Genomic DNA, 115,343 nt, shown 5'->3' on the forward strand with positions numbered 1-115,343 from the left:
CATCTTATAAGTATAAACTCAACCTATTTTTAAACTTGCTTTAAAGAAATCTATAAAACAGCATTAAAAATAAAACTGCAACCCATCAAGAAAATTTGAAAAGGAAAAAAAAAGACATGAGCAACTAAAGTTGCAACATGATGAAAAGAAAGAAACAAGCTTTAAAAAGTTTCAAACTTCAATAACCAGAAAAGACTCTTATCTGTAAGACAAATTAAAAATTCAAAACTTTAAAAACAGAAACCCTCCATTTTATTCTCCTCATTTTCTCAAAAGTTTTCGTGTTTAGCCTCTAAAATATTATCTATTCGATAAATAAAAAAAGGAGAACTACTTTCGTAATTCTCCTTATAGTAGCGGGAACCGGACTCGAACCGATGACCTTCGGGTTATGAGCCCGACGAGCTACCTACTGCTCCATCCCGCGGTGTTTCTTTTAAAACGCACCGACTAGCGTTTTTCCTATTTAGTAGCGGGAACCGGACTCGAACCGATGACCTTCGGGTTATGAGCCCGACGAGCTACCTACTGCTCCATCCCGCGGTGTTTCTTTTACAACGTACCGACTGACGTTGATTTAAATTAGTAGCGGGAACCGGACTCGAACCGATGACCTTCGGGTTATGAGCCCGACGAGCTACCTACTGCTCCATCCCGCGATATTGGACTGCAAATATACGACAATATTTTAATAATCCTAATTTTTCTTTTAAATAAAGGATTTTGTTGAAAACTATTTTAATATCCCTATCTTTGTTCTATGGCAAAAATCCTAAAAATACATCCCGAAAACCCACAGGAAAACCTTCTCGATGAAGTAGTTAGAACTTTAAACAATGGCGGGTTAATCATCTATCCCTCTGATACAATTTATGCATTAGGTTGCAATATTTTTGACATTAAAGCGATGGAAAAGCTCGCGCAAATCAAAAAACAGAAGCTCGAAAAAGCAAAATTCTCTATTATTTGTAATGATTTGAGCCATCTTTCAGATTTTACGAGACCTATTGACACTTCTGTTTTCAGATTTTTGAAAAGCCATCTTCCAGGCCCTTTCACATTTATCCTTGAAGCCAACAAAAGTCTTCCTTTAGCCTATAAAAACCATAAAACAATCGGGATTAGAGTTCCGGATCATTCGGTTCCGCAGCTTATTGTACAAAAACTGGGACATCCAATTGCCTCAACATCCATTCATGATGATGATGAAATTATTGAATATTCTACCGATCCTGAATTGATTGCCGAAAAATACGATCATCTTGTAGATATTGTTATAGACTCAGGTTATGGCGATAATGTTGCTTCAACAATTGTAGATCTTACTTCAGGAAGCCCAGAAATTATTAGACAAGGAAAAGGAATTCTGTAAATTCAAGATTCGAAATTCAAGATTCAATATTTAAAAATGTAACCATTTATAAATATTGCTGAATATTGAACTTTTAAACCTCAAATTTTATACATGAAACTGATTACATCACCTGCAAAATTGATGAATGTAGAAAACACGACCGAATTTTTAAGGTCTTCTACTCCAACATTTATTGAAGATGCGGCATTCATTCAGAAATATTTAAAAGAAAAAACACCGAAATACCTTTCGGAACTCATGGAAATTTCACCCAAACTTGCTGATGAAAATTGGGAAAGAAATCAAAAATGGAAAGCAAAACCAACCACGAAAGAATCTGCACCCGCTTTGTTTGCTTTTACTGGAGAAGTTTATCGTTGTTTAGACGCAAAAACTTTAGATAAAAACGCGGTAGATTATCTTCAAAAAAATCATAGAATTCTTTCTGGTCTTTATGGCTTGTTAAAACCTTCAGATAAAGTAATGCTTTATCGTTTAGAAATGGGAAGACATTTCGAATTCGAAAATTATAAAAATTTATACTCTTTTTGGACTGAAAAAGTAACTGAACAGCTTAATTCTGAACTAAAAAAGAACGAAATCGTCCTGAATTTAGCGAGCAACGAATACGGAAAAGTAATCGACAGAAAAAAGCTAAACAACAAGATGATTACTTTTGATTTTTATGAATTAAAAGACGGAAAACCCAAAACAATCGTGGTTTATACAAAACACGCAAGAGGTTTAATGGCTCGTTTTTGTGCTGAAACCAATGCAAAAACTTTAAACGATGTGAAAGCTTTTAATTATGAAGGTTACAGAATTAACGAAGAAAAATCTACCGATACTAACTTGGTTTTTGTGAGATAGAATGACGTTTTCAGCATTAAAAAAACATTTTTCAGAAGAAATATCAGAACTGTATTCAGAATCTGAGAGTCATTTTATTTTTCAAATTTTTGCAGAAAAATTATGGAATTTAAGTGGTTTCCAACTGCGGCAAATTTCCCATGAAGAAGTTTCTCCAGAAAGGTTTTCTGATTTTGAAAATATCATTTCTGAGCTAAAAAATGGAAAACCTTACCTCCAAATTTTAGGTGAAACTGAATTCTACGGCATGAAGATTTTCGTTGACGAAAATGTTTTAATTCCGCGTCCTGAAACTGAAGAATTGCTTGAAATTGCCATTGAAAAAATTTCAAATCTAAAATCTAAAATCTCAAATCTAAAAATTTTAGATATTGGAACCGGAAGCGGGATTATTCCTTTGGTTTTAAAGAAGCATTTCCCGGAAGCTGAACTTACTTCCATCGATTTTTCTGAAAAAGCGTTAGAAACTGCAAAAAAAAATGCAGAATTTCATCAACTCGACATTCGTTTTATTCATGCAGATTATCTGAATTTTGATTTGAACGAAAATTATGATGTTATTATCTCTAATCCGCCTTACATTGGGATTGATGAAGAAAATGAAATTGCAGATTCTGTAAAAGAATTCGAACCCAAAATGGCGCTTTTTTCCCCAACTTCAGATGCTTTAATTTTCTATAAAAAGATTGCAGAAGACTGTGAAAAACACCTCAATAAAGAAGGTTTATTATTTTTAGAAATCAATCAAAAATTAGGTGAAGAAACTTTAGATTTATATAAAAACCTTTCCGAAAGTCGTTTAATAAAAGATTTAAGTAAAAATGATCGTTTTGTGATTGGAAGAAAATAAAAAGGTTTTCAAAAAAATAAAAACTCTGCCCTATTTTGATAAGGCGGAGTTTTATTTTTTTAACAAAGGGAAAATTAATTTTACCCGATTCTTTTTCTTATAAATATTTCGTAGGCTAAGTAAATGAGTGGCGCCGACATTACTAATAAATAAAACACATTGGAAACTGCTAATTGAGGGTAAATTGCTACCGAATAAACCAGCCCAAAAAATGCTCCTCCTAAATGTGCAGCATGACCGATATTGTCATTCATTCTTGGGTTTAGCATACTGTAGACAGAATATCCAAAATATAAAAATCCAAAAATATAACCCGGAATACTCACAAAAGGAATAAAAATAATACCCATTTTAATGAGATCCGGACTTAGCGAAACCCCAGCAAAAATAATCCCTGCAACTCCTCCACTCGCTCCAATCGCGGAATACCAGCTTTGATTTTTGTAAACCAAAAGTGAAAATAAGTTTCCGATTAAGATAGATCCTAGGTAAATGACCAAAAATCCGACAAGACCGAAAGCCTCCATTACATAAGGTCCAAACATATATAAAACATACATATTTAAAGCTAAATGAATGAAATCTGCATGTAGAAAACCTGCAGAAAGCAATCTCACGTATTCTTTTCTGTATTGTATTGCCCCAACATTGAATTTGAATTTTTCAAAGTTTGCAGAACCAGCCGGTGCTGCAAAAGTTGCCAAACACGTAAGAGCAATAATTAAAATAATAAGATTCATTTTGTATTTTTAGTTTTCTCCTTCTTCAAAAAGATCTCCAATTGTACCCCCTTCATCATCTCCGGAAGGAGTAAAGTCTGGTTCTTCATAAACTTCTGGCTCTTCTTCTTCGGGTTCAGGAATGGTAATATTTATGGTTTTTACTTTAAATTTTGTAAACTGATTTCCGATGGCTTTAATACCTTTTACGGCAATAAATTCGTCGATATTTACATTTTCAGGCTCTCTTTCTTTTCCTTTGTCTTTGGCAAAAATAATTTCTGCTGTTGCACCGTTAGAAACAATCACATTTTCAATAAAAGATTTTGGATGTTCAGACGGCATAAAGGTTTGTATGTGTGTATTATTTTCGAACAAGAATCGTTTGATAAAATAAATATCTTTTTCGCCGTCATAATAAATACACGTTACAGGTTGCTCTGGTTTCCATTTTTCTAGGATTAGATATTCATCATCAAAACGATTTCCAAGATCGAAGCTTACCAGTTTTGCTTCTCCGTTGGTATTTATCGTAAGAATTTTATCGTCTCCTTTAAAATTTCCCAAGAAAGTTCCTCTAGAATCTGCATTCAGTCTTCTTACCGTATCATCAAACCAAATTTTTCTTGGCGCCAAAGTAGAAACGCCTTCTTCTTTAAGGTCTACTTTTTTTACGGCATATTTGGTTACTAAATTTCCTTTAGAATCTCTTCCTTTGATGGCTAATTCAGAAAAATCAATATCCATTTTATTTTTTCTGATTCTCGGGTTAGGTTTAAGCAAAACACTTACCGTTTCAGCTTCACCATTCGGATTTGCGGAAAAATAAAGCATTTCAGAATATTTTTTATCTGAAGCTAAATGATAATCTGTATTTCTGGTAACTCCCGTCACAGAAAAACGCTTCATATAATACGGTCCTTCTCTTCCCTCACGATAAATCATGTTATAAACGGTGCGTTTATCATTTTTCTTCCAAACCGCGACGTGAAGAATATCTTTTCCGATGAAAGTTTTAGGCTCCACTTTTACCACCTTCATACTTCCATCTTTTCTGAACGTAATGATATCATCAATATCCGAACAATCGAATAAATATTGGTCTTTTTTAAGGGAAGTTCCTATGAACCCTTCTTCGAAATTGGCGTAGAATTTTTCGTTTGCTACTGCTACTTTTGTGGCATCAATTGTATCAAAGATTCTAAGCTCGGTTTTTCTTTCTTTATCTTTTCCGTATTTCTTCTGGATATTCAAATAATAATCTATCGCGTACTGAATAAGGTGAGCCAAATGATGTTTTACCTGCTCAATTTTCCCTTCTAAAGCCGCGATATTTTCTTTAAATTTATCTAAATCGAAACGAGAAATTCTTTTAATACGAATTTCAGTAAGCTTTAAAATATCTTCTTCGGTAACAGCTCTTAAAAGATGACCTGTGTGCGGTTTTAAGCCCTCGTCAATGGTTTTAATCACATCTTCCCAGGTTTTTACCTCTTCAATATCGTGGTAAATTCTGTTTTCGATGAAGATTCTTTCTAATGAAGAAAAATGCCAACTTTCCTGTAACTCATGAAGTTCAATTTCAAGTTCTTTTTTAAGTAAAGAAACGGTATGATCGGTATTCATTCTCAGAATTTCCGACACGTTTAAGAACATAGGTTTATCGCCAACAATCACACACGCATTTGGCGAAATGGTTACCTGACAATCGGTAAACGCATACAATGCATCTATTGTTTTGTCTGGAGAAACATCGTTGTGAAGATGAATAAGAATCTCTACTTTATCCGAAGTATTATCTTCAATTTTTTTGATTTTAATCTTCCCTTTTTCGTTGGCTTTCAACACAGAATCAATTAAATCTGAAGTTGTTTTAGAAAAAGGAAGTTCAGTAATAATCAAAGTATTTTTATCGTGCTGCGAAATTCTAGCTCTTGCTCTTACCTTCCCACCACGATGCCCATCATTATATTCCGAAACATCTAAGAAACCAGCGGTAAGAAAATCTGGAAAAATCTCAAACTTTTTACCTTTCAAGTAAGCGACAGAAGCATTAATCAACTCATTAAAGTTGTGCGGAAGAATTTTCGTAGAAAGCCCTACACCAATCCCTTCAACACCTTGTGCCAAAAGCAAAGGAAACTTTACCGGAAGGTCGATTGGCTCGTTGTTTCTACCGTCGTAAGATTTTGTCCAATCCGTAGTTTTTGGGTTAAAAACCACTTCAAGAGCAAACGGAGTAAGCCTTGCTTCAATATATCTTGCTGCAGCGGCAGAATCTCCGGTATAAATATTTCCCCAGTTTCCTTGGGTATCAATCAAAAGCTCTTTTTGCCCAATTCCTACCATCGCATCGGTAATAGAAGCATCACCATGTGGGTGATATTTCATGGTATTACCAACGATATTCGCAACTTTATTGTATCTACCATCTTCCAATTCTCGCATAGAGTGCATAATTCTACGCTGTACAGGTTTAAACCCATCAAAAACAGAGGGTATAGCTCTGTCTAGAATTACATAAGATGCGTAATCGAGAAACCAGTCTTTATAAAGACCTGATACTTTTTTCAGGCTTTCACTTTCGTGAGAGAATTCTTCATTCATTATTTACGTTCTGCTTATTTTTTTTGACTACTTTGGCGAGAGAAAATTTCAAATCATTAAGCTCTTTTGCCGTGAGATAAGAAATTTCGTACTTCAAAATAGTGCTTCCGGTATTTTTACTTTGTACTGTAATATAAAGTCTCTTGAAAAATAAAAATGAGATGGTTTGATAATTAATTAATTTATACTTTGGAAACTCATCATTCAAAGGTTTACTACCAAAAGGTATCACGCTTCTATTTCTAAAATTTAGGGCTTCCCCATCACTATCATACTCAAAAACCTGTCTTCCATTCAGATAAAACAAAAGATTGAGCGCAATAGGTACAATAATTAGAAGATAGGATTCATATCCCAAAACATCAAATCTAACTTCTTCTACCACAAAAGCTAAAATTCCCAACAATAGGAATACAATCAATGCCGTACTAAGAAAATTGTAATAAGGCACACTATGTTTGTTGCTTAGTCTCATTTTTAATATTTTTTTTCATTGTGTTGTGTGTTTTTTGCATTTTTTTTTAAAGAATCTACATCATAAGGCTTCAGGCATTAGTTCTTTTTTATCAATTTCTGAATCATCCTCTACCACCAAATTTTCGAGGATAAAGGTTTGTCTATCCGGCGTATTTTTACCCATGTAAAACTCTAGAAGCTGCTCAATGGTTTGGTCTTTTCCGATAACAACCGGTTCAAGGCGAATATCTTTTCCGATGAAATGTTTAAACTCATCCGGAGAAATTTCTCCCAATCCTTTAAATCGTGTAATTTCAGGATTTCTTCCCAATTCATTCAACGCTTTTACTCTTTCTTGTTCAGAATAGCAATAGCGGGTTTCTTTCTTATTTCTTACCCTAAATAAAGGCGTTTGAAGGATGTACAAATGTCCGTTTTTAATCACATCAGGGAAAAACTGAAGGAAAAACGTAATCATCAACAAACGAATGTGCATTCCATCAACATCGGCATCTGTTGCGATAATTACCTGGTTGTATCGTAAATCTTCTAAACTTTCTTCAATATTTAAAGCGGCTTGTAGAAGGTTAAACTCTTCATTTTCATACACCACTTTTTTGGTTAAACCATAGCAGTTTAAAGGTTTCCCTTTTAAAGAAAATACCGCCTGCGTTTCTACATCTCTAGACTTTGTGATTGAACCAGATGCAGAATCTCCCTCTGTAATAAAAATCTGAGTTTCAGACTTTCTTTCGGCTTTTTGGTCGTTGTAATGCTGTCTGCAATCGCGCAGTTTTTTATTGTGTAAAGAAACTTTTTTCGCTCTTTCCCTTGCCAATTTCTGAATTCCGGAAAGTTCTTTTCTTTCTCTTTCAGAAATTAAAATTTTACGCTGAATGGCGTCTGCAATTTCAGGGTTTTTATGTAAAAAATTATCAAGTTTACTCTTTAAATAATTGATTACAAAAGTCTTGATGGTTTCTAATTCTTTTCCATCTTTGTCTTGCCCCATTGTTGTAGACCCCAATTTTGTTTTCGTTTGAGATTCAAAAACAGGATTTCCAACGTTAATATAAACTGCTCCAATAATAGCTTTTCTAATATCTGAAGCATCAAAATTTTTATTGAAAAACTCTCGAATTGTTTTTACATACGCTTCTTTAAAAGCATTCAAATGCGTACCTCCTTGTGACGTGTACTGCCCATTAACAAAGGAGAAATAAGTTTCAGACTGAGATTTATCAGAATGCGTAATCGCCAATTCCATATCTTCATCCTTAATGTGAATGATAGGATATACAATTTCGCCATCTATTTCTTCTTCCAACAAGTCTTTCAAACCATTTTGAGATTCGAAAACTTCCCCATTGAAATAAATTTTAAGCCCTAAATTCAAATACGTATAGTTGCGAAGCATTTTTTCTACATACTCATTTCTGAATTTGAAGTTTATAAAAATGCTATCATCGGGTAGAAAAGTAATTTCGGTACCGTTTCTTTCGGAAGTTTCGGCTTCATCATGCAAAATATCCAATCTTCCTTCACGGAATTCAGCAATTCTCATTTTGCCATCTCGCACAGATTTCACTCTAAAATAAGTCGATAAAAAGTTAACTGCTTTTGTACCCACTCCGTTCAATCCGATTGATTTTTTGAAAGCTCCATCATCGTATTTACCACCTGTATTCATTATGGAAACTACATCCACAATTTTTCCCAAGGGAATTCCACGACCGTAATCTCGAACAATTACGTTTCCTTCTTTAATTTTTACATCAATTCTTTTTCCGGCTTTCATTCTAAATTCATCGATAGAATTATCGAGAACTTCTTTCAGCAAAATATAAATACCATCATCCACCGAAGAACCGTCTCCAAGCTTCCCAATGTACATTCCTGGCCTTAAACGAACGTGCTCTCGAGGCTCGAGAGTTCTGATATTTTCTTCGGAATAATTAGACTGTAAATTCTGTGACATATATAATAATCAGTAAACATACAAAAATACGAATTAGAACAAAGAAATCCGAATTTTGAAGCACATTTTTGGGTAATTTTTCAAAAATATTTTCACAAAAAAAGCACATCTTTCGATATGCTTTCTCTATATTAAAACCCGTCTCCGTCGAGTAAATTGCCTAATCCACCAAGAATACCCCCTTCTTCCTTCCTGTTCGGACCGCCATATTGTAAAATTCTGGAAGCCAAACGTGAAATCGGCAAGGTTTGAATCCAAACTTTTCCAGGACCTCGAAGTTGCGCAAAAAACAAACCTTCTCCTCCGAAAAGCGTATTTTTTATTCCGCCCACAAACTGAATATCATAATCAACAGTCTGCGTAAATGCAACAATACAACCCGTATCAATCTTTAAAACTTCACCAGGTTGAAGCACTTTTTCGATCACGTGACCACCACTGTGCACGAAAGTCATCCCGTCTCCTTCCAGTTTTTGCATAATGAAACCTTCGCCACCAAAAAGACCGGTTCCCAATTTTTTCTGAAACTCAATTCCAACCGCAACACCCTTCGCTGCACATAAAAACGAATCTTTTTGGCAAATAACCTTTCCTCCTAAAGCGCTTAAATCTAAAGGAATAATTTTTCCCGAATATGGCGCCGCAAAAGTAACGTGTCTTTTACCGTGAGAAACATTGGTAAAAACCGTCATAAAAAGATTTTCCCCAGTAAGCATTCTTTTTCCTGCTGAAAAAAGCTTTCCCATGATTCCTTTTTCGTTTCCATCACCGAAAAGCGTTTCCATTTGAACACCTTCCGTCATCATCATAAAACTTCCAGGTTCTGCAATTACGCTTTCTTGAGGGTCGAGCTCAATTTCCACGCATTGCATTTCTTCCCCGTGAATGCGAAAATCTATTTCGTGATTATTCATGTTTAGTATTTTATTTAATTTTTATTCTCTTATTGTTCAAAAATCCCCTATTTTAGATATTTAAATTTCAAAATCTAGCAATGATACAACTTCCTTTATCTAAACTTTCCAATGTAGGGACTACCATTTTTAGCCAAATGACTCAACTTGCAAACGAAAACCAGGCGATTAATCTTTCACAAGGTTTCCCAGATTTCCCTGCAGATGATGAACTTTTACAATTGGTAGACCATTACATCAAAAAAGGATTCAATCAGTATGCACCAATGGGCGGAATGTTACCGCTAAAGGAAGAAATTGCAAAAAAAATTGAAAATGCTCATCAAGCCATTTATCATCCCGACACAGAAATCACCGTTACCGCAGGAGGAACTCAAGCGATTTTTACGGCGATTGCTACTTTGGTAAAAGATGGTGATGAAGTGATTATTTTTGAACCCGCTTACGATTGCTATGAACCTACAGTAGAGCTTTTTGGAGGTATCGTGAAAAGATTTAAAATGACTGCTCCTAATTATTCTATCGATTGGAATGAAGTAAAAAAATTGGTTTCAGACAAAACAAAACTGATAATTTTAAACAATCCGAACAATCCTGCGGGAAAAATTCTTACCGAAAACGACATGCAAGAACTTGTAAAAATCGTGACCGGAACTTCAATTTTTATTTTGAGCGACGAAGTGTACGAAAACATCGTGTTTGACGAAAAAAAACACCTCAGTATTTGCCGATATCCAGAATTAAAAAACCGTAGTTTCTTAGTTGCATCATTCGGAAAATTATTCCACGTTACAGGTTGGAAAATTGGATATTGCGCCGCGCCAAAAAATCTTACAGATGAGTTTAGAAAAGTGCATCAATTCAATGTTTTTTCTGTGAATACGCCAATTCAACTTGCTTTTGCCGATTACATGAAAAATGATGAGCATTTTTTAGGTTTAAATTCTTTCTTTCAACAAAAAAGAGATTTGCTAAGAAAAGGACTTTCGGGAACGAAATTTGACCTTCTAGATTGTAAAGGAACGTATTTTCAAGCTGTAAATTACAGTCGAATTTCAGATAAAAAAGACATCGATTTTGCGCATGAACTTACCAAGAATTTTAAAGTTGCAACCATTCCGTTTTCTTCTTTCTATAAAGACAAACTGAATGAAAATGTGATAAGACTTTGCTTCGCAAAAAAAGATGAAACTCTGGAAAAAGCTTTGGAAAATTTGTCTAAAATTTAAATAAAAACTCGCTGATTAGCAAATTTGTGAACACACATATTCGCCAATCAGCGAAAATATTAACTCAGTAATTAGAAGAACATTCCGCCCGAAACCTCAATTCTTTGAGCGGTAATCCATCGTGCTTCTTCAGTACAAAGGAAAGCGACTACTCCACCAATATCATCCGGCAAACCTGCTCTTCCAAGTGCGGTATTGCTCGCTACCAAAGCATTCATGTTTTTATCGTCTCTCGTTCTTCCGCCTCCGAAATCGGTTTCTATCGCTCCTGGAGCCACTGCATTAACTTTAATTTTTCTCGCGCCCAATTCTTTCGCCATGTATTTCGTTAGTTGGTCAACCGCTGCTTTCATCGAACCATAAACCGACGAACCCGGTAAAGCAAATCTTGCCAAACCTGAAGACAAATTAATGATTCCGCCATTGTCGTTCATGAATGGTAAAAACTTTTGAGTAAGGAAGAAAACTCCTTTAAAATGAATATTAACCATATCATCCAACTGCTCTTCTGTAACCTCCATAATCGGTTGATACAAAGCCGTTCCTGCATTATTGATTAAAAAATCGATGTTTCTGCTTCCTGTATTTTCTTCAAGATGATCTCCGACTTTTTTTACGAATTCGTCGAAAGATTTTACCTCTTTCGTGTTCAGTTGATACGCAATCGCCTTTCTTCCTAAAGCTTTAATTTCCTCAACAGTTTTCTCCGCCGCTTCCTTATCAGAGTTATAAGTAATGATTACATCTAAACCTTTTTCTGCAATTTTTAAGGCTGCATTTTTTCCTAAACCTCTACTTCCGCCTGTAACTAAGGCAATTTTTGTTGTTGTTTCCATTTTTTATGATTTCTTTTTGATGGTACAAAGTTGAGACAAATTCAAGGTAAAGTTTTTGCCATAATCAAACCGAAATTTGCAAAATTCAAATCAGAGTCTAAATTCTAATGGCGCAAGTGAAGTTTTTTTCTTGAAAAAATTAGAAAAATGAGCAATTTCTTCGAAACCCAAAGCATACGCAATTTCAGAAACCGTCCATTGTGTTTGTTTTAAAAGAATTTTTGCTTCTTGCACAATTCTTTCTGCAATAATTTCTGTAGTAGTTTTTCCGGTGCTTTCTTTTAATTTTTTATTCAAATAATTAACGTGAACCGCCAATCTGTCGGCAAAATCTTTCGCTGATTTCAACTGAAGTCTTTGTTCTGAAGTTTCGATAGGAAACTGTCTTTCCAACAATTCGATGAACAAAGAAACGACGCGCATCGAAGAATCATTAGATGTAGAAAGTTTGGAAGCAGGTTGCAGTTTTTGTCCGTAATGAATGAGTTCTACCACATAATTTCGGATTAAATCGTATTTAAAAATATAATCTGAAGCAATTTCATTTTTTATTTTATTGAATAACAATTGAATTTCATCAGCAAGAGCATCATCAATTTCAAATACAGGAATATTCCCCGGCTGAAAAATCGGTAAATCTTGCAAACTATGATGAGCACGGTCTTTTATGAAAAATTCTTCCGTAAAAACACAAAAAGTTCCTCCTTGATTTTCATCTTCGGGAACATAATTATAAGGAACTTTTGGAGTTGCAAAAAGCAGCGCATTCTTTTCAATAGAGATTATTTTATCTGCATATTCTGCTCTGTTTTTGCCTCGAATTAAACTTACCTTATAATATTTCCTCCTGTTGTAAGGCATTTCACTAGTATTACGCAACCTTTCAATAGTTTGCGCAATATCAAAAACATTAAAATGACCAATATCTTTATGTAAACCTTGAGGTAGAAGTTCTTCTACATCTTTTCCCATTTTATCGGCAATTTCTCTATAAAAATCTTCCAAAGAAGCATTAATAGCGTAAGATGTTTTCTCCATGATGGCGATTTGTAAAATTCAAATGTAGTGATTTTTATTTGGGTTTAATTATTTCACACCAAGATGTCGCAGCTTCGCTGCTCCTGAATAATTCATATTATTTCAATAGCTACCAATATATCGCTGCTTCGCAGCTTTATTGTCTTTAATAAAATAAAAAAACGCTCCCAAATTTACATTTGAAAGCGTTTTTATTTTATATCACTAACTTTTAATATTCCAAGTCTTACACGTTGAATCTGAAATGCATGACATCGCCATCTTTCACGATGTATTCTTTACCTTCCACTCTCATTTTCCCAGCTTCTTTCACCTTTGCTTCAGAACCGAAAGTAATGAAATCTTCGTAGCCAATAACTTCTGCACGAATGAAACCTTTTTCGAAATCTGTGTGGATAACTCCTGCAGATTGTGGCGCCGTCCAACCTTGCCCGATTGTCCAAGCTCTCACTTCCTTAACTCCCGCTGTAAAATACGTTTGAAGTTTCAAAAGATCATACGCTTTTCTAATCAAACGGTTTACACCCGGCTCCGTAAGACCGAGTTCTTCCAAGAAAATTTCTCTTTCTTCGAAAGTTTCCAATTCGTTGATGTCTGCTTCAATTTGAGCTGCTAAAACTACGATTTCCGCGCCTTCTCTTTTTGCCATTTCTTCAATCTTTCCGATCCATTCGTTTCCGTTTTTGATTGAATTTTCGTCTACATTACAAACATAAAGAACCGGCTTATTCGTCAACAACTGAACGTCTCCGATGATTGCTTTAGTGAAATCATCTGTAGCGAATTCTCTAGCGTTGCTTCCGTTTTCAAGATGTTTTTGAAGATTTTGAAGCGTTTCATAAGCTAAAATATCTTCTTTCTTTCCAGATTTAATGAATTTCTTAGCTTTTTCAACTGCTTTTCCTACTGTTTCAAGGTCTTTCAATTGAAGCTCGATATCGATAATTTCTTTATCTCTTAAAGGATCTACCGAACCTTCTACGTGTACAATATTTCCGTTGTCGAAACATCTTAAAACATGAATAATCGCCTCACATTCTCTAATGTTTGCCAAAAATTGGTTTCCAAGACCTTCCCCTTTAGAAGCACCTTTCACAAGACCTGCAATATCTACAATTTCAACAACTGCAGGAATTACTTTTTCAGGATTAATTAATTTTTCAAGCTCAAAAAGTCTTTGATCTGGTACAGAAACCGTTCCCAAATTGGGCTCGATAGTACAGAAAGGATAGTTTGCCGACTGTGCTTTTGCGTTGCTCAGACAGTTAAAAAGGGTCGATTTACCTACGTTTGGCAATCCTATGATTCCACATTTCATAGTAAGTTGAATGTTTAAGGTTTACGGTTTAAAGTTTCTCAATAAATAAACTCTAAACTTGAATTTTAAGTCTGCAAAGATAATGAAATAAAAGACAGAATCATAACAAAAAAATCTACCCAAAAAAGGCAGATTTTATATTTAAAAGAATCTTGAATATTTTAAGGCTTATCTCCTGTAGCTTCCTGAGCAAGCGAAACCTCATCCGGAGAATTCATTAAGTCTTTATCTAAAGTAAACAACGACTCGTCTGTTGCACGATCTCCACCAGCAATTTTTAATTTATCGATTAAATTTGCGGCTAAAGTTTCTTCTTCAATCTGCTCCTGTACAAACCATTGCATAAAATTCCAAGTTGCCCAGTCTTTTTCAGCGAGAGCAAGGTCTACAATATTATAAATAGCCGTTGTATTATCTACTTCATCTTTAAACACATTATTGAAACATTCGGTCAAACTTTTAGGATCTTTCGGAGGGGCAGGAATTGCAGTTACTTTTGGTTTTCCACCTCTGTTTAAAACATATTCCATAAATTTTATTGAATGATTTCTTTCTTCCTGTGCATGTCGGTAAAGAAAATTAGCAATCCCTTGATACCCATTATCATCCGCCCAAATTCCGTAAGATAAAAAAGTATGTGCGGCGTGAATTTCTTTATTCATCTGATCGCTTAGAGCCTGCTCTATTGTAGCAGAAAGTCTTTTGGTGTTCATAATTTTATATTTTTAGTGATTAACTTAATGATTACAAAAATGATTCCGTCAGAAATTTTAAAAGACAAATACATTAATTTATAGAAATTCTAAGATGTGGTACGTCTCTGTCTGATAAAGTTAAAATCTACCTCAAACCTTTACTTATATTAAAGAATCATTTTATTGACTTATATTTGAATAAAATCACTAAGAATGCAACAAGTCTTAAAAAACTACTCCGGAATTTTACTTCTATTACTGGGAATTTCCATCGGAAGCATCATCGGAATTGTTTCTCCGTCGTTGGTAGAATACATAAAACCTTTGGGAGACATCTTCCTGAATTTGCTATTCGTAAGTGTTGTTCCGTTGGTATTTTTTGCGGTCGCCAATTCTATTTCAAGTCTAGAACAGCAATCGAAATTTGGAAAAATAATAGCTACAATGGCTTTTACGTTTCTGTTTTTCATTTTAACCGCAGCAGTTTTTACCATTTGTGCGGTTTATCTTTTCCCTGTTTCTGGCGTTTCCGGAAGTCAGGAAATTGTTGAAGCAACTTCTAACGACGATAGTTGGGGAAATAGAATTGTAGGATTTTTTACTGTGGGAGAATTTACACAGCTTTTCTCAAGACAAAACATGTTGGCTTTGCTTATTTTTTCTTTTATGACTGGCTTTTCCGCAAGAAAAGTGGGCGAAAAAGGACAGGTTTTCAGAGCATTCATCACGTCGGGTTACGAAGTAATGAAAGAATTACTTTTAATCGTAATGAAAGTTGCTCCGATTGGTTTGGGAGCGTATTTTGCCTATCAAGTTGCGACTTTAGGGCCTCAACTTTTTGGTTTTTATGCTAAACCTTTAGGACTTTATTATATTGCAGGAATTATTTATTTTATCGTTTTCTTTTCGCTCTATGCTTTTCTCGCAAAAGGACAGAACGGTGTAAAAAGTTTTTGGCAAAATGCAATTTATCCAACTCTTACTGCATTAAGCACTTGCAGCAGTTTTGCAACGATGCCCGCAAATTTACAAGCAGCTTCAAAAATTGGAATTCCTAATCAAATTGCCAATCTTGTGATTCCTATCGGAACTACGCTTCATAAAAATGGCTCTTCCATGTCTTCCATTATTAAAATTTATGTTGCTTTTTTAATTATAGGAAAAGATTTTTTTGAGCCTTCAAATTTAATTTTGGCTTTAGGAATTACCGTTTTTGTGAGTATTGTTGCCGGCGGAATTCCAAATGGAGGGTATATTGGCGAAATGTTGATGATTTCCGTATATCAACTTCCGAAAGAAGCCATTCCTGCCGTAATGATTATCGGAACTTTGGTGGATCCTTTAGCCACTGTTTTAAACGCCGTTGGAGATGTTGTTGCAGCGATGTTTGTGAGCCGGTTTGTGAAGGTTTGATTTCTCACTTAATTACATTCACAGGTTTCTATTCACTTCTTTTTACCGGTTCTAAATTTTCCAGTTCTTCTGGAGTAAATAATCTATAATGAACTTTGAAGGTTTTTCCTAAAGGAGTTTCCAAAGAAAATCCACCCGGACCAAAACCATCAAGAACATCCAAAGTAAAGTGTGAATATTTCCAATATTCGAAAAGATCACGATCGATCCAGAATTCATGTCCGTTGATTGTTCCAATCATCGCATCGTTCATTCTTGGGAAATACCCCCCTTTTTCAAAACATTGCGGCTGCGTACCCTCACAACAACCTCCTGCTTGGTAAAACATCAAATCGCCATATTGCTTTTCTAACTCCCAAATCACTTCGAGTGCTTTTTCTGTTACCGAGAGTCGTGATATTTTAGCTTCCATTTTATAATAATTTCATATTATTTTTCTTTTATCTTGAAACAAAAGAAACAAAAATTCAAGACTTGGAAACTCTGGCTAAAAATTGAAATTAAATCCTAAAATTCCCAAAACTCGCACGGACTGAATAATTTTTCCTCTAAAGAAAATTCTTGCCGTGCTCAAACAGTGGGAATTTTTTAACGGATTAAATTTAAATTTTCTTAACGCCTCCATTTCCGAAGTCATTTTAATGATAGGTTATTTAAAGTTAAAAAAGTTCGGCGAATTTCTCCGCCGAACACCAACCAACTATATAATTTAGCTTGCAGTACCTGCAATATCTAAAACAATTCTGCCATCAATCTGTCCGGCTTTCATTTTATCAAAAACATCGTTAATATCTTCCAATTTTGCGGGAGTTACAGTTGCTTTTACCAAACCTTCATTTGCAAAATCGAGAGCTTCCTGAAGATCTTTTCTGGTTCCCACAATAGAACCTCGAACGGTAATTCTTTTCAACACCGTTTCAAAAATTGGCAGTTCAAAAGAACCCGGTGGAAGTCCGTTTAGAGCAATCGTTCCTTTTCTTCTGAGAACATCAATCCCTTGTTTAAAAGCGATAGGAGAAACTGCGGTAATTAAAGCACCATGCATTCCGCCCACTTCTTTGTGAAGATATTCTCCAGGATCGGTTGTTTTGGCATTCACCACTAAATCTGCTCCTAATTTTTTCGCTAAATCTAATTTATCATCTGCCACATCAATCGCTGCAACGTGCATTCCCATTGCTTTTGCGTATTGAACTGCAACATGACCTAAACCACCAATTCCGGAAATAGCAACCCATTCTCCAGGTTTTGTTTCTGTTTCTTTCAACCCTTTATAAACGGTAACTCCGGCACACAAAATTGGAGCAATTTCAAGGAAGTTAACATTTGATTTTAAATGACCAACATATCTTGAATCTGCAATTACATACTCTGCAAAACCTCCATCTACACTGTAACCTCCATTCTTTTGAGCTTCACAAAGTGTTTCCCAACCTGTAATGCAATAATCACAACAACCACAAGCTGAATACAACCATGGAACTCCAACCGCATCTCCTTCTTTCACCATAGCTTCCGGACCGCAAGCAACAACAATCCCTACCCCTTCATGGCCTGGAATTAAAGGCATTTTGGGTTTTGCCGGCCAATCACCGTCTACAGCATGTAAATCGGTATGGCAAACGCCACAGGCAATTACTTTTACCAATACTTCGTATCTTCCAGGTTCTCTTACGGGAACTTCTTCAATTTTTAAGGGTTGTCCGTAGCCTTGAACGACTGCGGCTTTCATGGTTTTTGGGATCATATTTTGTTTTTTATGAGTTAGTTTGAAAAATCTTTAAACTGTTTTTTTCGCGGATTTTAAATTTGCGTGAGCTTTTTTTAACGCAAAGTTTTTATTCTTCGTGATTATGATTTTAGTGAGCAAAGAGTATCAATAGAATTGATTTAAGCGTGAAAATATTTTTTCTTTAAATCTGCATATTGGTTTAATCTGGGCGAGTTTTTTGTGTGAGGGATAGTAAGGGTCTCGCCGAAGGCGAGAGTGCGGAGCGAAGCGGAGCACCGAAACGCAGTGTAGCCCTGAATAGCCCGACCGTTTTGCCTCGGCCAAAAGCCAAGGCAAACGGGCACGCCCTAATATATTTAATAATTAAAAGAAACCTAATTTGTTTTTGTTGTAGGAAATCAACATGTTTTTGGTTTGACGGTAATGATCGAGCATCATTTTGTGGTTTTCACGACCGATTCCTGATTGTTTGTACCCTCCGAAGGGCGCTCCTGCAGGATAAGCGTGATACTGATTGACCCAAACTCTACCCGCCTCTACATGACGCGGAATTTGATATAATTGATGCGCATCTCTCGTCCAAACCCCTGCTCCAAGTCCGTAAATAGTGTCGTTGGCAATTTCTAACGCTTCTTCTTCGTTTTTGAAAGTGGTGAACGCCAAAACAGGTCCGAAAATCTCTTCCTGGAAGATTCTCATTTTGTTGTGTCCTTTAAAAATTGTTGGCTGAATGTAATATCCGTTTTCTAAGCCTTCTCCAACATTGTTTTCGTCGCCTCCAACAAGAACTTCGGCTCCTTCTTCTTTCCCTAATTTGATGTAAGAAAGGATTTTATCTTTTTGAATTTTTGAAGCTTGAGCTCCCATCATTACAGTCTTATCCAAAGGGTTTCCTACTTTGATAGCTTTTACTCTTTCGATTACTTTTGCGATAAACGCATCTGCGATATCTTCCTGAACCAATAATCTCGACGGACAAGTACAAATTTCGCCTTGGTTAAGTGCAAAAAGTACCGCTCCTTCAATCGCTTTGTCTAAAAAAGCATCATCTGCATCCATTACCGAATTGAAGAAAATATTTGGAGATTTCCCTCCCAATTCTAAAGTCACCGGAATAATATTTTCTGTCGCATATTGCATTACCATTCTTCCTGTTGCTGTAGAACCGGTAAATGCCGCTTTTGCCACTTTCGGATTGGTAACCAAAGCTCTTCCCAATTCTGCTCCGAAACCATTTACAATATTTACAACACCTGCAGGAAGCAAATCGCCAATAATTTCCATTAAAATCATAATTGAAATGGGAGTACTTTCTGCTGGTTTCAGAACCACACAATTTCCTGCTGCTAAAGCTGGCGCAAGCTTCCAAACTGCCATTAAGATTGGGAAATTCCAAGGGATAATTTGTGCGATTACTCCCAGTGGTTCGTGAACGATTAATGAAACCGTATCTTTATCTAGCTCGTTATGAGAACCTTCTTCAGCTCTAATTACCGAAGCAAAATATCTGAAATGATCTACCGCCAAAGGTAAATCTGCAGCCAAAGTTTCTCTTACCGCTTTACCATTGTCAATAGTTTCAACTGTTGCTAAATACTCTAAATTTTGCTCGATGCTGTCCGCAATTTTATTTAAAATAATACTTCTTTCTGTAGGAGAAGTGTCTTTCCAGGTTTTGAACGCTTCGGATGCTGCGTTTACCGCCACTTCCAAATCTTCTTTTGAAGAATGTGCTGCTTGTGTGAAAACTTGCCCGTTAACCGGTGAAATTACATCAAAATACTGTCCGTTTGTAGGCGCTGTAAATTTTCCGTTGATATAATTATTGTATTGATTTTTAAACTCTGGCCATTGTAATAAAGTAGCCGACTGTTCTTGTGTTGCTGTACTCATTTTGTTTGAATTTTAATTTTTCTGTTAAGCCAAGTTACAGACATCAAGCAAAATCAAATAGCACAATCCTATAAAAAAACTTCAAAATCGTGCAAAGCTTTAATTTTATAATTTCATTAACATTTCTGTTTATTTTTAAATATTTATATTTGAAATAGCGCTCACACTAAAAAATCATCAAAAATGAATGATCATAAATATTTGCTACAAAAGCCTGAATTAAAAGGAGAAAACCAACTAATCAGCTTGGTAGAGAACCAAACTAAATTCAATTTAAAAAATTGTGAATTCAGTATTTATGAAACTCATGCGTCTGCTTATGATATAAAACTGCATTTTGACACGATTGCCTTCACCGCAATGCTTCGTGGAAAAAAACACATGAAACTTGAAAACAAAACCGGATATTTTGATTATTTTCCAGGAGAAAGTGTGCTCGTTTCGCCCGGAGAAACCATGGTAATCGATTTTCCAGAAGCAGACGAAACCCCTTCACAATGTATTTCGCTGAGCTTAAACCCGGAATTTATTGAAGATTCTTTGAACCACTTAAATTACAACCTTCCTAAAATTGATGAAACTTCTAACTGGAATATTGATTTTAATGAATATTTTCTTTTCAACAATCAATCGTTAGCTTCTGCAACCAATAATATTATGAGAATTGCAATGGATGATAATTCTCAAAAAGATATTATGGCAGATTTTGCTTTAAAGGAACTGCTGATTCGCTTGATGCAGACGCAAGCGAGAGGAATGATGGAAAAAAATGTTGCAAAAAATAAATCTAGAATCGGTTTTGCGGTAGATTATATCAGAAAAAACCTTCATCAAAAACTCTCTATTGACACTATTGCGAAACTAACTTATGTGAGCAAATCTAACTTTTTCAGAATGTTTAAAGATGAGTTGGGTACTTCGCCAAATGATTTTATCTTACAGGAAAGAATTATAAAAGCTAAAGAATTATTACTCTTAAACTTCAGTATAAAAGAAACTGCATTTCAAACCGGATTTTCTGATACAAATTATTTTACAAGAGTATTTAAACAGTTAGTAGGTCTAACTCCAAAATCCTTTCAAAATAATCATCAAAAATAAATTTCATTAATCATAATATCAATATTTTAAGAAATTTACATACAATATTTGAAATTAAGTATAAATTACAAAAGACGTAATTTTGCTTATAATATAAAATCAAACTTTGTATGAATAAATTTTTTACTCAATTTATTCTGCTTACCGCCTTTGTATATGCTGGATTTTTGAATCTGGTTCATGCACAGACACCGGCAACTTTGCCGTATTCGCAGAATTTCAGTACAGCGAATGACTTTACATTCGTAAATGGCACACAGACCAATAAATGGTCTTATGGAACAGCCACAGGAAACGCAGCTTCATCAATCTACGTTTCGAATGATGTAGGGGTAAGTAACAACTATACCGTAACAAGCACAAGTACCGTGCAAGCTTACAGAGACTTTACAATTCCTTCAGGAGCAACTTCCTCAGTTTTAAGTTTTGATTGGAAATCTGGAGGAGAAAGTTCTTTCGATTATTTCAGAGTATGGCTAGTACCCGCAACTTATACTCCTACAGCAGGATCTCAGATTGCTCCAGGAGCTGGAAGAATTCAGCTGGGAGGTAACTACAACCTACAAAGCAGTTGGCAAAATTATTTGAATACCAATTTAAACATTTCAAGTTTTGCAGGCACAACGATGAGATTGGTTTTCGAATGGAGAAATGACGCAAGTGCAGGAACACAACCTGCGGTAGCAATTGACAATATCAATTTACAGATTCCGACTTGTCCGCCACCTGCGACAGTATCTGTTACGGGTACTACAGCAACAACGGCAACAATTTCTTGGTCGGCAATTACACCTGCTCCAGCGTTAGGTTATCAATATTATTACTCAACAAGTTCAACTGCGCCAAACGCAACGACAACCCCTTCTGGAACTGTTTCTGGCACTACAACAACCGCAACTATTACTCCACTTACCCCAAATACAACTTATTATTTTTGGGTGAGAGCTGCATGTAGTACAACAGATAATAGTATTTGGGTAGGCGGTTCAACATTTACAACGACTCAGATTCCGGCCACATTACCTTATAGCCAAAATTTTACTACAGCAAATGATTTTGGATTTACAAACGGAACTCAAACCAACCAATGGTTTTATGGTTCTGCTGCCGGAAATACCGGAAACTCAATCTATATTTCTAATAATGGTGGTACTTCTAATGATTATACCATCACTACAGGAAGTACTGTACAAGCTTATAGAGATTTTACCATCCCTGCAGGAACTACTGCAGCTTCACCTGCTATTTTAAGTTTTGATTGGAGATCTCAAGGGGAATCTTGTTGCGACTACTTCAGAGTTTGGCTTGTGCCTACAACTTTTGTTCCTGTAGCTGGAACACAGATTACAACTGGAACAGGTAGAATTCAGATTGGTGGGAATATGAATCTTCAAAATTCTTGGCAATCTTATTTAAATACCAACGTAAACCTTTCAAGCTTCGCAGGTACAACGATGAGATTGGTATTTGAATGGAGAAACGATGGAAGTGTAGGAACGCAACCTCCTGCAGCGATCGACAACATCAATTTATTGATCCCAACTTGTAAAGTTCCTACAGCATTGGCTGTTGGTACAGTTACCGCAACAGGCGCTATTTTAAATTGGACTGCTCCCAATCCGGCTCCGGCAAACGGATATCAATATTACGTTTCTACAAGCCCGACTCCGCCTGTAGCAACTACAACACCTACTGGAACGACTACGGCAACAAGTGTAACTTTAACGACCTTGTCTCCAAATACAACATATTATTTCTGGGTAAGAGCTGTTTGTAGCTCTACAGATATCAGTATCTGGATTACAGGTCCTTCGTTTACTACCTCTCAAATCCCAGCAACAATCCCTTACATTCAAACATTTACAAATGCGAGTGGTTTCGGATTTACAACGGGAACAATGGTTAACAAATGGGCTCAAGGAGCAGCTGCAGGAAACGCAGCTAATGGTCTGTATATTTCTAATGATGCGGGTGTAACGAATGCTTATACCATCAACTCTACTTCTGTAGTACATGCATATAGAGATATCGCTGTTCCTGCAGGAACAACTACAGTAGAATTTGATTTTGACTGGAAAGCAGTTGGAGAAAGCTCATTCGACTATCTAAGAGTTTGGATGGTTCCGGCATCATTTACTCCTACTGCAGGAACTCAAATTACTGCCGCAACTGGAAGATTACAGGTAGGTGGAAATTACAACCAACAAGCTAACTGGCAGAATTTTGTAAATCAAAACTTCAACTTACAAAGTTTTGCAGGTACTACCATGAGATTGGTATTTGAATGGAGAAATGACGCAAGTGGTGGTACTCAACCTCCTGCTGCGATTGATAATATTAAAATTTTAATTTGTAACAATGCCACTCCTACCGTTACTCTTGGAACCATTACCCACAACTCTGCGGTTGTTACTTGGAATCAGGACATAAACGGTGCTACATATATCGTAAGATACAGACCAATTGGAAGTACAACTTGGCAAACTGTAAACGTTGCTGCAGCAGCATTCCCAGCAACGACAAACACAACCACACTTACAAACCTTTTACCTGCAACTCCTTATGAAGTTGAAGTAGCTGCAGTTTGTAAAAATGTTGCAGGAACTTATTCTCATAATGTATTTACAACAAGATGTGATCCTACTCCACCAAATGTTACAGTAACCAATATCACTGCAACTTCAGCATTGGTAACATGGGCGCCTTTAGCAGTAAGTGCAAACTATGAAATTAGATGGAGAGAAGTGGGAACTACAGGTTGGAGCGCACCAACAACAACTCCTCAACCACCAGCAAACTCATATACAATTACAGGTTTAAGTTCTTATAAAACTTATGAAGTAATGGTAAGAAACATCTGCGTAGGAGAAACAACTCCGAACCAGTGGTCTAACCCACAAGTATTTACTACCGTAAGAGTATGTGATATTGCACCTCCAGGTTTAACTATTACTCAAATTACGCCAACAATGGCAGAAGTTGTTTGGGACGCTTATACAGGAACTGGTGCTACTGGTAATTATATCTTAAGATACAGAAAAGTAGGAATTCCTAGTTGGACGATGGTAACAGTAAATACAAATACGTATACTATTACTGGTCTTACAGAATTAACCAAATACGAAATGCAGGTGGCAAACATCTGTGGTACTACGCCAGGAAGCTGGACACCGTTATATTATTTCACCACGCCAACAATTACCTACTGTTCAATGAGCTCAGGTAATTCAGCTAGTGAGTATATTAATAAAGTGACAGTAACTCCTATCAACGGTACAGCAATGACAAACGCAACAGGAGCAACAACTTATTCAGACTTTACGGGAACTCCTTCAACCTTTATTACTTTAGTTCAAGGTTCGCAAGGTAACGTAGTGAAAGTAGATAAAACTTCTGCTTCAGGTTCTAATTCAGGTGTGGCTGTTTGGATAGACTTTAACAGAAACGGATACTTTGATGTAAACGAAAAAGTACTTTCTAACGGGCCAAATAATGCTTCTTCTGCAAGTGCAGCATTCACAGTTCCTGAAGACGCTTTCGTAAGCACTACAGATTACAAATATGTAGTAATGAGAGTGGCGATGCAAAAAGATGGTATCCCAGTAAACTGTACAAGCTTTGCAGATGGAGAAGTGGAAGATTACACCATTAGAATTCAGAAAAAACCTGTAATTAACACACTAGATCAAACACAGGTAATTCTTTATCCAAACCCTGTAAAAAATGTTCTTAACGTTAAAAATATTAGCGTAAAAGCAAAATATAAAATTTACAACGCAGCAGGACAAATCCTCGCTTCAGGTTTAATTGTTAACAATAAAATTGACGTAAGCAGATTGATTAACGGTCTTTACGTAATTGATATTGAAGATGCGAACATTACTGTTCAGAAAAAATTCATCAAAGAATAATTTCTTACTCTATAATTATAAAATAGCTGCCCTAAAAAGCAGCTATTTTTTTTGGATAAAAAAAGATGAAGCTTTTCAACCTCAACTTCTTTATTTTTTTTAACCTAGACTTAAAACTTTCTTACCGCTTCAAGAGTAAGTTCAATTTCTTTGTCTTTAATTGCGTCGCTAATGAAATATGTTTCATAACCACTTGGCGGAAGATAGATTCCGTTTTCTAGCATGTGGTGGAAGAATCTGTTGAATTCAGAATGATTCGCTTTCATAGCATCATCAAAATTTGAAACGTTATCAGTATCAAAAAACACAGACATCATCGAACCGTTTCTATTGATTTTATACTGAATTCCTTTCTCTGTTAAAATTTTTCCAAATTCTACATCCAAAGTTTCGGTTGTTTTTGCTAGTTTATTGAAAAACTCGGCATCATTTTTAATCAACTGAAGCGTCTTCAATCCGGCTCTCATTGCAAGAGGATTTCCACTTAAAGTTCCCGCTTGATAAACACCTCCTTTTGGTGCAAGATGGTCCATAATTTCGTTTCTACCCGCGAAAGCGCCAACAGGAAGGCCGCCTCCAATCACTTTACCATAAGTAACTAAATCTGCTTTTACATTAAAAACTTCTTGAGCCCCTCCAAAAGCAAGTCTGAAACCAGTCATTACTTCATCAAAAATCAATAAAGTTCCGTTTTCGTCGCACAGCGTTCTTAGTTTTTGAAGAAAATCATTTTCGGGCAGAACACATCCCATGTTTCCGGCAACAGGTTCAATAATAATGGCTGCAATTTCACCAGAATTTTGGTTAAAAAGTTCCTGAACCTGCTCCAAATCATTATATCTTGCTAATAAAGTATCTTTCGCTGTCCCTGCCGTTACACCTGGAGAATTAGGATTTCCAAAAGTTGCAGCACCACTTCCCGCTTTAATCAGGAAAGAATCTGAATGACCATGATAACATCCTTCAAATTTTACAATTTTGTCTCTTCCTGTAAAACCTCTTGCCAATCTAATTGCACTCATACAAGCTTCCGTACCAGAAGAAACCATTCTAATTTGGTCGATATTCGGAACATTTTCTGTGATGAATTTTGCAATTTCAGTTTCGAGTTCCGTAGGGGCACCGAAAGAAAAACCTTTTTCTGCTTGCAGTTTAAGTTCTTCCAAAACTTCAGGATGAGTGTGTCCCAAAATTGCAGGCCCCCAAGAATTGATGTAATCTACATACACATGATCGTCTGCATCGGTAAGATATGCCCCTTTTGCAGATTTCATAAAAACAGGAACTCCTCCAACAGATTTAAAAGCACGTACAGGCGAGTTTACTCCTCCCGGAATGTATTGGTTTGCTTCATCAAATAAAGCCGAACTTCTTTGGTATCTCATAGCTATTTTGAAATTAAAATTGCCGGAGAGAATTCTGTTACGAAATCTCAGCCGGCAAATTATTTTATATTGATTTAATTAATTTTTGGGTTTCTTGTCGATAAGGTAAATAACTTGCCCAGGAGAAGGCTTTTGCCCTTCATCCATTCTATTTTTTGCATAAAGCTTATCTAATTTTATCCCGAATTTTTGTGCAATATCATGCATATTTTCAGAAGATTCAGCTTTGTATGTTGCAGTATTTCCGTGGGTGTTTTTTTGTTCAAGAAAAACAATTTCGTTTTTCTTCAACATATTAGTATCGAGCTCATTCCATTTCATCAGCTTATCTTCACTGATTTTAAATTTCGCTGCCAAAAATTGCACACTTGTATCTTCAGGAATCACTACATACTTTAATCCACCGTTTGGATGGCTTTTAATTAAAATAGAATTAAGTATTTCAGATTTTGTTTTTACACGCTCTTTTTTAGGAGTTTCTGCATAAATTTTCTTTGGAGCTTCTGCTTTTACAGGCTTTTTCTTGTCGGCATTTTTTGCTTCCATTGCAGCCATAAATGTTTGATCATCCTTTAAATCCGGATACATTTTCAGCATAGCAAAGTTTACTTCTTTTGAATTTACATTATCAAATTCGTAAAGCTTATACTTTTCAATTTTGCTAATTAAAATACTTGCATACTTAGGATTTGTGGCATATCCTGCTTTTTTTAAACCATGTGCCCAAGCTTTATAATCTTTCATATCAAGATTAAAAAGATTAGCATAATATTTACGGGTTGCTAAAAAAATAGAATGGTCTTCGTAGGATTGTTTTACATCATCGTAGACTCTGAAACATTCATTGGGAGCATCATCACTGTGTTTCATGCTTTTCCCCGTCCATTCTTCTTTACATTTAATGCCAAAATGGTTTTTACCTTCCTGAGCGAGACGACTTTGTCCGCCACCCGTTTCTAAAAGCCCTTGTGCAAGTGTAATAGAAGCCGGAATTTTATATTTTTCCATTTCTTCTACTGCATACTGTGCAAATTTCTGAATGTATTGGTCTTCTGTAGCCCATTTCTGAGCCGAGAATTTTGATAAAACTAAAAGGCTTACAGTAGTGAAAAGTCTTTTCATGTTTTTCAATTTTTAAAGTATTAAATTTCTGTTTTGTCTTTCTAAAAGTCGGTTTGCACCTTCTATTCCTTGTAAACCACCGGTATGGAAACAAAGAATTTTGCTTCCTTCGGCGAAAAGGTTTTGCTCTATCATTTCAAAAACTTTTTGCATCATTTTCCCTGTATAAATCGGGTCTAATGGAATATTAAATTCTTTCTTAAAGTTATTGATAAAACGCACATTTTCGTCGTTTATTTTTCCGTAACCGCCAAATGCTGCAGAGATTAGACTAAAATTCTGTCTAAAAGTTAACTCTGAAATTTTATCTTGAAGCGAAGAATCTTCAACAACATTAAATCCTATAACTTTCTGATTTTCTTCACAAAAACTAGAGAGCCCTGCAACAGTTCCTCCTGTACCGACTGCAGTGCAAAGATAATCAAAATCTTTTGTATCGTCATTCAGCATCATTTTAATGCCTTGTACGGCAGTTTTATTGGTGCCGCCTTCGGGTATAATTAGGGAATCTTTAAATTCTTCCGCTAAAAAATCGGCTAGTTTTTCTTTATTTCTATATTCTTCACGGGTTACAAACCTCAAATTCATGTCATTATTTTTCGCAAAAACCAAGGTTGGATTTTCACGCCATTTGGCTTCTAACTCTTCCCCTCGAATAATTCCTAAAGTACGTATACCAAATAGTTTTCCTACTTCTGAGACTGCCGCAATATGATTGGAATATGCGCCACCAAAAGTAATAATTAGAGGCTTTTCGGGTAAAGTTTCAAAATATTGATTGATGTTGTGGAATAATTTCCAATATTTATTTCCTGAAATTCCGGGATGAATAAGGTCTTCTCTTTTAATAAAGAGCTGAATATTTTTGTCTAGTTTGATTTCCTGTATTGGAATTCTTTGTGAAGGAATTTGCAGTTGCATTATAAAGAAATCTTTATACTACAAAATTAGTCTATATTATTTAAAAATACTTACTAAAAGCCCAAATTCTGCGCTTTTTAAGGTAATTTAAATCATGCTCCATTGCATATGCTTCTCTTTCAAACGAAATTCTGCGATACGCTTTTTGTGGATTTTTTAATTTTAAAAGCCAAAAATAATACTCCACCACATACCAAATGTAAAAAAATATCACCAACAACTCAAGTTGTTGACGAAGATGTATTTTCTCGTGATTAATAAGAACTTTATTGCTCTTATCTTCAGGATTTTTTATGAAGATAAAAGGATATAGCGTAATGCCATTTATTTTTGTATTTTTGAGAAAGTTTTGGCACACAATAATCATAAACACAAATATATAAGTTTTTTGAATTTCAGCATTTAACTTTATGACTCTATTTGACATCAAAGAAAACGAAGACTTTTATTACAATGAACAGGGATATAAAGTCTTTACAGAAAAATTTCATCTGAAACGCGGTTATTGCTGTAAAAGTGGTTGCAAACATTGCCCGTACGGATACGATAAGAAGACAGACACATTTATTAAAAACGTTAAAAAAAATAAATAAAAATGAAGAAATATATTTTTATTCTACTTGCAGCAAGTTTAGGACTTGCATCTTGCAGCCCTTTTCAGGTAAGATCAGATTATGCACAAAGCGCTAACTTCAGTTCTTACAAAACTTACAAATTAAGAATTGATGATTTAAAAATAAACGATATCGATAAAGACAGAGTTTTGAACGAGCTTTCAAAACAATTGCAGGCGAAAGGTTTACAGTCTGGAGAAAATCCTGATCTGATTATAAACGTAAAAGCAAATCATAAAAAAATTACAGAAATAAACTCTTCTAATCCATACGGAATGTACGGTTGGGGCGGACCTTTCGGATGGGGAGTTGGAATGAACAGAACCTGGACAAGCAACTACAACGAAGGTGCTGTAATTGTTGATATGATTGATGCACAAACTCAGAAATTGGTTTGGCAAGGCATCGGTAGCGGAATTTCTGTAGATAGACCAAAAACTAAAGAAAAACAAATCCCTCAAATTATGGAAGAAATTATGGCTAATTATCCTCCAGAAATGAAGAAAAAATAAGAAAATATTTAACTAAATAAAAATCGGGGCGGCCTTTGGCCGCTCCGATTTTTTTATATAAGTAAATCAATTCTATTTTGAGCTTTTAATTTCGTCAAGCTTTTGAGTTGCAGCCATCGAAACCATTAAATCATTTAGCATTCCGCTTGCGGCTGTCGGCGAGTTAGGAAGCAAAACCAAATTACTTCTATTATTGGCGCCTACTGCTTGTAAAGTATCATAATGCTGCGTTACCACTATTAAAGCTGAAGCTTCTTGAGCATTAATATTTACAGAATTAAGCATTCCTACAGATTCTTGAAGACCTTTTGCAATCTCTCTTCTTTGATCTGCAATACCTTGTCCTTGAAGCTTTTTAGATTCTGCTTCTGCTTTTGCAACGGCAACAATTCTAATTCTTTGTGCTTCAGACTCATATTCTGCGGCAGTTTTTTCTCTTTCAGCAGCGTTGATTCTGTTCATGGCATGTTTCACTTGTTCATCCGGATCAATATCTGTCACCAAAGCTTTAATAATATCATAACCATAACTGTTCATCGCTTCTTGAAGCTCGCCTTTTACCGCAACTGCAATATCATCTTTCTTTACGAAAACATCATCAAGCTTCATTTTCGGAACTTCAGCTCTTACAACATCAAAAACGAAAGAAGTGATTTGAGATTCAGGATTTTCAAGACGATAATACGCATCTCCTACCTGAGTTCTTATGACTTGATACTGAACCGAAACTTTCATTCTGATAAATACATTGTCTAAAGTTTTGGTATCAATAATTACATCTAATTGCTGAATACGAAGATTCATTCTTCTTGAAATCTGATCGATAAAAGGAATTTTAAGCTGTAAACCTGCGTGGCGCACAGAGTGAAACTTTCCTAAGCGTTCTACAATTGCCGCACTTTCTTGTTTTACGATAAAAAATGAAGCCAATAAAACGACAAGAGCGATAAAGACAATAACTCCTAAAAATGGATACATAATTTTGTGATTTTAAATATTTATCGAAAAGATACAAAATTGTTTTGAATCTACATCGTCATACCGATATCAATTCCTTTAATTTTACGATAAAGGTCGGTTGCATAATTATCCGTCATCCCAGAAACAAAATCAATAACACCTAAAACCTTTTGATAATCTGATCCTTCTTCATAAACAAACTGTTTAGGCAGAAGTTTTAAAGCCATCTTATCGTAAGATTTCACTTCATCTTTAGCCTTCAAAACAGAAGGGATAAAATGATCTAGAAGCTCGTACATTACGTTGTAACCAGCGTTTTCAATCTCTACAACTGCTTTATGATTATAAATTTTTGCGATAGAGAAAGATTCAATATCCTTTAAAGCATCTTTTTCAGATTTATAGACATCAAGCAAAGCTTTATCTAAATCACCTTTTAGTATTTTATCAAAATTCGCTTTATAAATTGCGATAGACTGGTTTATTAAAGCATTAATTACTTTTGCTCTCAGATAAGAAATTCTTTCATTATCATTAGAGATAAGAACCAATTTATCTTTTACTCTTTGGATATCGTCTGTTTCAGATTTTACAAGTTCCAGAAAAAGATTTTCACAATCGGCAGTAGAAACAATGCCTAATCTGTGCGCGTCTTCCATATCGATAATATTATAACAAATATCATCGGCTGCTTCTACCAACCAAACAAAAGGATGTCTTTTAAAAATATAAGGTTCGTTGTTTTCTTCAACGAGTTGTGTTGCCTTTGCAATTTTTAAAAAAGTTTCTTTTTCATTTTGGAAAAACCCGAATTTCTTACGGTGAAGAATGCCTTTCTTTTTCGCAACTGCTTCACAAGGATATTTTGCAATACTTGCCAATGTAGAATACGTTAACTGCGTTCCGCCCAAATCTTTTCCCTGTTGTTGATGCGTAAGAACTCGAATTGCACTGGCATTTCCTTCAAAATTCACCAAATCTGCCCATTCTTTTTCGTTGAATTTGGTTTTTATTTGACTTTCGTTTTTATCGAAATAACTTGCAATAGCATCTTCTCCAGAATGCCCAAAAGCAGGATTCCCCACATCATGACAAAGACAAGCTGCCGCAATTACGTTGCTGAGATTGTGTGAGTAAAAAACTTTCGCATCTTCATCCAAATCATTGCTGTAATTTTTTACTATAAAATCTCCAATAATACTTCCTAAACTTCTGCCTACCGAAGAAACTTCAAGAGAGTGCGTAAGTCTGTTGTGCACAAAAACACTTCCCGGAAGCGGAAAAACCTGGGTCTTATTTTGTAATCTTCTGAATGCTGAAGAAAATATTATTCTGTCAAAATCTCTCTGAAAATCTGTACGTGAAGCCGCTGTATAAGGATTATTACCGGTACGTTGGCTGGTAAAAATCTGATTCAAATCCATCATTTTTCAAAATTAAATCAAATTTTATTTTTAAAATAATTTTATTTGAATTTTTCTCATAAAATCCGTTTTTCAAACCCCTCCTTCTTATTGTGGATAAAAATTGAAGTAAGGCGAAAATCTGAATTAAATTTTATGTTAACTTTTTATTAAAAATTACATTATTCAAAATGTAAAGCATAGTATTTTGATAATTATTCAAATTAACAACTCCACAACACATCCTCATTTAAAATTATCAATTACATAATTTTTTATTAATTTAATAATTAAATTTAAACCTAAAATAGCTAATACAATTAAAAAAAACCAATATAAACAAGCCTTAAAACACCCTGAAAACCAGTAAAAACATTGACAAACATCATATTTGAGAGTTTGCAGGTTTTAATTTTTACCGTAAATTTGCATTAAATAATTCGCAACAAATTTTAATATAATTACAAAATCAATAATTATGATAGCTTACATCGGAATAGCAACATGTGCAGTATTAGTTTCTTCTTATTTCGCAACCGTTAAAAAGGAAAGCAACTAATTATAAAATCTTTACTGCTATTGAAAAAACTTTACAGATTTACATTTTCATATTGAAAATCTTTCATTTTCACTAAATTATTTTTTACAAATGATCAAACCTAAGAGTTTGATTTTTTTTTGCACTTTACCCCAATAAATACCTGCAACAATCAGCCGCGAAGCCTTATCTTTGCAAAAAAATTAAAAAATAATGAATTTGTACAACCTTATTATTCAGGATAAAGAAGAAATAAAACTTGACGATATTTTTTTAACACCTCAAAATAAACAACAAATTGTACAACTCGTAAAAGAACAAACCTACGTAAAACAACTTCAAGAATTTGGACTTCCCGTAAACAACAAAATCCTTCTCGAAGGAAGCTCTGGCTGCGGAAAAACAATGACCGCAAAAGCCATTGCAAATGCTCTCAATAAAAATATCATTATCCTAAATCTTAGCAATATCGTTTCTTCCAGAATTGGCGAAACTTCCCAAAACATCAAAATGATTTTCGACAAAGCAGGAAGAGAACGCTCCGTTCTATTTCTTGACGAACTCGACCAAATCGGAAAAGCCAGAGGAAGCGACGATAAAGATGTGGGCGAAATGCGAAGATTAGTAAACACCCTCATTCAGCTTATTGATTATTACCCTGAAAACGCACTTTTACTTTGTGCAACCAATCATCCGGAAATTATCGACACCGCTATTTTACGAAGATTTCAGTTGAAAATTAATTACGAAATGCCTTCAAAACAATTTTTAGACGATTATTACGACGATCTACTTTCTAAATTCCCCGAAGAAATGAGAAATATTCCAAGAAAATACAACATCTCTTTTGCCGAAGCCAAAGATTATGCTTTTACTGTAGTGAAAGGAAATCTGATTGAGAAACTGGAAAAAGTGGAATAAGAAAAGAGGAAGGGGCGCGAGCGAAGCGAGCGTCGAAACGGTTAGTATTAGAGAAATGATAAAACACAAACTTCAACTCTCCCACATGAAAACCAAAGAGACCGCCTAAAATGACAGCCTCCCTGATTTAATAAAAACTAAAATAATGAAACTTTTTTTGGTTTCTATTGAACCATTAATTTAAAATTACTGTTTAAGTTTTCACCAGAAACATTCAAAATATAATTTCCGGAAACTTTTTTCCCTGCAATATTCAAATTGAAAACACCGTTACCGTCGATTTGAATTTTTTCTTTGATAATTACTTTTCCATTCATATCAAAAACAGTGGCTACCAAACTAGATTTTTTATATTCTGGAAGTTGAATATGCACCTCATCTTTTACCGGATTCGGATATACTTTCCCAACATTTTTACTGATACTTAATTCTGCATTACTCAAAATTGCCTGATTGTAAAGAGAACTAATATCACTTGCTGTAAGTGCATAATTATACATTTTCAACTCATCGATCGCACCTTTGTAAGAGGCAGAAGCATTGGTTGTTGCCTGAAACTCTAGTTCACCAATATTTCCAAGAACCAAATCACTTGCTTCGCCAATTCCTGTTACAGAAGTTTCATCGGTTTCTACTGTAAATACTCCGTTGGTATAGATTCTCATCTTATGAGCCACTACATCTCTCTGAATTACTACATGTACCCAATTTCCTGTAAAATAATTTGCAATTGGAGACGTAATTTCTTTTTTAGTTACATTATCATCAATTGCATAGCGAAGTTGTCCTCCTTTAATCTCAACATTAAAACGTTTACCTGTTGCTCCAGTCGTAGCATTTGCTGTAATAGACCCTTTACACAAAACATATAAACTCGTTGCAGACGAAGAAGGAATCATACTTGTTGGTGCTTTCATCCAGAAAGAAACCGTAAAAGAATTCGTATTAAATAAAATCTGATCCTGATGCGGAATACTCGCGATATAAGGCGTTATAGGTGAAGTTGCTAAATCTAGAGCATAATTTTCTTTTCCAGGAACTCTCACACTCGCATTATCGTAAGCAATATTTAATGTTCCGTTATTGGCATATGGAGAAACATCGGCAATTTGTTCACCTTGAGACGGAGCTTCCGAGAACGGCCAATGCCCAACCAAACTTGGGGTTATGGCTTTAAAATTCCAAACAGTTCCCGCCACACTTCCTAATGTATTCGAAGCATCTACTCTCCAATAATACGTAGATGTAGTATTCAAATTAGAAATTTGATAAGAAGGATTAGCCGCATAAGGAATCGTCGCCACACTCGTTAAATTCTGAGGATCGGTTCCAAAAAACACTGTGTAATTAGTTGTATTAGTACTTCCTGTCCATTTTAAAAGCGTACTACCATTGGTTAATTCTACTTGGGTAGAACCATTTGCAGGAGTCGGATTTGAAGCTTGTGCCGGTGCAGAAGGAACAGGCGGCGTTGTAAGAGAAGCTGTTGCATACACAGAAGCATCTGTTGCATTCACCGCTTTTACTCTGTAATAATATTGGGTATTGGGTGTTAAACCAGTTTCGTTATAACTTATGGTATTCGCTGGTAAAGTAGCAATTACAGAATAATTGGTTCCATCTGTAGAACGTTCTAAAATATAATTGGTTTCGTTCGTTGCATTATCTGCCCAGTTTACAGTTAAAGAACTTGAAGCCGGAGTTCCGGAAGTAAGTGAATTAGTAAAATTCAAATTGGTTGGTGGCATAATAAAATCTGGCGCAACAGTATTGGGTAAACCATTAATGTAATCTTCGATATTAAGATAAGGTGCATTGGTTGCACTTACATTTAAAGCATCAAAAACATTAGGGTTTAAACCATGCGCAATTTCCCATGCATCGGGCATTCCGTCGTTATCTGTATCTAAAGGAGCGGGTGCGCCATACACATGCCCTGCTCCACCATTCGTAAATCCAAACTGAGTAGTTAAATCGGTTTGTACATAAACATACGTTGCCGCAGTTCCTTTAGTTAAAAGATCTGAAACCATCAACTGATCTACCTGATCTCTTCTCGGATACGAAGCTCCTACTTTTGAAACTATATTATTATATGCATCTAAAGCAGACAACGTAGGATTTTTCATCGGGTAATCATACGATGTGCTTTGTATTGCTGCAATGTCTCCCACGGGATAACCCGTTAAATCTGCAGGGACCAAAGTCCCGTCTAAAACTCCGTTTTTATTGTTATCAAAATAATTTCCTGAGCCATACAGATTGAAATTAGCATTTCCAACACTGAAAGGCGTCGTCACACTTCCGCTGGTATTGGGACCTCCGATAAAATAATTATTAATAATATTCGCATAAGAAGCTCCCGCAGAATCTCCACCCATAATGTACGCTTCACCAGACTGGGTATGGCCGTACGTGTTTCCATAATTTCCCCAGTTGTAAACCACGTTATTTACAAACTCATTTATTCCTTTTACTTTATTATTACGGGTTTTATTACAGATATATAAATTACCAATCAAACTGATTTTTCCTCCGGCAGGTGGTTGCATCAATCCTCCCGCAGAATGATTATGACGATGCATTCCCTGTCCAATAATTGAGTTTTGAATCGTAATATTATCCGGACTTGTTCCGTTATTATCCCAGTATACAGAGAAAACCTCATCGGTTCCCCACGTAAATGTCATGTGATCCAAAATAATATTGGCTCCATTAGAAATTCCCGATGCATCTTGATTTTGAGAAGTTCCACCATAGCGAATTCTAAAATACCTCGCAATCGTGTTACTCGCTCCCGAAAAAGAAACTCTAGGCCCTAAGAAAACAATGCCTTCTCCCGGCGCGGTTTGTCCGGCAATAGTGGTATTGGGTGATACTGCAACAATAGATTGTAGATTCACGATTCCTCCCACTTTAAAGATCACAAACCTTCCGGGCTGGCTCACCGCATCACGAAAAGATCCGGGACCACTGTCATTCAAATTGGTAACAAGATAAATTTGAGGGTTGGCTGCTCCTCTCGCTCCAGTGGTATATCTTCCAAAACCAGTTGCTTCAGGGAAAGCAAGAGTCTGTGCGTTAAGATTTGCAGAAAGTACAACTCCGCAAAAAAGCATGTATTTTAATGCTCGTTTAGAAAGTAAATTTTTCCTATTCATAATATTAATTTTGTGTAAACCAATCTAGTCACATCACAATACATGAACATCCTGCTCTATCCTGTTTATCATTAAAAATCAAACATTTACAATCTCAAATCATAACATAAACACTAAGTTAACATAATTTAATTCACTGAAAATCATAAGGTGGCAAAAATACTGTCATTCTGAGCGAAGTCGAAGAAACAGAATTTTTGACGGGGTGGTTCTCTCGCTTATTTCTTTTACTTTACTACATAGCGCGTTATTCCCAGTCAACCGTAATAACAACATTGATAAAAAGAATATAATAATTCAAATAATAAAGATTTTTGATATATTTGAGAATAGTTTGGATTGATGTAATACGTCAATCTAAACGTTAGTTACAATTTTATGCAAACCACAATCCTAAATTTATTTGTCTTTTTTCCATTCATACTACTTGCTCAAAATAAATATGAAGAAGATGCCAAGTTTATTCAAAAGCATTGTAATAAAGAATCGTTTGAAAAAGCAAAAAATATTTATACCGAATTACAAACACAACAAACAAATAATTCTTTTGATACAACTTTAAACGGATTTTATCAATTTTTAGAATCTACAAAATGTAAAGAGTATAATGAAATTCTCATTTTAGCATGGAAAAATGACAAAGTGATAAACGAAAAATCATTTAAATCATTCTTCAAAAACTCAAATGTTAATTACAATGACTTTATTGTTGGCTACACTCGAAGAAAGCATTTTAGATTTGCAAATCCAAATAGTTTTGACCAAGGAATAGATGATAACTTACAACTTCAAATGCTTAAATATGTAAAATCAATTTCTAACAACGATTTTAATAATGTTGTTTCTGTAAATATTGAGGAACTTGAAGGACACGAATTAACAAATTTCATGTCAGTTGTAAAATCAAACTTTGGACTCGAAGTTTTTGATAAAGAAATCATTAAAAAATCATATTCTGCAAACTTTCCTTTTGACATAAATTATTTGGTTTCTCAGTTGATTGATTTGAAAACTGACAAGACTGTTCTTGAAGATATCCTTACTGTAAAGAAAAATATATGGAACAAAGTAAACTGGTCAGAAAAATTTTGGTCATTAATAAAACAAAACAATCTGAAAATCAATCAAACTGATTCCTATGTATTAAATGATGAGGGTAGAAAGAAATATGATGTAAAGACTTTCTTACGAAAGCAAAAAGAGAATGATTTAATTGGTAATAATCCGCTCATTTTCTTAAATCATGACATTTTTACATATGATGAAAATTCACTTGTTGAAACCTTAGAAAAACTGGATATTAAAGATATAGAGGTTCAGTCAAAACACAATACAACTAGTCTTTATGGAGCTAGAGGAAAAGATGGAGTACTCATAATATTAACTAATTAAAAAACTGTAGCTAATAACCAAGTTTTTGCTAGAATTGCAAAGCCAACAAAAGAAACTTAGCTATTAAAGAAGTGTTAATTTCCTCACAGCCCAGTAATAATACAACATATAAAAGAGACTTCAAAAGAGCCTCTTTTTTCTTACCATAATTTTTAAATTTTTTCAGAAAACATTTCCCAATAAATTGTATTCTAAAATACAAATACCAAAATCATCATTCCAACACACTTTATTCTGAATGACAAACCGCCCAACATTCAAAAAATTAAATTCCTCAAATTAATACGCACAAAAAATCCCTCTCAAAACTGAGAGGGATTGTAATATGTTTAAAAACCTAATTACATATAAGCTTCAATAGGCTCACAAGTACAAACGAGATTTCTATCTCCATAAGCTTCATCAACTCTGGAAACAGAAGCAAAGAATTTGTGATCTCTTACCCATTCCAGCGGATAAGCTGCTTTTTCTCTGCTGTATGGTTTGTCCCAAGAATCAGAGATTACAACTTGCTCTGTATGTGGTGCATTTTTCAATACATTATTTGAGGTATCTGCTTCACCATTAGCAATTTCTTCAATTTCTTTTTTAATTGATATTAATGCTTCTGCAAAACGGTCAATTTCTGATTTACTTTCAGATTCAGTAGGCTCGATCATTAATGTTCCTGCAACCGGAAAAGAAACCGTAGGAGCGTGGAAACCATAATCCATTAATCTCTTGGCAACGTCTGCTACTTCGATTCCTAATGATTTAAACTGACGGAAATCTACAATACATTCGTGGGCTACTTTTCCGTTTTCGTTTGAATATAAAATCGGGAAGTGCTCTGCCAAGATTTCTTTCAAATAGTTAGCATTCAAAATTGCGTGTTCTGTAGATTTTTTCAAACCGTAAGTACCCAACATTTTGATGTAAGAATAAGAAATATTTAAAATTAAACCTGAACCGTAAGGTGCTGCAGAAATCCCTTCAATAGCTTCTTTAGTTCCGATTTTAATGTTTGCATTGGTTGGTAAGAATGGTACCAAGTGTTTAGCAACACAGATTGGCCCAACTCCAGGACCTCCACCTCCGTGAGGAATAGCGAAAGTTTTGTGAAGATTCAAGTGACAAACGTCTGCACCAATATTTCCCGGACTTGTAAATCCTACCTGCGCGTTCATGTTTGCCCCATCCATGTAAACTTGCCCACCATGTTGGTGAATCAAAGCTGTAATTTCTTTAATGTTTGCATCAAAGAAACCGTAAGTAGAAGGGTAAGTAATCATTACACAAGAAAGGTTTTCAGAGTGAAGCTCTGTTTTAGCTTTCAAGTCTTCAAAGTCGATTTCTCCGCTTTCAAGATTTTTTACGACAACGATTTTCATCCCTGCCATTGCAGCAGAAGCTGGGTTGGTTCCGTGTGCAGATTGAGGAATCAATACTACATTTCTGTGCCCTTCACCTCTCGATTTGTGATATTCTCTAATCACCATTAAACCTGCATACTCACCTTGAGCACCAGAGTTTGGCTGAAGAGAAGTTCCTGCAAAACCAGTAATTTCTGCTAAATCTTTTTCAAGCTCAGCAATCATAATTTGATAACCTTTTGCCTGATCTACTGGTACAAATGGGTGTACACTACCCCATTCTCCCCAAGAAAGCGGCAACATTTGGGTTGCAGCATTCAATTTCATGGTACAAGAACCTAAAGAGATCATCGAGTGCGTTAATGAAAGGTCTTTTCTTTCTAAACGCTTGATGTAACGCATCAATTCAGTTTCTGTATGATATTTATTGAAAACTTCTTCCGTAAGGATTTCGTCTTTTCTTAATAATTCGTCAGGAATACTGCAAATTTCTTTCAATTCTAATTTTGAAACTTGTTTTTCTTTAAAATGACCAAAAGAAGTCATCAAAACATCAAGTTTTTCAATGGTTGTACTTTCGTTCACAGAAATACTTACCACATCTTGCGTAAAGTAGTTTAGGTTAATCTTATGATCTTTCATCATTCTTGCCAACCTAGATTTTTCTTCTTCACTAAGACGAATTTTCACTGTATCAAAAATTGGCTCTTCTACTACATCATATTCTAAAGTTTGTAAAGCACTTCTTAAAGTATTTGCTTTAAAATGAATTTGATCTGCAATAAAGTTTAACCCTTTTGGCCCGTGATACACCGCATACATCCCTGCCATTACCGCCAATAAAACCTGTGCAGTACAGATGTTTGAAGTAGCTCTTTCTCTCTTAATGTGCTGCTCTCTTGTTTGAAGCGCCATTCTTAGTGCACGTTTTCCGTACATATCCTGAGAAACCCCGATAATTCTTCCCGGAATGTCTCTTTTGTAATCTTCTCTACAAGCAAAAAATGCTGCGTGAGGACCACCATATCCCATAGGAATACCAAATCTCTGGGTAGTACCTACCGCACAATCTGCTCCCATAGAAGCCGGTGATTTCAATTTCACCAACGCCATCGGATCACAAGCTACAGCTACTTGAAGATCTAATTTTTTATATTCTACGATATCATCTGTATAATCTAAAACAACACCGTTTTTACCTGGATATTGCAACAAAACACCGTAATAAGTTCCATCAAACTGATGCGTTTTGTGATCTCCTTCTACGATCTCAATTTCAAGACCTTCAGCTTTAGTTCTTAATACAGAAACTGTTTGTGGTAAAACCAAATCTGAGATGAAGAATTTATTAGCACCCGCTTTTTTCTGATCTTTCGTTCTGTTGTTGAAGAACATGTGCATGGCTTCAGCTGCTGCAGTAGACTCATCCAAAAGAGATGCATTGGCAAGAGCAAAACCAGTAAGATCACAAACTACAGTTTGGAAATTTAGGAGAGCCTCTAATCTTCCTTGCGCAATTTCTGCTTGGTACGGCGTATAAGCAGTGTACCAGCTAGGGTTTTCAAAGATGTTTCTTTTAATTGCAGCCGGTAAAAGCGTATTGTGGTATCCGAAACCAATGTAGTTTGTAAAATCTGCATTTTTTGATGCCAATTCTTTAGAATGACGAATCATCTCATACTCTGAAAGTGGCTCTGAAATGTTAAGATCTTTTTCTAAACGGATAGAAGAAGGGATGGTTTGAGAAATCAACTCATCAACACTTGAAACGCCTAACTTTTCCAACATCGCCTGTTTATCGGCTTCATTTAGGGAAATGTGACGGCTTACAAACTGTTCTGTATTCATTTTTATATATTAGATTTTATTCGTGAAAAAAGATTGGTAAAATTACATTTTTTTGATCGATTGTACAATAAGCAAAATCTGACCTTTGATAGGTCTTCAAAATGTTTTCGGGAAATATTATTCGGAAAAGTTTCATGAAAAGACCATAGAAAATCATCACAAAAAGCACTGTTAATCAACGAAAACAAAAAAATTAAAATATTTTAATTTGATTTATTCTAAATTAATATATTTGCATCATGAATATAATAGTTCCATTCAAAATAGCACCTTTGGCTCCGGCTTTCAATTATACTCAAGAAGAAATGCTTTGCGGCGATAAAAAGTCTTGCTGCAAAAAATTTAAAAAAGGAAAACGTTGCAAAAAATGCCCGGGAAGAAAGAAAATGGCGTAGTTGCGGTGTTGGAAGTGAAGAGATGGAAGATGGAAGATGGAAGATGGAAGCTAGAAGTTAGAAGTTCAACATTCGGAAACTATCAATTTTAAATCTTGAATCTTGAATCTCAAATCACCAATTTCGATTCTCACGCAAAATTATTAATCAAAAAATACAATGCTACAGCGAGAATAATGATTCCCCAAATAAGCATTACAATTTTCGGTTGCCCTTTTTGGTTGATGATTGTTCTCGATTGAGGCTTCAACATTTCTTCAACATTTGCCTTTATTTTCTCTGAATTGGTTTCAAAAACCTCTGTAATTGTAATTCCCTGAACGGCTGTTTTATGCAATAAAGAATTGGTTGCATGAAGCAAAATCTGGAATTTCCCGTCCTTAAATTCTGTAATCTTAAAAACTCTTTCTCCGTACGCTTTTTCAAGTCCGAAAGGTAAAACTTTCACCACATCAGCATTTTGTGTTTGCCAATTGATGATAATTTCTTCTCCTTTTTTCGCGTGAATTTTATTTGCCGTAAACGTTTTTATCGATGGCGGAACGTTGTATCTAAAACTTTTTTGATGACTTTCTAAATTCTGGTCATAACTCCTTCTTTTGCTTTTATCGCTCAACGTTTCGTATGCTTCCTGAATTTCTCGGAAACGATCTGCAAAAAAATCGTCGTTTTCATTTTTATCGGGATGATATTTTAACGAAAGTTTTCTGTAAGATTTTTTGATGTCTTCTTCCGAAGCATCATTGGGAATTCCGAGAAAATAGTAGTAGTCTTTCATTTTAGGCTAACAAAAATAAGAAAATAGCCACGAATGCACGAATTTAATTCTGAATACGGACAAAAAAAATTCCGACAATTATTGCCGGAATTAAACAATTTCAATCTAGTTACTTTGTATTAAGCTTCTGCAGCTTTATTTCTTCTTTCGAATTTTCTGTGATGGCATTTTGATGCAAATCTTTCTTTGAATTTACCTTTTAACTCTTGGTATTCTTCTTCATTCATTTGTCTGATTTTGTCTGCCAAACCAAATGGAGTTTTTTCTTTAATATCGTATTCTTCAAAAATACCTTTTACAAATCTTTTTCTTTCGATTACTTTTTTTGCAACTACGGCAATTCCTGCCACTGCAAGTGCTCCTAGAACACCTTTTAATACTGAATTTTTCATCTTTTTCTAATTTTAAATTTCTATTAACAGTTCGCCTCTACGAGGCTCTACTTCTCTTTTTATATTGACGAATCCGTTAAAACTTTACTACTTCTAAAATTTTCACTCTTCGTTTGTTCTTTTATTTCTGTTGAAAAGTCCGCTTTCACAACGGTTTCTCCAAACTTCTTTGAATTTTTCTCTTTCTTCAGGAGAAAGATTCATCATTTTTTCTCTCATTTTTCTTTCTTTAAAATCTCTCATTCCTTTTCCGAAATGAAATCCTCCAAAAAGAATTTTACTGAGGACAAGAATTCCCATAGCCTGCCAAAATGTGACCGTTTTTACGCCGAGAATTTCAGGAAGAAGGCAATTCCAAAGCGCCATTACAATCCATGTGACGCCTAAAAAAATAAGTGACGGACAAAGGAATAGGCAAATCCACCCTTTTTTATGTTTATGATTCATGATATATATTTCTAGTTGTTTAAATCTTCGTAAAGTCGTCTCAAACGATTTCTTAAATGCTTTACTGCGTAATTTTTTCTGCTGATAATTGTTTTGATGTTTTCGCCATGTTCATCCGCAATTTCCTGAAGAGTTTTATCATTCAATTCGTTTTCTACATACACGAGGCGCTGTTTTTCTGGTAATTCTTCAAGCGCTTCAAAAAGCTTTTTCCAGATTTCATCCTGAAACATTTTCACTTCCGGACCTGCGCTTTCATCCATCAAAAGAATATCTTTTATCGAGAAATCTCCGTCTTCATCTTCGTACACGTAATCTTCGAGATTTTCTGTTTTTTTCTTTCTGTATTTATCTGTAATTTTATTTGCCGTCACTCGGTACAACCAACCTCCAACATTCACAATTTCAGACAAATTGGTTAAACTACTGAACTGATACCACACTTCCTGCAGAATATCTTCAGCATCTTCCGTATTTTTCACTTTAGGACGAATATAAGACATCAACTTTCCGCCGTATTTCGATACGGTTTGCGAGATGATATTTTCTTTCTCCTGTTGTGGCATTGTTATTTTTTCAGCAATCTCCATATTGCTATGACGATTGATTTTTTGGTTTTACTTTAATAAATGTAAAATATTTTTCTGAATTTTTTATTTTTCTTTTGTTTAAAGGGTTTTCGAGATTCTTTTTTTAGGAGCTATTCCGGCTCTCCGCTCTATCTTTTCTGGATTTCGGCGGAGCTTCGCTCCGCCGAAATCCAGAAAAGGATGCCGCTTCTATCCGGGCTATGAGAAAAGTTTCTCCCAGGTTTACGTTACGTTTTTTAAAAAAAATTCAGAAAATATAAAAAAACAAACCTTTCAGCGTTTAAAACGCTGAAAGGTTTTAGATATTAATTTAGTTTTAAAAAAATTACTTAGCTTCCGAAAGTTCTTTTATCACCTTCAAACCTTGTATAAATCCTTCATTTAAGTGGTCTTTCCATTCTGCATCTACTTGAGTTTCCACTTGAAGTTTTACAGAACCATCGGCAAGAGAAATTAGAAAATACTTTTCCGAAGCGCCGCTCCATTCCATTACTTCTTTGCTATGAGTATCTTCGTTACCTTCCGTATCAACCATTCCTAAATGTTTAAAAACAATTTCATTTGGTTTATCCATACTGTCAATGGTAGAAACCATTCCGGCTCCTTCTTGATTTACAAAATAGGTTTTTCCGCCAATTTGCCAATCTGTTTTCATTTGAGAACCCGGACTGAAAAATTTCGTCCATTCCCCATACGTTTCAGAACTCCAAAGAACATCCCATATTTTCTCTTTTGAAGCGTTGATAACGATATTGTGCATTAAGTTTTCCATAATTATTTCATTTTTTATGTTTAAAATTGATTTTCAGAAAGATGTTTAACATTCTGAAGTGCTAATGGCGTTTTTTCCTCAAAGAAATCTTTAAATTCTTCGCTAGAATTCACTTCCAATCTTAAATGAGTGAATTCATCATCACCATCCAGAAAGTAAGATTCTGTTGCGTTTTCCCAATTCATCGGTGTTTCGATGCCGCTAAAAATTTCGCCTAAATGGAGAAAAACCATTTCTTTAGACGGAATAATTTTCACCACTTTGCTAAACATTCCGTTATTTTCAGGGTCTAAAAATTGTATTTTACTTCCCTCTTCCAAGTTTCCTTTGTAAAAAGAACCTTCACAGAATGCGGAAGTCCATTGTCTAAAAGAAAATTCGTCCCAAAGTACACTCCAAACTTTTTCTGGAGATGCATTTATTTTTATATCAAATTTTAAAAGTTCCATAATATTAAAAAGTTGCGGTTTAGTTGAAGCTTAAACTGCTACAAACAATACGCCGAAAACATTTTCGCGTCGTTTTTTAAGAAGAATATGCAGCTTCCAATTCCGGGATTGAAATTTTCTGCATTTTCATCATTGCCATCACTACTTTTTGTGCTTTTTCTCTATCGGGATCACTCATTAATTGAAGCAATCTTTTGGGAACAATTTGCCAACTTACGCCAAAAGGATCTTTCAACCAACCGCACATACTTTCGCTTCCTCCATTTGCCGTTAAAGAATACCAAAGATGATCGGTTTCTTCCTGATTTTCTGTCATTACCACGATTGAAATTCCTTCATTAAAATCAAACTGATGGTCGTAAGAATTATCCATGCAAAAGAAACTGTAGCCATCGATTTCAAAATGAGCGTGTTGCACGTTTTCAGGAACTTCATGCGTTTCATTCCCTACTCCATCTCCGTATTTCAAAACACTTCCTATTTTAGAATTAGGGAAAATTTTGGTGTATAATTCCATTGCTTGCATGGCTTTTCCGTTATTGTGATGAATGTACATTAATGTAAGAATAATTTTTTGCTCTCCCTGATTTTCGCCAAGATACACTTGCCAAGTTACGCCAAAACGATCTCGAACCCATCCGTATTTTTTACTCCAAGGATATTCGCCAAGATCCATTAAAACAATTCCGTTTTCTGAGAGTGGTTTCCAATATTTTTCTACTTCTTCGTCGGTTTCACAAAGAACCATGAAAGAAATAGTAGCGTTTTTCTGAAATTGAGGACCACCATTTAGAAGCATCAATTTTTGTCCGAAAACTTCGATGTTTACCACAACTGGTGTATCTGCTGTAATTGTTCCGCCGAAAACTTCACAGTAAAATTCTGCTGATTGTTTGGCGTCTGCGTCGTACCAAAGACATGGAAAAATTGTATTGTTCATTTTATATTTTAAATTTTCTGTTGATTTTGAAATCATCGAATTGCACGCGCCCCGACCTGAATGGAGCTCTTTATTATTTTTGAAAAAAAATAATAAAAGCGGGAATGGAGGGCGGAAAAAGGCGCCCAAAAACTTCTAAAACTCTGATTTGAAGGTAAAGTTGTTTTCTTGCATGAAATTTCTAAGTTTTTCTATCGTGTTTTTCCCGAAACCATGAAACTGAAGAAGTTCTTTTTCTGTGTAATCTGAAAGTTGCTCCAAAGTGTTAATTTTCTCTTTTTCTAAGGTTCTTCGTGCAGGAATTGCCAAAATTCCTTTTAGAAATTGGTTTTCTGGTTGATGTTTTTCTGTGCAAATTTTCTTGACGTTTGTCATCATAATAAGGCTAATCATGACGCCGATTTTTGCGTTAATTATTTTCTACATGTTTGTGAAAATTGTCTAAAATTGCGTACCACCCATCGCGCTGCATTTCTACAGGGTTTTGAGTTTCAGGGTCGAATACCTCTGTAACTTTCGTTGTATTTTCGTCTATTTTTTCGAAGATAACTTCTACATTTCTGCCATCTTCAAGATGATATTTTATTTTTTCGTGGGGAATAATTTCATCGTAAAAGCCTTCGAAATCGAAACCAAAACTTCCGTCTTTTGCTTCCATTCTATGTTTGAATTTCCCTCCTAAACGCAAATCGTTTTCTGAACTTGGGCATTGCCAAGATTCGTGGGCAAAGTTCCATTGGGTAACATGTTTTGGCTCGTTAAAATAATTCCAAACTTTTTCTACAGGCGCCAAAATGGTAATATCTATCTGTATTTTTTCCATATCCTAGTTTTATTTTAACAAAAAGGCAACCTTTGCGGTTGCCTTGCAAATTTTGTTCTTAAATATAGTATTATTTCGTGTATTCTTCGTTATAATTTATCATCCAATGAATACCAAACTGGTCTTGAAAACTACCGAAATAATCTCCCCAAAACTGATCTTCAAGGGGCATTTCGATGTTTCCGTTTTCCGAAAGTCCGTTGAAAAGGCGTTCTGCTTCTTCCCTAGATTCAGGAAAAACAGATACGTAATTGCTATTGCCAAGATTTAATTTCTGCCCGAAAGCAGGGACAATGTCTGAACCCATCAAAAGATCTCCACCAATAGGAAGTGCAACGTGCATTACTCTGTTTTTGTCTTCTTCGGAAAGCTCTTCTGTTCCGGGAGCATTTCCCATTCTGTACACTTCGCCAAGAAATTCTCCGCCGAAAACTGATTTGTAAAAATTGAAAGCTTCTTCTGCTTTACCATCAAAATTGAGGTATGAATTTAATTTTGCCATAATTATGTTTTTAAAATTGAGGTTAAGGTTAAGGTTAAGGTTAAGGTTAAGGTTGAGAAGGCATTTGGGAAAGGTCTGCAAAAGTAACGTTCCAACCATGACCGTTGATGTCCCAGAAAGAATTTTGATACATCCAGCCATAATCTTGCGGTTCTTCGTGCTGTGTTGCCCCGTTTTTCACAGCAGCATTTACAACTTGGTCTACTTCTTCGCGGCTGTCTAAACCAATCGCTAACAAAACTTGTGTGGTATCGCCTTTTGGAGTTGGTCTTTCGGAGAAGGTTTGGAAATATTCTTCTGTTAAAAACATAACATAAATATTGTCGCTCATCACCACACAAACTGCTTTATCATCTGAAAACTGTTCGTTGATTGTGAAACCTACATTCGTCCAAAAATCTTTGGTCTGCTGAATATCCTTCACAGGAAGATTTACATATATTTGGTTGATTTTCATATTCCTGTATTTGAATTTTATATTTTACAATTCGTTATTTTAAGTAATATCTGTAAAGCTTTTACTATTTCAAAAGTAGAAATTTAGCAAAAAAAACAACTTGCCATAAGACAAGTTTTCTGGTTTTATTTTAAATGAAAAATTATTTAATTTTTAGGACTGTGAGAAACAATTTCTTTTCGAATTCTGCTTAAAGAAGTGTCGGTAATTCCTAAATAAGAGGCAATCTGCTTCAAAGGTGCAAACTGAACAACTTGTGGTTTTTGTTCTAATAATTTTAAATATCGACTTGTTGCCGATAAGGTAAACATCTCTACCGAACGCTGTTTGGATGCAAAAAGCTCTTGCGACATCCACGCTCTTCCCCATTCTCTGAGGTTTGGAATTTTGTGAAATAACTCTTCGAAGTTTTCAAAAGTAAATTTAAAACATTCGCAATCGGTAATGCAAACTATATTTTCCTGCGTAGGAATTCTTTGGAAAAGCGAAGAAACTTCGATGATAATTTCGTTGTCTGCAAAGAAGCTGGTTGTTACTTCGTTTCCGCTAAAATCGTTTACAAATGAGCGTACCAAACCTTTTTCTAAGATATAATATTCATTGGCGACATTCCCTTCTTCTAAAATGAATTCTCCTTTTTGAAAATGTACCTTTTCGTGCGCCTGAAAGATTTCTTCTAACTCTTCCGCAAGAAAAAAAGGAAAATCATAACAAATTTCTAACGCTTTACGGCTCATCTTTTTGATTTAAATGAAACTTAAAAGTATTAAATTTCAAGTTATTAAGCATAATATTTTTTCAATTCCTCTCTAAAATAGCGTCAAAGAGTATTCTTTTAACTAAAATAAAATTGGTTCTTCTCCAAAATTGTGGATTTTTAATTTTAACATTCATTTGTTATTTTTGATTTCTTGTTCTTTTGCCTTGAAGCAAAATAACCAAAAATTCAAGACTTGGAAACTCGGCTAAAATTTTGAAAAAATTCCTAAAATCTCCAAAACTCGGGCGGAAATAAAAATTCGATATCTAACAAAATTTTTGCCGCCACTCAAACAATGGAGATTTTTTAACGGAATCTTTTCAAAATTTTTCAACGCCTCCGTTTCCGATGTCAATTTGAAATATTGATTTCCAAACAAAATATTGAAGAGCTAGTATTCTTTTAACTAAAATAAAATTGTATTTGAATACAAACAACCCTGTTTTACCTTTCTGCAAGTTTACATTGAATACAAACAACCCTGTTTTGCCTTTCTGTAAATTTACACTGAATACAAACAAGCTTGTTTCACCTTTTTGCATTTTTATCATTTTGACTGCCTTTTTGATACTGCCATTTTGTAGTCGGGCTAAAGCCCAACTCTATTGATTTTATTCAATTTTTTTTTAACCAAATTCAATAATAAAGCCTTGCGAAAAATTTCCACAAGGCTTTGAATATTTTTATAGCAAAAATTGGCTTTAAAATGTAAAAGCAAATATTTAGATTTTTTACAATTTATAATTAATGCTTTACAATTTCTTTTACAATTCCACCTTGTGGTTCTCTCACGGTTTGGGTGAAAATGAAAGCTTTCGGGTCGATAGAACGTACAATATTTTGTAGTTTTCTAACTTCCAATCTGGTAACAATGGTAAAAATAATATCGGCGTCTTGGCTTTGCTCAAAAGATTCTTTCATGAAACCTCTTTCGCCTCTGTAAACGGTAATCCCTTTATTCATGGTTAATACCAAAGCTTTTTTTATTTCTTCACTGTTTCCGGAAACAATGGTAACGCCAGTGTATGCTTCAATTCCTTCAATCACATATTTTGTAATCTGACTTGCCACCAAATACGTCATAATCGCATACAAAGCCGTTTCAACATTTAAAAATACTGCTGCAATGATGAAGATAATGATGTTCATCCCTAAAATAATTTCAGTAATGCTAAAACTACTTTTCTTGAACGTAAGTAATGCCAAAACTTCCATTCCATCGAAAGTTCCGCCACCACGCATCGAAAGACCAATCCCAATTCCGAGGAAAAAACCACCAAACATTGCCACCAAAAGCTTGTCGTGAGTAAGCTCTGGAAAAGGCACAAAATACATCGTAATGGCAATTAAAAGAATCGTAAGACTGCTTCTTATGGCGAAATGTTTCCCAATCTGAAAATACGCCAAAATGATGAAAGGAATATTTAAAACCAATAAAACCACGCCTAAATTCCAATGATACACTTCGTGAAGCAATAGTGAAATACCGGTAACTCCGCCATCTAAAAAGTGATTGGGAACCAGAAAAGATTTTAATGCAAAACTCGCAGAAATAACCCCTAAAACGAGATAAATAATATCTGAAAGGGTAAAAAGCGGGCCATGTTTAGTTGAAGAGCTCATAAAATGATTAGTCGTTTTTTAGTTTAGATTTAATAATGTCGAGATTTTTTTGTTTTTTCTCTTTTCGATTTTCGATAGAAGTTTGGGTGAAATAATGATGACTTTCTAAGAATTTTTCTTGTAAAAGATTCCAATCTCTTTCAGAATTTACGATTCCGAACATGGAAAGTTCTTCGAAAAGTTTATCTCCAATTACAAAAAAATCGTCTCGCCCAAGATAATCTAAATCGGCATCAGCAACAATTTCTTCCAATTTATTTTTAGGCATTTGTGGAATTTTAGTTGCCATAATCATTCCGTTAATTTTCTCGAGTTGTTGTTTTGTATATCCGTAATCCAAAAGATATTCTCCTGCAATTTCGCAAGATTTTTCTTCATGATTTTTAGACCCGAACAAAAAACCTGTATCATGAAACAAAGCTGCAGTTTTGAGCAAAACCATATCTTCATCACTCACATTTTCAGCAGCACCAATTTCTTGAACTGCTTCTATAACGTCTTTTACGTGCATTACGCTGTGATAAGACAGATGCTCAGGAAGGTTTTCCTTGAGTCTGTTGAGAATTATTTTTTTTAATTTTTCGTATTCCATATTACAAATAAAGATTTTTTAACCACAAAGTCACATAAGTTTTTTAGTCTAATTCTCTGCATGTATTTTAGAGCACATAAATTTTGAAAATCTTTGATTTTCTCTAATATGTTCTAAAATATTTTCAAGTTTTATCTAAATCTTAAATAACTCATGTGTTTAAAAAAGTTTACAAACTTTTATTTTAAATTATCGTACTTAATAACTTTTGTGGCTTTTGTGGTTAATCCTTTTTAATTTCAATTGCAAAATACATATCCATATCGCCTTTTCCTTTGGTATGAATTTTCCCGCGGTACTCGCAAACAATTTTATCTTTCACCAATTGATAAGTAGATTCTGATATATTTATTTTCCCTCTTTTACTGTTTTGCTCCATTCTTGCCGCCGTGTTTACGGTATCGCCCCAAATATCGTAAGCAAATTTCTTCACCCCGACAATTCCCGCAATTAACGACCCAGAATTAATTCCAATTCTGATATCTAATGTATTGGCGTTAATTTTCTTTCTCTCTTCAATAAAATCGATGATATCTAAAGCCACCAAAACCGTTTTGTAGGCATGACATTCATTCTTTACCGGCAATCCGCAAACGGCGAGATAGGCATCACCAATGGTTTTTATTTTTTCTAAACCATGTTTTTCCATAATTAAATCGAAAGCGGTGAAACATTCATTCAATTCGATGAGCATTTTCTCGGCGCCCATTTTTTCTGAGCTTTGGGTAAAATTAACAAAATCAGTAAATAAAACCGTTACTTCATCATAATATTTGGCTTCAGAACTTCCGTTTTCTTTTAATTCTTCCGCCACTTCATGCGGAAGAATGTTAAGTAATAGATTTTCGGTTTTTTCTTTCTCTTTTTGAAGCTCAAAAGTACGTTCATCAACCTGTTTTTCAAGCAAATCGTTTTGATCTTGAAGAATCTGCTGTTTCTCTTGTTCTTGTTTTAAATTAATATCAGAAAGGCGGTTTACTTCGTCGAGCTGTTGTTTCAAGCTTAAATTTGTTAATGAATATTGCCAAGCTAAATACGCTGAAATAGACAATGGAAAACTAATAAGTACAACCATCGACAGTAATCCTTTATCTAAATGATAACCTTGGAAGCCAAAATCATATATTGAGGTAATGATTGCTATAATTGTATATGCAATAAAAGTTAAAATGCCACCCCCAACAATAAATGCTGATTTTTCTTTGCGAATCATTGCAATAAGTATGACAATAAAGGATTCTAAAATTACAAAAAACAGTAAAAAACTGAGCAACGATATAGATAGTGCTATTGAAAAATAATAGGAAATTACTGTTATAATTGCAAAACCAAATATAATTTTAAACCTTAGTTTTCGTTTTGCAAAAAGTGTATTAATAAACCCTGAAAGTGCAACACTAAAAACAGACAATCCCAAAATAAACTTAAAAGTATGTTCTGAAAGTAATCTTGGATCTTCTAATTCATAAGATTGTAAAACTTGATAGGTTAAATAACTGATAGATAAATTGTAAAACGCAAAAAAAAGATTATAAGTAGCTTTTCTGTAAAATGCAAAAAGCAAAAAATGAATAAAAGAAAGTGCTAGAAAAAAACCGCTGATTAACATCGTATAACGATAAAAATTTTTAGCTTTTTCTAATGTTTTATTGAAGTAAACATCCGCAGGAAGCACATTTGCTTCAACCAGTTTTGAACCAACTCCACTCATAAATCCATTCGTAAAATTCATTTCATTTTCCGAAAGTGGCAATGCAAAAACGCGAATGGCTAAAACATGTACCTTAGTATCATTAAATGAAACCAAAATTGGTTCCTTCTTTTTGATTGCAAATTTTTTGACTTTATTGTTAGAAATCTCACCGATAGTCGCAATTCTTTTTCCATCCAAATAAATCTCACTTGCTCCTAATTGCATCACATCAATCTGTAAGGGTTGATTGATAAGATGGCTATCAACTTTTATGTAACTTCTAAGCCAATAAACTTTTTCAGAACTATTTTTAAGAAAAGAAAATTGAAACTTTTTCCAATTTTTATCATTATAATCTGGTTTTGCAAAAGCCAAACTATCCTGATCCGTACTAATCCAATCGATCCTAGTAGAAACATCTTCTTTGTTTATACGAATGGAAATCGCACTATCTCTACTTACTTGTGCGTTAACAAAAGACTGTAGAAACAAAAAACAAATTACAATTTGATGATATATGTTTTTCTTCATTTAATAGTTATTGAGTTGTTTCACAAAATACATATCCAAATCTCCTTTTCCTACGGTTTCTATTTTTTTACCATTCAGGAAAATTTCTGAAGCTCCCATTTGAGATATTCTGAAACAAAGAGGCTTATTTACCGATGCAGAATCAATTGTAAAGTAATATCTAATCCAATATGTTTGATTTTTTTTATAAGATTCTTTGACATTAAAATTCATGTACTTCCAAGAAGAATCATCAAAATCTGGAGAAGAAAAAGCAGGATTGTCGCCTTCAAAAAACTTAGCATCTCCTTTTAATGGAACACTTTCTTGAATTTCCTTTTCAGTTAAAACTTGTGGCTTCAGCAAAGAATTTTGGGCAAAACAAGAGATTTGCCAAATAAAGAAAAAAAGGAACGTGAGGAGTATATTTCTTTTCAATGTTTAAGATTTAGGTCATTAGTGTGATGTACAAAAATAAAAAAATCATCCTATAAAACAGGATGATTTACATATTATCTATAAAACTTGCTTATTTTAAAGCAGCTAAAGCCGCTTCATAATTTGGCTCGTCTGCAATTTCTGCTACTTGCTCAGTATAAACTACTTTATCATTTTCGTCTGTTACAATTACAGCACGGCTCAAAAGGCCTTTTAAAGGAGAATCTGTAATCGTTACTTCGTAGTCATCACCAAAAGAACCTCTGAAATCTGAAAGAGTTTCTACGTTATTCAATCCTTCAGCTGCACAAAATCTACCCAAAGCAAATGGCAAATCTTTAGAAACGTTGATTACTACTGTGTTTTCTAATGCAGAAGCTTCTTCATTAAACTTTCTTGCAGAAGACGCACAAGTTGGCGTATCGATACTTGGGAAAATATTGAAAACCTTTCTTTTACCTGCAAAATTCTCAAGTGTTTTTACGTTTAAAGCAGCATCTACCAAAGCAAAATCTCTTACGGTAAAACCTACGTGTGGAAGAGTTCCTATGGTGTGTACTTCGTTTCCTTTTAAAGTAATAGTTGTAGACATAATTTATTTTTTAATTGTTTGCTCAAATTTAATCAAATCTTAACGATTTTCTCTGCCGTAAAGGTTAAATAATTCTTAAAGTGCAATCCCACAAAAAACCTTCTGAAAATAGAATAAATCTATGGGAAAGTAGTCGTGAAAATCAATTTTTCAAACTAAATTTATTCTCTCAAAGACCAAAACTATTAAAATACAAAATTTATGAGTTCAGTAAACCATTCTCCGTTTGGAGAAATTTTTAAACATGAAAATGACATTCCCACAGAATTTAAAATCGATGAAATCCATCAAAGAGAATATCTCCTCAATGGCGAATTAGTTCCCTGGAACGGAGAAACCCAAAATATCTACTCCCCTGTTTGCATCGCCACCGAAAATGGTTTAGAGAGAAAACTTCTTGGAAGCATCCCCAATTTAGGAGTAAAAGAAGCTATGGAAGTTCTCGAAGCCTCCGTAAAAGCCTACGACAATGGTTTGGGAGAATGGCCAACAATGTCTGTAGAAGGTCGTATAAAGTGTATGCAAAAATTTGTATATTTAATGATTAAGCAGCGCGAAATCATCATTAAACTTTTGATGTGGGAAATCGGAAAAACACTCCCCGATTCTACCAAAGAATTCGATAGAACGGTAGATTACATCAATCAAACCATCGACGCACTGAAAGATTTAGACAGAGAATCTTCTCGATTTCAACAGGCAGAAGGTACGATTGCGCAAATTAGAAGAGCTCCTTTAGGCGTTATTTTAAGTATGGGACCATTCAATTATCCTTTGAATGAAATTTTCACCACACTTATCCCAGCTTTAATTATGGGAAATACTATTTTGTTTAAACTTCCAAAACATGGTGTTTTAGCACATTATCCTTTGTTAAAAGCATTCCAAGAATCTTTCCCAAAAGGAACCGTGAATACTTTGTACGGAAAAGGTTCAGAAATTATCACCCCAATTATGGAAAGCGGAAAAGTGAATGTTTTAGCCTTCATTGGTTCCAGTAAAGTGGCAAACGGTTTGAAAAAACTACACCCGAAAGTCAATCGTTTAAGAGCAATTTTAAGTCTTGATGCTAAAAATGCAGCCATCGTCACTAAAAACGCAAACCTAGATGTTGCAGTAAGCGAATGTTTACTCGGCGCACTTTCGTTTAACGGACAAAGATGCACCGCTTTGAAATTAATTTTCGTTCAGAAAGATGTTGCGGAAGAGTTTACCAAAAAATTAAGCGAAGCTGTTAGTAAAATGAAACCCGGCTTGCCGTGGGAAAAAGAGGTAAAAATAACACCACTTCCGGAGCTCAATAAACCTTCTTATTTAAAAGAATGTATTGAAGATGCCAAACAAAAAGGCGCAAAAGTTTTGAACGAAAACGGAGGTTTTACTGATGAATCTTTTGTATTTCCTGCCGTTGTTTACCCAGTAAATCCTGAAATGAAACTATATCACGAAGAGCAGTTCGGGCCTGTAATTCCGGTTGTTCCTTTCGAAAATATAGATGAACCTATTGATTATCAAGTAAACGCTTCACACGGGATGCAGGTAAGTATTTTCAGTGAAGATGCGGTAGAAGTTTCAAAATTAATAGACCCGTTTGTGAATTTGGTAAGCAGAGTAAACATAAATTGTCAGGCGCAACGAGGTCCGGATGTTTTCCCGTTTACAGGAAGAAAAGACAGTGCAGAAGGTACGCTTTCTGTATTTGATGCGCTCCGTTCGTTTTCAATTCGTTCTTTGGTTGCTGCAAAATATACAGAATCAAACAAAAATCTTCTGAATACCATTGTAAGAGACCACGATTCTAATTTCTTAAGTACAGATTATTTGTTTTAAAGGATAATATTTAGATAATTTTTTAGGTAAAATAGATTCGGGCGACCCTTTGGGTCGCCCGAATCACGCATATATAAATGTTTAATTTGAAGTTGTAAACCTTTAAAAAAATTATTTCAATATATTTGATATTCAATCAAATAACAAGCCACAAATGCAAATTTTATAGAAATACAATCAGATAAAAAAATTAATGGAATATTTAAATACAGATTTATTTTCAATATTTAATTGTAACATTTTTTACATCCGACTACTAACTTTTCAGAGTACAAAAAAATGAGCTACGAAAAAGAGTTTCTAGAGAAAATCGAACAACATAAAGGAATCATTTACAAGATTTCTAAAATGTATATGGACAACTCTGAAGACCGCGACGATCTTTTTCAAGAAATAATTTTTCAAGTTTGGAAGGCATTTCCAAAATTTAGAGGAGAATCTGAATTTTCGACCTGGTTATACAGAATTGCCCTAAATACGGCGATTGTATTTCTAAAAACTGAAAAGAAAAGAAATTTCATCAATAATTCAGATTTTACCAATTATAAAATTGAGCAAGACGAATACGACCTCGAAAAAGAAGAAAAATTAAACAAAATGTACAGCGCAATTAATCAACTTAATGCAATTGATAAAGCTTTTATTTTTTATTACCTCGAAGATTTTTCTGGAAAAAAAATTGCAGAGCAAATGGGAATTTCCGAAGGAAACGTAAGAGTAAAAATGAACAGGGCAAAAAATAAATTGAAAGAGATTTTGAATACTTAACTGAGAAGTGATGCGAGATTCGAGTTGAAGACTTCATTCGATTCCAAATCATCATCCATCGAAACTCGTATCTCAAAACTCGTAACATTAAAATAAACATCATGAATATCGACGATCTAAAAAACACTTGGAATGAAGAAAATCTCGAAAACATTCCTGAAATAAATGCAGAACAAAGAAATTCTCTTCATCTTCCGCTCGAAAGTATGCGAAAGAATATGCGCATGGAATTTTGGTACACGGTAGGAATTTTCATTTTTGCGTTTATCGTGATGGCGATAAGTCCGGCTCCGTTTAAGTTTAATTTTTACATCGACCTTCTTGTGGTTTCAATGATGTTTGTCACTGCTTTTTTCTTTAGTAAATTTTTTAAACTGTATAAAGAAATGAGCAACCCAGAACTCAATACGTATGACGGTTTGAAAGACCTTCTTCATCAGTTTGAACTCAACAAGCAGTATTATCTTTCGTTTTATGTCTCTTTTATTCCGTTTTTGGTGTGCGAAATGATTATTGTTTTAGAGTTTATCCCAAGAAAAGTTCCGCTTACGAACTTGCAAATTGCATCAACCTCAATAATCACGGTTGTTTTCGGAATTTTTGCACTGTTTGCGATTGGAAAATGGTGGTTTCAAAAGTTTTACGGAAAACATATTGACAAAATAAAACTTCTGGTTGAAGAACTGAAAAGATAATGGAAATAGTTTCGGCGAGCCTTTGGCTCGCCGAAATCTTTATAAAGAACTACTTTGTTTTTGCTTTTCAATATCGGTTTTTACCCATTCAATTTGTACATCTTTTTTCTCCAAAACATCATCCAAAGAATTGAGCATTTCAACATTCGGAACCACTCCTTTTTTCGTATTCGTAAAATTAATATTCGGCTCTACCAACATCAAACCAATAGGAAGCTGAAGTTTCGAATTGGGAAGAACTTGGTACGAATAAATTCCGGCAACGGTTCCGTCATTTGCTCCGCCAGTTTCTTCACCTACCAAAACAGCAATTTGGTCGTTTTTAATCTTTGACGTGATAATTGACGAAGCAGAGAAACTTCCGCCATTAATCAAAACATATACTTTTCCGTTGAAGGCATTTTCTTTGGGTTTCGTCACCTTGCTTTCTCTGGTTTTATAATAGATTTTCCCATCGTCCCCTTTTTTAGCAATAAAAGCTTGTCTGAAAAAGTAAAATGGATACATTACAGTTTTAATGGTAAAAGCTACAGGATTCGATTTTTTGAAATAATTTGTCTTTAACGGGCTTGATTTTGAAGTTAATTCAGGTTTTTTAATCAAAGTAAAAGGCTCTTTTGCGATGTAAGAATACAAATCATTAATCTCAGAAAGCGAACCTCCATAATTTTCTCTCACATCAATCACCAAATACGATGGTTTTTTATCTTTAATTTTCTGAAAAGTTTCCTTATAAAAACGCTTAGAAAAAGATTTTGAAAAACTTTTTACTTTAATATAAGCAATCGTGCTGTCTTTATCTAAATATTTAAAACTTCTGTTGTAAGAGTCTGTTGCGGCAACATAATCGTTGGTTCGTTTTTCTGTACTTCTTTTTTTGTTTTCCTTTTCTTTCGCTTTATCTTCCTCAGATTTTGATTTTCTGCTCAAATGAACAGTTTTTATTGTGTCTTGGTATTTCATCTCAACATTGGCACTGTCTAAAAATCCGTTTTCTGCAGAATATAGACCCCAAAAAGAATCCTTCAGATAATAAGGATAAAATGTAGTATTTACACCATCACTGCTAATCAGTTTTCTGTATTTTTTCATGTAAGAATCTACAGAAACTCCGTTTACAGAAAGTACTTCGGTTCCTGGCAAAACGCCATCTAAAGAATCTTTATTGGCAGAAACATACAACTTTTCGTTTTCGATATAATACTCAAATCTTGTGAAAAGAGGTTTTTTATCCTTCATGCCTTTAATTTCTTTCTTGCTGTATCTTCTCGCCGGAATTCTCACCGCAAGATGCCCTTCTTTAACATTCGCAATAACAGGCTGAATTTTAAAATAAAAATCAACAGGCGAAAGAGAATCTGTGATGGTGGTTTTTAAACTATCAAATTGATGCGAAAGTTCTTTTTCTGAGATATACCAAAAAAGTTTTGGATGTAGTTCTTTTAATTTTTTATAGGCGAAATCTACATCTTTTTTCAATTCTTCTGGTGGAAGTTTCGTTACTCTTTGTCGGTTATATTTCTCTACAGAATTGCACGAAAAGATGAGGAGTAAAATAAAAATTGCGCTTAATTTTTTCAAGGTGAATGGTTTTTAAAAACTAAAAATAAAAAACTTTTGTAAATTTTAAAGGAATTTCCCTAGTTGAATCGTTATTAATCTTAGATTTAAAAAATTAAAACTCAAATCTTACACAGAAAAAATGTTATACGCAATCGCCATATTAGCTGCAGCAGGAGGTTTTACTTCATATTTCCTTTCAAAAGATGTTTTTGGAGCCGAAGCCGAAGGAAAAAGAAAAGCCAGAATGCTGATGTCTAAAAATTATAAAAACGGACAATTTCAAAACTTAAGCGAAACGCCGCAACTTGCAGAAGGACAAAATATGCCGAAAGTGATGTTCAATTTTCTTTTTGGTAAAAAAAATCCTGATTTGAAGCCTAAAAAAGACATCCCATTTGTAAAAACCGACCTTAAAAATTTAAATAAAGACGAAAATATTTTTGTTTGGTTTGGGCATTCCTCTTATTTTATTCGACTGAATGGAGTGAGCTTTTTGATAGACCCCGTTTTCAGCAAATTTGGTTCACCGGTAAAGATTTTCAACAAAACTTTTTCAGGTGCAGATTTTTACGCACCCGAAATGATGCCCGAAATTGATTACCTTATCATTAGTCACGACCATTACGACCATTTGGATTATCCCACTGTAAAAGCTTTAAAACCCAAAGTAAAACAAGTAATTCTACCGCTTGGCGTTGGTGCGCATCTCGAAAAATGGGGATATGCCGAAGAACAACTTCTGGAAGAAGATTGGGGCGGAAGTTTTAACCTTAAAAATAATCTTAAAATTACGTTTACTCCAGCAAGACATTTTTCTGGAAGAAAATTCAAAAGAAATACAACACTTTGGTCTTCTTTTGTTCTAGAAAGTCCGGATAAGAAACTCTTTTTAGGTGGAGACAGCGGTTACGACACGCATTTTAAAACCATCGGTGAAGAACATGGTCCCTTCGATTTTGCAATTATGGAAAATGGGCAATACAACGAAGCTTGGAAATATATCCATGCACTTCCAGAAGATGTTATAAAAGCATCGGAAGATTTGGGTGTAAAAAATATTATCCCAGTTCACAGTGCAAAATTTGCTCTTGCTTTGCACTCTTGGACTGAACCTTTAGAAAAAATTGCAGCTTCGGGAAAAGATAAAAATCTACCTGTACTCACCCCAAAAATTGGAGAAGTTTTGTATCTAGATAAAGAAAACAAAGTGTTTGAAAACTGGTGGGAATAAGCTATTCGTGCCAAATTCCTTTATAACGTTTAGGATGATTTTCTAATTGTTGACGAACAAAATCGCATTCAGGGTCAATCATATAATCTTTTTCTTCTGCAATGCGTACCAACTCATCTAAAAGCAATTTAGCATAACCCTGCCCTTCAAGGTCGGGGTTTATTTTTGTGTAATATACATCAATGAGCCTTCCATCCACAGAAATAGACATATACCCTACTTTTTCCCCATCTTTAAACATTTGAAGCTCATCCTGATAATCTGATATTTTGAATTGTACAGTATCCATAATTCTGAAGATTTTTAGTTAGACTCCGATAAGTTTTCAGTAACGAAAAACATTTTATGCTGTTTAAAGTTACAAATTATATTCACTGCATTTTATATTTATCTGAATATTTAACAAAGATTTTCATTCATAATACACATTAAAGCTATTGATGAATACTTGTTAACATATTTCTTTAATGAAGAAAAAATGCTGAATTTTGCGGGCTAATTATAATGTTGATGCTTACAGAAAAGAACAAATTTATTGCTACCATTTTGGCTTTCGCTATGATACCAATGTCGGGTTTAGCAACCGATATTTATTTACCGAGTATGCCAAGTATGGCAAAAGACCTTCATCTACCGGAAAGTAGCATTCAGCTTACACTTTCTTTATTTTTAATAAGCTATGGTCTTACGCAATTTGTTGCAGGAAGCATTGTAGATTCTTTTGGAAGATACAAAATTACACTTATTTCTCTGGTTCTTTTTGTGATTTCGTTTATGATAACTGCTTCAACGGAAAATATTTGGGTGGTTTATGCCATGCGAATTCTTCAAGGAATTTTATCCGGTTTTGCGGTAGTTGCAAAAAGAGCATTTTTTGTAGACGTTTACGAAGGTGAAGAACGAAAACATTACCTCAGTATTATGACGATTGTTTGGTCGGTTGGTCCTATTATTGCGCCGTTTATTGGAGGTTATTTGCAGAAAATTTTCGGTTGGCAATCCAATTTTTATGTTTTGGCAGGTTACAGTTTACTTCTTCTTATTTTTGAATTTCTATTTTCTGGGGAAACCTTAAAAGTGAAAAAAAATTTAAGCATCAATCTTTTAGTAAAAGAATACGACACGATGTTTAAGGCTAAAGATTTCTTCTACGGAATGTTGATGTGCGGTTTAAGCTACTCGATGATTATGTTTTTTAATCTTTGCGGGTCTTTTATAATCGAACATAAAATGGGTTATTCTGAAGTGGTTGCAGGATACGTTTCTCTTATTTTAGGTTTTGCCTGGATGTTGGGCGGTTTTTTCGGAAAAGCATTAATCAACAGAGCATTTTTACCTAAATTGAGAGCGGCAAATTTTCTTCAATTGGCATTGATTATTTTAATGTTTGTTGCTTCGTTTTTCCTGAATACCATTTATAGTTTAGTGATTTTTGCATTTGTAATTCACGTAACGGCAGGTTTTATTTTCAACAATTATTTTACGTATTGTATCGGAAGATTTCCAAATTCTGCCGGAATTGCAGGCGGACTTACCGGAGGAACCGTTTTCATTCTAACTTCAGCCATAAGTTACGGCATGGTCGCTCTTTTGAAACCTCAAATCCAAATGGAAGTTGCAGAAGGATATTTTTTGATGGGTGTTTTAGGATTGTTTGTTTTAAGTTTAATCAAATTCCGAAAAGCTCACGGATAAAAGCATAAAAAAAGCTGCCAATCGGCAGCTTTATATTTTTAAGGGTAATTCTTAATCCTCCTCTTCTTCGTCGTACTTAGCCAACTCTTCATCACACCATTTGAACGCAGCTTCTACTACTTTTGTAGCTTCGTCTGCCATAGATTCTTCATCATCACCTTCCAAATCATCTAACCACTCAACTTCTTCTTCCTCAACGTTTAAGATGAATCTTGGGTACTCTGTATGAACTACGAATAGATCTTCTGGAAATTCCGAATTGTCTGCTAATAAAAACTTTGGTAATTTCATTTTTTGTAATGTTTAAACTTTATCAAAGATAATAAAATTATTGATACTTATTCTTTCTGAGTTGAATTTTTTCTAAAACTTTATGTTGCGTTAATGTAGTTTTTTTCAGCGTATCTTCTGCCTTGAAAGTGAGGTCGATATCCGAATTTACGGTGCTTATAAGTTCACCAATCTGTACTTCATCTAGATTTTCTTCATCTTTTACGTAAAAAAGTAGCTTTTTATTTTCAAGATTTTCTTCCTTTAAAAACCGAGTAATCTCTTTCCTATTTTCAAGATAATCTCCTTTTGAAAGCCAAGTAAACAAACCACCAGAAATTAAACTTAAAAAACCTAAAGCATAGGTTTTAACATTAAAAAATTCAAAGAGTTTTTTGAAATACACCAACCAAATCGGATAAGAAAACGGCGCCAATAAACGATAATCAAGTGGCGTAATCGAGTAAAAATATTGTATAAAAAAGGAACACACAATTCCGCTTGTGCCAATTATTAAAAGGAATTTTTCAGTTTCGCTATGCTTTTTTGTGATAAAAAAATACAGCATCAACAAAACATTTACGACACCAATTCCATAAATCGCAATATTGATTTTTCCTCCATTCGGGTCTGCAATGTGAATGAAAGGATTAAAAGACGTTGCCATCGCCTGAACAAATTCTAGTAGCAATTTTGAGGTTGGATGAAGCCCAATTTCTAAAAATTCATTTACATAATTTGAATTAAAACGGTCGATAAAAAGAAATTTATAGGCAACAATAAATGCGAAACCAATAATCCCAGAAATGATAAAAGTTTTCGCATATTTTTTTCGCCAAAACAGCAATCCAAATAATCCTGTTCCGCCCACGAAAAACAACGAGCTATACCTTATATTATATAAAGCAATTAACGAAAGTGAAAGATAAAAAATTGCTTTTCCACCCGAAATTTTTCCGGTAATAATTTGATGCGCACAATAGAAAAATAAAAGAGCAAAAGGAAGAATTAAAGCTTCGCTCATCGTGAAAGAAAAAATCGACAAAAAGCTAAATATTGAGGCAATAACGATAGATTCTTTCAAGAAAAAATTCTTTTTCCAGGCAAAGAAAATGGTGAAAAGAAAGCATAAAATTCCAACAACTTTACTCGCCCAAAATTCATCTGTACCCAAAAAAGTAATCAATTTTATGGAAAACGGATAGCCTAAAGGCGTAATTGTATTGTCGATTTCCGGTAAAACATGCGCAAATCTCATGTATCGAATAGAATCCGGATTTACGCGTCCTTTCTCATTGAGTAAAAAACGCAAAATGGTCATCACTAAAGTAATGATGACCATTAATATCTGAATGTTTTTTCCTTTAAATTTCACTATAAACGGTTTAAAGTTTAATGTTCAAGGTTTAAAGATAAAACTAATCATTTAATATTCAAAGTTTGAGAATTTAAAACATCAAACTTTAAAAAAATAGTTTATTTCGCAAACATTTTCGCTACTTTTTCTGCTTTTTTGCTTTCCGAGTAATCGTAGAAACCTTCACCTGATTTCACGCCCAGTTTCCCAGCCATTACCATGTTTACCAACAAAGGATTTGGAGCGTATTTCGGGTTTTTGAAACCATCGTACATTACGTTTAAGATTGCTAAACATACATCAAGACCAATAAAATCTGCCAATTGAAGTGGTCCCATCGGATGCGCCATTCCTAATTTCATTACCGTATCAATTTCTTCAACTCCTGCAACGCCGTTGTATAAAGTTTCGATAGATTCGTTAATCATCGGCATCAAAATTCTGTTGGCAACAAAACCTGGATAATCATTTACTTCTACAGGCACTTTTCCTAAAGTTTTGCTCATTTCGTAAATAGCATCGAAAGTTTCTTTTGATGTAGAATATCCTTTAATAATCTCTACCAACTTCATAATTGGCACTGGATTCATAAAGTGCATCCCGATTACTTTGTCTGCTCTTTTTGTAGCCGCCGCAATTTTAGTAATAGAAATCGAAGAAGTGTTGGTTGCCAAAATACAGTTTTCAGGCGCAAAAGCATCCATTTGACCAAAGATTTTCAGTTTCAAATCTTGGTTTTCTGTCGCTGCTTCTACAATAAGGTCTGCATTGGTTACCGCATCTTTCAAATCTGTAAACGTCGCGATATTTCCTAAAGTTTCTGCTTTTTGTTCTTCTGTAAGGTTTCCCTTTGCAATTATTCTGTCAAGATTGGTGGTAATGGTTTTTAAACCTCTGTCTAAAGCTTCCTGCGAAACGTCTACAAGATTTACTTTAAAACCGCTTTGCGCAAAAGTGTGAGCAATACCATTCCCCATGGTTCCTGCACCGATAACTACAATGTTGTTAATCATTTTATTTTTCTTTTTTATAGAGTATTAAATTATTAATTTCTTTTAGAGATTCTTTTTTTACAGGCTCAGAAAGTAAAAGTTCTACCATACCATCACTACCCGTATTTCTAGATTTATTTTGAGCATTAATGGTAGATTCTAGGCCATTCCAAAATTTTGATTTCTTTGCTTTTGGCAAACAAGAAGCTCCCACATAAAGTCTAAACTCACCTTCTCTTCCAAGACCAGGCTGTTTATACACTTCTACTTTTTTTGTGTTATTAGATTTCTTAAAGTTTTCAATATAATTGATAACTGGGTCTACTGATGGCGTTCCGCAGCAGATACTGTTGTAATTTATTTTTACAAACTCTTCGCTTTTTTGCCCAAACAATACCGCCGAGCTAAAAACACCAAATATTACAATAACTTTTTTCATTTTGAAGTTTTTAAAATTAAGCTTAAATTTTTACTTATTAAAATTATCCCAAACAACTTTAGAAATATCTGAAACTATTTTACAATTGGTTTCTTCGCTTTCCATTGAATTGCTGACAAATACAGCTATTGCATAATGTTTGCCATTCGGTAAAGTTACGATAGCAATTTCGTTTTCTGCGCCTGTAAGCCCTGCATCATTTTTGCCAGAAGATCCCGTTTTTCTAGCGACAGGCGTGTTTTTTGGCAATTGTTCGATTAACTTTTTTACACCGGTAGAGGTTGTAAGCATTACTTTCATCAAATAATCTGTAGATTTTTTTGAAAGAAGTTTCCCATCATAAAATTTCTTCAACAACGTAGTTGCCGAGTTCATGGTTGAGTAATTTTCGTATTGCGCATTCCAGTCTTGATGCATTTGCGCCTCACTAAATTTTATCTGAAAGCCTTTAATTCCTTTAGAATCGATAAATTTTTGAACAGGTTCAGTTCCACCTAGAAGATTAAGCATAATATCGCAACCATTATTGTCGCTTTTTGCAACTGTAGCTTCTAAAACTTCAGCTAAAGTAATTTCTACCCCACCTTCACCATATTTTTCTCGCAATGGCGACCACGTATTTTTCAGCAAATTTTGAGGTGTAAGCATAATTTTTTGGTCTAAAGACAGTTTACCTTTATCTACAAAATCCAAAACCGTTGCCGCAATATGGAATTTAAAAACACTCTGCATCGGAAGTTTCTTTTCGGCGTTTTTACTGTACGTAAAGTTGCTATCTAAGCCTAAAACCGAAATTCCAACAGTCGTATTTTTGCCTTTCACAATCATGTTGATTTTCTTATCTAAAGAGGTTTGTTGGGCGAAAACAAACCCAGAAATCAACAGAAATAATAATTTAATTTTTTTCATACAAATGGTTTAAAATAAATCCCTCTTAGAAACTAAAAGGGATTTGCAATTTAATATTTTTTTACTATTTCAGCTCAAAGTATTTCAGATTCACACCATCATTTTCAAAGAAAACTCTGATAGGATTTTCACCTTTTTTGAGAGAAATTTCTTTTGTTGCAGTAGTTTTCCAAATTTCGTTTCCTCCCGTTGCAGGAAGTTCAATGGTTGATAATAATTTACCGGAGGTATCTTCAATCCTCAATTTAGATTTATGTAATGCAGCATATTGCAATTCTAAAATATAAGCTTTATCAGACTTAGAATAGAGAGTATATTGCAACCATTCCCCTGCTTCAGTTTTACCAACATAATATTGTTGATCTTTGGTTTTGTAAATATCTACCCCGTCATTCCTTAATTGATTTCCGTAGTTCCATTCTGACCTTTTTGCAGCATCACTTACCCAAAGATTCATAAAATCTTTATCAGAATACGCTACTCCAATTTTACCTAAATCATACTCTGTAGCCAAAATTTTCCCAGGAATTTGGTGGTTTTTAAATGGTACTGCAGATGACTCTTTTGTTTGCCTAAACATCGCATCAATTACATCTCTTTTAATTTCAACATTGCTGAATTTATAATTGTCTGCAATTTTCATCAAGGCTTTTTCTGCAAATTCTTTAGACGGTTTCTCGCCTCCTTTTTGCCAGTAATCTAATAGCTTTTGATATTCCGGAGTGATTTTCACATTAGTGATTCCGGCAATATTATCAATTTTTTTCATTGGCCAGAATGCGTATCCTACATTATGCTTATCCAACAACTGAATTAACTCTGTAAACCACACATTCGAGTTTTCTCCTGTTTCGCCCAACCAAATTGGCGCATTATATTTTTGTCTTAAATCTAAAGCAAACTTTAAAGTTGCCTCATCATTAAAGTTCCAATATTTATGAAAGCTGAAAGCCAAATTATTGTCCCAAAGCGGTGTTAAACCATTATAATTATTTCCCCATCCGTTTCCTTCAATAAAAATAAGGTGCTTTTTATCTACCGTTCGGATTGCTTCTGTAATTTCTTTTTGAAGTTTCCAAAGTGGCGCATTAGACAGTTCATCTGTTCCGTTTAGATTTTTTCCTGTGAAATTAATGTTGGGTTCGTTAATCAAATCATAACCACCAATCCAAGGTTCATCTTTATAACGTTCAGCCAATTTCTTCCATAAAGCAATTGTTTTCTGCTGATTTTCTTGGCTTTCCCAAAGTGACGGCTTAGATTTGTCGTTGTCGGATATATTTACATCATTCCCCTGTCCTCCCGGAGCCGCGTGTAAATCTAAAATTAAATATATTTTATTGTCTTTACACCATTTCAGCAAATCGTCTGTCATTCGGAAACCCTCTTCCAACCAAGTATTCTCACCTTTTTTAGGCTCTTTCTCGATGGGTAATGTATACAGGTTATAATGCATAGGAAGTCGGATTGAGTTAAATCCCGACTTTGCTAAAAAATCTATATCCTGCTTTGTGATACCGTTTTTAAGGTAAGCTTTATAGAAATTTTCCATTCCCTGTTCACCAATAAGTTCTGCAATTTTTTCTTTAATTTTATATTGAGGACCAGCAAAATCTGCCGTTTTCAGCATATAACCTTCCTGCAACATCCAACCTCCCAAACCTAAACCTCGAAGCTGAATATTTTCACCTTTATCGTTCACGATTTTCTGACCGTCGGTTTTGAGCATTTGCGATGTCCCAAATTGAGACAATAAAAAAGAAGATAGAAGAATGGCTCGTTTCATTTTAATTAATTTTTAAATTTTGGGGAATTGTATTATTTAGAATTTTTGATTCAACAAAGATATTTAAAATATATTAACCAAAATAAGCACATTACAAACATTCACTTATAAAATTACGTCATAAATAAAAAAAAACGAGCAAATTGCTCGTTTCTTAATTATCAAAATTTATAAAAATAAAAAGTATTATTTTGAAATCAGCTTCATAATTTCCAAAGCCACTTTCAAAGCTTCAGTTCCGTCTTCTAAAGAAACTTCAACGTTTTTTTCTTCCATGATAGCTTCTGCAAAAGAATTCAACTCGTCTAAAATTGCATTATTCGGCTGAATATTTGGGTATTCAAACAAAATTTGATTTTTATCTCCTTCCGCATTTTCAATAATCATATCAAAAGGAGTCGGATTTTCGGGAGCTTTTTTCATTCTGATCACTTCCGCTTTTTTCTCTAAGAAATCCACCGAAACATATGCATCTTTCTGGAAAAAACGACTTTTCCTCATCGCTTTCATTGAAATTCTTGACGTCGTTAAATTGGCAACACAACCGTTTTCAAATTCAATTCTTGCATTGGCAATATCTGGAGTTTTACTCACCACACAAACGCCGCTTGCGTGGATGTTTTTCACCTTAGATTTTACAATACTTAGCAAAATATCCAAATCGTGAATCATTAAATCCAAAACTACGGAAACATCTGTTCCTCTCGGATTAAACTCCGCCAAACGATGGATTTCAATAAACATCGGATCTTGGATATAATCTTTCGCTCCAATAAAGGCTGGATTATATCTTTCAACGTGTCCAACTTGTGCTTTAATCCCGTTTTCTTGGCATTTTTTTAAAATTTCCTGAGCCTGTTCTAACGTTTGAGTAACCGGTTTTTCTATGAAGAAATGCAATCCTTTTTCAATAGCTTTTAAGGCATAATCGTAATGATAAATTGTAGGTGTTACAATATCGAGCATATCAATTTGCTCCAACAATTCATCAAAATTTTCAAAATATTTGTAACCGAATTCGGCTTCTAGTTTCTTACCGTTTTCAACATCTTTATCGTGAAAACCTACAAAATCATATTTATCTGACTGATTTAGAAGCCTTAAATGTATCTTTCCTAAATGTCCGGCGCCTACCAAACCTGCTTTTAACATAGCTGTATTAAATTTTTGTAAATATAAAGCTTAATTTGAAATTGGAGGTTTGAAATTTGAGATTAAGTGATTCAGAATAAACACAACCACGAATGCACGAATTAATGATGAATTGTTTAAAATAAATAAATTTTTGCGAAAGTTTTTAAATCTTAAAAACTCGTGTATTCTTGGCAAAAACAAGCACCAAAATTTCAAATTTCAAACATCAAATTTCAAATCAAATTATTACTTTTGTGGGATGCAGGATTCGTTTGTACATAAGGGAAAGAGAAAGAAATTGGTAGAATATCTGAGACAAAAAATCGGGATTTCTGATGAAAACGTCTTGAATGCCATCAATGAAATTCCGCGACATCTGTTTATTGAGAGTATTTTCGAAGATTATGCTTACGAAGACCGTGCCTTTCCTATCGCTGCTCATCAAACGATTTCCCATCCATCAACTGTGGCGGAACAATCTGAACTTTTAGAAGTAAAAGAAGGCGAAAAAGTTTTAGAAATTGGAACCGGTTGCGGTTATCAAACTGCAGTTCTATTGGCGATGAAAGCGAACGTTTACACGGTAGAAAGACAAAAAGATTTGTTTGATTTTTCTAAAAAGAAACTTCGTGAAATGCATTTGTATCCAAAGTTTCAAAGTTTTGGAGATGGTTTTGCGGGATTGCCCACTTTTGCTCCTTTCGACAAAATTATTGTGACTTGCGGCGCATCAGTTTTACCAACAGAATTATTGAAACAACTGAAAGTTGGCGGGAAAATGGTGATTCCTTTAGGACCAACTGACGAACAAATTTTGTATCGATTTACAAAAATTTCGCCCTCAGAAATTGAAAGAGAAGAATTCGGAGCGTATAAATTTGTTCCGATGCTGAACAACACCAACCAATAATTATGAATCTTTCAGAGTTAAAAGATGGAGATTTTTGCAAAGTAATTGCGGGAACTCACAAAGGAAAAGAAGGAACAATTCACGATATTAAAACCAGTAAATCCGGTGAAATTACGATTACCGTAAAGCAAAGCGACGGCGTTCGTTTCAAAACTTTGGCAAGAAGTGTTGAGATTTTAAAACAATAAGTAAATTTAATTTTTGTTAAACTAAATCTTAACGATTTCCTATAAACCAAAAAACATGAATATCGAAATCCAAAAGTACAACGGCTCACAAACCGAATCTGACCAAGAAATCTGCTCAAAATTATCTGAGTTGATTACAAATTATTTAAGTTTTACCGAAGCTAAAATTTGGCACGCTCATCCTGTTTGGTTTATAGACGGAAACCCGATTGTAGGCTACAGCAAACAAAAAAAAGGAATCAGACTGATGTTTTGGAGCGGAAAATCTTTTCAGGAAGATAAACTAAATGTTGAAGGAGCAAAATTTCAAGATTCTTCTATATTTTATAATGATGTTGCAGAAATTAACGACGAAGACCTTTTACGTTGGCTCAAAAAATCAGAAAACATACAATGGGATTACAAAAACCTCATCAAAAGAAAGGGTGAACTGATTAAAATCAAAGGTTAAAAATTTCCAAACGGAACAATAATTGAAGCAAAAAATATACAAGACCTCATTGTAAAAAATGAGGTTTTTTCTTTTAACATCAAATAAATCTTTATTTATTGAAAAAAATATTTTTTTTTATTATTTTTGGAAAAACTAACAAATAATGAAAAAAATCGTATTGCTATCATTCTCGTTGAGTATCATTTTATCTTGTAACAACTCAAAAAACAAAGAACTTGAACTCAAAGAAAAAGAACTAGAATTAAGAGAAAAAGAAATAAATCTAGAATTATCGAAATTGCAAAAGATTGATACTCTAAGCCAAGCAAAGGTTCAAGAAATAAAAACTCAAGGATTAGTAAATACTGAATCAACAGGTCAAAAACAGAATGAGACTGTAAACGTAGTAGACCCAAGCGTTTCCAATATAAATAATTTATTAGGTTATTGGGTAGATCACGATAATGAAAAAATCATTATGTATTTTCAGCGAGACGGAACATTTATTTTTAACGATTTAAATTATTCAACGGAATCTTACGAAGAACTTACTGGTACTTATAAGCTAAGAAATGGAAAGTTAACTTTATTATATGATGATCGAGCAAGTCAAAATTTTAATTTTGTAAAAGAAATTTCAAAAATACCTACTTATTACATTCAAAAAGGGCGCTATTTAATGGTTAAGGCAATTATAAAAGAATAGCTAAATAAAAACTTAAAAGACCTCATTGTAAAAAATGAGGTTTTTTCTTTTAATTTCAAATAAATCTTATGAAAGTATTTTTAAACAAGAGAATTCCGGAAATCGTAATCAACATTATGAAAGAAAACGGATTGGAGGTTTTTATTCCAGAAAACGAAACACCTTCGCATGAAGAATGGCTAAAATATTGTCAAGATTCAGATTTGATTCTCAATGTCGGTTTTCACAGATTTAACAAAGAATTTTTTGATCAATGCCCAAATGTAAAAGCGATTGCGTTGTTTTCTGTAGGGTTTGATCATGTCGATATTCAAGAAGCTACTTCAAGAAATATTCCTATTGGGAATACTCCAGATGTTTTGAGCACGGCAACCGCAGATACAGCCTTTCTTCTCATGCAGTCTGTTGCAAGACGTTCTAGTTTTTATTTTGAAAGAGTAAAAAACGGAGATTGGGGAGAATTTGATCCTCTTTTCGGATTAGGACAGGAACTTACTGGAAAAACTTTAGGGGTTTTCGGGTTGGGAAGAATTGGTTTTGAAATGGCTGAAAAATGTAAAAAAGCTTTCGGAATGAATATCATTTACCACAACCGAAATCGTAATGAGGAAGCCGAAAAAATGCTTGATGCACAATATGTTTCCTTCGAAGAATTGGTTACGCAATCTGATGTTTTGAGTGTTCATGCTAATTTTAAGGCAGAACAAAACGAACTTTTCAATGCTGAAGTTTTTAACAAAATGAAACCGAACGCCATCTTCATCAACACTGCAAGAGGTGGTTTTCAAAACGAAAAAGATTTGTATGAAGCTTTAATCAACAAAAAAATCTGGGGAGCAGGTTTGGATGTTACCAACCCAGAACCTATGAGCAAAGAAAATCCTTTGCTTCAGCTTTCCAACGTTTGTGTGCTTCCGCATATTGGTTCCGCAACCGAAGAAGCAAGAAACGGAATGGCAAAACTCGCCGCAGAAAACCTTGTTGCTTTTTCTAAAGGTAAAAAAATGCCTGCTTGTGCCAATTCGGAAGTGTATAGTTACAAATGATAATTGATAATTGATAATTGATAATTGATAATTTAATAAAAAAATAGAAAAGTGATTTTAGTTTTCCTCTGAATTTTCATCTAAATGGAATTAAATTTGTGTAACACTTTACACACTAAAATCCAACATTATGATTTCAGAAAACAGCCCACAAGAACAGGACAGAAGATTGGAACAACGCAATTACAGTCCGAACGAAGACATCTTCAACCAAGAAGAGCATATTAGTATCGACGGAGACGGAAAACCTACTGAAAACCCATTCCCCGCCGAAGATAAGATTGATAAAGGTTTAGATATTCCAGGCGCCGAAGATGATGATGAAATGGAAGAGATTGGCGCTGAAGATGAAGAGAACAATTACTGGAGCTCTAGTGACAATCGGGATGATCACGAAGAGCAAAATGACGATATTATTCGATAAATATTTTATGATAAGCTGATTCTCAATGAGTCAGCTTTTTTTACGTTAATATGTTTTTAAATTAATATAAATAAACGTTTATATCTATTATATTTACATCATAAAAATTGTAATTTTGTGTAATACACATCATAATCATATTTTATTTATTTAATAATCAGCCTATTAATGAAAAGAATTTTACTTATTTTCAATTTCTTTACGTCTTTGCTTGTCTATTCTCAAAACAGCTTGGGAGTAACCATTAAAGACAATACAGGAAACGAAAATTTCCATGTAAGCTGCATAAACGACCTTAATACAAATGGTTGCATAGATTTACATGTGGAATACCCTGTTTTAAAGCAAACCAACACTTATCAACTTACACAGGGAACGTATGCACCCGCAATACCTCTAAACCAAGGAACTGCGTTGAACGCCAACTTAGACGACCTTTTTACACTCATCATCAATCTTCCATTTAATTTTTGTTTTTTTAACCAGAGCTTTAATTCTTTGGTGATTGGATCAAATGGAATGATCAGTTTTGACACAACACAGGCAGGAAACATCAATTTCCCGAATGTGAATTGGCAAAATCCAAGTACTTCTTTGCCTAAAAACTCAATTTTTGGAGTGTATCATGACATGGTTTTTTCTACATCAGATCAGTCTGAAATATATTACTCCACCATCGGAACTGCGCCCAACAGAAAGTTTGTAGTGAATTTCTATGAAGGAAGAATGGCGGGTTGTACCGAAAGATCTTCATCACAAATTGTATTGCACGAAACCACCAATATTATCGAAGTTTTTGTAGAAAAAAAATTGACGCCGTGCGCAACAAGAAAATTTGAAAACGCTCTTATCGGAATTATCGACAACACAGGAGCAATAGGATATTCACCCGCTTCCAGAAACACTGGAAATTGGCAAGCTTTGCAGGAAGCGTGGAAATTTTCTCCTTCAGGAAACAACATTACTCCACAAATTATCTGGAAAAACACAGCAGGACAAACTGTTGCCAATGGAGCACAGGTAACACTTTGCCCAATACAGAACGAAAACTATACTGCAGAAGTGAATTTTAACACTTGCGGAAGTACCATTCTTTCTCTTACAGATACCTTTAACCTTACTTTCGATGCAGCTTATCCGGTAGCGGTAAATTATAGCCAAAATTTCTGTGGAAACACTCCAATTAATTTAAATCTTGACAGCTTTAAATCTAATGTAACCACCCAAAACCCAGCAAATTTCACCTTTAGTTATCATAATTCGTTACTAGAAGCCCAAAACAATGTTAATCCACTGTCTAACACTTATGTATTAAATGCGAACAAAATTATTTATGTAAGAATTCAAAATCCTACAACAACGACTTGTTTTAGAGTGGCGACACTTACTTTAAACTTTTTAAGCAAGCAGCTTTTAACCAATACAGCCATAATTTGCGACACCAACAATGATGGTATTGAAAACAACTACGAGCTTTCTTTGTTAAACAACAGTCTTTTAGCACCTGGAAACACAAGTATTTTATATTTCAGTTCACAATCAGATGCACAGAACAATATAGGAGCTATCACCAACTTAAATATTTCTTCAGGTACACAAGTTTGGATAAGAGTGCAAGATCCCAATTGCACATACGTTCTCGGACCCGTAACATTTTCTCTTAAACCTGGTGTAAATGCACAAGGAGTAAACTATCCACTTACCATTTGCGACATTAATGATGACCATAATGAGCCTTATGATTTTGCATTAAACATTGGCCCACTAATCAGTACGCAATCGGGAGCAACTTTCACCTTTTACGCCACTTCTACTGAAGCCTACAACAACCAGGGACAGGTTTTACAAACCATACACGATGGCATTTATACCATTTACGTGAGAGTACAGATTCCCGGAGGATGCTTTGCCGTGGTACCTGTTAATTTAAACATTACTTTTACTAAAATTGAAGCAAATTCTAAAAACGAATACATCTGTTTCGACGGAACTCAGGATATCACTGTAGATTTGAATGCTCTGTCCGCAAACTTGTTAGTTGCCCCTACTTCTGTACCGGTAACTGAATTTTACGATAATTACCTTAACGCTTTCGACGGAGTAAACCCAATCTCTGCAACACAAACCATTACAGGAAACGGAAGTTTGGTAACCCAAACATTCTATGTAAGATTTGAGCAGAGTGATGATTGTTTTACCGTGCGACCAATAAACGTTAATTTGGTGCACCCTATCATTATCAACTCAAATTTTACAGTTTGTGATTTTAATAATGATAATACGGAAACTGTTAATTTAACCCAATTCTCTGCTGCTATCATAGGAAATCAAAACGCAACAACAACATTCTATCTTACACTAGCAAATGCACAGGCAGGAACAAATCCTGTAACAACTGTTACTTTCACAGGAACACAACAATATTATGTAAAAATAAGTTCTTATAACTGCGATCAAATTTATCCTTTTACAGTTGGTTTAACATCAACACCTTCGGTGAATGCGAATGTAAATATCGTTTTGAATAATATTTGTGATAACAATAATGACGGGATTGAAAATCACAATTTAACACTTGCTCAACCACAGATTTATTCAGGAAGCCAAAGTGTTGCTTACACCTATTATCAAAATTACAATGCTTCTACTCAAACATTTTCTAACCTGATTACTGACCCAACAAACTATCCTATCCCAGGAACTGCAACAGTGTATGTAAAAGTAAAATATAGTTCTAATGACTGTTTTTCAGTTTCAAAACTGACCATTCAAATGAACTTTTTACCAGCAGTTGTTTTAACGAATAATGCGGTTTTAAATAAGTGCGATGAAGATTTTAATTTAAGTGAAACCTTCACACTTACCGATGCTATTTCGCAAATGTTTGATCCTGCACAAAACTCTTATGCACTTTCCAACATTACGGTAAGATTTTACCTTACGCAAGCAGAAGCCAATGCAGGAAGCACTACCAACCAACTTGGAAATACTTATGTAACGAATGTTTCTAGTGTGCAAGTTTGGGCAAGATTTACAGCAAATTCTACAGGGTGTTTTTCTGTGGCGCCAATTCAGTTAAAAACATATTTCCCGCCAAAAGCAATCAATTCGAATATTTTGGTGTGTGATTATAACTTAGACGGAAGTTATGAAGTAAATTTAATGAACTTCACCAATCTTTATGTAGATCTTCCGAATGCGATGAACAGCTTTAGCTTCTATCTTTCTCTATCGGATGCACAAAATGGAGTGAACGAAATTCCAAACCCATCGATGTACACGGCAAATCCTTTCCCTGCGCAGATTTGGGTAAGAGTAATGAACATTCCGGGTTGTGACGACATTGCTACTATTACTTTCCAATTTGGAAATAAAGTAAGTATCAACGCAGGTCCACATTTGCTTAATAATGTTTGTGATCAACTTAACGACGGTATTGAAACTTTAGATTTAACTCAATTCCAGAATGCAATCTATGCAGGAAGCAACGGAACATTTACCTACTACTCTTCTTTAGCAGATTTGCAATCGAATACCAATGCCATTGCAACACCGGCGACATTTGTTTATAACCAAAACACAAGTTCACCTACCATTTATGTAAAAGTTGAAGCACCGGGATTTTGCCCAGATTATGCAACGATAAAAATTAGTCTGAAAAACACTCCGATGTTTACGATTCCTAAACAATATTTCTGTCCGGATGCTACATTTAGTTATACACTCTCAGTGGAAGGTCATACCATTGTAAGCTACACATGGACAGATCCTTCAGGAACCGTTGTTTCAACCACAAACACCGTAACCAACATGCATCTTCCGGGAACTTATACCGTAACTGTAGTTTCAGCGAATGGATGTTCTTATACCGGAACGATGGTCGCAGAATATTACGACGTTCCAAAAATACAACAGCTGATTCCTAACGGAAATACTTTCACTGTAATTGCAAGCGGAAGTCTCCCAATGATTTATTCTATCGATGGAACAACTTGGCAAAATAGTAATGTATTCTACAATCTTCCGACGGGTATCACGACTTTCTACGTAAAATATGCAGAAGGAAGCTGTATTGTAAAAAAAGAAGGCCTTGTTTTAGATATCAAAAATGCAATAACTCCAAACGGAGATGGTCTAAACGACCAATGGGTAGTAAGAGATTTACATGTTTTCGATGGTAAAAAAACAACAGTAAAAATCTTCGACCGTTATCAATCTAAAATCTTTGAGCAAGAAACCAACACCATGATTATTTGGGACGGAAAAATTGCAGGAAGACCAATCCCAACTTCAAGTTACTGGTACGTAATTGTTGTTCCAGACGGAAGGGTTTTCAACGGATGGATTTTGGTAAAAAACAATAATTAAAACCACATCAAAAGTTAATATAACTTTTAGCTGCCTCACAAGGGCAGCTTTTTTTGTGGGAAAAATTAAAGTTTCCTTTCTTTTAGCTCTTCGACATTTTTTGTGGAAACCATTATTATAAATTGACATCGGAAACGGAGGCGTTAAAAAAATTTGAAAAAACTCCGTTAAAAAATCTCCATTGTTTGAGTGGCGGCAAAAATTTTCTTAAAAGAACTATTTTTTCCTCCCGCCCGAGTTTTTGGAGATTTTAGGAGTTTTTTCAAAATTTTAGCCGAGTTTCCAAGTCTTGTCCCGAAGCTTCGGGATTGGTTCTTTTGCTTCAAGGCAAAAGAACATGAAATCAAAAAATAGCAATTGAATGTTAAATTAAAAATTCACATTTTTTTGGCGAAGAACCTTTCTTTTTCGTTTTACGAATTCCCTTCCTTTCAAAATTCCTTTTTACGATTTGCAGGGATTTTCTAATTTGAATATCTTTAAAACCACAAAAATTAGAACAACTGTCAACAAAAACAATCTAAAATACATGACATTTCAGGAGCAGATTCAGCAAGGAATTCCGAGTGTTTTACCTCAACAGAAACCTTACGAACCCAACATTAACCACGCACCAAAGCGTAAAGAAATTTTAACGGATGAAGAGAAAAAATTGGCTCTTCAGAACGCTTTACGTTATTTCGAACCTCAGTTTCATGCAGAATTAATTCAGGAATTTAGAGAAGAATTAGAAAAATACGGTAGAATTTACATGTATCGTTTCCGTCCGGATTATGAGATGAAAGCAAGACCTATTTCTGAATATCCAGGAAAATCTGAGCAGGCAAAAGCCATCATGTTGATGATTCAAAACAATTTGGATTATGCAGTAGCACAACACCCTCATGAATTGATTACCTATGGTGGAAACGGTGCCGTGTTCTCGAACTGGGCGCAATATCTTTCAACCATGAAATACCTGTCTGAAATGACAGACGAGCAAACTTTGGTGATGTATTCTGGGCATCCGATGGGATTATTTCCTTCTCACAAAGACGCTCCAAGAGTGGTAGTTACCAACGGAATGATGATTCCTAACTATTCTAAACCAGATGATTGGGAGAAATTCAATGCTTTAGGCGTAACGCAGTACGGACAAATGACAGCGGGAAGTTATATGTACATCGGTCCTCAAGGAATTGTTCACGGAACAACGATTACTGTTCTGAATGCTTTCAGAAAAATAAATAAAGAACCAAAAGGAGGTTTATTCGTAACGTCTGGATTGGGCGGAATGTCTGGAGCTCAGCCAAAAGCAGGAAATATTGCGGGTTGCGTTACCGTTTGTGCCGAAGTAAATCCTAAAATCACAAAAATTCGTCATGACCAAAAATGGGTGAATGAAATTCACGAAAACCTAGACGAATTGGTGGCAAGAGTAAGAACAGCACAAGAAAATAAGGAAACGATTTCTTTGGCTTACCTAGGAAACATCGTAGATGTTTGGGAAAAATTTGATGAAGAAAACTTAAGAATCGATATTGGTTCAGACCAGACTTCGCTACATAATCCTTGGGCGGGAGGTTATTATCCGGTGGGACAAACTTTTGAAGAGTCTAATGCGATGATGGCAGAAAACCCAGAACTTTTCAAAGAAAAAGTACAGGAAACCTTGAGAAGACACGCTGCAGCCATCAACAAACACACCGCAAAAGGAACGTATTTCTTCGATTATGGAAACGCATTTTTGTTGGAAGCTTCAAGAGCAGGAGCCGATGTAATGTCTGAAAATCCTACGTTGGGAAGAGAGTTCAAATTTCCTTCTTATGTTCAGGATATTATGGGACCGATGTGTTTTGATTATGGTTTCGGGCCGTTCCGTTGGGTTTGTACAAGCGGAAATCCAGAAGATTTACAGAAAACAGATGATATTGCGTGTGCTATTTTAGAAGAAATTCAGCAGAATTCTCCCGCAGAAATCCAACAGCAGATGAAAGACAACATCCAATGGATTAAAGGCGCGCAGGAAAATAAATTAGTGGTAGGTTCGCAAGCGAGAATCCTTTACGCCGATGCAGAAGGAAGAATGAAAATCGCCGAAGCCTTCAACAAAGCCATTAAAAATGGTGAAATTGGCGCTGTGGTTTTGGGAAGAGACCATCACGATGTTTCAGGAACAGATTCTCCGTACAGAGAAACTTCAAATATCTATGATGGCTCAAGATTCACAGCAGATATGGCGATTCATAACGTAATTGGCGACAGTTTCCGTGGAGCAACTTGGGTGTCTATCCACAACGGAGGTGGCGTTGGTTGGGGAGAAGTAATTAACGGAGGTTTCGGAATGCTTCTCGATGGAAGCGACGATGCCGACAGAAGACTGAAATCTATGCTCTTCTGGGACGTGAACAACGGAATCTCAAGACGAAGCTGGGCAAGAAATGAAGGCGCTATTTTCGCCATCAAAAGAGCGATGGAAGTAGAACCGAACTTGAAAGTGACGCTTCCGCATTTTGTTTCTGATGAATTGCTTGAATTATAAACAAATTACCCTAATGCGCGTCATTGCGAGAAGGAACGGCGAAGCAATTTGTTGAATTTGTTACGCCATTTCGAACGGATTGCTTCGTTCTATAAATTGACTGAAGTTAGATAGACAATTGAGGTCGCTCCTAATGGAGCTTTTTTACTCTGTTAATTTAATTTCTATTAACAGATTGCTCCTAGCGGAGCCGTATACAGTCCCATCGGGACGTGCTGATAATAGAAAAATTATACACCAAAAAAGCAAGCTCCGTAGGAGCGACCTGTCAAGAAATAGAAAAACCTGCTGTGAGGCAGGTTTTTTGTTTATAAAACATTCTAATTATTCCCTTTGTCATTCTTACGAAAGAAAAATCTCTTCTTTCAATATTTAAAACTTTCTAATACGCTGCTGAGATGCTTTTCAGCATGACAAACGCTCTCTTGTTTTCTTTTAATACTTCAACCCAATTTAGTATTTTTGATGTATTAAAAAGATCAATGAAAAACCTAGGAATCATCGGTTGCGGTTGGCTCGGAAATCATATCGCAGAACGTTTGAAAAATCAATATAAAATCTTTACGACCACCACAACGGAAGCGAAAGTTCAGGAGTTTGAAAACAGAGGTTTCCACACAACAATAATGAGTTTTCCGGACGAAATTAATCCTGAAATGAAAGCGTGGGAAGTTTTGGAACAGTTGGACGCGATTATCATCACTATTCCGTTTTCAGGAACGCGCGGAAAGCAAATGTCGATGAAAGAAAGACAAGAAAATCTGCTTACATTTTTAGGTAATTTTAAAGAACAAATGTTTTTGATGAGTTCTACCGGCGTTTATCCACAAACAGAAAACGACTTCAAAGAAGACGACCTTTCTCCCGAAAATGTAGAGAGTGAAAACTTTGTATTGGAGAAGTTTCCGCAAACCAATATTCTAAGATTAGCAGGATTGATGGGCGATAACAGGCTTTTAAAGAATTACAACATCTCCAATCTAGACCAATTGGTGAACCATGTTCATTACGCAGATATTTGTTCGGTTGTTGAAAAAATGCTTACAGAAAACTCTCAATCTAAAGTCTATAATGTTGTAGCGCCTATTCATCCCAATAAAGAAGAGGTGATTTTTGCGCAGAAAGATTTGCCGTTTTCAGGGGAAAGAACTTCTGTTGGAAGAACAATTTCTGCGGAAAAACTTATGAAAGAGCTGGATTTTGAGTTTCAATATCCTGACCCGAGGTATTTTCATTTGTAGCTTTTTTTAGACGCAAAGATTTAGGTGAAATTACAAAAAACATATTTCAACTATAAAAATATGATTACATTTGTCTCATAAATTAATACTAAAAGTATAAAATTATGATAGCAGAAATTCAAAAATATATAGAAATACAGAATAACATAGACGAGATTTTAAAAAATTCGCCCTTCAAAATGTCGTACATTATTGAAAAGTCTGGCATTAAGAAACCTACTTTCTTCAAAAAATTAAAGGAAAAAAGATTTACCCCAGAAGAATTATTGATAATCTCCAAAACCATAGAACCGCAGTGGCAACTTGAAACAAAAGAGGAAATTTTACAGTCACTAGAACGTTCTGAAGATGATTTTAAATATGGACGAACGTACAGCTATGATGAAGTAAAAGAGCGCTCTCGGAAAAAATTGGAAAATTACAGAAATGAAAATCCTATTTAGTAAAGAAGCTTTTGAGGATTTGGATAAAATAGAAAATTACCTCTTGACTCGATGGAACGACAAAGTTTTGGAAGATTTTAACCAAAAACTTGACGACTGCCTGAAATTAATAATTGATGGTGTTGCAGTGTTCCAAAACTATGAAGATACAAAGTACCAAAAACTACTCATTACAAAACACAATACCCTTATTTATTGGATTGAAGACGATACTCTAAAGATTGCTAAAATCCTTCAAAACTTCCAAAACCCTGATGAAAACTACGATTATCTCAATAACTCTTCCTTTCTTTAAAAAACTTAAGCCTTTTGTAGGAATTTCTGCTTTGCTTGTGATTCTTTCTTATGGTTTTCAAGATTCGCGGTTGGTTTATCCTTCCTATTTTCCAAAACCAGTGTACGATTTTAAGAAAAATCCGTTAAAACCGGCTACTATACAATTAGGCAAAAAGCTTTTTTACGACCCTATTTTATCGAGAGATAATACTGTTTCCTGCTCTTCTTGCCATATCGTAGAACATGCTTTTTCTGATAGAGGAAATCATTTAAGCAAAGGGATTCAAGATGGTTTGGGAGATAGAAATTCGCCTGCGATTTTTAATTTGGCTTGGCAAAAAACTTTTATGTGGGATGGTTCTGTGGTGAATATTGACGTTCAAGCTTTGGCGCCGATTAATCATCCTAAAGAAATGGGTGAAGACATTAATGTTTTGGTGAGAAAACTCAATACATCTAAAGAATATAAAACGCTTTTCTATAAAAGTTTTGGCGATAGCACCATCACTTCTGCCCGAATTACAAAGGCTTTATCACAATTTCAGTTAACTATTGTTTCTGCCAATTCAAAATATGATTTTGTAAAGCAAAACAAAGCAAAATTCACAGATTCTGAGCAGAGAGGTTACCTTTTATATCAACAAAACTGCAGTTCTTGTCATACAGAACCGCTTTTTTCTACCTATCAATTTGCGAATAATGGTTTACCCATCAATCCAGAGCTTGATGATAGAGGCAAATACAACAAAACCTTTGAACCTGCAGATAAAATGATGTTTAAGATTCCGAGCCTGCGAAATCTTGCTTTCACAAATCCATACATGCATGATGGAAGGTTTAAAACGCTTTCCGAAGTTTTAAACCATTACGAAAAAGGTATTGAAAAGAGCCCAACTCTCGCAAAAGAACTTCAAAAACCTATCATTTTTACAGACCAACAAAAAACTGATTTGATTTCTTTCTTAAAAACTTTAAATGATTCTGTTTTTATTTCTGAAAGGAAGTTTAGAAAGGATTGAGTTTGCTTATAATGATTTTAGATTTTGATGCAAAATACATATCCTTAAAATCTTTACATCATCGATGAAAAAATCACCACAAATTCAGACTTTGCAAAGCTTAATTCTAACCACATTAAAAGCATCAAAGTTTTAAAAGATGAAGAAGCAACAAACCTCTACGGTGAAAAAGGAAGCAATGGAGCAATTTTGATTACAACCAAGAACAAACAAAAAGGAAAAAAACACTGATATTTTCTATTTTAAAGCCAATAAAATTCAAAATCTGAAAACTTTCAGAATAAAATTACTTAAATTTGTCTGTCTTAAAATTCAAACAATAAACTAACATAATAATGTCAGACAAAGCAAAAATTTATTACACTCTTACGGATGAAGCCCCCATGTTGGCGACACATTCGTTTTTACCTATCGTAAAAGCTTTTACAAAATCAGCAGATATTGAAATTGCCGTTCCGGATATCTCTTTGGCAGGAAGAATTCTTGCAAATTTCCCGGAGTTTTTAAACGATGACCAAAAAATTGGTGATGCATTGGCAGAATTAGGTCAATTGGCAACTCAGCCAGATGCAAACATCATCAAATTACCTAATATTTCGGCTTCTGTTCCTCAGTTAGACGGAGCAATCGCTGAACTTCAGGCTAAAGGTTTCGCAGTTCCAAACTATCCTGCAGAACCAAAAAATGATGAAGAAAAAGCAATTAAAGCGAAATACGCAAAAGTTTTAGGAAGTGCAGTAAACCCTGTTTTGAGAGAAGGAAACTCTGACAGACGTGCTCCAAAAGCCGTTAAAAATTATGCTAAAGCCAACCCACACAGAATGGGAAATTGGGCTTCTGACAGCAAAACTGATGTTGCGCACATGGAAAGCGGAGATTTCTACGGAACAGAAACTTCTACAACCCTAGAAAACGCTACTCAGTACAAAATCGTTTTCAAAGGAAATGATGGCGCTGAATCTTTATTGAAAGATTTCGCAAAACTTCAAGCAGGTGAAGTAATTGATTCTTCTGTAATGAATTTGAATGCTTTGAAAGCTTTCGTTCAACAGGCAATCGAAGAAGCTAAAAACAGAAATGTTCTTCTTTCTGCTCACCTAAAAGCTACAATGATGAAAATCTCTGACCCAATTATTTTCGGGGCTATCGTGGAGACTTTCTTCAAAGAAGTATTTACAAAATATGCAGAGACTTTCAAGTCTTTAGATATCAATCCAAACAACGGTCTTGCTGATCTTTTCGATAAAATTAAAGGAAACGCTCAAGAAGCTGAAATTAAAGCTGAAATTGAAGCTGCTTTAGCCAACGGACCAAGAGTGGCAATGGTGAATTCTGACAAAGGAATTACCAACTTCCACGTTCCTTCAGACATTATTGTTGACGCTTCTATGGCTGCTTTAGTAAGAGGTGGCGGTAAAATGTGGAACAAAGAAGGAAACGAAGAAGATACAGTTTGTATTATTCCAGACCGTTCTTACGCAGGTTTCTATCAATCAGTTATCGATGATATGAAAGCTCACGGTAAGCTAGACCCAACTACAATGGGTTCTGTTCCAAACGTAGGTTTGATGGCTCAAAAAGCTGAAGAATACGGTTCTCACGATAAAACTTTCCAAGCTTCTGCTGAAGGTACAATTGAAGTTCAAGACGAAAACGGAAACGTTCTTCTTTCTCAAAAAGTTGAGGCAGGTGATATTTTCAGAATGTGCCAAACTAAAGATGCTCCAATCCAGGACTGGGTAAAATTGGCAGTTAACAGATCTAGATTGTCTGATACTCCTGCAATTTTCTGGTTAGATAAAGGAAGAGCTCACGACAGAGAAATCATCAAAAAAGTTGAAAAATACTTAGCAGACCACGATACTACAGGTCTTGACATCAGAATTCTTGATATAAAAGATGCGATGACTGAAACTTTAAAAAGAGCAAGAGAAGGAAAAGATACGATTTCTGTTTCTGGAAACGTATTGAGAGATTATCTTACAGACCTTTTCCCAATCTTAGAACTTGGAACTTCTGCTAAAATGCTTTCTATTGTTCCATTAATGAACGGTGGTGGTTTATTTGAAACTGGAGCTGGAGGTTCTGCTCCAAAACACGTTGAGCAATTTATTGAAGAAGGATATTTAAGATGGGATTCTTTAGGTGAATTCTTGGCTTTACAAGCTTCTTTGGAGCATTTAGCACAAACTCAAGGTAATGCTAAATCTCAAGTTTTGGCAGACGCTTTAGACGAAGCAAATGCTAAATTCTTAGCTACAGACAAATCTCCTGCAAGAAAAGTTGGGCAAATCGATAACAGAGGTTCTCACTTCTATTTGGCAATGTATTGGGCTGAAGCTTTAGCAAACCAAACTGCTGATGCAGAATTGGCAGCACAATTTGCTCCAGTTGCTGCTGCAATGCAAGAAAACGAAGAAGTAATTAACGCTGAATTAATTGGCGCTCAAGGAAAACCTCAAAACATTGAAGGTTACTACAAAACTGATGCTTACAAAACGTATGCAGCAATGAGACCAAGTACAGTTCTTAACGAAATCATCGACGCAATCTAATATAGATTACTCGATTTTTTTCGAATTATGATACAACAAAAGAACACGCAGATTTATTTGCGTGTTCTTTTTTATTTTAAAATTGAATTATTTTAACTCTTTACAATTATCTTTTCTACGCGTATCGATAATATATTGAATTTTCCACTCGCCATTTTGTTTTACAAGTTGAAAACTATTGGCGCCACAATGAGAAAACTTTCCTTTAAAATAAAACGAATACGGAGTAAAGACACTGGCAAGATTTCCATCAACATGAATGGCTTCAATGTTAATTCTCTCGTCTAAATCGTCTTTCTGCATCTTAGAAACCGAAGAAACAAAATCTTCAATTTTCTCCGTTTTCACACCATCTTTTGTGATAGTCTGAAGAATAGCCGAATCTGAAAAAGCCGATTTCAACAATGTTGCATCTGCATTTTTCATTCCTAAAAATAAATTGCGAATAGGTTTTTCAATCTCTGAATTTGAGGTTTGCTGTGCGAATGAAAGATTTCCAAAGAATAATGTGAGTAAAAGTAATTTTTTCATTTTTAATGATTTAAAGATGATTTAAAATTAGATATTTTTTTGCTAATGAGATTTGGTAAAAAAAACAACATCTTCAAAAATATATTTTGGCTAAAGCCAAATTGATATGTAAAAGTGAAAGCGGGCTAAAGCCCGCTCCTATTGATGTTTTCTTTATTTTTTTTAAGGTAGAAATAGCTACATTTTTTAGATTAAAAGAACTATGATTGCAATTTAAAACTTCATCACATCTTTCACTACTCCATTTTTCTGCGTATGTTGTAGTAATTCAGACTCAATAAATGTTTTAATTGTAGCTTCTGAACCGTCATTCGGGAACAGCAAATGTACGTTTGCTCCTGCATCAAGCGTGAAAAACAAAGGCAGATTGGTTTCTCTTCTGAACTCCCAAATTTTGTTGATAACTGCTAAAGTTCCGGTTTTCATTAAAATAAAAGCAGGTTCGCTCATCATCATCATGGCGTGAAGGGTTAAAGCTTCATGTTCTACCAATTTGATGAATTCTTCCATGTTTCCAGACTTCAAAATTTCTTTCATCGGAACAAAATTTTCTCTCGCTTCCTGAAATCTTCTTTCCGCATACGGATTGGTATTCATCAAACCATGTCCCACCGTAGATGAAACCGATTTTTGCCCTTCATGAATCAATAAAACCCAATCGTTAAAATCTTTAAAAACAGGGTGAATTTCATCATCTGAATATTTTACAGCAAACATATCAGAACTTCCTTCCACGATTTCAGTTTCGCCCCAAACAACTAATCCGTTGTACAAACTTCTGCACGCGCTTCCGCTTCCAAGACGAGCCAAAAAGCTTGCTTTTTTCAAACTAAAACCCGCATCTTGCGGTATATTGTTAAAAACCTCATCCAATTTCATGAGACATTTAGCAATCGCTCCAAAACCAGAAGCAGAGCTTGCAATTCCCGAACTGTGAGGAAACGTATTTTCAGTACGAATAACGTATTTTCCTTTTAAAATCCAAGGTAAATATTGCTCGATATTTTTGAAATATTTTTCAATTTTCTCGGCAAATTTCACTTCTTCATTTCCTGCCAAAAAGGTCTGAACAGAAAAAGGTTCGTCTGCCAAAAACTCCATCTCCGTATTCGTTTTGCAATGATTTAAAGTAAAACTAATACTTGGGTTTGCAGGAATTTGGTCTTTATATTTACCCCAATATTTAATTAAAGCAATATTACTCGGGCAACTTTCTGCAACCGTTTTATTTTGTATCGTAAAATTTTCTTTTCCTAAAAAATCGTTTGTTGTCATAGTTTTGTTTTTTCACCACATTATTTTGACACATAAGTCACATAAGTTTTAGTTTTACATTTTTGAAAACATTTTAAATCACATGAGAAGAAAATCAAAGATTTTCTAAAACGAATATGTTCTATATTTATGTGGTTTTGATTTCGCCCTTTCAGAGCTTTTTATTTTGTGTTTTCTACTATCATCGGGCTTCACCCTATGCTAATGAGAATCGCCCTTTCAGGGCTCAACCTTAACCTTAACCTTAACCTTAACCTTAACCTTAAATTAATACATCCCCTCAATCAAATCAGCATATTTTTTCATTACCACATTTCTCTTTACTTTAAGAGTTGGGGTAATTTCACCAGTGCTGATTTCAAATTCTGCAGGTAATAAAGCAAACTTTTTCACCTTTTCGTAATCTGAAAGATGAGACTGAAGCTCGTGTATTTTTTCTTTATAAAAATGATTTACTTTTTCGTTTTTTACAACATCATTCCAATTGGTGAATGTGATGTTATTTTTCTTTAAAAATTCCGTTAAAAATTCAAAATTAGGAACAATTAAAGCCGAAACAAACTGTCTTCCTTCCGCAATTAAAGCAATTTGCTGGATGAAATTATTGTTTGTTAAAAGATTTTCAATCTGTTGTGGAGCAATGTATTTTCCGTTGGATGTTTTCATTAAATCCTTCAAACGGTCGGTAATGGTGAGATTACCTTTTTCATCAATTTTTCCGGCGTCTCCGGTTTTAAACCAACCATCTTCGGTAAAAACTTTTTGCGTTTCTTCTGGCTGATTGTAATATCCTTTCATGATTCCGTTTCCTCGTGCTTGAATTTCATCATTCTCACCAATACGGATTTCTACACCTGGAAGCGTTTTTCCGCATGTTCCGTGTTCAAAATGAGTTAGCGGGAAAAGTGTTAATGTAGCACTTGTTTCCGTTAAACCATATCCTACTGTAATGTGAATTCCGATAGAATCGAAAAATCTTGTCACTTCGGGCGACAAAGAAGCTCCACCACAAGGTAAAAACCATAATCTTCCACCCATTTTTTCTTTAATTTTACTAAAAACTAAAGCATTGGCAACGTTTTCTTTTATTTTTAAACCAAAAGGAATTGGTTTTTCATTTCTTCTTAATTCGGCGGTTTGCCAACCGATTTCTAAAGCCCAATCGAAGATTTTCTTCTTTAAAGACGAACCTTCTTCTGCTTTTTCTAAAACTCCGGCATACACTTTTTGGAAAAATCTCGGAACAGCGCACATCATCGTAGGTTTTACCTCTTCCAAAGCTTTCGCAATATTTTTAGGGTCTTCCAAGAAATATACTCTTGCGCCGCCGTAAAGACACAATAAACTCCAGCTTCTTTCGAAAACGTGAGTGAGTGGTAAAAACGCTAAAGACAGCTCTTCTTCGAAGTTTTTAAATTTAAAAAACTCAAAATGAGCATCGAAAGCCTTTATGAAATTTCCATGTGTAAGCATTACACCTTTTGGCGTACCTGTTGTACCTGAAGTGTAAATTAAAGTCGCAACATCATCATATTCTTTTGCGATAAAATCTAGCTTTGGAGAAGATTTAGCAATAAAATCTTCCAGATAGAAACTGTTGAATTCTTTCTTAATCCAAACCGCTTTTTTAGAAACAATAATATGTTCTAAACAGCTGTTATTTCCTTTAAAAATCTCCAGACAAGCATCGTACTGCGCCTGATTTCCTGCTAAAATAACTTTCGCACCAGAATCATTAATGATGTATTCTGCCTGTTCTGCGTTGTTGGTAGAATAAATAGGAACGCTAATCGCACCAATCGCCAAAGTTGCCAAATCGAAAATCATCCATTCCGAAGAATTATCGGCATAGATGGCTACTTTATCGTTCTCCTGAACTCCTGCATTTTTAAGGGCATTTGCTGTTTTAAAAACAATTTCACTGAATTTTTTCCAGCTTAATTCTTTCCAGCCTGCATCCTTCTTTTTAAAACCTATTGCAGATTTTACGGGATGTTTTTCAAGATTTTTTTTAATGATTGCCTCTGCAAGATTCATTTATTTCCTGTGCTTTTTGTCGTTGATATAATGATTTAAATGAAAATCAACACTTTCCGAAATCGGAATAAATTGATAATCAAGTTCAGTTTTAATTTTGTGATTTGAAACGGTGTTGAAGCTTGTAATGGCTTCTATATTTGTTTTGGTAACCATTCGCAATGGCGGAATGAGCCACCCGAAAAGAATATTGGCAATTCTTCCGATATTGAGTTTAGTTTTTGATAAAATTTCGGCTTCTTTTAAGCCTAATTTTGTACGAATCTGTTTTCCTAATTCTGCATAGCGTTTATTTTCCGAAATAATCACAAACCTTTGTGCGAAAGCATTTTTCTCCATCAAATTGATGGCAATTTTTGCCACATCTCTTACATCTACATACGCAGAACCACCTGAAAAAGTAAAGCGGTTTCGTTCAAAAGTCGGGAAAATATCACCACTGCTTTTGCCCCAATTTCCGCTTCCTATAATCATTCCGGGATTGATGATGATGGTATTTAAACCTTCCGCTGAAGCTCTCCAAACTTCCATTTCAGACAAATGTTTAGAAATGGCATACGCAGAATGCTCTTCTTTTGCATTGAAATCTGAACTTTCGTCCAACTCTCCTTTATCATTAAATAAATCTAAAACTGCAATAGAACTTACATGCAAAAACTTCTGAACCGACGAACCTTCACAAGCGTACAAAAGATTTTCTGTACCTTTTATGTTGGTATCGTACATTTCTTTTTCGTCTTTAGGGTTGAAGCTTACTTTTGCGGCGCAATGATAGACTTCTGTAATGCCCTTCAACGCTTCTTCCAATGAATGAATGTCTGTAAAATCAACATTGATCCATTCAATTTCGTTAAAAAATTGTTGAGCATTTTCGGTATAAAAAGACAGCGAATGTTTTACCTCTTCAAGATTACTTTCTGGTCTTTTGGCAGCACGCACTTTTCTACCCTTCTTTAAAAGTTCGAGTACAATAATTCTTCCTAAAATTCCGGTGGCGCCTGTTACGAAAACCATAAATTGAAACAGATTTTAAACGTTGTGCAAATTTGCGTATTTAATATGAATGATTAATCACAAAATATACAAAAGTTTTTCTAACACATAAGTCACATAAAGTTTAGCCTAAATGATTGAGAATATTTAGAACACTTCAATTGAAAATCTTTGATTTTCACAAAACTAATATGCTCTAAATAGTTCAGTATTAGCTTAAACCTTTGTGACTTATGTGTTAAAACTTAATTCATTATAATTAAACTCCCAAAAATTCTTTCACAACCGTCGCAAAATCCGCAGGATTATCTGCTTGAACCCAATGTGCAGCGTTTTTGATGGTTACAAATTTTGCTTTTGGAAACTGTTGCTTTATTGAAAACTGGTCTTGAGGAAGAATGTAGTTTGATTTTTCTCCTGCAATAAATAATGATTCTCCTTCAAAAACCCCAAATTTAATAGCGTTTGAAACAAATTGATTATACTTTTCTGAAAGCGTTTTCAGATTGAATCTCCAATTTAATTTTTTAGAATCGCCGCTTTCCTCCCAGTATAAATTTTTAGCCAAAAACTGAATGGTAGATTTTTCAGGAATGTATTGTGTAAGAACTGCTTCCACATCGCCTCTCGATCTTACCTCATCAAAATTAACAGTTTCTAAAGCTTTAATAATCCCTTGATGGTGCGGTGGATAAGCTTTAGGAGCAATATCTACTACGATTAATTTTTCTACTTTTTCAGAATAATTGATAGCAAACTGCATCACAGCTTTTCCGCCTAAAGAATGACCGAGAACATACGCTTTCTCCATTCCATAATGCGCCATATAATTGGCAATATCGTCTGCCAAATTGTCGTGAGACATATTTTCTGAATGAAAACTTCTCCCATGATTTCTCAAATCAATTAAGTGAACGGGCATCATTTCTCCTAATTCTTTCCCGAAACTCCCCCAATTATCGAGCATTCCAAATAAACCGTGGAATACTAAAAGCGGTGTAGACGAAAGGTTTTCGCCAAATATTTTTGAATTTAAAATTTCCATTTTTAAAATATTAGATTTCAGACTGTAGATTTCAGATTATTTACCAAACTTATTTATGTCTGTTGTCTGAAAACTTGTGTCTTAATTACCATTTCGCCAATCTCTTCAAATACGCTTGAACTGTATTTTCCATACCCATGTACAATGCTTCAGAAACCAAAGCATGACCTATAGAAACTTCTAAAAGATTCGGGATATTGTCTGCGAAATATTTTAAATTTTCTAAGCTTAAATCGTGACCAGCATTTACACCTAAACCAAATTCCCCCGCCTTCACCGCAGTTTCGTAATAAGGTTGGATTGCAGCTTCTTTATTGGCTAAATAATTTTTAGCATACGCTTCAGTGTAGAGTTCAATTCTATCTGTTCCTGTTTTTGCTGCGTATTCTACCAATTCTGGATTGGGGTCAAGGAAAATAGACGTTCTTACCCCTGCATTTTTAAACTCAACGATAATTTCGGTAAGAAAATCGAGGTGTTTTTTCGTGTCCCAACCTGCGTTTGATGTAATTGCGTCGTCTGCATCAGGAACTAAAGTTACCTGTTCTGGTTTCACTTCCAAAACCATGTCGATAAACGAACGGTGCGGATTTCCTTCAATATTAAATTCTGTATGAACCAAAGGTTTCAAATCATACACGTCTTTTCTTGTAATGTGTCTTTCATCGGGTCTTGGATGGATGGTAATCCCTTGTCCGCCAAATTCCTGAATTTTAATTGCCGCTTCTGTTACACTTGGCGTTTCGCCTCCTCTTGCATTTCTTAATGTGGCAATTTTATTAATGTTTACACTTAGTTTTGTCATAATTTTCTTGGATGATGGGTTTTTGAAGTTTAATTTTCAATACTTCTAAACTCATCATTATATTTAATAATTTTAAATTAAACCTTTAATGCGACTTGCATAATTTCCAAATCAAATTCTTTAGAAGCGACAAGCAAATGGTCGAAAATATCCGATTGTATTTGCTCAAAATGCTCCCATTTTGAATCGTTGGTAAAACAATAGATTTCTAACGGCAAACCTTGCGAAGTAATCTCCATTTGTCTCACCAAAAGAGTTCCTGTTTGGTCGATATTTTCGTTATGCAAAAGATATTCGTATGCGTATTTTCTGAAAGTTCCGATATTGGTTAATTGCTGACCGTTTATCAACATTTCAGAATGATCAATTGAGTCTCTTTTTGCTTTCAGCTCAGCTCTTTTTTCTAATAAATAGTTTTTAATCAAATTAATATCCTTTAATCTCTCAAACATTTGTTCATCAATAAATTTGAAAGATTTTATATTAAAAATGATTGATTTTTTAATTCTTCGGGTGTTCGATTCAGACATTACTTGAAGATTTTTCACTTCTGTACTCATCAAATCGTAGGTCGGAATCGTAGAAACGGTTTTGTCAAAATTTTGAATTCTCGTCGTTAAAAGTCCGATATCTTCAATCGTTCCTTCCAAATTGTATTTGGCAATCCCTACCCAATCTCCTACTTTTAGATTTTTAGAAGTTGCAACATTCAAACTCGTAATAAATCCTAAAATCGTATCTCGGAAAACCAAAACCATTACTGCCGTAATTGCTCCTAAACTTCCAATAATGGTAGTTCCTTTAATCCCGAAAATCACACAAATCGCCAATATTGAAAATACAAACGTCCCAATAATTTTAATGGTATCTGAAATACTTCTAAGCGCAAAATTTTTGTAAAAATCTTTTTTGATGTAGTTAAAATATTCGTACGCTTTTAGAGAACGAAGCCCCATTCCGCCAACAATTAAGACAAAACCAAGATTGATACTTCTAATAATAAAAATGGTGGTATCTTTTATTGCACCCGTAAAAATATACGTATGAATCCCGCTAATTACTAGTAATGCGATGAGATGCGCAAAAGAACGAGTAAGTTGTGATTTGTAAACAGAACGCAGTATCGGATATTTTTCTTCATTGGCAAAAAGCCTAAAAACACTGCTGATAATAAATTTAAAAATAAAATCTACTAAAAGAAATATCCCTACAAGTAAAGCCAATTTTACGATGATATGAAAAACCCAAGCCCAATGCGGACCAATGAGTTCTAGAATGTAAATGTAAAGTTGCTGACTAAACTCTTGAATAAAATTCTGAGTATTTTTTATTTCGTCTTTCATTGTTTACAAAATTAAGAAATTATAAAAATCTACACGCTCTTTAAATAAAAGGAATATAACACAAAACACAACCAAATTAACTATAAAAAATTCATTAATCACCTTAATTTATTAAATAATTGATAACTATTTTGTACTTTAGCATTAATAATCAATAAACTACATACTATGAAAAAAATCAATTTTTTACTGATTTTCTTTGTTTTTTTATTGTTGACAAGTTGCCGTTCGGATTCCGAAACTATCGACACAACTGCAGCAATTGCCGTGCAAAATGGGAAAATTTCCGGCAAAGTACTGTCACAAAATGGCTCTAAAGCTATTGGTGGAGCTTCTGTTTTTACATTTGACGACAAGTATAAAATTTATCACACAACCACAGATTCTAATGGTAATTTCACTTTAGAAGCTCCTTCAGGGAATCACACTATTTACATTCAAACAGGAAATGGAAGTAATTTCAGAACAGAAGTCTCTGCCGAAATTAAAGCCAATACGACTGTAAACCTAGATTTAACCCAAACAAAACTTAATCAGGTCGCAAAAATTGCATACGTAAAAGGAAATTACGATAAAATAGAGGATATTATTCAAAATTTGGGGTATACTGCCACAGAAATTACCAATACCGACTTGGCCAACCTTAATACTCTGGCTCAGTATGATATTGTTTTCTTAAATTGTGGTTCTAGAAAATTCTCTCAATTTTCAAATCTTTATCCTGTCATCGAAAATAATTTGGCAGTTTTTGTGGCGAATGGAGGGAGTATTTATGCCTCAGATTGGGATGTAGCTTATCTTTTAGGAGGTTCTGAAAACACCAACAACTGCAATTTGAGTGGTGGTTTTATTCCAGATTCTAAAATGTGTTCTAAAAATACGGGCGCAAGTGGAAATCTTGCCGGAACAGTTACCAATACTTCTTTAGCCACAGCTTTAGGATTCAATTCTTTAACGATTGATTATGATCTTGCTGCATGGCAAAAAATAATTTCTTATGATCCAACTTTCTGGGAAGTAATGGTTTCTGAAACTTCGAGCAACGCTGCATTAATGGTAAGAACCAACCAATTTACAGACAACAGTTTACCAAACGTTCCAGTAGGAACAACTCCTAACCTAAACTTTGTTACCGTTTGTGTTACTTTACCTTCTGGTGTACAACTAAGTATTTCTGTTCCACAACCTGCTGTAGCACCTCTTTTAGCATTGGGTGCAACATTGGGAACTTGCAGTGGCGCAGGAAATAGCGGTTATATTTACTATACAACTTTCCACAATCATGCAACAGGAAACATCGGAAATGCCGCAGGGATTCTACAATACGTTATTGTAAATCTTTAAAGTTCGGCTCAGAAATTGATAATATAAAGTGGCTCAATGAGTCACTTTTTTTTATATTTAAATTATGGATTTTGCTATCATTGTAATCATCAGTATCGTTTTACTGATTTTAGGAATTGTCGGAACAATTCTTCCTGTTCTTCCCGGTCTCGTTTTGAGTATTGCCGGACTTTTAATTTATAAATTCGGGACAGATGCAGACCTTTCGATGATTTACATTTGGGCTTTTGTTATTTTAACGATTGCTTCCGTTGTTTTAAACTATGTAATTCCCGCAAAAACCACCAAAAAATATGGCGGAACACGTTGGGGAAGCATCGGTTCAGTAATTGGAACGATAGTTGGAATGTTTCTACCCATTCCTTTAGGCTTTCTTGTCGGAATGTTTGCCGGAGTTTTTATTGGCGAACTTTTACACGACAGCAAAGACACCACAAAAGCCTGGAAATCAACAAAAGGAGCGCTAATTGGCTTTCTTTACGGAACAGGTTTTAGTTTTGTAGTTGGCGTGGCAATGCTTTTAGTTGTAATTTTAGACCTCACAAATGCTATTTAAAAAATGATGTACTTTAAAACCATACTTTTATGCTTAGGAGCTTTAAGTTTAATAAACTGTAAATCTAAAAAACTAAACACAGAACCTACTAAAGTTGAAGTTTCCGAAAACGGAGAAGTAAAAACTTCTACCCAATCAGGCGAAACAATTTACTTTAAAGAAGGTGAAAACAAATTTTTAAAAGAATTTGACATGAATGTAACCTTCAAAGGAATTTCTGAAGACAGCCGTTGTCCAAAAGACGTGCAATGCATTTGGAGCGGAGTTGCCGTAGCTCAAGTTGAAGTGATGGGAACCACAACAAGACCCATGATTTTAAATTTAGCAAGTATTGAAAACGCAGGTAGAAACTATCATAAATCTGCCAATTTCAACGGTTACACGATTACATTGAAGCAAGTAAATCCTTACCCAGGATCTTCAAAAGGAACAGCTTCTTTAAAAGGAAATTACAACATCGGAATTACGATTAAGAAAGCAGTAAACACTTCTACCATGAAATAGTTTTCAAGTTTTTGGAAGCTAAATATTCATTAATTTTAGAAAAAGGTTTGCTTCCGTAGAAACCTCTGTACACTGAAAAAGGTGATGGATGCGCCGATTTTATGATAAAATGCTTAGCCGAATCAATCAATTCTGCTTTTTTTTGTGCGAAAGCGCCCCACAAAACGAAAACCACATTTTCCTTTTTGTCTGAAACTTCTTTAATGATAAAATCCGTAAACTTTTCCCAACCCAAATCTTTGTGAGAATTTGGTGAATGCGCACGAACAGTAAGCGTCGCATTCAGCATTAAAACGCCTTGCTTCGCCCAATCGTCGAGCTCTTTGGAAACACGCTCAATTCCGACATCGTCTTTTAATTCAGTGAAAATATTTTTAAGAGAAGGCGGCACTTTTACCTGTTCTGAAACAGAAAAACACAAACCATTTGCTTGAAAATCGTTATGATAAGGGTCTTGCCCAATAATTACCACTTTTACATCCTCAAAATCAGTAAGGTCTAATGCTCTAAAAATCTGTTCTTTTGGAGGAAAAACTTGATTCGTTTGGTATTCTTCTTCAACTTTCTGCCAAAGATTATGGTAATATTCTGTGCTTTTTATTGGGGCTAAAATTTCGGTCCAGGTCATGATTTGAATTTGAAAATTTGAGAATGAGTTAATTTGATAATTATTCTATAAAGTACTCTTTTTCAAGCTAAACACCAAATTATCCGGGAAACCTTCATCTTCTCGCCCAACTTCCAAAATAAAATCATTTTTTAAAAGAAGTCCTTTAGAATTTTCATTGAATTTATTGGTCATAGCGACAATTTTGGTGAGTTGTAACTCTTTAAAACTAAAATCTATCACTGCTTTCAACGCTTCTGTCATTATTCCTTGATGATGAAATTCTGGCAACAATTCGTAACCAACTTCGGCAGTTTTGCGGTCTTCAGAAAAATTCCACAAACAAATTGTCCCGATTAAATTGGATTGATTTTTAAGAGAAATTCCCCAGTAAAACGTTTCATTATTTTTGGTGCGCTCCGCAATCATCAAAATAAATTGTAAAGCATCAAAATTACTTTTGGGAGGATTTCTATGCAAAAACTGGTTTACAACTTCGTTGCTACGGATTTTCAGAATATCTTCAACATGAGTTTCGTTAAGAGGTTGTAAGGATAATCTTTCGGTTTCGAGTTTCATATTTCAAAAGTAAATAAATGATTTGAGATTTGAAATTCAAGATTTGAGATTCGAGATTCGAGATTTGAAGTTTGAGATTTGAGATTTGAGATTTTAAAAACATTTTCAAATTATCGCATTATCACATTTTCAAATGAAATTCTCATTTTCAAATTAATTATCTTTGCATAGTGTATATAGACCAAGAAGATTTAGACGAATTAGAATTTCCGCAATTGCTCGCGGAAATTGCTCCCTTTGCATATTCCGTAAAAACGAGAAACAAAATTTTTCAGCTTAAACCTATGAAAATTGACGAAGCTGAAATTTCTTTGAAAAAAGCTTCTGAATATCTTTCAAGTTTTGAAAGTTCGAATGCCATTCCGTTTGATGAATATGAAGATATAGAAAACGAACTCAAATTGATGCTGATCGAAAATTATCGATTAGAAAATTCGGCATTCATCAAAATAAAAACGCTTACTGAACAAATTGGGAAACTGCAAAAGTTTTTCCCAACCATGCCGGAAACCTTCCCTACTTTGATGCAGGATGCTTCTGTTTTGGAGTTCAGAAAAGAAATTATTGATAAAGTAGATAAAGTTTTCAACCGTTTTGGAGAAGTAAAAAGCGAAGCTTCCCCTATTTTAAAAGGTTTGAGAACGGAAATTCAGCACGCCAAAAAAGCGATTACTGAAAACTTCAACAAAGCTTTGTTCAATTACGGGCAAAGTGAATTTTTGGATGATATTCGAGAAACGATTATTGATGACCAAAGAGTTTTAGCGGTAAAATCTGCATTCAAAAAACGTGTTGCCGGAAGAGTTTTAGGACTTTCAAAAACAGGTTCTATCACGTATATGCAGCCTGATTCTGTAGTAAAGCATCATTTTAAATTAAAAGAAAGCGAAGAAGAAGAGAAAAAGGAAATCGATAAAATTCTAAGGCAATTAACCTCCGAATTATCTGAATTCCAACCGCAACTTTGGAGATACCAAAAGTATATTTTCGACCTTGATTTAACGAGAGCTAAAGCAAAATTTGCAGAACTCATCAATGGAGTTCTTCCAAAAATCAACAGGCACAAAACGTTGCGATTGCGAGACGCTTTCCATCCTTTATTATGGCTAAGAAATAAGGCAGAAAACAAAACTATTTTCCCACAAAGTTTAACTTTTACGGAACACAACCGAATTATCTGTATTTCCGGACCGAATGCGGGAGGAAAATCGATTACGTTGAAAACCGTTGGATTGCTTCAATTGATGATTCAGAGCGGAATTTTAGTTCCTGTTCATCCAAAATCGGAGATGTTTTTCTTTGATAAAATCATGACCGATATTGGCGACAATCAATCCATTGAAAATCATCTTTCTACCTATTCATCAAGGTTAAAAAAGATGTCTGGAATTATTCGTGAAGCAGATTCAGACACGCTTTTGTTGATTGATGAATTTGGAACAGGTTCAGACCCAGAATTAGGCGGTGCTTTAGCCGAAAGTTTCCTTGAATTTTTCTACGATAAAAAGAGTTTTGCGATTATCACAACGCATTACACCAACATTAAATTGGTGGTAGAACAACTTCCGAATGCGCAAAATGCGGCAATGCTTTTCAACGAAGAAACGCTGGAGCCGATGTATAAATTAGAAATCGGGCAAGCTGGAAGTTCGTTTACTTTTGAGGTTGCTGAAAAGAACAAAATCCCAAGATTTATCATTCATTCTGCCAAGAAAAAAGTAGAACACGATATTGTAAATCTCGATAAAACCATCGTAAAACTTCAGCAGGAAAAATATGAAGTCGAAAAACTGAAAACCGACCTTGCTGAAAGAAAAGAATCTGTAGAAGACAAACGCGATAATCTTCAAAAACTGAACGAGCAATTGCAACAAAAACTCTACAATTTCCAAAAATTATACGAAGAAGAACACAGAAAACTTCAGTTTGGAAATAAAATCGAAGCCTTTATCGACAGTTACGTAAAAGGAAAATCGAGGAAAGATGTGGTGAAAGATTTTGTGAAGATTTTGGAACAGGAAAAATTCAGGAAAATTGGCGCTGATAAAGACGAATCGAAACGTTTGCAAGTCGTAAAAAGACAAATAACGCAACAATTGAAGAAGGAAGAAGTGATTGAAAAAATTACTGAAACCAACGAAAAACTGGAAGAAAAAAGAAAAACCGACCGCGCTGTTTGGATGAAAGTTGGGCAACGTGTAAGAATTACCGGAAGTACCAGTGTCGGAACGATTGAAAAAATTTCTAAAAACAAGGTGATTGTAAACTACGGAACTTTCAAAACGACGATTAACGCTGATGAATTGGAGAGAATTTAATTTTTTTTAACGCAAAGTTTTACTTGTAACTTTTTTATTTTAATGAGCAAAGGATAGCAAACAAATTGCTTAAGCTTGAAAATAGTTTTTCGATTATTTATAGATTATTATTTTAATGACAGTAAAAACACACATTACTTTCAAAGATTTTTTAAGTTTTAATTTGAAAAGTTCTTTGCCAAGAATGGTAATTTTCACATTTCTGATGGTGGTTGTTTTAATTTTAAATTTTAACAACAACTTCAACACACAAGAATTGTATAAATCAGTGATTATTTCGACTGTTTTGGTGTTTATTTTTGTGGCAGTTCGTTCTTATTTCAGATTGAAAACGGTATATCATTCAAACCAAAAAATTCAAGAGGAAATTATCTACACTTTCACCGATGAGAAGGTAGAAACCAAAGGTGAGACTTTCGAAAGCGATTTTTTATGGAGTTCTGTACATCGGGTGAAAGAAAATAAAGACTGGTTTTTGATTTATCAAAGTAAAACCACGATGAATATGGTTCCTAAAAAGTATTTTTCTGAAAATGAAATTACCAACCTAAGAAAAATCATAAAAAACAGCGGCGTAAAAGCAAAGCTTCTGAATCAATAAAAAAGAGAGCAATTATTTTTGCTCTCTTTTTTTTGTTTACTTTTTAATGAATTTTAAACTTTCATTTTTCAACTCTAAAATATAAGTTCCTGTTTGTAAATTATGAACATCAATTGAAGAGTTTTTGGTTTTTCCTGATTGGATTTTTTGGCCAACCAAAGAATAGATTTCATATTTTTCATCGGACGAAATTCCTGAAATAAACAACTGAGTCGAGACTGGATTTGGATAAATAGCTATGCTTTTTAATTTATCTAATTCAGCAGTTGAAAGAGTTGGTGCCAAAGACAAACTAACTCCATAATCTTCAACTTCACCTTCTGAAAAACTTCCGCACCCATTAACAACAAAGCTACTCGAATATATAATTCTTAAAGTAACCCTACAATTTGCATTACTCCACATACCGCTGCTATAACTTGGCACAGAAAAAATATTATTCACAACTGTATTGGTATTTCCTGTTGAATTAAAAATCATTTCATTAGCAGTGAAAACTTCATCCCCGTTATAATCTAACCACGCAGTAATATAATAAGTATTCAAATTGGAAGAACCAGCTTTTGAAACAGAAATTGTATTTCCTGTACTTCCGTAAGTCAAATTAATAAACTTTGTAGGATCTTGTCTGTAATCTGAATAATTCGAAGCTACAGAATTATTAACCATCGCTGAGATCCTGTTGAACCAGAACCAGGCGTGTAAGTAACGTTAGAAATATGCATCACATTACTATTTAAAGCCATTGAAGCACAGGCAGAAGGACTTGTCATAGTAAAAGTATAAACAGAAGACATATCACCACTTGAAACATCAGCAACTCTTACTTCATATTGTTGGCAAGACCACAATCCAGTAATTGTATAAATTGGATTTCCAACAACAGATGCAGAAACCCAACTTGAACCACCTAATGGTCGCCACATAATTGCATAATTCGCAGTAGAAATTGGATTCCAACTTACCGTTACAGATGTTGCAGTAAGATTACTGAACACAATATTAGTGGGAACAGTATAAATACATTCATTATTTTTATAATTTGAATGACCTTTCGATTGAAAAGAAATTAAAAAAAACAATGAAAATAAAAGAAAAAGTAATTTTTTTACCATAGAATTTTGTTTTAGAATTAAGTTCTATAAATTTACTTAAAATATTCTTTCAAAAGTGAGAAATTTGAAACTAAATTAAGAATCTCAATGAAGAAAACACTGCACATTTTAATTTATTTCTATTTAAAAATACTTATTCCAGGTGTTTTATTTTCTCTATTAGCCGCGTTTCCTGCAGGTTTAGATTTAGAAATTTTTGCGGTGCATTCTTTTTTATCTTTCCACTCATGCATTATTTTATTTATGAATTAAGGTTCAAAAACGAATACCTATTTTACGCTAACTCCGGATTTTCACGTTTGAATTTATGGATTTTTACTGTAGGATTTTCAATATTACTTAACTTAATTTCTTCGTTTGTATGAGTAGATTGCATGTTGATAGCGTAACGAAAACGTTTCATGAAAAGAAAATATTACAAGACATTTTTCTATCCTGTGATGTTGGAGAAATTGTAGGACTTTTAGGAAGAAATGGTACAGGAAAATCAACGCTTTTAAAAATTATTTTCGGTGTTGTTCCTGCGGATTATTCTTTTATTCGTTTTGGTGAAAAGGTAATGAAAACTCAATGGGACAGAAAAAATAATATCGCCTATCTTCCACAATATTCTTTTTTGCCTAAAAACATTAAAATCGCTCAACTTGCAAAGCTTTTTTGTAAAGAAAATCATCAAAATTCTGAATTGCTTGACCGTTTTTCGGAAGAGAAAATAAAAAATCTTTCAGCAGGTGAAGCGAGGTTGATAGAAATTCTTTTCATTATATATTCTGATGCCAAAATAGCCTTACTAGATGAGCCGTTCCATAGTTTATCGCCTAAAATAATTTCAATCATTAAAGAAGAGATTAAAAAACTGAAAACAGAAAAAGGGTTCATTATTTCAGACCATCAATATAATGATGTTTTGGAAATTTCAGACAAAAATGTCCTATTAGTGAACAGAAGTTTACAAGTAATTAAAGATTTAACAGATTTAAAGTTTCATAAATACATTTTTGTAAAAAATAGATCATTAAAAATTATTTTTGTAGCTTTGAATTGATTGTAAAATCAAAAAAACACCCAAAAAAATCAAAATTTATTACCATGAAGCAAACTATTATTGCTGCAATTGCCCTTACTTTCACTGTAATGTCTTGCAAAAAAAGCGAATCTCAAACTTCCGAACAAACGATTGATTCTCTCGTTTCAAAACCTTCAGAAAGTCTACAAGTTTCTGTAGCTAAAGACAGCATTTCAACGCCCGAAAATCCAAACAATAACTTTGACAGTTTTACCGTAAACGATGCCTTAGCTGAAAAAATAAAAACATTTCTTATCACAGAATATCTTAAAGAAGATGATTTAAATGTAATGACCGAAAGAGACAGAAAATTCCAACTGTATGAATTGGATTTAAATGATGATGGCAAAAAAGAAATCTTCGTCAACTTTTCTTCACCTTATTTCTGTGGAACAGGTGGTTGTACTGTACTTTTATTAAGCCCTGAACTTAAGAAAATCACCAATTTTAGCGTTCTGCAAACTCCAATTTTTGCAGAAAGAAAACTTGTAAATGGATGGAAAATACTCATAACAAAAAACAAAGGTGAATGGAAAGAGTTAACATACAAAAACGGAACATACCCTTTTAATGTCTCTGTCGCACCAAAATCCCCGTACGATGCACCGAGTGGAAATGCTTTTGTTATTTTCGGTGAAGAATATCCTGCAAAAAGCTATTCTTTCTAAAGAGTTTTTCTTGAACACTTCATAACTTTTCAAAACTATTTAAGATTTAAAGTTTCATAAATACATTCGTTAAAATATTTAATTTATATCTTTGAAGGACAAATTTTCTTTAGAATGACATTCATCAACAAAGCAATTGTATCGGTATTCAGTATTTTTTCTTTAAGTTTTATTAATGCACAAAACAAACTTCCTTTTGGTGTGGTAAAAGCACAGGAAGGTTATGCTATGGTTCGTGTACATAAAGATGATTATCGAAAAATTGTAGACAAAATCAGGATGAAAAAAGGAGATGTTTTCGTCTACGTAAAACCCGCTCCCGGAGAAACTGAATGGATTTGGATAAAATATCCCGAGAAAACTGAGGACGAAAAACCTTTCGTAAGATACGATAGCCTCACCAAAGAAGGTATGGTAAACAAAGACAGAGTTGCTTTTATAGACCAACTTCCTAAGTTTACGCCTTCGATGTCTAAAAACGGAAGAACGCTTACTTTCACCGATAATTCTGACGAAAAAATTCCAACAGCGCAAAGAACCAAAGTGGTGATCGACATCTATCCTTCTACGGCAAGTTTTAAAAGACAGGAAAAAGATTCTGAAGGAAATATCATTAAAATTGACAAATCTACGCCTTGGGGAATTGGGAAAACCATTCCTGAAGGATTAACTGAAATAAAATCTATTCGTGTACAACAACCAGGAAGAGGATCTGTTTTTGTGCGTGAAGCAATTAAAAATTTGTTCGACCCAACAAAAGATTTCGAAAACATAGGCGTTACTGCGATGGATAACGACCATATCTATATTTATATGATTAATGGTTCTGGTGAAAACAGATACACCACTTTCTGGACTGTAAAAGAAGGAAAAGCAATCAGCCAGATTATTTATAAAAACCCTGAGTAAAAGATATTTTTAAAATTATTATTACATAAAAGCCAGCAAGGATGCTGGCTTTTTTTATGATTTTTAAAGAAAGCCTTACTTTATTGTTAGATTATTCGTATTTTTGCATTTGAAAAATCTAAGTATTCGATTTTTTAGAAACTGGTTCTGCTTAGCTGCAGATGAAAAGGGAATCGTGTGAAAATCACGAGCTGTCGCGCAACTGTAAGTAACTAAAGTCTTTATCAATAAGTCCACTGTTTCGATGTTTGACGAGATGGGAAGGAGATAAAAGATGTTACAAGTCAGGAGACCTGCCAATTTTTTTAAAGACAAAAACTTTCGCGATTTGAAGTTTATTGATTCTACAATATCCAGGAATAACTATTCCTGCACACTTGTTGATTCTTGTAATATTTCATTTTCGCTTTTATTTATAATGAAATATGACGACAGAAGAAAGAATTAACGCTTCAGAAACCAGAATTTTCAAAGCTGTTTTTCCTAACACAACCAATCATTACGACACTCTTTTCGGAGGAACTGCCATGCAATTGATGGACGAAGTTGCCTTCATTACCGCTACAAGATTTGCAAGAAAACGTGTAGTAACGGTAAGTAGCGATAAAATCGACTTTAAAAAACCAATTCCTGCAGGTACCATTGTAGAACTTATCGGCAAAGTTTCTAACGTTGGAACCACCAGTATGAAAGTGAATGTAGAAATTTTCACAGAGCAAATGTATTCTTACGAAAGAGAAAAAGCAATTGTTGGCGATTTTACTTTTGTTGCCATCGACGAATTTAAGAAACCAATCCAAATACTATAAATAGGTTTCGGCGGCCTTCGGCCGCCGAAACCTCCTTTTTCACCAAATGTTTTTTTTTATATGAGTTTCGGCGAGCCTTTGGCTCGCCGAAACTTTTTTTTCAATACATTATTATTGATAGGACTTTACCCTATCCTTTACTAAGTAGTCCCGTTGGGACTCTTTCCGTTTTTTTTTGATTAATTTTTTCAAAAAACTTATTTCAAAACCTTTTCAGATTCTAAATTTAAATTCATTAAATAATGAAATGCTTCTCCCATTTCGTCGGAAGCTCTACAAATCGCATTCTCAAGCATTTTTCTTACTTGCATTTCGGTAACAGCAGCTTCTGTCCAGCTTTTTCCAGAGGTGTGAGAGTTTAAAATAAAGGGCATTATTCGGTCTATTGCACATGCAAAAATGGCATCGGGAGTTTCTTCGGCTTCAAATTCTAACCAAAAATTGTAAAATTCAGATTGTAAAGGTTCATCGAGAATTCCGAAGATTTTTTGGGCCGAAATTTTTTCTCTTTCAAATTTTCCAATCATGGCTTGTTCATCAAAAAGAAAGGTATCACCGGCTTCAATTTCGACCAAATCGTGAATAGAAAGCATTCTAATAACCCTTAATAAATCAATTTCGCTTTTATATTTAGCATAAGGAAACAAAATCTGAGCGAGAATAATGATTTGCCAAGAATGTTCTGCGGTATTTTCTCTTCGAGAATCATCGGCGTTATAATTTCTTCTTTGAACGTTTTTAAGAGCATCAATTGCGATGATAAAATCTATTTCTTTTTGAATTTTCATACCTCAAAAATACAAATTTTAAGCTAAACTTCAAGTTTTTCAAAAATCAACAAAACATCATGTAAAATTTAAAATACTGAATATCAATTATTTAAATTAATTTTAAAAATTATTTTACTACTTTGTATTGCATAATACCATTTTAATTACATATCTTTGTAATGTAAAATCGAAATAGGTTCAACAGCTGGGACTTAATTTCGAAAAATGTAACCAATTAATTAAACCATATTAACAATGAATACTGAAAATACCAAAGCGCAAATGCGTAAAGGAATTCTGGAATTCTGTATTCTAAGTCTCATCAACAATCGCGAAATGTATGTTTCTGATTTGATTGATGAACTGAAAAAAGGAAAACTAGATGTTGTGGAAGGTACACTCTACCCTCTTCTTACAAGACTTAAAAACGGAGAGTTTCTCTCTTACAGATGGGAAGAATCTACAGGAGGACCGCCCAGAAAGTACTATCAGATTACAGAAAAAGGTAAAACTTTTCTGAATGAGCTGCAAAATACTTGGCAAGAACTTACAGATTCTGTAAACCAAATCACCCAAAATCATTAAAAAAACAAAGCTATGAACAAAACACTCTCCATAGGACTTGCAGGTTTTTCTTTTACAATTGAAGAACATGCTTACATGAAGCTTAAAGATTACCTAAATGCTTTAAGAAGCTCGCTAGATGCAGCTGAAGTTGAAGAGGTAATGCACGATATAGAAATCAGAATGGTCGAAATCTTCAAAGATTCTTTAGGAAAACGTGAGGTAATTAACGATTCTGATGTAGAAAAAGTAATCGCACAAATCGGTTCTCCAGAAAAAATTGAAGAACAAGAAGAAGCGTATTATTCTGAAAAAAATACAAAATCTAAATCTTCAAGAACTGCTTATTCAGACAACAAACAATTGTTCCGTGACCCTGAAAGACAAAAGATTGCAGGCGTTTGCGCTGGTTTAGCAGCATACACAGGAATGGATATTACAGGAATGAGATTAATTTGGATTGGAGCATTTATACTTCTTTGTTTTGGAGCTCCTGCAATGCTTTTTGTTCTTTTATTATACATCATTCTTTGGGCAGTACTTCCAAAAGCACAAACAGCTTCAGATTTTTTGAAAATGAAAGGAAAACCTCTCAACTTCGATAATTTAAAGGAAGAATCTAGCAAAATTGTGCAATTCGCTAACGAAACTACGACAAGAGCAGGAGAAATTTACACAGAAAACAAGCCTTACATCAACAATGCAGGAAGCGGAATTTGGAATGTTTTAAGATACATCATCGGAATTTTCTTCGCATTTTTAGCTGTAAGCAGCATTATTGGGGTATTTGTAGTTGTTTTCCTTTTCGGAATTGATTCTGATTTCCCAGGTGCTCGTGAAACTAAATTTTACTTCGGTGAAGATGGTCTTTATAACGTTTTCTTAGCCTTAATTACAATTGGATCATTAATTCCTGCAATTATTTTCAGTCTTTTAAGCATTAAAGTTTTCTCTCCAAAAACAAAAGTAAGAAATATTGGATGGGTTTTGGGAGCAGTATTTTTGGCAGTAATTTGTCTAGGAACCTTCTTCGGATTGAGCATGGCTAAAAGAGAAATGATCTTCCAGGGACATAAAGAAGATACTGAAGAAATTACCATCAATACACCATCGGATACACTTTATGTAGATGTAAAAAAGGTAAATATTCCTCAAAACTTTGTTGCCTATGATGATGATTTGTATTCTGATAAATCTTCAGTTTTCAAAAAAGATTGGATTCATGTAGATGTTACGAGAAAAGCAAATATTTCTACACCTTATTTAATTGTTAAAAAAGAAGCAGAAGGCTATAATGTTCCGTTGAACATGCAGGTTCCGGTAGAAGTTCAGGGTAACAAAATTTTACTTCCGAACTTCGTAAAATATCCATACGAACACCGTTTCAGACACAACAGCGTAGATTATGAGTTGGTAATCCCTCAAAACATGATTGTTATTCCATTGAAAGATCACGATATTAATTTCGACGGAGATTTAGACAACAACGGCATCAACGATAACGAAGAAGATAATGACGACAGTGATGGAAACGACAACGAAAACTCTTTAAAAATCGAGAAAAACAAAATCACTATCAACGGTTCTACGATTGAATATACAGACGGAGATAAAGACAGCGTAATCATTAACGGAAAAAAATATCCTAAAGAAAAGGCTAAACAAATCATGGATTCTGTAAAAATAGATTTTGAAAAAATGAAAGATTTGGATATAAAACTTAATGCCAACAAAAAAGAATTATCTATACAAACCAAATAACCAAGACAGAGAGTGGCAGAAGGTGTGAACCAAAAAGCCAAGTGTTTGAAGTTCACACTCTTCTTCTCTCACAAAAAACACAAAAAAAATCTAACTTTTGTGTATTACTTGCAGAATTTTTCTTAAATTCGTACAAAATTAATTAAACCTCACACAAAAAATATTACAAATGATTCAAGTAGTTTTAGAAATTGCAGTAAAAATCGCTGATTTAATCAGCAGTCTGTTTTAAGAGCCATAATATTTCAATATATTTGTACAGTATAACCATCTATTTGGTTATACTTTTTTGTTTTAAATCTAAAACTTCATGAAAAAGCTATTAGGTAAACTGATTTTAAAAATCGTAGGTTGGAAAGTGGTATTACAGGGCGATGTAAACGTTCTTAACAGATGTATTCTCGTCGTAGCACCGCATACACATAATTCCGAATATATCTTGGGAAATCTTGCCTATTGGTCTTTAGACAAGCCTTTAAAAATTATCATTAAAGACGCGCATACCAAAGCTTGGTACGGTTCGGTAGTGAAAGGTTTAGGAGGAATCGGAATTGATAGAAGCCAGAAAAATGATTTGGTAAACTTTGTGGCAAATCAATTTGCGAAAGAAGATTTCAGTTTGGTAATTACACCGGAAGGAACAAGAAGTTGGGTTCCAAAATGGAGAAAAGGGTTTTACCACATGGCTTTAGCAGCAAAAGTTCCTATTGTTTTGGCGGCGGGAGATTTCAAAAGAAAAACGATGTATTTAGGATACACCATTCCTGTTGAAAGAATTGCAACGGCTTCTTACGAAGAAATAATGAAGGAAATTGAGGAATATTATATTAAAAATGACATCGTTCCTAAAATTAAAGCCAACTGGAATCCCGATATTTCAGGAAACAAAGCGGAAACAAAAAACTAAACTTACGGAGCACCATCACTAATTACCCATTAATTATTATCTATAAAAATGACTGGAACTAAAGAAGAAATATTAGCATTCATCAATAATTGGGGCGACGAAACTTTCGCAAAAACACTAGAAATTCATTTCATCGATATTGACCTTGAAAACGAAACTTTAACCGCAACCATGCCGGTTTTACCTAGAATCCATCAACCTTTTGGGATTATGCACGGTGGCGCAACTTGTGTTTTGGCAGAAACAATGGGTTCTAGCCTATCCAACATCTTTATTGATGGCGAAAAATATTACGGGGTTGGAACCAACATCAATTCCAATCATTTACGCAGTAAAAAAGACGGCGTTGTAACAGGTTTTGCCAAATTTATCCGAAAAGGAAAAACGATGCACGTTTCAGAAATTGAAATTCGAGACGAAAAAGGCAATCTCATAAGCCATACAACCATGACGAACAACATTATCAACCGATAATTAAAATACTAAAGCTCAAAAAATTTGAGCTTTTTTTATTTTATCAACAATATCACTTTAAAAATATTTCTTTAAAAAACAGCAACTTCGATTTTGATATGTTTAAGACTAATAATAATTTTGTGGAAAGAAAAATTAACCTCGGAATTTCTTACACGATTTCAAAACGTTGATTTTTAGCTAAGTTTTATTTCATGCTTTATTTTAAACTTCCTTTCGACGAAAAACTCTATTCTACAGACGAAAATTCTGAAAATCAAAACATACAATTTCACTCATTTGATCAAAAAGAACAAGTTTCTTTTCGTGGAAAAATTATTGAAATCGATTCTGAAAATTTTGAAAACATTCATTTTTCAACAAAAAATTTACTTGAAGAAAACAACTATTTTGAAGCTGAAACCGAAGCAGAATACATTGAAAAACTTGAAAATTTAATTCAAATTATCAAAGAAAATGATTTGCCGAAAGTAGTGCTTTCAAGACGTAAAATTTTCAAAGATTTCCAAGAAATTAATTTAAAAGCAAGTTTTGAGAATCTTTGCGCAACGTATCCGAATGCTTTTCGCTACATTTTTTCAAACGGAGAAACCTCTTGGATGGGCGCATTTTCTGAGGTTTTAGGAAAATACAATAAGACGAACAACAGCTTCGAAACGATGAGTTTGGCGGGAACAATTCCGGTGAATGAAACTTGGACCACCAAAGAAATTGAAGAGCAAAAACCTGTTTCTTTATACATTAGAAACGTTCTGAAAAACTACTCAGACCACATTGAGGAATCCGAAACCCACGACCATATTTCAGGGAATATTAAACATTTGCGAACCGATTTCAAAGCACTTATTGAACGTTCAGATTTAGAAAAAATTATTTCTGAACTTCATCCTACACCTGCTGTTTGTGGAATCCCCAAAGAATTTTGCAAAGAAATCATCTCTAATATCGAGAAGTTTCCCAGAGAATTATATGCGGGATACATTAAAATCGAAACAGAAGATTTTATTTATTTTTTTGTGAATTTACGATGTGCAAAATTGTACAAAAATGCAGTTCACGCTTTTGTTGGAGGCGGAATTACCGCAGAAAGCAACCCAAAAAAAGAATGGCGCGAAACGGAACTGAAATCAGAAGCTATTTTAAAGAATCTTACAATTATCAGTTAAAATTAATTTAGCATATTCAAAAAGGGATCTTTTTTTAACAATTCGTTTTTTAAGGATGCAAAATGAATTAAGAAAATCAAATTTTGAAGTTTCTTCATGATTATAAAAATTAAAAAGACCTCTTTCAAATGAACGAAAGAGGTCTTTTTATATAACAAGTAATTAATTATTTTTTAACTCCAATTTTACTCCAAGTATTTAGCACAAAAAGTAAAGTAATTCCTAAAATACATGCAATAATAGAGAAAACAAACTTAAGATTATCTTCCTCTGTAAGTCCTAACTCCCAATCGATCGCTTTAATGTTGATTGCAGCAAATACAATAAATACAACTAAAAATACTTTATAAAACTTTTGCATAACCTAAAATTGAATATAATTTTGTACCAACTGTGTAAAGTTGGCTGTAAATAATTTTATTGAAATTGCGAGCAAGATAATCCCAAAAACTTTCTGCAAAATAGAGAGCGTTGCTTCCCCCATTTTCTTTTCGAGCCAAGGCGCAGATTTCAGCACCAAATATACGAAAATTGTATTGAGTACAATTCCTAATATAATGTTAATATCATGAAATTCTGCTCTTAGCGAGAGTGTAGTGGTTAAAGTTCCAGCTCCTGCAACCAAAGGAAATGCGATGGGAACAATAGATGCTGCTTTTGCTTCTGTAGTTTTATTAATTTCAATCCCAAGAATCATTTCTAATGCAATAATGAAGATAACAAAAGCACCCGCCACTGCAAACGAATTAATATCTACGCCGATAAATTTTAATAATTTGTTTCCTACAAAAAGAAACATAATCATGATAAGACCTGCTGTAATTGAAGCTTTTTTTGAGTCGATATGACCAAATTTCTGCTTTAAACTTACAATAATGGGGATAGAACCAAGAATATCAATAACGGCAAAAAGCACCATGAAACAGGTGACTACTTCTTTTATCGAAAAGCCTTCAAAAATTTCATCCATAACCTAACTATTAATAATTTCGCAAAATTATGAATAAAAAATGATTATTTGCTAATTTTAGAGTACAAATTGACGATATCAGTATAAAGCTCTTCAATAGACTGCTCAGAACGAACAGGCGAATATTTCTCGATTTGAATTCTTTGTTGAAGATTTTCGTATTTTTCTGCAACGGCTCTTCCTTTATAATTTTCAAGGAAAGAAATAAAGCTACCGCCTTCGTTATTAAAATATTCACTTCTTACTTCCTGATCCATTTCTGTAACAGTAGAAAAGAATGCATCAAAATCCTGCTCATTTTTCAAAGTATCCAGATAAGAAAAATAATCCGATACATCGGTTTTTAATCTTTCTCTGATTTCGGCTTCAGTTTCTGCTACAGAACCCAAAGATTTTCCACCTGCATTTTCAGCAATCAATCGTTGTTTTCTTTGCCATTTTCTGAATAATAAAAACGCGATTACCAAACCAAAAAATACTGCAGAATTAATGAAAAGAATATTCCAGTTGAATTTTCTTTTTTCTTTCACTTTAAAAGCAGTTGTTTTTAAAACTGGGCTATTAACAGTCTCTAAAAAATCGTTGGTATAATCGTTTACTTTTTCAACCGTTGTTTTGGTGGCATCAAGCTGTTCCGGCGTAAGAGCATTTAATGTTAAATCTTTTACACCAAGATCTACGTATTCTGCATTTTCAGGGTTGAAAAACGAGAAATCTTCTGTTTTAATATGTAAAATACCTGCCTTATTCGGAATAATAACATAATTAGCAAAGATAGAACCGGCAAAGCCTTCACTTCCCGGAACAAATTGGTTAACTATTTTTGGTGGAAAAACTTCGTAATCAGGAGATTTTTCGATTTCGGGCAGTTGCATATTTGCCATATTGCCCTCTCCCGAAACCTTCAAAGTAACATTTACAGGCTTCTTCGCTTCAACCTTTTCATCTGTGGCTTTATAAACATCTACTTTAAACTTTCCTACTGCATTTTTAAAGCTTTCTGGCGCATCTTCGGGAAGTTTTTTAACGTTTAGTTTTACTTTATTGGAAACAATTTTGCTGCTATTAGAATAAGTAGTTACTGAAGCCGAAACACCCGGAACCTCAATATATCCTGCTTCATTGGGAAAAACCATAAATACCGCAAGAATCTGAGTGGGCATATTTGAAATTCCTGATGGATCTATATCTGATCTATTGAAATTTATAGGATGTACATCTAGATTTTCTTCCTTAGGAAGCTTAATATTTTTTACTTTTCTAAGGTTATCAATGTTTCTAGAATACCCTCTAAGAATTGCAATCGTAGGTTGATCCTGATATATTTCTCTATCGTCGATTTCCACATTCAAATAAACATCATTGGATGCCGTAATTTTTGCTGGAGTTTTTTTCTCGATATCCTTAATAAAAATATCAAAAGGCTCGGTTTTGTAAATCTTATTGTTGATGGTAACCAATACAGAACCGATCTTAATTTTCCCCTTTTGCTTGGGCTCAAGAGCAATTCTTGTAATTGATTTTGAAATATTTGTGTTGGTTTCAGGATCTAAAACACCGTCACGATAAGACGCACTTCCTACCATGTTAAATTTTGAAAGATCAGGTAATTGTAAGCGGCTTTGCTGTACGAGATCATCCCCGTTAAGCTCTAGAACTATGGTAAGATTTACAATTTCTCTACCCTCATAATCAGATTTATCAGGTTTTAACGACAAATTTACCTGGCCATACGTTGCTATGGAGGTAAATAGGATTAATATGTAAATAAATTTTTCTGTCATCACCAATCTTTCTCGTTGCTCTCGGGCATCGAATAAGAATTGTCATTTAATATTCTTCTGGCAGTTTCTTTCTCTCTTTCGCCAATATGATTCAGTAATCTTTTTTGATCTTCTTTAGAAAGTCTTCCTTCTTGGTTTCCTTTTTTGGCTTGTTCAGGATTTTGTCCTTTCCCTTCATTCTGCTGCCCTTTTCCCTGACTTTGATTTTTATCTTTTGTATCGCCGTCTTTTCCCTTATTCTTATCATCACCGCCTCCCTGTTTTCCAGAGTTGCTTTGCTGATTTTTGTTTCTCTCTTTTTCTTTTTCCTTTAGTTTCGCAATTTCGTAATTTTTACGAGTTGGCTCACTGTAAGGATTTTGCTTTAACGAGCTTTTATAAGCTTCTGCAGCCTTTTCATTATCATTCAGCTTCATGTAAGCATTTCCCAAATTATGAAGTGCAGCTGCTTTATCTTGCACAGATTGCGCTAGTTTTTCAGCTTTTGCGTACTCAGCTTTTGCATCCTCAAACTTCTCTGCTTTATACAAAGCATTTCCAAGATTATAATGTGCTGTAAAATCATTTCCGTTTTGAGTAATAGCTTCGGAATACTTTGAGGAAGCTCCGTCATAATCTTTTACCTTAAATTTCTGATTGCCTTCGTACACCAGTGTGCGGTAATTTTTCTGTCCAAAGGCTAGATTTTGAATCAAAAAAATAAATACGAACGGTAAAAAGAAAATTTTAGTATTCATCCTATGCAAAATTATTCCTTTAAATGTTAATAAACAGTGTCTTAATTGTTAAAATTCGGTTAAAGTAATAGACGCTGATTAGAGTATCTATCGCCATATTCTAAATAGAAAAATCTCTCTTCGGATTGAATAATAAAATTATAAGAAAGAAAAATATAGAAATCCCAAGAAAATATTGATAGTAGTGATTGGCATTCTGAGACTTAACTAATGTTTCTGATTCAGCATTTTTTTTATTTAAATCATCAAGTATACGATTTGGTGCATCATTTATAGAATTTCCATCAATATAAGAAGCTCCCGTAGATTGCGCCATACCAACCAAAGCTTCGGTTTGTCTTTTCGAAATCACCATTTGCCCAGAAGCATCAAGTTTGTAGCCCATCAATTGCCCGTATTCATACGTTGGAACAGGTGCGCCTTCTTCCGTTCCTACACCAACGGTTGTTATAGAAATCCCTTCGCTATTCGCTAATCTTATAGCAGCATTGTCGTTTCCTTCATTATCTTCGCCGTCGCTTATCAAAATCACTTTTCTTGAACCTTTGGCAACGTTTTTAAACTTTGAAGCAGTAATTTCCATAGCTTTCAGAAAATCTGTTCCCTGCACTCTCATGATCTTACTTTGAAGTTCGCTTACATATGCTTCTGCAGCACTATAATCGGTTGTTAAAGGCATTACAGAAATAGCATCACCCGCAAAAACTACAATACCAACTTTATCATTTTGCATTTTATGCATGGTATTAATGACCAAATTTTTCGCCTGTTCTAAACGACTAGGATTTACATCTTCCGCATTCATTGAGTTTGAGATATCAATCACAAACATCACATTGCTCATTTTTTGTTTTGCTTTCACTGTTTCAGAACCATTAAGCAAATCAATAATTGAAAAAATTAAAAACAAAACTGCCAACAAATACAAAAAAGGAAAGAATTTTGTAAATGATGAGTTTTCTTCAAACAAAGCTTCCTGAAATCTCGTTTCTGCAAAGATTGCTTTTCTTGCTTTTTTCCATTTCAAAAAATGAATCACAAGGAAAGAAAGCAGCGGCAAAAGCAACAACAAAAGTAAATACCAGTAATTTCCTAAATCCCAACTCATCAATTCAAAAATTTATATAAAACCCATCTCAAGAGAGCATCAAAAAGCAAAACACCAAGTGCAATCCATAAAAAGAATCTGAAATGTTCTTCATAATTATATGTTTTGGAAGAATTTATTTCAGATTTTTCGAGTTGGTTAATTTCATTATACACTTCTTCCAGTTTTTCTCCAGAAGTCGCACGATAGTATTTCCCGCCTGTAATTTGCGCAATTTCTCTTAAGGTATTTTCATCAATTGTAACAGGCATTTCATTATAAATATATCCAAATTCATCAACTCCAACAGGCATTAAAGCATAACCTTCAGTTCCAATACCGATACAGTATACCTTTATATTGTTAGATTTTGCTAATTCTGCTGCTAAAAGAGGCGGAATAACGTTTTGAATATTACTTACACCATCCGTCATCAAAATAACAATCTTGCTTTTCGCCTTACTTTTCTGTAAATGATTAACAGCAACCGCTAAACCTTCTCCAACAGCAGTTCCATCTTCCATTTCTCTCTGGTTGATGTTTTTTATCTCATTTATTAAAGCTTCATGGTCGAAAGTAAGTGGCATTTTCGGAAAAGCTTCCAATTTATAAGTCACCAAACCAATTCTATCATTGAGTCTTTTGTTGATAAAATCGATGGCAATATTTTTTAACACCGAAAGTCTATCCGGTTCAAAATCTGTTGCCAACATACTTAGTGAAACATCTACCGTCAACATTATATCAATACCTTTCGCTTCGTCCTGATCCTGGCTTATCGTAAAAGATCTCGGTCTTGCCATCGCAATAATAAGACAGGAAAGAATGAGGTATTTTGAAGTTTTCAACAGAAAAATAACTGCTTTTATCGAACCTAAACCTTCCATATTTTTGGTGGTTGGTACGAGAATTCCCTTTCTTTTCTTTTTACTAAAATCTCTAAAGAGAAGCGGTAAAAACGATAGAAACAAAAGCAAAAACCAAGGACTGTAGAATTCCAGATTAGACATCTTTTCTCAGGTTTTCAAATTCTACATCTTTCGTAGAACGTTCTACGACAGTTCTTATATCAGAGAAATCTTTCAGCATGGTTTCTTGGTCGGGGAATGTTTTCGCAAACTTCACCAAATCGCCGCGCAAGAAAACATCTTCAACAATTTTTTCGTTTTCGGGAGAAATTGTGTTGTTTTTTTTCATCGCATCAATCAAATCATCGGTAAGTAAAACTTCTGCCGGTAAATGATATTGTGTCGTGATAAACCTTCTTGAAATATCAATAAGCTCTACATAAAAAGCTCTGAAATCGCCATTTTCGATGAATTTTTTCTTCTTTAAACCATCTAATTCTTTCAACGTTAAATTAGAAGTCTGTTTAGGTGAAGATTTTGGTTTTCTTCCCCATTTCAAAAACATAATAATTGCT

109 protein-coding genes, 3 tRNA genes and 1 riboswitch (1 of these 113 only partly in view) are annotated in these 115,343 nt (G+C 34.4%); of the genes, 44 read left to right on the forward strand and 68 right to left on the reverse strand.

Annotated elements, in window-relative coordinates:
* Positions 1-354: 354 nt before the first annotated feature.
* The 3 genes from AC2A1D_RS01650 to AC2A1D_RS01660 form a co-directional block, all read right to left on the reverse strand.
* A tRNA-Met gene (locus AC2A1D_RS01650) sits at positions 355-427 on the reverse strand.
* A gap of 43 nt (positions 428-470) precedes the next feature.
* Positions 471-543 (reverse strand) — tRNA-Met (locus tag AC2A1D_RS01655).
* 43 nt (positions 544-586) lie between these two features.
* Positions 587-659: transfer RNA gene (locus AC2A1D_RS01660), tRNA-Met, on the reverse strand.
* A 101-nt stretch (positions 660-760) separates the two neighbouring features.
* Here AC2A1D_RS01660 and AC2A1D_RS01665 point away from each other — a divergent pair.
* The 3 genes from AC2A1D_RS01665 (at position 761) to prmC (ending at position 3,074) form a co-directional block, all read left to right on the forward strand.
* Positions 761-1,372: an L-threonylcarbamoyladenylate synthase gene (locus AC2A1D_RS01665; RefSeq protein ID WP_484041929.1), complete on the forward strand. Its 612-nt coding sequence runs from the start codon at positions 761-763 to the stop codon at positions 1,370-1,372.
* Between the two features lie 93 nt (positions 1,373-1,465).
* On the forward strand, positions 1,466-2,224 hold the full coding sequence (gene yaaA, locus AC2A1D_RS01670) for a peroxide stress protein YaaA (RefSeq protein ID WP_484041930.1): 759 nt from the start codon (positions 1,466-1,468) through the stop codon (positions 2,222-2,224).
* A gap of 1 nt (position 2,225) precedes the next feature.
* Positions 2,226-3,074 (forward strand): peptide chain release factor N(5)-glutamine methyltransferase, encoded by an 849-nt coding sequence (gene prmC / locus AC2A1D_RS01675; protein WP_484041931.1) that lies wholly within the window; start codon positions 2,226-2,228, stop codon positions 3,072-3,074.
* Positions 3,075-3,154: 80 nt separating this feature from the next.
* Here prmC and AC2A1D_RS01680 read toward each other — a convergent pair whose 3' ends face one another.
* The 5 genes from AC2A1D_RS01680 to AC2A1D_RS01700 all read right to left on the reverse strand — a co-directional run bounded on the left by AC2A1D_RS01680 (position 3,155) and on the right by AC2A1D_RS01700 (position 9,748).
* Positions 3,155-3,814: a rhomboid family intramembrane serine protease gene (locus tag AC2A1D_RS01680; protein WP_484041932.1), complete on the reverse strand. Its 660-nt coding sequence runs from the start codon at positions 3,812-3,814 to the stop codon at positions 3,155-3,157.
* 9 nt (positions 3,815-3,823) lie between these two features.
* A complete protein-coding gene (locus AC2A1D_RS01685) occupies positions 3,824-6,400 on the reverse strand; it encodes a DNA gyrase/topoisomerase IV subunit A (protein WP_484041933.1) in 2,577 nt (858 codons plus the stop codon).
* Positions 6,393-6,875 carry a hypothetical protein gene (locus AC2A1D_RS01690; RefSeq protein WP_484041934.1) on the reverse strand — a complete coding sequence of 161 codons (483 nt, stop codon included), beginning with the start codon at positions 6,873-6,875 and terminating at the stop codon, positions 6,393-6,395. The genes AC2A1D_RS01685 and AC2A1D_RS01690 overlap by 8 nt, the downstream gene beginning before the upstream one ends.
* A gap of 60 nt (positions 6,876-6,935) precedes the next feature.
* Positions 6,936-8,834 carry a DNA topoisomerase IV subunit B gene (locus tag AC2A1D_RS01695; RefSeq protein ID WP_484041935.1) on the reverse strand — a complete coding sequence of 633 codons (1,899 nt, stop codon included), beginning with the start codon at positions 8,832-8,834 and terminating at the stop codon, positions 6,936-6,938.
* Positions 8,835-8,965: 131 nt separating this feature from the next.
* Positions 8,966-9,748 carry a TIGR00266 family protein gene (locus AC2A1D_RS01700; RefSeq protein WP_484041936.1) on the reverse strand — a complete coding sequence of 261 codons (783 nt, stop codon included), beginning with the start codon at positions 9,746-9,748 and terminating at the stop codon, positions 8,966-8,968.
* 80 nt (positions 9,749-9,828) lie between these two features.
* On the opposite strand from AC2A1D_RS01700, the gene AC2A1D_RS01705 reads away from it, so the two are divergent.
* On the forward strand, positions 9,829-10,977 hold the full coding sequence (locus tag AC2A1D_RS01705; protein ID WP_484041937.1) for a methionine aminotransferase: 1,149 nt from the start codon (positions 9,829-9,831) through the stop codon (positions 10,975-10,977).
* A 71-nt stretch (positions 10,978-11,048) separates the two neighbouring features.
* On the opposite strand, the gene AC2A1D_RS01710 is transcribed toward AC2A1D_RS01705, so the two are convergent.
* From AC2A1D_RS01710 to AC2A1D_RS01725, 4 genes are all read right to left on the reverse strand, one after another.
* On the reverse strand, positions 11,049-11,813 hold the full coding sequence (locus tag AC2A1D_RS01710) for an SDR family NAD(P)-dependent oxidoreductase (RefSeq protein ID WP_484041938.1): 765 nt from the start codon (positions 11,811-11,813) through the stop codon (positions 11,049-11,051).
* Positions 11,814-11,903: 90 nt separating this feature from the next.
* A complete protein-coding gene (locus tag AC2A1D_RS01715) occupies positions 11,904-12,851 on the reverse strand; it encodes a helix-turn-helix domain-containing protein (protein WP_484041939.1) in 948 nt (315 codons plus the stop codon).
* A 226-nt stretch (positions 12,852-13,077) separates the two neighbouring features.
* Entirely contained in the window at positions 13,078-14,169 is a 1,092-nt protein-coding gene (gene ychF, locus AC2A1D_RS01720) for a redox-regulated ATPase YchF (RefSeq protein ID WP_484041940.1), read from the reverse strand.
* A gap of 161 nt (positions 14,170-14,330) precedes the next feature.
* A complete protein-coding gene (locus tag AC2A1D_RS01725; protein ID WP_484041941.1) occupies positions 14,331-14,882 on the reverse strand; it encodes a ferritin in 552 nt (183 codons plus the stop codon).
* 195 nt (positions 14,883-15,077) lie between these two features.
* On the opposite strand from AC2A1D_RS01725, the gene AC2A1D_RS01730 reads away from it, so the two are divergent.
* The gene (locus tag AC2A1D_RS01730) at positions 15,078-16,277 is read left to right on the forward strand and encodes a dicarboxylate/amino acid:cation symporter (protein WP_484041942.1); all 1,200 of its coding nucleotides are present in this window, start codon (positions 15,078-15,080) and stop codon (positions 16,275-16,277) included.
* Positions 16,278-16,305: 28 nt separating this feature from the next.
* Here AC2A1D_RS01730 and AC2A1D_RS01735 read toward each other — a convergent pair whose 3' ends face one another.
* The 3 genes from AC2A1D_RS01735 to AC2A1D_RS01745 all read right to left on the reverse strand — a co-directional run bounded on the left by AC2A1D_RS01735 (position 16,306) and on the right by AC2A1D_RS01745 (position 19,902).
* Positions 16,306-16,689, reverse strand: a complete 384-nt coding sequence (locus AC2A1D_RS01735) for a DUF779 domain-containing protein (RefSeq protein ID WP_484041943.1) — start codon at positions 16,687-16,689, stop codon at positions 16,306-16,308.
* Positions 16,690-16,986: 297 nt separating this feature from the next.
* On the reverse strand, positions 16,987-18,024 hold the full coding sequence (gene adhP, locus AC2A1D_RS01740; protein WP_484041944.1) for an alcohol dehydrogenase AdhP: 1,038 nt from the start codon (positions 18,022-18,024) through the stop codon (positions 16,987-16,989).
* A 348-nt stretch (positions 18,025-18,372) separates the two neighbouring features.
* Positions 18,373-19,902 carry an aldehyde dehydrogenase family protein gene (locus AC2A1D_RS01745; protein WP_484041945.1) on the reverse strand — a complete coding sequence of 510 codons (1,530 nt, stop codon included), beginning with the start codon at positions 19,900-19,902 and terminating at the stop codon, positions 18,373-18,375.
* Positions 19,903-20,085: 183 nt separating this feature from the next.
* On the opposite strand from AC2A1D_RS01745, the gene AC2A1D_RS01750 reads away from it, so the two are divergent.
* Positions 20,086-21,003: an AraC family transcriptional regulator gene (locus AC2A1D_RS01750; RefSeq protein ID WP_484041946.1), complete on the forward strand. Its 918-nt coding sequence runs from the start codon at positions 20,086-20,088 to the stop codon at positions 21,001-21,003.
* Between the two features lie 110 nt (positions 21,004-21,113).
* Positions 21,114-24,914, forward strand: coding sequence for a fibronectin type III domain-containing protein (locus AC2A1D_RS01755; RefSeq protein ID WP_484041947.1), 3,801 nt, complete (start codon positions 21,114-21,116; stop codon positions 24,912-24,914).
* Between the two features lie 110 nt (positions 24,915-25,024).
* Here AC2A1D_RS01755 and hemL read toward each other — a convergent pair whose 3' ends face one another.
* The 4 genes from hemL to AC2A1D_RS01775 form a co-directional block, all read right to left on the reverse strand.
* Complete coding sequence (hemL, locus tag AC2A1D_RS01760; RefSeq protein WP_484041948.1) at positions 25,025-26,299, reverse strand: glutamate-1-semialdehyde 2,1-aminomutase; 1,275 nt, start codon at positions 26,297-26,299, stop codon at positions 25,025-25,027.
* 78 nt (positions 26,300-26,377) lie between these two features.
* On the reverse strand, positions 26,378-27,421 hold the full coding sequence (locus tag AC2A1D_RS01765; protein WP_484041949.1) for a glucosaminidase domain-containing protein: 1,044 nt from the start codon (positions 27,419-27,421) through the stop codon (positions 26,378-26,380).
* 12 nt (positions 27,422-27,433) lie between these two features.
* Positions 27,434-28,342, reverse strand: coding sequence for a 1-aminocyclopropane-1-carboxylate deaminase/D-cysteine desulfhydrase (locus AC2A1D_RS01770; RefSeq protein ID WP_484041950.1), 909 nt, complete (start codon positions 28,340-28,342; stop codon positions 27,434-27,436).
* Between the two features lie 40 nt (positions 28,343-28,382).
* Entirely contained in the window at positions 28,383-28,709 is a 327-nt protein-coding gene (locus tag AC2A1D_RS01775; RefSeq protein WP_484042324.1) for a hypothetical protein, read from the reverse strand.
* Positions 28,710-28,752: 43 nt separating this feature from the next.
* Between AC2A1D_RS01775 and AC2A1D_RS01780 the strand changes: the two genes are divergently transcribed.
* Together AC2A1D_RS01780 and AC2A1D_RS01785 are read left to right on the forward strand one after the other, a co-directional pair.
* A complete protein-coding gene (locus tag AC2A1D_RS01780; RefSeq protein WP_484041951.1) occupies positions 28,753-28,935 on the forward strand; it encodes a C1orf53 family protein in 183 nt (60 codons plus the stop codon).
* 2 nt (positions 28,936-28,937) lie between these two features.
* The gene (locus tag AC2A1D_RS01785) at positions 28,938-29,468 is read left to right on the forward strand and encodes a DUF4136 domain-containing protein (RefSeq protein ID WP_484041952.1); all 531 of its coding nucleotides are present in this window, start codon (positions 28,938-28,940) and stop codon (positions 29,466-29,468) included.
* 72 nt (positions 29,469-29,540) lie between these two features.
* Here the strand turns inward: AC2A1D_RS01785 and AC2A1D_RS01790 are convergent, their stop codons facing one another.
* Entirely contained in the window at positions 29,541-30,446 is a 906-nt protein-coding gene (locus AC2A1D_RS01790) for an SPFH domain-containing protein (RefSeq protein WP_484041953.1), read from the reverse strand.
* Positions 30,447-30,496: 50 nt separating this feature from the next.
* Positions 30,497-31,852 (reverse strand): dGTP triphosphohydrolase, encoded by a 1,356-nt coding sequence (gene dgt, locus AC2A1D_RS01795; protein ID WP_484042325.1) that lies wholly within the window; start codon positions 31,850-31,852, stop codon positions 30,497-30,499.
* 730 nt (positions 31,853-32,582) lie between these two features.
* Between dgt and AC2A1D_RS01800 the strand changes: the two genes are divergently transcribed.
* On the forward strand, positions 32,583-33,290 hold the full coding sequence (locus AC2A1D_RS01800; RefSeq protein ID WP_484041954.1) for an AAA family ATPase: 708 nt from the start codon (positions 32,583-32,585) through the stop codon (positions 33,288-33,290).
* 164 nt (positions 33,291-33,454) lie between these two features.
* On the opposite strand, the gene AC2A1D_RS01805 is transcribed toward AC2A1D_RS01800, so the two are convergent.
* The gene (locus AC2A1D_RS01805; protein ID WP_484041955.1) at positions 33,455-36,451 is read right to left on the reverse strand and encodes a LamG-like jellyroll fold domain-containing protein; all 2,997 of its coding nucleotides are present in this window, start codon (positions 36,449-36,451) and stop codon (positions 33,455-33,457) included.
* Positions 36,452-36,829: 378 nt separating this feature from the next.
* Here AC2A1D_RS01805 and AC2A1D_RS01810 point away from each other — a divergent pair, with 378 nt between their 5' ends.
* Complete coding sequence (locus tag AC2A1D_RS01810; RefSeq protein ID WP_484041956.1) at positions 36,830-37,843, forward strand: hypothetical protein; 1,014 nt, start codon at positions 36,830-36,832, stop codon at positions 37,841-37,843.
* A gap of 341 nt (positions 37,844-38,184) precedes the next feature.
* Here the strand turns inward: AC2A1D_RS01810 and gcvP are convergent, their stop codons facing one another.
* The 18 genes from gcvP to tpx form a co-directional block, all read right to left on the reverse strand.
* Positions 38,185-41,043 (reverse strand): aminomethyl-transferring glycine dehydrogenase, encoded by a 2,859-nt coding sequence (gene gcvP, locus AC2A1D_RS01815; RefSeq protein ID WP_484041957.1) that lies wholly within the window; start codon positions 41,041-41,043, stop codon positions 38,185-38,187.
* Between the two features lie 525 nt (positions 41,044-41,568).
* Positions 41,569-42,216 (reverse strand): J domain-containing protein, encoded by a 648-nt coding sequence (locus AC2A1D_RS01820; protein WP_484041958.1) that lies wholly within the window; start codon positions 42,214-42,216, stop codon positions 41,569-41,571.
* A 119-nt stretch (positions 42,217-42,335) separates the two neighbouring features.
* Positions 42,336-42,608, reverse strand: a complete 273-nt coding sequence (locus AC2A1D_RS01825; RefSeq protein WP_484041959.1) for a hypothetical protein — start codon at positions 42,606-42,608, stop codon at positions 42,336-42,338.
* A gap of 102 nt (positions 42,609-42,710) precedes the next feature.
* Positions 42,711-43,055: a hypothetical protein gene (locus AC2A1D_RS01830; protein WP_484041960.1), complete on the reverse strand. Its 345-nt coding sequence runs from the start codon at positions 43,053-43,055 to the stop codon at positions 42,711-42,713.
* A gap of 11 nt (positions 43,056-43,066) precedes the next feature.
* Positions 43,067-43,621 carry an RNA polymerase sigma factor gene (locus AC2A1D_RS01835; RefSeq protein ID WP_484041961.1) on the reverse strand — a complete coding sequence of 185 codons (555 nt, stop codon included), beginning with the start codon at positions 43,619-43,621 and terminating at the stop codon, positions 43,067-43,069.
* Positions 43,622-43,970: 349 nt separating this feature from the next.
* Positions 43,971-44,417 (reverse strand): SRPBCC family protein, encoded by a 447-nt coding sequence (locus tag AC2A1D_RS01840; RefSeq protein ID WP_484041962.1) that lies wholly within the window; start codon positions 44,415-44,417, stop codon positions 43,971-43,973.
* Positions 44,418-44,437: 20 nt separating this feature from the next.
* The gene (locus AC2A1D_RS01845) at positions 44,438-44,866 is read right to left on the reverse strand and encodes an SRPBCC domain-containing protein (RefSeq protein WP_484041963.1); all 429 of its coding nucleotides are present in this window, start codon (positions 44,864-44,866) and stop codon (positions 44,438-44,440) included.
* A gap of 76 nt (positions 44,867-44,942) precedes the next feature.
* On the reverse strand, positions 44,943-45,806 hold the full coding sequence (locus tag AC2A1D_RS01850; RefSeq protein ID WP_484041964.1) for a VOC family protein: 864 nt from the start codon (positions 45,804-45,806) through the stop codon (positions 44,943-44,945).
* Between the two features lie 135 nt (positions 45,807-45,941).
* Entirely contained in the window at positions 45,942-46,199 is a 258-nt protein-coding gene (locus AC2A1D_RS01855; RefSeq protein WP_484041965.1) for a DNA-directed RNA polymerase subunit alpha C-terminal domain-containing protein, read from the reverse strand.
* 16 nt (positions 46,200-46,215) lie between these two features.
* Entirely contained in the window at positions 46,216-46,629 is a 414-nt protein-coding gene (locus AC2A1D_RS01860; RefSeq protein ID WP_484041966.1) for an SRPBCC family protein, read from the reverse strand.
* Between the two features lie 70 nt (positions 46,630-46,699).
* Positions 46,700-47,131, reverse strand: a complete 432-nt coding sequence (locus tag AC2A1D_RS01865) for a VOC family protein (protein WP_484041967.1) — start codon at positions 47,129-47,131, stop codon at positions 46,700-46,702.
* Between the two features lie 46 nt (positions 47,132-47,177).
* Complete coding sequence (locus tag AC2A1D_RS01870) at positions 47,178-47,588, reverse strand: VOC family protein (protein WP_484041968.1); 411 nt, start codon at positions 47,586-47,588, stop codon at positions 47,178-47,180.
* A gap of 146 nt (positions 47,589-47,734) precedes the next feature.
* Positions 47,735-48,325, reverse strand: coding sequence for a Crp/Fnr family transcriptional regulator (locus tag AC2A1D_RS01875; RefSeq protein WP_484041969.1), 591 nt, complete (start codon positions 48,323-48,325; stop codon positions 47,735-47,737).
* 767 nt (positions 48,326-49,092) lie between these two features.
* Positions 49,093-49,971, reverse strand: a complete 879-nt coding sequence (locus AC2A1D_RS01880; protein ID WP_484041970.1) for a YitT family protein — start codon at positions 49,969-49,971, stop codon at positions 49,093-49,095.
* A gap of 7 nt (positions 49,972-49,978) precedes the next feature.
* A complete protein-coding gene (locus AC2A1D_RS01885; RefSeq protein ID WP_484041971.1) occupies positions 49,979-50,563 on the reverse strand; it encodes an HD domain-containing protein in 585 nt (194 codons plus the stop codon).
* Positions 50,564-50,786: 223 nt separating this feature from the next.
* On the reverse strand, positions 50,787-52,787 hold the full coding sequence (locus AC2A1D_RS01890) for an adenylate/guanylate cyclase domain-containing protein (RefSeq protein WP_484041972.1): 2,001 nt from the start codon (positions 52,785-52,787) through the stop codon (positions 50,787-50,789).
* Entirely contained in the window at positions 52,788-53,204 is a 417-nt protein-coding gene (locus AC2A1D_RS01895; protein ID WP_484041973.1) for a hypothetical protein, read from the reverse strand.
* A gap of 91 nt (positions 53,205-53,295) precedes the next feature.
* A complete protein-coding gene (gene tpx / locus AC2A1D_RS01900) occupies positions 53,296-53,796 on the reverse strand; it encodes a thiol peroxidase (RefSeq protein ID WP_484041974.1) in 501 nt (166 codons plus the stop codon).
* 201 nt (positions 53,797-53,997) lie between these two features.
* On the opposite strand from tpx, the gene AC2A1D_RS01905 reads away from it, so the two are divergent.
* The 3 genes from AC2A1D_RS01905 (at position 53,998) to AC2A1D_RS01915 (ending at position 57,089) form a co-directional block, all read left to right on the forward strand.
* On the forward strand, positions 53,998-55,626 hold the full coding sequence (locus AC2A1D_RS01905) for an NADP-dependent glyceraldehyde-3-phosphate dehydrogenase (protein WP_484041975.1): 1,629 nt from the start codon (positions 53,998-54,000) through the stop codon (positions 55,624-55,626).
* A gap of 279 nt (positions 55,627-55,905) precedes the next feature.
* Positions 55,906-56,394, forward strand: coding sequence for an RNA polymerase sigma factor (locus tag AC2A1D_RS01910; RefSeq protein WP_484041976.1), 489 nt, complete (start codon positions 55,906-55,908; stop codon positions 56,392-56,394).
* 101 nt (positions 56,395-56,495) lie between these two features.
* Positions 56,496-57,089 (forward strand): hypothetical protein, encoded by a 594-nt coding sequence (locus AC2A1D_RS01915; protein ID WP_484041977.1) that lies wholly within the window; start codon positions 56,496-56,498, stop codon positions 57,087-57,089.
* Positions 57,090-57,128: 39 nt separating this feature from the next.
* Here the strand turns inward: AC2A1D_RS01915 and AC2A1D_RS01920 are convergent, their stop codons facing one another.
* A complete protein-coding gene (locus AC2A1D_RS01920; protein ID WP_484041978.1) occupies positions 57,129-58,670 on the reverse strand; it encodes a S41 family peptidase in 1,542 nt (513 codons plus the stop codon).
* A gap of 121 nt (positions 58,671-58,791) precedes the next feature.
* Here AC2A1D_RS01920 and AC2A1D_RS01925 point away from each other — a divergent pair, with 121 nt between their 5' ends.
* A complete protein-coding gene (locus AC2A1D_RS01925; protein ID WP_484041979.1) occupies positions 58,792-59,883 on the forward strand; it encodes an MBL fold metallo-hydrolase in 1,092 nt (363 codons plus the stop codon).
* Position 59,884: 1 nt separating this feature from the next.
* On the opposite strand, the gene AC2A1D_RS01930 is transcribed toward AC2A1D_RS01925, so the two are convergent.
* Positions 59,885-60,172 carry a GNAT family N-acetyltransferase gene (locus AC2A1D_RS01930; protein WP_484041980.1) on the reverse strand — a complete coding sequence of 96 codons (288 nt, stop codon included), beginning with the start codon at positions 60,170-60,172 and terminating at the stop codon, positions 59,885-59,887.
* A gap of 221 nt (positions 60,173-60,393) precedes the next feature.
* Here AC2A1D_RS01930 and AC2A1D_RS01935 point away from each other — a divergent pair, with 221 nt between their 5' ends.
* Positions 60,394-61,578 carry an MFS transporter gene (locus AC2A1D_RS01935; RefSeq protein WP_484041981.1) on the forward strand — a complete coding sequence of 395 codons (1,185 nt, stop codon included), beginning with the start codon at positions 60,394-60,396 and terminating at the stop codon, positions 61,576-61,578.
* A 51-nt stretch (positions 61,579-61,629) separates the two neighbouring features.
* Here the strand turns inward: AC2A1D_RS01935 and AC2A1D_RS01940 are convergent, their stop codons facing one another.
* The 7 genes from AC2A1D_RS01940 to AC2A1D_RS01970 all read right to left on the reverse strand — a co-directional run bounded on the left by AC2A1D_RS01940 (position 61,630) and on the right by AC2A1D_RS01970 (position 68,483).
* Positions 61,630-61,869, reverse strand: coding sequence for a hypothetical protein (locus tag AC2A1D_RS01940; RefSeq protein WP_056032111.1), 240 nt, complete (start codon positions 61,867-61,869; stop codon positions 61,630-61,632).
* Between the two features lie 37 nt (positions 61,870-61,906).
* Complete coding sequence (locus AC2A1D_RS01945) at positions 61,907-63,223, reverse strand: hypothetical protein (protein ID WP_484041982.1); 1,317 nt, start codon at positions 63,221-63,223, stop codon at positions 61,907-61,909.
* 101 nt (positions 63,224-63,324) lie between these two features.
* The gene (locus tag AC2A1D_RS01950; protein WP_484042326.1) at positions 63,325-64,215 is read right to left on the reverse strand and encodes a 3-hydroxybutyryl-CoA dehydrogenase; all 891 of its coding nucleotides are present in this window, start codon (positions 64,213-64,215) and stop codon (positions 63,325-63,327) included.
* Between the two features lie 4 nt (positions 64,216-64,219).
* Positions 64,220-64,636 (reverse strand): hypothetical protein, encoded by a 417-nt coding sequence (locus AC2A1D_RS01955; RefSeq protein WP_484041983.1) that lies wholly within the window; start codon positions 64,634-64,636, stop codon positions 64,220-64,222.
* 30 nt (positions 64,637-64,666) lie between these two features.
* Entirely contained in the window at positions 64,667-65,545 is an 879-nt protein-coding gene (gene bla-A / locus AC2A1D_RS01960; RefSeq protein ID WP_484041984.1) for a CGA/CIA family class A beta-lactamase, read from the reverse strand.
* Positions 65,546-65,609: 64 nt separating this feature from the next.
* Positions 65,610-67,331, reverse strand: coding sequence for a cellulase family glycosylhydrolase (locus AC2A1D_RS01965; RefSeq protein WP_484041985.1), 1,722 nt, complete (start codon positions 67,329-67,331; stop codon positions 65,610-65,612).
* A 186-nt stretch (positions 67,332-67,517) separates the two neighbouring features.
* Positions 67,518-68,483: a Gfo/Idh/MocA family protein gene (locus tag AC2A1D_RS01970; RefSeq protein WP_484041986.1), complete on the reverse strand. Its 966-nt coding sequence runs from the start codon at positions 68,481-68,483 to the stop codon at positions 67,518-67,520.
* Positions 68,484-68,724: 241 nt separating this feature from the next.
* Here AC2A1D_RS01970 and AC2A1D_RS01975 point away from each other — a divergent pair, with 241 nt between their 5' ends.
* From AC2A1D_RS01975 to AC2A1D_RS02040, 14 genes are all read left to right on the forward strand, one after another.
* Positions 68,725-69,375: a protein-L-isoaspartate(D-aspartate) O-methyltransferase gene (locus AC2A1D_RS01975; protein WP_484041987.1), complete on the forward strand. Its 651-nt coding sequence runs from the start codon at positions 68,725-68,727 to the stop codon at positions 69,373-69,375.
* Between the two features lie 2 nt (positions 69,376-69,377).
* A complete protein-coding gene (locus AC2A1D_RS01980) occupies positions 69,378-69,563 on the forward strand; it encodes a KOW motif-containing protein (protein WP_484041988.1) in 186 nt (61 codons plus the stop codon).
* A gap of 55 nt (positions 69,564-69,618) precedes the next feature.
* On the forward strand, positions 69,619-70,014 hold the full coding sequence (locus tag AC2A1D_RS01985) for a DUF1801 domain-containing protein (RefSeq protein WP_484041989.1): 396 nt from the start codon (positions 69,619-69,621) through the stop codon (positions 70,012-70,014).
* Between the two features lie 145 nt (positions 70,015-70,159).
* Positions 70,160-70,702, forward strand: coding sequence for a hypothetical protein (locus AC2A1D_RS01990; RefSeq protein WP_484041990.1), 543 nt, complete (start codon positions 70,160-70,162; stop codon positions 70,700-70,702).
* Between the two features lie 68 nt (positions 70,703-70,770).
* Positions 70,771-71,748, forward strand: coding sequence for a 2-hydroxyacid dehydrogenase (locus AC2A1D_RS01995; protein WP_484041991.1), 978 nt, complete (start codon positions 70,771-70,773; stop codon positions 71,746-71,748).
* A 130-nt stretch (positions 71,749-71,878) separates the two neighbouring features.
* Positions 71,879-72,172: a hypothetical protein gene (locus tag AC2A1D_RS02000; RefSeq protein WP_484041992.1), complete on the forward strand. Its 294-nt coding sequence runs from the start codon at positions 71,879-71,881 to the stop codon at positions 72,170-72,172.
* A 168-nt stretch (positions 72,173-72,340) separates the two neighbouring features.
* Positions 72,341-76,540, forward strand: a complete 4,200-nt coding sequence (locus AC2A1D_RS02005; protein WP_484041993.1) for a T9SS type B sorting domain-containing protein — start codon at positions 72,341-72,343, stop codon at positions 76,538-76,540.
* A 529-nt stretch (positions 76,541-77,069) separates the two neighbouring features.
* Positions 77,070-79,061, forward strand: coding sequence for a urocanate hydratase (locus tag AC2A1D_RS02010; protein ID WP_484041994.1), 1,992 nt, complete (start codon positions 77,070-77,072; stop codon positions 79,059-79,061).
* Positions 79,062-79,543: 482 nt separating this feature from the next.
* Positions 79,544-80,302 carry a Rossmann-fold NAD(P)-binding domain-containing protein gene (locus AC2A1D_RS02015; RefSeq protein WP_484041995.1) on the forward strand — a complete coding sequence of 253 codons (759 nt, stop codon included), beginning with the start codon at positions 79,544-79,546 and terminating at the stop codon, positions 80,300-80,302.
* A 104-nt stretch (positions 80,303-80,406) separates the two neighbouring features.
* On the forward strand, positions 80,407-80,745 hold the full coding sequence (locus AC2A1D_RS02020; RefSeq protein WP_484041996.1) for a hypothetical protein: 339 nt from the start codon (positions 80,407-80,409) through the stop codon (positions 80,743-80,745).
* Positions 80,729-81,040 (forward strand): type II toxin-antitoxin system RelE/ParE family toxin, encoded by a 312-nt coding sequence (locus AC2A1D_RS02025; protein ID WP_484041997.1) that lies wholly within the window; start codon positions 80,729-80,731, stop codon positions 81,038-81,040. Before AC2A1D_RS02020 ends, AC2A1D_RS02025 begins: the two co-directional genes overlap by 17 nt.
* Entirely contained in the window at positions 81,000-82,040 is a 1,041-nt protein-coding gene (locus tag AC2A1D_RS02030) for a cytochrome-c peroxidase (RefSeq protein WP_484041998.1), read from the forward strand. The genes AC2A1D_RS02025 and AC2A1D_RS02030 overlap by 41 nt, the downstream gene beginning before the upstream one ends.
* Positions 82,041-82,163: 123 nt before the next feature.
* Positions 82,164-82,271 (forward strand): hypothetical protein, encoded by a 108-nt coding sequence (locus AC2A1D_RS02035; protein ID WP_484042327.1) that lies wholly within the window; start codon positions 82,164-82,166, stop codon positions 82,269-82,271.
* A 104-nt stretch (positions 82,272-82,375) separates the two neighbouring features.
* Positions 82,376-84,595: an NADP-dependent isocitrate dehydrogenase gene (locus AC2A1D_RS02040; RefSeq protein WP_484041999.1), complete on the forward strand. Its 2,220-nt coding sequence runs from the start codon at positions 82,376-82,378 to the stop codon at positions 84,593-84,595.
* Between the two features lie 87 nt (positions 84,596-84,682).
* Here AC2A1D_RS02040 and AC2A1D_RS02045 read toward each other — a convergent pair whose 3' ends face one another.
* The 7 genes from AC2A1D_RS02045 to AC2A1D_RS02075 form a co-directional block, all read right to left on the reverse strand.
* Positions 84,683-85,126 carry a nuclear transport factor 2 family protein gene (locus AC2A1D_RS02045; RefSeq protein WP_484042000.1) on the reverse strand — a complete coding sequence of 148 codons (444 nt, stop codon included), beginning with the start codon at positions 85,124-85,126 and terminating at the stop codon, positions 84,683-84,685.
* A 213-nt stretch (positions 85,127-85,339) separates the two neighbouring features.
* Entirely contained in the window at positions 85,340-86,401 is a 1,062-nt protein-coding gene (locus AC2A1D_RS02050) for a diphosphomevalonate decarboxylase (RefSeq protein ID WP_484042001.1), read from the reverse strand.
* A gap of 267 nt (positions 86,402-86,668) precedes the next feature.
* On the reverse strand, positions 86,669-88,438 hold the full coding sequence (locus AC2A1D_RS02055; protein ID WP_484042002.1) for an AMP-dependent synthetase/ligase: 1,770 nt from the start codon (positions 88,436-88,438) through the stop codon (positions 86,669-86,671).
* A complete protein-coding gene (locus tag AC2A1D_RS02060) occupies positions 88,439-89,452 on the reverse strand; it encodes an NAD-dependent epimerase/dehydratase family protein (RefSeq protein ID WP_484042003.1) in 1,014 nt (337 codons plus the stop codon).
* 238 nt (positions 89,453-89,690) lie between these two features.
* Positions 89,691-90,476: an alpha/beta fold hydrolase gene (locus tag AC2A1D_RS02065; protein ID WP_484042004.1), complete on the reverse strand. Its 786-nt coding sequence runs from the start codon at positions 90,474-90,476 to the stop codon at positions 89,691-89,693.
* Positions 90,477-90,561: 85 nt separating this feature from the next.
* Positions 90,562-91,281, reverse strand: a complete 720-nt coding sequence (locus AC2A1D_RS02070) for a pyridoxine 5'-phosphate synthase (protein WP_484042005.1) — start codon at positions 91,279-91,281, stop codon at positions 90,562-90,564.
* Between the two features lie 77 nt (positions 91,282-91,358).
* On the reverse strand, positions 91,359-92,624 hold the full coding sequence (locus AC2A1D_RS02075; protein WP_484042006.1) for a mechanosensitive ion channel family protein: 1,266 nt from the start codon (positions 92,622-92,624) through the stop codon (positions 91,359-91,361).
* Between the two features lie 168 nt (positions 92,625-92,792).
* Here AC2A1D_RS02075 and AC2A1D_RS02080 point away from each other — a divergent pair, with 168 nt between their 5' ends.
* The 3 genes from AC2A1D_RS02080 (at position 92,793) to AC2A1D_RS02090 (ending at position 95,028) form a co-directional block, all read left to right on the forward strand.
* A complete protein-coding gene (locus AC2A1D_RS02080) occupies positions 92,793-93,968 on the forward strand; it encodes a carboxypeptidase-like regulatory domain-containing protein (RefSeq protein WP_484042007.1) in 1,176 nt (391 codons plus the stop codon).
* Positions 93,969-94,032: 64 nt separating this feature from the next.
* Positions 94,033-94,524 carry a DUF456 domain-containing protein gene (locus tag AC2A1D_RS02085; RefSeq protein WP_484042008.1) on the forward strand — a complete coding sequence of 164 codons (492 nt, stop codon included), beginning with the start codon at positions 94,033-94,035 and terminating at the stop codon, positions 94,522-94,524.
* Positions 94,525-94,527: 3 nt separating this feature from the next.
* Positions 94,528-95,028, forward strand: coding sequence for a hypothetical protein (locus AC2A1D_RS02090; RefSeq protein ID WP_484042009.1), 501 nt, complete (start codon positions 94,528-94,530; stop codon positions 95,026-95,028).
* Here AC2A1D_RS02090 and AC2A1D_RS02095 read toward each other — a convergent pair.
* Both AC2A1D_RS02095 and AC2A1D_RS02100 read right to left on the reverse strand, forming a co-directional pair.
* Positions 95,015-95,656, reverse strand: a complete 642-nt coding sequence (locus AC2A1D_RS02095; RefSeq protein ID WP_484042010.1) for a uracil-DNA glycosylase — start codon at positions 95,654-95,656, stop codon at positions 95,015-95,017. The two genes, AC2A1D_RS02090 and AC2A1D_RS02095, sit on opposite strands and share 14 nt — an antisense overlap.
* 45 nt (positions 95,657-95,701) lie before the next feature.
* Positions 95,702-96,214: a GNAT family N-acetyltransferase gene (locus tag AC2A1D_RS02100; RefSeq protein ID WP_484042011.1), complete on the reverse strand. Its 513-nt coding sequence runs from the start codon at positions 96,212-96,214 to the stop codon at positions 95,702-95,704.
* 170 nt (positions 96,215-96,384) lie between these two features.
* Between AC2A1D_RS02100 and AC2A1D_RS02105 the strand changes: the two genes are divergently transcribed.
* Entirely contained in the window at positions 96,385-98,532 is a 2,148-nt protein-coding gene (locus AC2A1D_RS02105; protein WP_484042012.1) for an endonuclease MutS2, read from the forward strand.
* A gap of 115 nt (positions 98,533-98,647) precedes the next feature.
* On the forward strand, positions 98,648-99,133 hold the full coding sequence (locus tag AC2A1D_RS02110) for a YcxB family protein (RefSeq protein ID WP_484042013.1): 486 nt from the start codon (positions 98,648-98,650) through the stop codon (positions 99,131-99,133).
* A 36-nt stretch (positions 99,134-99,169) separates the two neighbouring features.
* On the opposite strand, the gene AC2A1D_RS02115 is transcribed toward AC2A1D_RS02110, so the two are convergent.
* Both AC2A1D_RS02115 and AC2A1D_RS02120 read right to left on the reverse strand, forming a co-directional pair.
* On the reverse strand, positions 99,170-99,802 hold the full coding sequence (locus AC2A1D_RS02115) for a GEVED domain-containing protein (RefSeq protein WP_484042014.1): 633 nt from the start codon (positions 99,800-99,802) through the stop codon (positions 99,170-99,172).
* Positions 99,784-100,248, reverse strand: coding sequence for a fibronectin type III domain-containing protein (locus AC2A1D_RS02120; protein ID WP_484042015.1), 465 nt, complete (start codon positions 100,246-100,248; stop codon positions 99,784-99,786). The genes AC2A1D_RS02115 and AC2A1D_RS02120 overlap by 19 nt, the downstream gene beginning before the upstream one ends.
* A gap of 361 nt (positions 100,249-100,609) precedes the next feature.
* Here AC2A1D_RS02120 and AC2A1D_RS02125 point away from each other — a divergent pair, with 361 nt between their 5' ends.
* From AC2A1D_RS02125 to AC2A1D_RS02140, 4 genes are all read left to right on the forward strand, one after another.
* Positions 100,610-101,293 (forward strand): ATP-binding cassette domain-containing protein, encoded by a 684-nt coding sequence (locus tag AC2A1D_RS02125; protein WP_484042016.1) that lies wholly within the window; start codon positions 100,610-100,612, stop codon positions 101,291-101,293.
* 44 nt (positions 101,294-101,337) lie between these two features.
* The gene (locus AC2A1D_RS02130; protein ID WP_484042017.1) at positions 101,338-101,982 is read left to right on the forward strand and encodes a hypothetical protein; all 645 of its coding nucleotides are present in this window, start codon (positions 101,338-101,340) and stop codon (positions 101,980-101,982) included.
* A gap of 114 nt (positions 101,983-102,096) precedes the next feature.
* Positions 102,097-102,891: a hypothetical protein gene (locus AC2A1D_RS02135; protein WP_484042018.1), complete on the forward strand. Its 795-nt coding sequence runs from the start codon at positions 102,097-102,099 to the stop codon at positions 102,889-102,891.
* A 125-nt stretch (positions 102,892-103,016) separates the two neighbouring features.
* Positions 103,017-103,206, forward strand: a riboswitch (cobalamin riboswitch).
* 110 nt (positions 103,207-103,316) lie between these two features.
* On the forward strand, positions 103,317-103,700 hold the full coding sequence (locus tag AC2A1D_RS02140; protein ID WP_484042019.1) for an acyl-CoA thioesterase: 384 nt from the start codon (positions 103,317-103,319) through the stop codon (positions 103,698-103,700).
* Positions 103,701-103,897: 197 nt separating this feature from the next.
* Here the strand turns inward: AC2A1D_RS02140 and AC2A1D_RS02145 are convergent, their stop codons facing one another.
* The gene (locus AC2A1D_RS02145) at positions 103,898-104,488 is read right to left on the reverse strand and encodes an HD domain-containing protein (RefSeq protein WP_484042020.1); all 591 of its coding nucleotides are present in this window, start codon (positions 104,486-104,488) and stop codon (positions 103,898-103,900) included.
* Between the two features lie 237 nt (positions 104,489-104,725).
* Here AC2A1D_RS02145 and AC2A1D_RS02150 point away from each other — a divergent pair, with 237 nt between their 5' ends.
* From AC2A1D_RS02150 to AC2A1D_RS02170, 5 genes are all read left to right on the forward strand, one after another.
* On the forward strand, positions 104,726-105,055 hold the full coding sequence (locus AC2A1D_RS02150; RefSeq protein WP_484042021.1) for a PadR family transcriptional regulator: 330 nt from the start codon (positions 104,726-104,728) through the stop codon (positions 105,053-105,055).
* 12 nt (positions 105,056-105,067) lie between these two features.
* Positions 105,068-106,795 carry a PspC domain-containing protein gene (locus AC2A1D_RS02155; protein ID WP_484042022.1) on the forward strand — a complete coding sequence of 576 codons (1,728 nt, stop codon included), beginning with the start codon at positions 105,068-105,070 and terminating at the stop codon, positions 106,793-106,795.
* A 310-nt stretch (positions 106,796-107,105) separates the two neighbouring features.
* On the forward strand, positions 107,106-107,702 hold the full coding sequence (locus AC2A1D_RS02160; RefSeq protein WP_484042023.1) for a 1-acyl-sn-glycerol-3-phosphate acyltransferase: 597 nt from the start codon (positions 107,106-107,108) through the stop codon (positions 107,700-107,702).
* A gap of 48 nt (positions 107,703-107,750) precedes the next feature.
* A complete protein-coding gene (locus AC2A1D_RS02165; RefSeq protein ID WP_484042024.1) occupies positions 107,751-108,176 on the forward strand; it encodes a PaaI family thioesterase in 426 nt (141 codons plus the stop codon).
* A gap of 194 nt (positions 108,177-108,370) precedes the next feature.
* A complete protein-coding gene (locus tag AC2A1D_RS02170) occupies positions 108,371-109,342 on the forward strand; it encodes a chorismate-binding protein (protein ID WP_484042025.1) in 972 nt (323 codons plus the stop codon).
* A gap of 166 nt (positions 109,343-109,508) precedes the next feature.
* On the opposite strand, the gene AC2A1D_RS02175 is transcribed toward AC2A1D_RS02170, so the two are convergent.
* From AC2A1D_RS02175 to AC2A1D_RS02205, 7 genes are all read right to left on the reverse strand, one after another.
* On the reverse strand, positions 109,509-109,703 hold the full coding sequence (locus AC2A1D_RS02175) for a hypothetical protein (protein ID WP_484042026.1): 195 nt from the start codon (positions 109,701-109,703) through the stop codon (positions 109,509-109,511).
* A 3-nt stretch (positions 109,704-109,706) separates the two neighbouring features.
* The gene (locus AC2A1D_RS02180) at positions 109,707-110,312 is read right to left on the reverse strand and encodes a MarC family protein (protein ID WP_484042027.1); all 606 of its coding nucleotides are present in this window, start codon (positions 110,310-110,312) and stop codon (positions 109,707-109,709) included.
* 44 nt (positions 110,313-110,356) lie between these two features.
* Complete coding sequence (locus AC2A1D_RS02185; RefSeq protein ID WP_484042028.1) at positions 110,357-112,096, reverse strand: BatD family protein; 1,740 nt, start codon at positions 112,094-112,096, stop codon at positions 110,357-110,359.
* Positions 112,096-112,833 (reverse strand): tetratricopeptide repeat protein, encoded by a 738-nt coding sequence (locus AC2A1D_RS02190; protein WP_484042029.1) that lies wholly within the window; start codon positions 112,831-112,833, stop codon positions 112,096-112,098. Before AC2A1D_RS02190 ends, AC2A1D_RS02185 begins: the two co-directional genes overlap by 1 nt.
* 100 nt (positions 112,834-112,933) lie before the next feature.
* Complete coding sequence (locus AC2A1D_RS02195; RefSeq protein WP_484042030.1) at positions 112,934-113,941, reverse strand: VWA domain-containing protein; 1,008 nt, start codon at positions 113,939-113,941, stop codon at positions 112,934-112,936.
* Positions 113,941-114,930 (reverse strand): VWA domain-containing protein, encoded by a 990-nt coding sequence (locus AC2A1D_RS02200; RefSeq protein WP_484042031.1) that lies wholly within the window; start codon positions 114,928-114,930, stop codon positions 113,941-113,943. Before AC2A1D_RS02200 ends, AC2A1D_RS02195 begins: the two co-directional genes overlap by 1 nt.
* Positions 114,923-115,343, reverse strand: partial view of a BatD family protein gene (locus tag AC2A1D_RS02205; protein WP_484042032.1) — the 3' end only. Its footprint extends 476 nt past the window's final position; 421 of the gene's 897 nt are visible here — the last part of the coding sequence; its start codon lies beyond the right edge, outside the window; it ends in the stop codon at positions 114,923-114,925. Before AC2A1D_RS02205 ends, AC2A1D_RS02200 begins: the two co-directional genes overlap by 8 nt.

It is taken from the genome of Chryseobacterium sp. HNCC26DJ239, assembly GCF_057180445.1.

Excerpts from the sequence above, each read along its gene's own strand:
- AC2A1D_RS01665 (WP_484041929.1), top strand. The coding sequence starts at position 761 with ATGGCAAAAATCCTAAAAATACATCCCGAAAACCCACAGGAAAACCTT.
- yaaA (WP_484041930.1), top strand. The coding sequence starts at position 1,466 with ATGAAACTGATTACATCACCTGCAAAATTGATGAATGTAGAAAACACG.
- prmC (WP_484041931.1), top strand. The coding sequence starts at position 2,226 with ATGACGTTTTCAGCATTAAAAAAACATTTTTCAGAAGAAATATCAGAA.
- AC2A1D_RS01680 (WP_484041932.1), bottom strand. The coding sequence starts at position 3,814 with ATGAATCTTATTATTTTAATTATTGCTCTTACGTGTTTGGCAACTTTT.
- AC2A1D_RS01685 (WP_484041933.1), bottom strand. The coding sequence starts at position 6,400 with ATGAATGAAGAATTCTCTCACGAAAGTGAAAGCCTGAAAAAAGTATCA.
- AC2A1D_RS01690 (WP_484041934.1), bottom strand. The coding sequence starts at position 6,875 with ATGAGACTAAGCAACAAACATAGTGTGCCTTATTACAATTTTCTTAGT.
- AC2A1D_RS01695 (WP_484041935.1), bottom strand. The coding sequence starts at position 8,834 with ATGTCACAGAATTTACAGTCTAATTATTCCGAAGAAAATATCAGAACT.
- AC2A1D_RS01700 (WP_484041936.1), bottom strand. The coding sequence starts at position 9,748 with ATGAATAATCACGAAATAGATTTTCGCATTCACGGGGAAGAAATGCAA.
- AC2A1D_RS01705 (WP_484041937.1), top strand. The coding sequence starts at position 9,829 with ATGATACAACTTCCTTTATCTAAACTTTCCAATGTAGGGACTACCATT.
- AC2A1D_RS01710 (WP_484041938.1), bottom strand. The coding sequence starts at position 11,813 with ATGGAAACAACAACAAAAATTGCCTTAGTTACAGGCGGAAGTAGAGGT.
- AC2A1D_RS01715 (WP_484041939.1), bottom strand. The coding sequence starts at position 12,851 with ATGGAGAAAACATCTTACGCTATTAATGCTTCTTTGGAAGATTTTTAT.
- ychF (WP_484041940.1), bottom strand. The coding sequence starts at position 14,169 with ATGAAATGTGGAATCATAGGATTGCCAAACGTAGGTAAATCGACCCTT.
- AC2A1D_RS01725 (WP_484041941.1), bottom strand. The coding sequence starts at position 14,882 with ATGAACACCAAAAGACTTTCTGCTACAATAGAGCAGGCTCTAAGCGAT.
- AC2A1D_RS01730 (WP_484041942.1), top strand. The coding sequence starts at position 15,078 with ATGCAACAAGTCTTAAAAAACTACTCCGGAATTTTACTTCTATTACTG.
- AC2A1D_RS01735 (WP_484041943.1), bottom strand. The coding sequence starts at position 16,689 with ATGGAAGCTAAAATATCACGACTCTCGGTAACAGAAAAAGCACTCGAA.
- adhP (WP_484041944.1), bottom strand. The coding sequence starts at position 18,024 with ATGATCCCAAAAACCATGAAAGCCGCAGTCGTTCAAGGCTACGGACAA.
- AC2A1D_RS01745 (WP_484041945.1), bottom strand. The coding sequence starts at position 19,902 with ATGAGTACAGCAACACAAGAACAGTCGGCTACTTTATTACAATGGCCA.
- AC2A1D_RS01750 (WP_484041946.1), top strand. The coding sequence starts at position 20,086 with ATGAATGATCATAAATATTTGCTACAAAAGCCTGAATTAAAAGGAGAA.
- AC2A1D_RS01755 (WP_484041947.1), top strand. The coding sequence starts at position 21,114 with ATGAATAAATTTTTTACTCAATTTATTCTGCTTACCGCCTTTGTATAT.
- hemL (WP_484041948.1), bottom strand. The coding sequence starts at position 26,299 with ATGAGATACCAAAGAAGTTCGGCTTTATTTGATGAAGCAAACCAATAC.
- AC2A1D_RS01765 (WP_484041949.1), bottom strand. The coding sequence starts at position 27,421 with ATGAAAAGACTTTTCACTACTGTAAGCCTTTTAGTTTTATCAAAATTC.
- AC2A1D_RS01770 (WP_484041950.1), bottom strand. The coding sequence starts at position 28,342 with ATGCAACTGCAAATTCCTTCACAAAGAATTCCAATACAGGAAATCAAA.
- AC2A1D_RS01775 (WP_484042324.1), bottom strand. The coding sequence starts at position 28,709 with ATGATTATTGTGTGCCAAAACTTTCTCAAAAATACAAAAATAAATGGC.
- AC2A1D_RS01780 (WP_484041951.1), top strand. The coding sequence starts at position 28,753 with ATGACTCTATTTGACATCAAAGAAAACGAAGACTTTTATTACAATGAA.
- AC2A1D_RS01785 (WP_484041952.1), top strand. The coding sequence starts at position 28,938 with ATGAAGAAATATATTTTTATTCTACTTGCAGCAAGTTTAGGACTTGCA.
- AC2A1D_RS01790 (WP_484041953.1), bottom strand. The coding sequence starts at position 30,446 with ATGTATCCATTTTTAGGAGTTATTGTCTTTATCGCTCTTGTCGTTTTA.
- dgt (WP_484042325.1), bottom strand. The coding sequence starts at position 31,852 with ATGGATTTGAATCAGATTTTTACCAGCCAACGTACCGGTAATAATCCT.
- AC2A1D_RS01800 (WP_484041954.1), top strand. The coding sequence starts at position 32,583 with ATGAATTTGTACAACCTTATTATTCAGGATAAAGAAGAAATAAAACTT.
- AC2A1D_RS01805 (WP_484041955.1), bottom strand. The coding sequence starts at position 36,451 with ATGAATAGGAAAAATTTACTTTCTAAACGAGCATTAAAATACATGCTT.
- AC2A1D_RS01810 (WP_484041956.1), top strand. The coding sequence starts at position 36,830 with ATGCAAACCACAATCCTAAATTTATTTGTCTTTTTTCCATTCATACTA.
- gcvP (WP_484041957.1), bottom strand. The coding sequence starts at position 41,043 with ATGAATACAGAACAGTTTGTAAGCCGTCACATTTCCCTAAATGAAGCC.
- AC2A1D_RS01820 (WP_484041958.1), bottom strand. The coding sequence starts at position 42,216 with ATGAAAGACTACTACTATTTTCTCGGAATTCCCAATGATGCTTCGGAA.
- AC2A1D_RS01825 (WP_484041959.1), bottom strand. The coding sequence starts at position 42,608 with ATGAAAAATTCAGTATTAAAAGGTGTTCTAGGAGCACTTGCAGTGGCA.
- AC2A1D_RS01830 (WP_484041960.1), bottom strand. The coding sequence starts at position 43,055 with ATGAATCATAAACATAAAAAAGGGTGGATTTGCCTATTCCTTTGTCCG.
- AC2A1D_RS01835 (WP_484041961.1), bottom strand. The coding sequence starts at position 43,621 with ATGCCACAACAGGAGAAAGAAAATATCATCTCGCAAACCGTATCGAAA.
- AC2A1D_RS01840 (WP_484041962.1), bottom strand. The coding sequence starts at position 44,417 with ATGGAAAACTTAATGCACAATATCGTTATCAACGCTTCAAAAGAGAAA.
- AC2A1D_RS01845 (WP_484041963.1), bottom strand. The coding sequence starts at position 44,866 with ATGGAACTTTTAAAATTTGATATAAAAATAAATGCATCTCCAGAAAAA.
- AC2A1D_RS01850 (WP_484041964.1), bottom strand. The coding sequence starts at position 45,806 with ATGAACAATACAATTTTTCCATGTCTTTGGTACGACGCAGACGCCAAA.
- AC2A1D_RS01855 (WP_484041965.1), bottom strand. The coding sequence starts at position 46,199 with ATGATTAGCCTTATTATGATGACAAACGTCAAGAAAATTTGCACAGAA.
- AC2A1D_RS01860 (WP_484041966.1), bottom strand. The coding sequence starts at position 46,629 with ATGGAAAAAATACAGATAGATATTACCATTTTGGCGCCTGTAGAAAAA.
- AC2A1D_RS01865 (WP_484041967.1), bottom strand. The coding sequence starts at position 47,131 with ATGGCAAAATTAAATTCATACCTCAATTTTGATGGTAAAGCAGAAGAA.
- AC2A1D_RS01870 (WP_484041968.1), bottom strand. The coding sequence starts at position 47,588 with ATGAAAATCAACCAAATATATGTAAATCTTCCTGTGAAGGATATTCAG.
- AC2A1D_RS01875 (WP_484041969.1), bottom strand. The coding sequence starts at position 48,325 with ATGAGCCGTAAAGCGTTAGAAATTTGTTATGATTTTCCTTTTTTTCTT.
- AC2A1D_RS01880 (WP_484041970.1), bottom strand. The coding sequence starts at position 49,971 with ATGAGCTCTTCAACTAAACATGGCCCGCTTTTTACCCTTTCAGATATT.
- AC2A1D_RS01885 (WP_484041971.1), bottom strand. The coding sequence starts at position 50,563 with ATGGAATACGAAAAATTAAAAAAAATAATTCTCAACAGACTCAAGGAA.
- AC2A1D_RS01890 (WP_484041972.1), bottom strand. The coding sequence starts at position 52,787 with ATGAAGAAAAACATATATCATCAAATTGTAATTTGTTTTTTGTTTCTA.
- tpx (WP_484041974.1), bottom strand. The coding sequence starts at position 53,796 with ATGTCTACAACTATTACTTTAAAAGGAAACGAAGTACACACCATAGGA.
- AC2A1D_RS01905 (WP_484041975.1), top strand. The coding sequence starts at position 53,998 with ATGAGTTCAGTAAACCATTCTCCGTTTGGAGAAATTTTTAAACATGAA.
- AC2A1D_RS01910 (WP_484041976.1), top strand. The coding sequence starts at position 55,906 with ATGAGCTACGAAAAAGAGTTTCTAGAGAAAATCGAACAACATAAAGGA.
- AC2A1D_RS01915 (WP_484041977.1), top strand. The coding sequence starts at position 56,496 with ATGAATATCGACGATCTAAAAAACACTTGGAATGAAGAAAATCTCGAA.
- AC2A1D_RS01925 (WP_484041979.1), top strand. The coding sequence starts at position 58,792 with ATGTTATACGCAATCGCCATATTAGCTGCAGCAGGAGGTTTTACTTCA.
- AC2A1D_RS01930 (WP_484041980.1), bottom strand. The coding sequence starts at position 60,172 with ATGGATACTGTACAATTCAAAATATCAGATTATCAGGATGAGCTTCAA.
- AC2A1D_RS01935 (WP_484041981.1), top strand. The coding sequence starts at position 60,394 with ATGCTTACAGAAAAGAACAAATTTATTGCTACCATTTTGGCTTTCGCT.
- AC2A1D_RS01940 (WP_056032111.1), bottom strand. The coding sequence starts at position 61,869 with ATGAAATTACCAAAGTTTTTATTAGCAGACAATTCGGAATTTCCAGAA.
- AC2A1D_RS01955 (WP_484041983.1), bottom strand. The coding sequence starts at position 64,636 with ATGAAAAAAGTTATTGTAATATTTGGTGTTTTTAGCTCGGCGGTATTG.
- bla-A (WP_484041984.1), bottom strand. The coding sequence starts at position 65,545 with ATGAAAAAAATTAAATTATTATTTCTGTTGATTTCTGGGTTTGTTTTC.
- AC2A1D_RS01965 (WP_484041985.1), bottom strand. The coding sequence starts at position 67,331 with ATGAAACGAGCCATTCTTCTATCTTCTTTTTTATTGTCTCAATTTGGG.
- AC2A1D_RS01970 (WP_484041986.1), bottom strand. The coding sequence starts at position 68,483 with ATGTTAAAAGCAGGTTTGGTAGGCGCCGGACATTTAGGAAAGATACAT.
- AC2A1D_RS01975 (WP_484041987.1), top strand. The coding sequence starts at position 68,725 with ATGCAGGATTCGTTTGTACATAAGGGAAAGAGAAAGAAATTGGTAGAA.
- AC2A1D_RS01980 (WP_484041988.1), top strand. The coding sequence starts at position 69,378 with ATGAATCTTTCAGAGTTAAAAGATGGAGATTTTTGCAAAGTAATTGCG.
- AC2A1D_RS01985 (WP_484041989.1), top strand. The coding sequence starts at position 69,619 with ATGAATATCGAAATCCAAAAGTACAACGGCTCACAAACCGAATCTGAC.
- AC2A1D_RS01990 (WP_484041990.1), top strand. The coding sequence starts at position 70,160 with ATGAAAAAAATCGTATTGCTATCATTCTCGTTGAGTATCATTTTATCT.
- AC2A1D_RS01995 (WP_484041991.1), top strand. The coding sequence starts at position 70,771 with ATGAAAGTATTTTTAAACAAGAGAATTCCGGAAATCGTAATCAACATT.
- AC2A1D_RS02000 (WP_484041992.1), top strand. The coding sequence starts at position 71,879 with ATGATTTCAGAAAACAGCCCACAAGAACAGGACAGAAGATTGGAACAA.
- AC2A1D_RS02005 (WP_484041993.1), top strand. The coding sequence starts at position 72,341 with ATGAAAAGAATTTTACTTATTTTCAATTTCTTTACGTCTTTGCTTGTC.
- AC2A1D_RS02010 (WP_484041994.1), top strand. The coding sequence starts at position 77,070 with ATGACATTTCAGGAGCAGATTCAGCAAGGAATTCCGAGTGTTTTACCT.
- AC2A1D_RS02015 (WP_484041995.1), top strand. The coding sequence starts at position 79,544 with ATGAAAAACCTAGGAATCATCGGTTGCGGTTGGCTCGGAAATCATATC.
- AC2A1D_RS02020 (WP_484041996.1), top strand. The coding sequence starts at position 80,407 with ATGATAGCAGAAATTCAAAAATATATAGAAATACAGAATAACATAGAC.
- AC2A1D_RS02025 (WP_484041997.1), top strand. The coding sequence starts at position 80,729 with ATGAAAATCCTATTTAGTAAAGAAGCTTTTGAGGATTTGGATAAAATA.
- AC2A1D_RS02030 (WP_484041998.1), top strand. The coding sequence starts at position 81,000 with ATGAAAACTACGATTATCTCAATAACTCTTCCTTTCTTTAAAAAACTT.
- AC2A1D_RS02040 (WP_484041999.1), top strand. The coding sequence starts at position 82,376 with ATGTCAGACAAAGCAAAAATTTATTACACTCTTACGGATGAAGCCCCC.
- AC2A1D_RS02045 (WP_484042000.1), bottom strand. The coding sequence starts at position 85,126 with ATGAAAAAATTACTTTTACTCACATTATTCTTTGGAAATCTTTCATTC.
- AC2A1D_RS02050 (WP_484042001.1), bottom strand. The coding sequence starts at position 86,401 with ATGACAACAAACGATTTTTTAGGAAAAGAAAATTTTACGATACAAAAT.
- AC2A1D_RS02055 (WP_484042002.1), bottom strand. The coding sequence starts at position 88,438 with ATGAATCTTGCAGAGGCAATCATTAAAAAAAATCTTGAAAAACATCCC.
- AC2A1D_RS02060 (WP_484042003.1), bottom strand. The coding sequence starts at position 89,452 with ATGGTTTTCGTAACAGGCGCCACCGGAATTTTAGGAAGAATTATTGTA.
- AC2A1D_RS02065 (WP_484042004.1), bottom strand. The coding sequence starts at position 90,476 with ATGGAAATTTTAAATTCAAAAATATTTGGCGAAAACCTTTCGTCTACA.
- AC2A1D_RS02070 (WP_484042005.1), bottom strand. The coding sequence starts at position 91,281 with ATGACAAAACTAAGTGTAAACATTAATAAAATTGCCACATTAAGAAAT.
- AC2A1D_RS02075 (WP_484042006.1), bottom strand. The coding sequence starts at position 92,624 with ATGAAAGACGAAATAAAAAATACTCAGAATTTTATTCAAGAGTTTAGT.
- AC2A1D_RS02080 (WP_484042007.1), top strand. The coding sequence starts at position 92,793 with ATGAAAAAAATCAATTTTTTACTGATTTTCTTTGTTTTTTTATTGTTG.
- AC2A1D_RS02085 (WP_484042008.1), top strand. The coding sequence starts at position 94,033 with ATGGATTTTGCTATCATTGTAATCATCAGTATCGTTTTACTGATTTTA.
- AC2A1D_RS02090 (WP_484042009.1), top strand. The coding sequence starts at position 94,528 with ATGATGTACTTTAAAACCATACTTTTATGCTTAGGAGCTTTAAGTTTA.
- AC2A1D_RS02095 (WP_484042010.1), bottom strand. The coding sequence starts at position 95,656 with ATGACCTGGACCGAAATTTTAGCCCCAATAAAAAGCACAGAATATTAC.
- AC2A1D_RS02100 (WP_484042011.1), bottom strand. The coding sequence starts at position 96,214 with ATGAAACTCGAAACCGAAAGATTATCCTTACAACCTCTTAACGAAACT.
- AC2A1D_RS02110 (WP_484042013.1), top strand. The coding sequence starts at position 98,648 with ATGACAGTAAAAACACACATTACTTTCAAAGATTTTTTAAGTTTTAAT.
- AC2A1D_RS02115 (WP_484042014.1), bottom strand. The coding sequence starts at position 99,802 with ATGGTTAATAATTCTGTAGCTTCGAATTATTCAGATTACAGACAAGAT.
- AC2A1D_RS02120 (WP_484042015.1), bottom strand. The coding sequence starts at position 100,248 with ATGGTAAAAAAATTACTTTTTCTTTTATTTTCATTGTTTTTTTTAATT.
- AC2A1D_RS02125 (WP_484042016.1), top strand. The coding sequence starts at position 100,610 with ATGAGTAGATTGCATGTTGATAGCGTAACGAAAACGTTTCATGAAAAG.
- AC2A1D_RS02130 (WP_484042017.1), top strand. The coding sequence starts at position 101,338 with ATGAAGCAAACTATTATTGCTGCAATTGCCCTTACTTTCACTGTAATG.
- AC2A1D_RS02135 (WP_484042018.1), top strand. The coding sequence starts at position 102,097 with ATGACATTCATCAACAAAGCAATTGTATCGGTATTCAGTATTTTTTCT.
- AC2A1D_RS02140 (WP_484042019.1), top strand. The coding sequence starts at position 103,317 with ATGACGACAGAAGAAAGAATTAACGCTTCAGAAACCAGAATTTTCAAA.
- AC2A1D_RS02145 (WP_484042020.1), bottom strand. The coding sequence starts at position 104,488 with ATGAAAATTCAAAAAGAAATAGATTTTATCATCGCAATTGATGCTCTT.
- AC2A1D_RS02150 (WP_484042021.1), top strand. The coding sequence starts at position 104,726 with ATGAATACTGAAAATACCAAAGCGCAAATGCGTAAAGGAATTCTGGAA.
- AC2A1D_RS02155 (WP_484042022.1), top strand. The coding sequence starts at position 105,068 with ATGAACAAAACACTCTCCATAGGACTTGCAGGTTTTTCTTTTACAATT.
- AC2A1D_RS02160 (WP_484042023.1), top strand. The coding sequence starts at position 107,106 with ATGAAAAAGCTATTAGGTAAACTGATTTTAAAAATCGTAGGTTGGAAA.
- AC2A1D_RS02165 (WP_484042024.1), top strand. The coding sequence starts at position 107,751 with ATGACTGGAACTAAAGAAGAAATATTAGCATTCATCAATAATTGGGGC.
- AC2A1D_RS02170 (WP_484042025.1), top strand. The coding sequence starts at position 108,371 with ATGCTTTATTTTAAACTTCCTTTCGACGAAAAACTCTATTCTACAGAC.
- AC2A1D_RS02175 (WP_484042026.1), bottom strand. The coding sequence starts at position 109,703 with ATGCAAAAGTTTTATAAAGTATTTTTAGTTGTATTTATTGTATTTGCT.
- AC2A1D_RS02180 (WP_484042027.1), bottom strand. The coding sequence starts at position 110,312 with ATGGATGAAATTTTTGAAGGCTTTTCGATAAAAGAAGTAGTCACCTGT.
- AC2A1D_RS02185 (WP_484042028.1), bottom strand. The coding sequence starts at position 112,096 with ATGACAGAAAAATTTATTTACATATTAATCCTATTTACCTCCATAGCA.
- AC2A1D_RS02190 (WP_484042029.1), bottom strand. The coding sequence starts at position 112,833 with ATGAATACTAAAATTTTCTTTTTACCGTTCGTATTTATTTTTTTGATT.
- AC2A1D_RS02195 (WP_484042030.1), bottom strand. The coding sequence starts at position 113,941 with ATGAGTTGGGATTTAGGAAATTACTGGTATTTACTTTTGTTGTTGCTT.
- AC2A1D_RS02200 (WP_484042031.1), bottom strand. The coding sequence starts at position 114,930 with ATGTCTAATCTGGAATTCTACAGTCCTTGGTTTTTGCTTTTGTTTCTA.